118 protein-coding genes, 2 tRNA genes and 1 riboswitch (1 of these 121 only partly in view) are annotated in these 113,097 nt (G+C 69.7%); of the genes, 45 read left to right on the top strand and 75 right to left on the bottom strand.

Annotated elements, in window-relative coordinates:
* The 14 genes from lysS to ftsH all read right to left on the bottom strand — a co-directional run.
* Positions 1–737, bottom strand: the start of a protein-coding gene (gene lysS / locus FK531_RS03095; RefSeq protein ID WP_142095134.1) for a lysine--tRNA ligase. 775 nt of this gene lie to the left of the window's left edge; 737 of the gene's 1,512 nt are visible here — the first part of the coding sequence; it begins with the start codon at positions 735–737; its stop codon lies beyond the left edge, outside the window.
* A gap of 89 nt (positions 738–826) precedes the next feature.
* A complete protein-coding gene (locus tag FK531_RS03090; RefSeq protein ID WP_142095133.1) occupies positions 827–1,249 on the bottom strand; it encodes a rhodanese-like domain-containing protein in 423 nt (140 codons plus the stop codon).
* Positions 1,246–1,806 (bottom strand): cysteine dioxygenase, encoded by a 561-nt coding sequence (locus FK531_RS03085; protein ID WP_142095132.1) that lies wholly within the window; start codon positions 1,804–1,806, stop codon positions 1,246–1,248. The genes FK531_RS03090 and FK531_RS03085 overlap by 4 nt, the downstream gene beginning before the upstream one ends.
* Positions 1,807–1,970: 164 nt before the next feature.
* A complete protein-coding gene (locus FK531_RS03080) occupies positions 1,971–2,786 on the bottom strand; it encodes a type III pantothenate kinase (protein WP_142095131.1) in 816 nt (271 codons plus the stop codon).
* Positions 2,787–2,788: 2 nt separating this feature from the next.
* Positions 2,789–3,229, bottom strand: a complete 441-nt coding sequence (gene panD / locus FK531_RS03075; RefSeq protein ID WP_142095130.1) for an aspartate 1-decarboxylase — start codon at positions 3,227–3,229, stop codon at positions 2,789–2,791.
* Positions 3,230–3,279: 50 nt separating this feature from the next.
* Positions 3,280–4,194 (bottom strand): pantoate--beta-alanine ligase, encoded by a 915-nt coding sequence (gene panC / locus FK531_RS03070; RefSeq protein WP_142095129.1) that lies wholly within the window; start codon positions 4,192–4,194, stop codon positions 3,280–3,282.
* Positions 4,191–5,132: a Rossmann-like and DUF2520 domain-containing protein gene (locus FK531_RS03065; protein ID WP_181762791.1), complete on the bottom strand. Its 942-nt coding sequence runs from the start codon at positions 5,130–5,132 to the stop codon at positions 4,191–4,193. The genes panC and FK531_RS03065 overlap by 4 nt, the downstream gene beginning before the upstream one ends.
* A gap of 109 nt (positions 5,133–5,241) precedes the next feature.
* On the bottom strand, positions 5,242–6,258 hold the full coding sequence (locus FK531_RS03060) for a DUF6779 domain-containing protein (protein WP_142095128.1): 1,017 nt from the start codon (positions 6,256–6,258) through the stop codon (positions 5,242–5,244).
* A 68-nt stretch (positions 6,259–6,326) separates the two neighbouring features.
* On the bottom strand, positions 6,327–6,794 hold the full coding sequence (locus tag FK531_RS03055) for a DUF3180 domain-containing protein (RefSeq protein ID WP_142095127.1): 468 nt from the start codon (positions 6,792–6,794) through the stop codon (positions 6,327–6,329).
* A 16-nt stretch (positions 6,795–6,810) separates the two neighbouring features.
* Complete coding sequence (folK, locus tag FK531_RS03050) at positions 6,811–7,317, bottom strand: 2-amino-4-hydroxy-6-hydroxymethyldihydropteridine diphosphokinase (RefSeq protein WP_142095126.1); 507 nt, start codon at positions 7,315–7,317, stop codon at positions 6,811–6,813.
* 13 nt (positions 7,318–7,330) lie between these two features.
* On the bottom strand, positions 7,331–7,705 hold the full coding sequence (folB, locus tag FK531_RS03045) for a dihydroneopterin aldolase (RefSeq protein ID WP_142095125.1): 375 nt from the start codon (positions 7,703–7,705) through the stop codon (positions 7,331–7,333).
* Positions 7,698–8,513: a dihydropteroate synthase gene (gene folP, locus FK531_RS03040; protein ID WP_142095351.1), complete on the bottom strand. Its 816-nt coding sequence runs from the start codon at positions 8,511–8,513 to the stop codon at positions 7,698–7,700. The genes folB and folP overlap by 8 nt, the downstream gene beginning before the upstream one ends.
* Before the next feature lie 32 nt (positions 8,514–8,545).
* Entirely contained in the window at positions 8,546–9,175 is a 630-nt protein-coding gene (folE, locus tag FK531_RS03035; protein WP_494338123.1) for a GTP cyclohydrolase I FolE, read from the bottom strand.
* A 102-nt stretch (positions 9,176–9,277) separates the two neighbouring features.
* A complete protein-coding gene (ftsH, locus tag FK531_RS03030) occupies positions 9,278–11,617 on the bottom strand; it encodes an ATP-dependent zinc metalloprotease FtsH (protein ID WP_142095123.1) in 2,340 nt (779 codons plus the stop codon).
* Between the two features lie 272 nt (positions 11,618–11,889).
* Here ftsH and FK531_RS03025 point away from each other — a divergent pair, with 272 nt between their 5' ends.
* Both FK531_RS03025 and FK531_RS03020 read left to right on the top strand, forming a co-directional pair.
* Entirely contained in the window at positions 11,890–12,522 is a 633-nt protein-coding gene (locus FK531_RS03025; RefSeq protein ID WP_142095122.1) for a maleylpyruvate isomerase family mycothiol-dependent enzyme, read from the top strand.
* Between the two features lie 82 nt (positions 12,523–12,604).
* Positions 12,605–14,638 (top strand): serine/threonine-protein kinase, encoded by a 2,034-nt coding sequence (locus FK531_RS03020; protein ID WP_142095121.1) that lies wholly within the window; start codon positions 12,605–12,607, stop codon positions 14,636–14,638.
* A gap of 3 nt (positions 14,639–14,641) precedes the next feature.
* Here FK531_RS03020 and FK531_RS03015 read toward each other — a convergent pair whose 3' ends face one another.
* Positions 14,642–15,211 carry a dihydrofolate reductase family protein gene (locus FK531_RS03015; RefSeq protein WP_142095120.1) on the bottom strand — a complete coding sequence of 190 codons (570 nt, stop codon included), beginning with the start codon at positions 15,209–15,211 and terminating at the stop codon, positions 14,642–14,644.
* A 68-nt stretch (positions 15,212–15,279) separates the two neighbouring features.
* Between FK531_RS03015 and FK531_RS03010 the strand changes: the two genes are divergently transcribed.
* Positions 15,280–15,855, top strand: coding sequence for a TetR/AcrR family transcriptional regulator (locus FK531_RS03010; RefSeq protein ID WP_142095119.1), 576 nt, complete (start codon positions 15,280–15,282; stop codon positions 15,853–15,855).
* 19 nt (positions 15,856–15,874) lie between these two features.
* Here FK531_RS03010 and FK531_RS03005 read toward each other — a convergent pair whose 3' ends face one another.
* Complete coding sequence (locus tag FK531_RS03005) at positions 15,875–16,933, bottom strand: YeiH family protein (RefSeq protein ID WP_142095118.1); 1,059 nt, start codon at positions 16,931–16,933, stop codon at positions 15,875–15,877.
* A gap of 102 nt (positions 16,934–17,035) precedes the next feature.
* Between FK531_RS03005 and FK531_RS03000 the strand changes: the two genes are divergently transcribed.
* Positions 17,036–18,007, top strand: a complete 972-nt coding sequence (locus FK531_RS03000; RefSeq protein WP_142095117.1) for a LysR family transcriptional regulator — start codon at positions 17,036–17,038, stop codon at positions 18,005–18,007.
* Positions 18,008–18,101: 94 nt separating this feature from the next.
* Here FK531_RS03000 and FK531_RS02995 read toward each other — a convergent pair whose 3' ends face one another.
* The 6 genes from FK531_RS02995 to dacB form a co-directional block, all read right to left on the bottom strand.
* On the bottom strand, positions 18,102–19,553 hold the full coding sequence (locus FK531_RS02995) for a glycoside hydrolase family 5 protein (protein WP_142095116.1): 1,452 nt from the start codon (positions 19,551–19,553) through the stop codon (positions 18,102–18,104).
* 115 nt (positions 19,554–19,668) lie between these two features.
* On the bottom strand, positions 19,669–21,006 hold the full coding sequence (locus FK531_RS02990; RefSeq protein WP_142095115.1) for an amidase: 1,338 nt from the start codon (positions 21,004–21,006) through the stop codon (positions 19,669–19,671).
* Between the two features lie 58 nt (positions 21,007–21,064).
* Positions 21,065–21,619 (bottom strand): hypoxanthine phosphoribosyltransferase, encoded by a 555-nt coding sequence (gene hpt / locus FK531_RS02985; RefSeq protein WP_142095114.1) that lies wholly within the window; start codon positions 21,617–21,619, stop codon positions 21,065–21,067.
* A gap of 37 nt (positions 21,620–21,656) precedes the next feature.
* On the bottom strand, positions 21,657–22,682 hold the full coding sequence (gene tilS / locus FK531_RS02980) for a tRNA lysidine(34) synthetase TilS (RefSeq protein WP_246097796.1): 1,026 nt from the start codon (positions 22,680–22,682) through the stop codon (positions 21,657–21,659).
* Positions 22,658–23,725: a zinc-dependent metalloprotease gene (locus tag FK531_RS02975; protein ID WP_142095113.1), complete on the bottom strand. Its 1,068-nt coding sequence runs from the start codon at positions 23,723–23,725 to the stop codon at positions 22,658–22,660. Before FK531_RS02975 ends, tilS begins: the two co-directional genes overlap by 25 nt.
* Positions 23,722–25,110, bottom strand: coding sequence for a D-alanyl-D-alanine carboxypeptidase/D-alanyl-D-alanine endopeptidase (dacB, locus tag FK531_RS02970; RefSeq protein ID WP_142095349.1), 1,389 nt, complete (start codon positions 25,108–25,110; stop codon positions 23,722–23,724). Before dacB ends, FK531_RS02975 begins: the two co-directional genes overlap by 4 nt.
* Before the next feature lie 153 nt (positions 25,111–25,263).
* On the opposite strand from dacB, the gene FK531_RS02965 reads away from it, so the two are divergent.
* Positions 25,264–25,755 (top strand): inorganic diphosphatase, encoded by a 492-nt coding sequence (locus tag FK531_RS02965; protein ID WP_142095112.1) that lies wholly within the window; start codon positions 25,264–25,266, stop codon positions 25,753–25,755.
* An 80-nt stretch (positions 25,756–25,835) separates the two neighbouring features.
* Here the strand turns inward: FK531_RS02965 and FK531_RS02960 are convergent, their stop codons facing one another.
* A complete protein-coding gene (locus tag FK531_RS02960; RefSeq protein WP_246097794.1) occupies positions 25,836–26,468 on the bottom strand; it encodes an MmyB family transcriptional regulator in 633 nt (210 codons plus the stop codon).
* 2 nt (positions 26,469–26,470) lie between these two features.
* Positions 26,471–26,692 carry a helix-turn-helix domain-containing protein gene (locus FK531_RS22585; protein ID WP_246097792.1) on the bottom strand — a complete coding sequence of 74 codons (222 nt, stop codon included), beginning with the start codon at positions 26,690–26,692 and terminating at the stop codon, positions 26,471–26,473.
* A 144-nt stretch (positions 26,693–26,836) separates the two neighbouring features.
* On the opposite strand from FK531_RS22585, the gene FK531_RS02955 reads away from it, so the two are divergent.
* Positions 26,837–27,430, top strand: a complete 594-nt coding sequence (locus FK531_RS02955) for an NADPH-dependent FMN reductase (protein WP_142095111.1) — start codon at positions 26,837–26,839, stop codon at positions 27,428–27,430.
* A 61-nt stretch (positions 27,431–27,491) separates the two neighbouring features.
* Positions 27,492–28,154, top strand: a complete 663-nt coding sequence (gene lexA / locus FK531_RS02950; protein WP_142095110.1) for a transcriptional repressor LexA — start codon at positions 27,492–27,494, stop codon at positions 28,152–28,154.
* 12 nt (positions 28,155–28,166) lie between these two features.
* Here lexA and FK531_RS02945 read toward each other — a convergent pair whose 3' ends face one another.
* From FK531_RS02945 to FK531_RS02930, 4 genes are all read right to left on the bottom strand, one after another.
* Positions 28,167–28,445 (bottom strand): RNA polymerase sigma factor, encoded by a 279-nt coding sequence (locus FK531_RS02945; RefSeq protein ID WP_142095109.1) that lies wholly within the window; start codon positions 28,443–28,445, stop codon positions 28,167–28,169.
* Positions 28,446–28,638: 193 nt separating this feature from the next.
* On the bottom strand, positions 28,639–30,324 hold the full coding sequence (locus tag FK531_RS02940; RefSeq protein WP_142095108.1) for an MDR family MFS transporter: 1,686 nt from the start codon (positions 30,322–30,324) through the stop codon (positions 28,639–28,641).
* On the bottom strand, positions 30,321–30,809 hold the full coding sequence (locus FK531_RS02935) for a MarR family winged helix-turn-helix transcriptional regulator (protein ID WP_246097791.1): 489 nt from the start codon (positions 30,807–30,809) through the stop codon (positions 30,321–30,323). The genes FK531_RS02940 and FK531_RS02935 overlap by 4 nt, the downstream gene beginning before the upstream one ends.
* A 131-nt stretch (positions 30,810–30,940) precedes the next feature.
* Positions 30,941–31,768: a crotonase/enoyl-CoA hydratase family protein gene (locus tag FK531_RS02930; RefSeq protein WP_142095106.1), complete on the bottom strand. Its 828-nt coding sequence runs from the start codon at positions 31,766–31,768 to the stop codon at positions 30,941–30,943.
* 150 nt (positions 31,769–31,918) lie between these two features.
* Here FK531_RS02930 and FK531_RS02925 point away from each other — a divergent pair, with 150 nt between their 5' ends.
* Complete coding sequence (locus FK531_RS02925; RefSeq protein ID WP_142095105.1) at positions 31,919–32,434, top strand: 2-oxo-4-hydroxy-4-carboxy-5-ureidoimidazoline decarboxylase; 516 nt, start codon at positions 31,919–31,921, stop codon at positions 32,432–32,434.
* Here the strand turns inward: FK531_RS02925 and FK531_RS02920 are convergent, their stop codons facing one another.
* On the bottom strand, positions 32,435–32,989 hold the full coding sequence (locus FK531_RS02920) for a TetR/AcrR family transcriptional regulator (RefSeq protein WP_246097789.1): 555 nt from the start codon (positions 32,987–32,989) through the stop codon (positions 32,435–32,437).
* 178 nt (positions 32,990–33,167) lie between these two features.
* On the opposite strand from FK531_RS02920, the gene FK531_RS02915 reads away from it, so the two are divergent.
* The 5 genes from FK531_RS02915 (at position 33,168) to FK531_RS02900 (ending at position 36,317) form a co-directional block, all read left to right on the top strand.
* The gene (locus FK531_RS02915) at positions 33,168–34,298 is read left to right on the top strand and encodes an ABC transporter permease (RefSeq protein WP_435531002.1); all 1,131 of its coding nucleotides are present in this window, start codon (positions 33,168–33,170) and stop codon (positions 34,296–34,298) included.
* A 142-nt stretch (positions 34,299–34,440) separates the two neighbouring features.
* Positions 34,441–34,914: a YbaK/EbsC family protein gene (locus FK531_RS02910; protein ID WP_142095104.1), complete on the top strand. Its 474-nt coding sequence runs from the start codon at positions 34,441–34,443 to the stop codon at positions 34,912–34,914.
* Positions 34,915–34,955: 41 nt separating this feature from the next.
* On the top strand, positions 34,956–35,027 hold the full coding sequence (locus tag FK531_RS22940) for a putative leader peptide (protein ID WP_354003502.1): 72 nt from the start codon (positions 34,956–34,958) through the stop codon (positions 35,025–35,027).
* A gap of 22 nt (positions 35,028–35,049) precedes the next feature.
* Positions 35,050–35,658 (top strand): flavin reductase family protein, encoded by a 609-nt coding sequence (locus FK531_RS02905; RefSeq protein ID WP_142095103.1) that lies wholly within the window; start codon positions 35,050–35,052, stop codon positions 35,656–35,658.
* A gap of 134 nt (positions 35,659–35,792) precedes the next feature.
* Entirely contained in the window at positions 35,793–36,317 is a 525-nt protein-coding gene (locus FK531_RS02900; RefSeq protein ID WP_142095102.1) for a winged helix-turn-helix domain-containing protein, read from the top strand.
* Positions 36,318–36,400: 83 nt separating this feature from the next.
* Here the strand turns inward: FK531_RS02900 and FK531_RS02895 are convergent, their stop codons facing one another.
* From FK531_RS02895 to FK531_RS22210, 4 genes are all read right to left on the bottom strand, one after another.
* Entirely contained in the window at positions 36,401–37,021 is a 621-nt protein-coding gene (locus tag FK531_RS02895; RefSeq protein WP_142095101.1) for an LLM class flavin-dependent oxidoreductase, read from the bottom strand.
* 139 nt (positions 37,022–37,160) lie between these two features.
* The gene (locus FK531_RS02890; RefSeq protein WP_142095100.1) at positions 37,161–38,480 is read right to left on the bottom strand and encodes an aminotransferase class V-fold PLP-dependent enzyme; all 1,320 of its coding nucleotides are present in this window, start codon (positions 38,478–38,480) and stop codon (positions 37,161–37,163) included.
* Between the two features lie 49 nt (positions 38,481–38,529).
* Positions 38,530–38,643: riboswitch (SAM riboswitch) on the bottom strand.
* Positions 38,622–38,954: a hypothetical protein gene (locus FK531_RS02885; protein ID WP_181762790.1), complete on the bottom strand. Its 333-nt coding sequence runs from the start codon at positions 38,952–38,954 to the stop codon at positions 38,622–38,624. (Overlaps the previous riboswitch by 22 nt.)
* A 35-nt stretch (positions 38,955–38,989) precedes the next feature.
* Positions 38,990–39,154, bottom strand: coding sequence for a hypothetical protein (locus FK531_RS22210; protein WP_181762789.1), 165 nt, complete (start codon positions 39,152–39,154; stop codon positions 38,990–38,992).
* A gap of 258 nt (positions 39,155–39,412) precedes the next feature.
* Between FK531_RS22210 and FK531_RS02880 the strand changes: the two genes are divergently transcribed.
* Together FK531_RS02880 and FK531_RS02875 are read left to right on the top strand one after the other, a co-directional pair.
* A complete protein-coding gene (locus FK531_RS02880) occupies positions 39,413–40,651 on the top strand; it encodes a L,D-transpeptidase (RefSeq protein WP_142095099.1) in 1,239 nt (412 codons plus the stop codon).
* A 94-nt stretch (positions 40,652–40,745) separates the two neighbouring features.
* Positions 40,746–41,399: an SDR family oxidoreductase gene (locus tag FK531_RS02875; RefSeq protein ID WP_142095098.1), complete on the top strand. Its 654-nt coding sequence runs from the start codon at positions 40,746–40,748 to the stop codon at positions 41,397–41,399.
* Positions 41,400–41,426: 27 nt separating this feature from the next.
* Here the strand turns inward: FK531_RS02875 and FK531_RS02870 are convergent, their stop codons facing one another.
* Positions 41,427–43,451 (bottom strand): CocE/NonD family hydrolase, encoded by a 2,025-nt coding sequence (locus tag FK531_RS02870; RefSeq protein ID WP_435531001.1) that lies wholly within the window; start codon positions 43,449–43,451, stop codon positions 41,427–41,429.
* A 282-nt stretch (positions 43,452–43,733) separates the two neighbouring features.
* On the opposite strand from FK531_RS02870, the gene FK531_RS02865 reads away from it, so the two are divergent.
* The 6 genes from FK531_RS02865 to FK531_RS02840 all read left to right on the top strand — a co-directional run bounded on the left by FK531_RS02865 (position 43,734) and on the right by FK531_RS02840 (position 48,235).
* On the top strand, positions 43,734–44,477 hold the full coding sequence (locus FK531_RS02865; protein WP_246097787.1) for a GTP pyrophosphokinase: 744 nt from the start codon (positions 43,734–43,736) through the stop codon (positions 44,475–44,477).
* A gap of 79 nt (positions 44,478–44,556) precedes the next feature.
* A complete protein-coding gene (locus FK531_RS02860) occupies positions 44,557–44,829 on the top strand; it encodes a DUF1876 domain-containing protein (RefSeq protein ID WP_142095097.1) in 273 nt (90 codons plus the stop codon).
* 222 nt (positions 44,830–45,051) lie between these two features.
* Positions 45,052–45,981 carry an ABC transporter ATP-binding protein gene (locus FK531_RS02855; RefSeq protein ID WP_142095096.1) on the top strand — a complete coding sequence of 310 codons (930 nt, stop codon included), beginning with the start codon at positions 45,052–45,054 and terminating at the stop codon, positions 45,979–45,981.
* Entirely contained in the window at positions 45,978–46,829 is an 852-nt protein-coding gene (locus FK531_RS02850) for an ABC transporter permease (RefSeq protein WP_142095095.1), read from the top strand. The genes FK531_RS02855 and FK531_RS02850 overlap by 4 nt, the downstream gene beginning before the upstream one ends.
* Entirely contained in the window at positions 46,819–47,061 is a 243-nt protein-coding gene (locus FK531_RS02845; protein WP_142095094.1) for a helix-turn-helix transcriptional regulator, read from the top strand. The genes FK531_RS02850 and FK531_RS02845 overlap by 11 nt, the downstream gene beginning before the upstream one ends.
* Positions 47,062–47,395: 334 nt before the next feature.
* The gene (locus FK531_RS02840) at positions 47,396–48,235 is read left to right on the top strand and encodes an alpha/beta fold hydrolase (RefSeq protein ID WP_142095344.1); all 840 of its coding nucleotides are present in this window, start codon (positions 47,396–47,398) and stop codon (positions 48,233–48,235) included.
* Positions 48,236–48,441: 206 nt separating this feature from the next.
* Here the strand turns inward: FK531_RS02840 and FK531_RS02835 are convergent, their stop codons facing one another.
* The 3 genes from FK531_RS02835 to FK531_RS02825 form a co-directional block, all read right to left on the bottom strand.
* Positions 48,442–48,879, bottom strand: a complete 438-nt coding sequence (locus tag FK531_RS02835) for a DUF6924 domain-containing protein (protein ID WP_181762788.1) — start codon at positions 48,877–48,879, stop codon at positions 48,442–48,444.
* A gap of 422 nt (positions 48,880–49,301) precedes the next feature.
* Positions 49,302–50,582 (bottom strand): RNA polymerase sigma factor, encoded by a 1,281-nt coding sequence (locus FK531_RS02830; RefSeq protein ID WP_142095093.1) that lies wholly within the window; start codon positions 50,580–50,582, stop codon positions 49,302–49,304.
* 1 nt (position 50,583) lies between these two features.
* Positions 50,584–51,297, bottom strand: a complete 714-nt coding sequence (locus FK531_RS02825; RefSeq protein WP_142095092.1) for a YciI family protein — start codon at positions 51,295–51,297, stop codon at positions 50,584–50,586.
* A gap of 293 nt (positions 51,298–51,590) precedes the next feature.
* Between FK531_RS02825 and FK531_RS02820 the strand changes: the two genes are divergently transcribed.
* The 4 genes from FK531_RS02820 to FK531_RS02805 all read left to right on the top strand — a co-directional run bounded on the left by FK531_RS02820 (position 51,591) and on the right by FK531_RS02805 (position 58,970).
* Entirely contained in the window at positions 51,591–53,042 is a 1,452-nt protein-coding gene (locus tag FK531_RS02820; RefSeq protein WP_246097786.1) for an MFS transporter, read from the top strand.
* A 24-nt stretch (positions 53,043–53,066) separates the two neighbouring features.
* Positions 53,067–53,615 (top strand): TetR/AcrR family transcriptional regulator, encoded by a 549-nt coding sequence (locus FK531_RS02815; RefSeq protein WP_142095090.1) that lies wholly within the window; start codon positions 53,067–53,069, stop codon positions 53,613–53,615.
* A 115-nt stretch (positions 53,616–53,730) separates the two neighbouring features.
* On the top strand, positions 53,731–57,609 hold the full coding sequence (locus tag FK531_RS02810; RefSeq protein WP_142095089.1) for a Pls/PosA family non-ribosomal peptide synthetase: 3,879 nt from the start codon (positions 53,731–53,733) through the stop codon (positions 57,607–57,609).
* A 14-nt stretch (positions 57,610–57,623) separates the two neighbouring features.
* Positions 57,624–58,970: a M1 family metallopeptidase gene (locus FK531_RS02805; RefSeq protein ID WP_142095088.1), complete on the top strand. Its 1,347-nt coding sequence runs from the start codon at positions 57,624–57,626 to the stop codon at positions 58,968–58,970.
* Positions 58,971–58,980: 10 nt separating this feature from the next.
* Here FK531_RS02805 and FK531_RS22205 read toward each other — a convergent pair whose 3' ends face one another.
* On the bottom strand, positions 58,981–59,130 hold the full coding sequence (locus tag FK531_RS22205; protein ID WP_181762809.1) for a hypothetical protein: 150 nt from the start codon (positions 59,128–59,130) through the stop codon (positions 58,981–58,983).
* Between FK531_RS22205 and FK531_RS02800 the strand changes: the two genes are divergently transcribed.
* Positions 59,123–60,007: a helix-turn-helix transcriptional regulator gene (locus tag FK531_RS02800; RefSeq protein ID WP_246097784.1), complete on the top strand. Its 885-nt coding sequence runs from the start codon at positions 59,123–59,125 to the stop codon at positions 60,005–60,007. The two genes, FK531_RS22205 and FK531_RS02800, sit on opposite strands and share 8 nt — an antisense overlap.
* On the opposite strand, the gene FK531_RS02795 is transcribed toward FK531_RS02800, so the two are convergent.
* From FK531_RS02795 to FK531_RS02775, 5 genes are all read right to left on the bottom strand, one after another.
* A complete protein-coding gene (locus FK531_RS02795) occupies positions 59,973–61,235 on the bottom strand; it encodes an MFS transporter (protein ID WP_142095086.1) in 1,263 nt (420 codons plus the stop codon). The two genes, FK531_RS02800 and FK531_RS02795, sit on opposite strands and share 35 nt — an antisense overlap.
* On the bottom strand, positions 61,232–61,888 hold the full coding sequence (locus FK531_RS02790) for a GntR family transcriptional regulator (protein ID WP_142095085.1): 657 nt from the start codon (positions 61,886–61,888) through the stop codon (positions 61,232–61,234). The genes FK531_RS02795 and FK531_RS02790 overlap by 4 nt, the downstream gene beginning before the upstream one ends.
* 48 nt (positions 61,889–61,936) lie before the next feature.
* Positions 61,937–62,134 (bottom strand): hypothetical protein, encoded by a 198-nt coding sequence (locus FK531_RS02785; protein WP_142095084.1) that lies wholly within the window; start codon positions 62,132–62,134, stop codon positions 61,937–61,939.
* Between the two features lie 210 nt (positions 62,135–62,344).
* Complete coding sequence (locus FK531_RS02780; protein ID WP_142095083.1) at positions 62,345–62,767, bottom strand: DUF2752 domain-containing protein; 423 nt, start codon at positions 62,765–62,767, stop codon at positions 62,345–62,347.
* A gap of 4 nt (positions 62,768–62,771) precedes the next feature.
* The gene (locus FK531_RS02775) at positions 62,772–63,302 is read right to left on the bottom strand and encodes an RDD family protein (protein WP_142095082.1); all 531 of its coding nucleotides are present in this window, start codon (positions 63,300–63,302) and stop codon (positions 62,772–62,774) included.
* A 154-nt stretch (positions 63,303–63,456) separates the two neighbouring features.
* Here FK531_RS02775 and FK531_RS02770 point away from each other — a divergent pair, with 154 nt between their 5' ends.
* Complete coding sequence (locus FK531_RS02770) at positions 63,457–63,822, top strand: PH domain-containing protein (protein WP_142095081.1); 366 nt, start codon at positions 63,457–63,459, stop codon at positions 63,820–63,822.
* 303 nt (positions 63,823–64,125) lie between these two features.
* On the opposite strand, the gene FK531_RS02765 is transcribed toward FK531_RS02770, so the two are convergent.
* The 3 genes from FK531_RS02765 to FK531_RS02755 form a co-directional block, all read right to left on the bottom strand.
* Complete coding sequence (locus FK531_RS02765; RefSeq protein WP_142095080.1) at positions 64,126–64,449, bottom strand: hypothetical protein; 324 nt, start codon at positions 64,447–64,449, stop codon at positions 64,126–64,128.
* Between the two features lie 133 nt (positions 64,450–64,582).
* Positions 64,583–65,158, bottom strand: a complete 576-nt coding sequence (locus FK531_RS02760; protein ID WP_181762787.1) for a DUF4352 domain-containing protein — start codon at positions 65,156–65,158, stop codon at positions 64,583–64,585.
* Between the two features lie 96 nt (positions 65,159–65,254).
* On the bottom strand, positions 65,255–65,470 hold the full coding sequence (locus tag FK531_RS02755) for a DUF4287 domain-containing protein (RefSeq protein ID WP_142095078.1): 216 nt from the start codon (positions 65,468–65,470) through the stop codon (positions 65,255–65,257).
* 153 nt (positions 65,471–65,623) lie between these two features.
* Here FK531_RS02755 and FK531_RS02750 point away from each other — a divergent pair, with 153 nt between their 5' ends.
* Positions 65,624–66,112, top strand: coding sequence for an FBP domain-containing protein (locus FK531_RS02750; RefSeq protein WP_142095077.1), 489 nt, complete (start codon positions 65,624–65,626; stop codon positions 66,110–66,112).
* A 343-nt stretch (positions 66,113–66,455) separates the two neighbouring features.
* Here FK531_RS02750 and FK531_RS02745 read toward each other — a convergent pair.
* Positions 66,456–66,528 (bottom strand) — tRNA-Thr (locus tag FK531_RS02745).
* A gap of 70 nt (positions 66,529–66,598) precedes the next feature.
* On the bottom strand, positions 66,599–67,792 hold the full coding sequence (locus tag FK531_RS02740) for a DNA polymerase III subunit delta' (protein ID WP_142095076.1): 1,194 nt from the start codon (positions 67,790–67,792) through the stop codon (positions 66,599–66,601).
* Between the two features lie 96 nt (positions 67,793–67,888).
* On the opposite strand from FK531_RS02740, the gene FK531_RS02735 reads away from it, so the two are divergent.
* Complete coding sequence (locus FK531_RS02735; RefSeq protein ID WP_142095075.1) at positions 67,889–68,278, top strand: VOC family protein; 390 nt, start codon at positions 67,889–67,891, stop codon at positions 68,276–68,278.
* Here FK531_RS02735 and FK531_RS02730 read toward each other — a convergent pair.
* The 4 genes from FK531_RS02730 to FK531_RS02715 all read right to left on the bottom strand — a co-directional run bounded on the left by FK531_RS02730 (position 68,215) and on the right by FK531_RS02715 (position 73,016).
* Positions 68,215–68,946 carry a helix-turn-helix domain-containing protein gene (locus tag FK531_RS02730; protein WP_142095074.1) on the bottom strand — a complete coding sequence of 244 codons (732 nt, stop codon included), beginning with the start codon at positions 68,944–68,946 and terminating at the stop codon, positions 68,215–68,217. The two genes, FK531_RS02735 and FK531_RS02730, sit on opposite strands and share 64 nt — an antisense overlap.
* A gap of 22 nt (positions 68,947–68,968) precedes the next feature.
* On the bottom strand, positions 68,969–71,914 hold the full coding sequence (gene topA, locus FK531_RS02725) for a type I DNA topoisomerase (protein ID WP_142095073.1): 2,946 nt from the start codon (positions 71,912–71,914) through the stop codon (positions 68,969–68,971).
* 102 nt (positions 71,915–72,016) lie between these two features.
* The gene (locus FK531_RS02720) at positions 72,017–72,601 is read right to left on the bottom strand and encodes a hypothetical protein (RefSeq protein WP_142095072.1); all 585 of its coding nucleotides are present in this window, start codon (positions 72,599–72,601) and stop codon (positions 72,017–72,019) included.
* Between the two features lie 211 nt (positions 72,602–72,812).
* The gene (locus FK531_RS02715) at positions 72,813–73,016 is read right to left on the bottom strand and encodes a cold-shock protein (protein ID WP_005248460.1); all 204 of its coding nucleotides are present in this window, start codon (positions 73,014–73,016) and stop codon (positions 72,813–72,815) included.
* Positions 73,017–73,393: 377 nt separating this feature from the next.
* Here FK531_RS02715 and FK531_RS02710 point away from each other — a divergent pair, with 377 nt between their 5' ends.
* On the top strand, positions 73,394–75,739 hold the full coding sequence (locus FK531_RS02710; protein ID WP_142095071.1) for a DEAD/DEAH box helicase: 2,346 nt from the start codon (positions 73,394–73,396) through the stop codon (positions 75,737–75,739).
* Positions 75,740–75,752: 13 nt separating this feature from the next.
* On the opposite strand, the gene FK531_RS02705 is transcribed toward FK531_RS02710, so the two are convergent.
* From FK531_RS02705 to ssd, 9 genes are all read right to left on the bottom strand, one after another.
* Positions 75,753–78,218 carry a lysylphosphatidylglycerol synthase transmembrane domain-containing protein gene (locus FK531_RS02705; RefSeq protein ID WP_142095070.1) on the bottom strand — a complete coding sequence of 822 codons (2,466 nt, stop codon included), beginning with the start codon at positions 78,216–78,218 and terminating at the stop codon, positions 75,753–75,755.
* Positions 78,219–78,226: 8 nt separating this feature from the next.
* On the bottom strand, positions 78,227–80,170 hold the full coding sequence (locus FK531_RS02700) for an APC family permease (RefSeq protein WP_142095069.1): 1,944 nt from the start codon (positions 80,168–80,170) through the stop codon (positions 78,227–78,229).
* An 86-nt stretch (positions 80,171–80,256) separates the two neighbouring features.
* Positions 80,257–80,607 carry an Rv3654c family TadE-like protein gene (locus tag FK531_RS02695; protein WP_142095068.1) on the bottom strand — a complete coding sequence of 117 codons (351 nt, stop codon included), beginning with the start codon at positions 80,605–80,607 and terminating at the stop codon, positions 80,257–80,259.
* A complete protein-coding gene (locus tag FK531_RS02690; protein WP_142095067.1) occupies positions 80,604–81,002 on the bottom strand; it encodes a TadE family protein in 399 nt (132 codons plus the stop codon). The genes FK531_RS02695 and FK531_RS02690 overlap by 4 nt, the downstream gene beginning before the upstream one ends.
* The gene (locus FK531_RS02685) at positions 80,999–81,226 is read right to left on the bottom strand and encodes a DUF4244 domain-containing protein (RefSeq protein ID WP_142095066.1); all 228 of its coding nucleotides are present in this window, start codon (positions 81,224–81,226) and stop codon (positions 80,999–81,001) included. The genes FK531_RS02690 and FK531_RS02685 overlap by 4 nt, the downstream gene beginning before the upstream one ends.
* A 69-nt stretch (positions 81,227–81,295) precedes the next feature.
* Entirely contained in the window at positions 81,296–81,883 is a 588-nt protein-coding gene (locus FK531_RS02680; RefSeq protein WP_142095065.1) for a type II secretion system F family protein, read from the bottom strand.
* Entirely contained in the window at positions 81,880–82,662 is a 783-nt protein-coding gene (locus tag FK531_RS02675; RefSeq protein ID WP_142095064.1) for a type II secretion system F family protein, read from the bottom strand. The genes FK531_RS02680 and FK531_RS02675 overlap by 4 nt, the downstream gene beginning before the upstream one ends.
* Positions 82,659–83,834 carry a TadA family conjugal transfer-associated ATPase gene (locus FK531_RS02670; protein ID WP_142095063.1) on the bottom strand — a complete coding sequence of 392 codons (1,176 nt, stop codon included), beginning with the start codon at positions 83,832–83,834 and terminating at the stop codon, positions 82,659–82,661. The genes FK531_RS02675 and FK531_RS02670 overlap by 4 nt, the downstream gene beginning before the upstream one ends.
* Positions 83,831–84,922 carry a septum site-determining protein Ssd gene (gene ssd, locus FK531_RS02665; RefSeq protein WP_142095062.1) on the bottom strand — a complete coding sequence of 364 codons (1,092 nt, stop codon included), beginning with the start codon at positions 84,920–84,922 and terminating at the stop codon, positions 83,831–83,833. The genes FK531_RS02670 and ssd overlap by 4 nt, the downstream gene beginning before the upstream one ends.
* A gap of 371 nt (positions 84,923–85,293) precedes the next feature.
* Between ssd and FK531_RS02660 the strand changes: the two genes are divergently transcribed.
* Positions 85,294–86,112, top strand: a complete 819-nt coding sequence (locus FK531_RS02660) for an HAD-IB family hydrolase (RefSeq protein ID WP_142095061.1) — start codon at positions 85,294–85,296, stop codon at positions 86,110–86,112.
* A gap of 477 nt (positions 86,113–86,589) precedes the next feature.
* On the opposite strand, the gene FK531_RS02655 is transcribed toward FK531_RS02660, so the two are convergent.
* Positions 86,590–87,339 (bottom strand): Fic family protein, encoded by a 750-nt coding sequence (locus FK531_RS02655; RefSeq protein WP_142095060.1) that lies wholly within the window; start codon positions 87,337–87,339, stop codon positions 86,590–86,592.
* A gap of 11 nt (positions 87,340–87,350) precedes the next feature.
* Positions 87,351–87,533, bottom strand: a complete 183-nt coding sequence (locus tag FK531_RS02650) for a VOC family protein (RefSeq protein WP_246097782.1) — start codon at positions 87,531–87,533, stop codon at positions 87,351–87,353.
* Positions 87,534–87,758: 225 nt separating this feature from the next.
* On the opposite strand from FK531_RS02650, the gene acs reads away from it, so the two are divergent.
* The 5 genes from acs to FK531_RS02625 all read left to right on the top strand — a co-directional run bounded on the left by acs (position 87,759) and on the right by FK531_RS02625 (position 95,080).
* Positions 87,759–89,693 (top strand): acetate--CoA ligase, encoded by a 1,935-nt coding sequence (gene acs, locus FK531_RS02645; RefSeq protein ID WP_142095059.1) that lies wholly within the window; start codon positions 87,759–87,761, stop codon positions 89,691–89,693.
* Positions 89,694–89,898: 205 nt separating this feature from the next.
* On the top strand, positions 89,899–92,229 hold the full coding sequence (locus tag FK531_RS02640) for an ATP-binding protein (protein ID WP_142095058.1): 2,331 nt from the start codon (positions 89,899–89,901) through the stop codon (positions 92,227–92,229).
* 123 nt (positions 92,230–92,352) lie between these two features.
* Positions 92,353–93,573, top strand: coding sequence for a Na+/H+ antiporter NhaA (gene nhaA, locus FK531_RS02635; RefSeq protein ID WP_142095057.1), 1,221 nt, complete (start codon positions 92,353–92,355; stop codon positions 93,571–93,573).
* A 26-nt stretch (positions 93,574–93,599) separates the two neighbouring features.
* Positions 93,600–94,136, top strand: coding sequence for a phage holin family protein (locus FK531_RS02630; protein WP_142095056.1), 537 nt, complete (start codon positions 93,600–93,602; stop codon positions 94,134–94,136).
* Positions 94,137–94,156: 20 nt separating this feature from the next.
* Positions 94,157–95,080 carry an alpha/beta fold hydrolase gene (locus FK531_RS02625; RefSeq protein WP_142095055.1) on the top strand — a complete coding sequence of 308 codons (924 nt, stop codon included), beginning with the start codon at positions 94,157–94,159 and terminating at the stop codon, positions 95,078–95,080.
* Between the two features lie 61 nt (positions 95,081–95,141).
* On the opposite strand, the gene marP is transcribed toward FK531_RS02625, so the two are convergent.
* Genes marP through nth form a run of 4 tightly spaced genes read right to left on the bottom strand, consistent with a single transcriptional unit; the run spans position 95,142 to position 98,416 of the window.
* Entirely contained in the window at positions 95,142–96,335 is a 1,194-nt protein-coding gene (marP, locus tag FK531_RS02620) for an acid resistance serine protease MarP (protein ID WP_142095054.1), read from the bottom strand.
* Entirely contained in the window at positions 96,332–97,039 is a 708-nt protein-coding gene (locus FK531_RS02615; RefSeq protein WP_142095342.1) for an NUDIX hydrolase, read from the bottom strand. Before FK531_RS02615 ends, marP begins: the two co-directional genes overlap by 4 nt.
* A gap of 14 nt (positions 97,040–97,053) precedes the next feature.
* Positions 97,054–97,722, bottom strand: coding sequence for a TlpA family protein disulfide reductase (locus FK531_RS02610; protein ID WP_181762808.1), 669 nt, complete (start codon positions 97,720–97,722; stop codon positions 97,054–97,056).
* A gap of 13 nt (positions 97,723–97,735) precedes the next feature.
* Positions 97,736–98,416 carry an endonuclease III gene (nth, locus tag FK531_RS02605; protein ID WP_246097836.1) on the bottom strand — a complete coding sequence of 227 codons (681 nt, stop codon included), beginning with the start codon at positions 98,414–98,416 and terminating at the stop codon, positions 97,736–97,738.
* Between the two features lie 186 nt (positions 98,417–98,602).
* Between nth and FK531_RS02600 the strand changes: the two genes are divergently transcribed.
* Positions 98,603–98,857 carry a hypothetical protein gene (locus tag FK531_RS02600; protein WP_142095051.1) on the top strand — a complete coding sequence of 85 codons (255 nt, stop codon included), beginning with the start codon at positions 98,603–98,605 and terminating at the stop codon, positions 98,855–98,857.
* Positions 98,858–99,022: 165 nt separating this feature from the next.
* Positions 99,023–99,697: a Crp/Fnr family transcriptional regulator gene (locus FK531_RS02595; RefSeq protein ID WP_142095050.1), complete on the top strand. Its 675-nt coding sequence runs from the start codon at positions 99,023–99,025 to the stop codon at positions 99,695–99,697.
* Positions 99,698–100,108: 411 nt separating this feature from the next.
* Here FK531_RS02595 and FK531_RS02590 read toward each other — a convergent pair whose 3' ends face one another.
* From FK531_RS02590 to sp36, 3 genes are read right to left on the bottom strand one after another with little or no spacing between them, the layout of a single operon-like run.
* Positions 100,109–100,894 (bottom strand): MBL fold metallo-hydrolase, encoded by a 786-nt coding sequence (locus tag FK531_RS02590; RefSeq protein WP_142095049.1) that lies wholly within the window; start codon positions 100,892–100,894, stop codon positions 100,109–100,111.
* A 4-nt stretch (positions 100,895–100,898) separates the two neighbouring features.
* A complete protein-coding gene (locus FK531_RS02585; protein ID WP_142095048.1) occupies positions 100,899–101,357 on the bottom strand; it encodes a RidA family protein in 459 nt (152 codons plus the stop codon).
* The gene (sp36, locus tag FK531_RS02580) at positions 101,354–101,518 is read right to left on the bottom strand and encodes a Sp36 family protein (RefSeq protein WP_142095047.1); all 165 of its coding nucleotides are present in this window, start codon (positions 101,516–101,518) and stop codon (positions 101,354–101,356) included. Before sp36 ends, FK531_RS02585 begins: the two co-directional genes overlap by 4 nt.
* 54 nt (positions 101,519–101,572) lie before the next feature.
* Between sp36 and bagA the strand changes: the two genes are divergently transcribed.
* The gene (gene bagA, locus FK531_RS02575; RefSeq protein WP_142095046.1) at positions 101,573–102,589 is read left to right on the top strand and encodes an ATPase BagA; all 1,017 of its coding nucleotides are present in this window, start codon (positions 101,573–101,575) and stop codon (positions 102,587–102,589) included.
* On the top strand, positions 102,586–103,698 hold the full coding sequence (gene bagB, locus FK531_RS02570) for an ATPase BagB (protein ID WP_142095045.1): 1,113 nt from the start codon (positions 102,586–102,588) through the stop codon (positions 103,696–103,698). The genes bagA and bagB overlap by 4 nt, the downstream gene beginning before the upstream one ends.
* Here bagB and FK531_RS02565 read toward each other — a convergent pair.
* Positions 103,682–104,980 carry an MFS transporter gene (locus FK531_RS02565; protein WP_142095044.1) on the bottom strand — a complete coding sequence of 433 codons (1,299 nt, stop codon included), beginning with the start codon at positions 104,978–104,980 and terminating at the stop codon, positions 103,682–103,684. The genes bagB and FK531_RS02565 overlap by 17 nt on opposite strands.
* Entirely contained in the window at positions 104,977–105,471 is a 495-nt protein-coding gene (locus FK531_RS02560; protein WP_181762786.1) for a MarR family winged helix-turn-helix transcriptional regulator, read from the bottom strand. The genes FK531_RS02565 and FK531_RS02560 overlap by 4 nt, the downstream gene beginning before the upstream one ends.
* A gap of 97 nt (positions 105,472–105,568) precedes the next feature.
* Here FK531_RS02560 and FK531_RS02555 point away from each other — a divergent pair, with 97 nt between their 5' ends.
* Complete coding sequence (locus FK531_RS02555) at positions 105,569–106,012, top strand: cupin domain-containing protein (protein ID WP_142095043.1); 444 nt, start codon at positions 105,569–105,571, stop codon at positions 106,010–106,012.
* Positions 106,013–106,110: 98 nt separating this feature from the next.
* Here the strand turns inward: FK531_RS02555 and FK531_RS02550 are convergent, their stop codons facing one another.
* Positions 106,111–106,434 carry a WhiB family transcriptional regulator gene (locus FK531_RS02550; protein WP_142095042.1) on the bottom strand — a complete coding sequence of 108 codons (324 nt, stop codon included), beginning with the start codon at positions 106,432–106,434 and terminating at the stop codon, positions 106,111–106,113.
* Between the two features lie 250 nt (positions 106,435–106,684).
* Between FK531_RS02550 and FK531_RS02545 the strand changes: the two genes are divergently transcribed.
* Positions 106,685–109,042, top strand: coding sequence for a penicillin-binding protein (locus tag FK531_RS02545; protein ID WP_290367593.1), 2,358 nt, complete (start codon positions 106,685–106,687; stop codon positions 109,040–109,042).
* Between the two features lie 58 nt (positions 109,043–109,100).
* Here the strand turns inward: FK531_RS02545 and FK531_RS02540 are convergent, their stop codons facing one another.
* On the bottom strand, positions 109,101–109,577 hold the full coding sequence (locus FK531_RS02540; protein WP_142095041.1) for a GatB/YqeY domain-containing protein: 477 nt from the start codon (positions 109,575–109,577) through the stop codon (positions 109,101–109,103).
* Positions 109,578–109,646: 69 nt separating this feature from the next.
* Between FK531_RS02540 and FK531_RS02535 the strand changes: the two genes are divergently transcribed.
* Together FK531_RS02535 and FK531_RS02530 are read left to right on the top strand one after the other, a co-directional pair.
* Positions 109,647–110,609, top strand: a complete 963-nt coding sequence (locus FK531_RS02535; protein ID WP_246097781.1) for a metallophosphoesterase — start codon at positions 109,647–109,649, stop codon at positions 110,607–110,609.
* A 38-nt stretch (positions 110,610–110,647) separates the two neighbouring features.
* Positions 110,648–110,721: transfer RNA gene (locus tag FK531_RS02530), tRNA-Pro, on the top strand.
* A 293-nt stretch (positions 110,722–111,014) separates the two neighbouring features.
* Here the strand turns inward: FK531_RS02530 and FK531_RS02525 are convergent.
* Positions 111,015–111,392, bottom strand: a complete 378-nt coding sequence (locus FK531_RS02525; protein ID WP_142095039.1) for a VOC family protein — start codon at positions 111,390–111,392, stop codon at positions 111,015–111,017.
* 367 nt (positions 111,393–111,759) lie between these two features.
* Here FK531_RS02525 and FK531_RS22200 point away from each other — a divergent pair.
* Positions 111,760–113,097 (top strand): Ig-like domain-containing protein (locus FK531_RS22200; RefSeq protein ID WP_246097779.1); only part of this gene is annotated, 1,338 nt, incomplete at its 3' end.

Here is a 113,097-nt window from a genome sequence, read left to right as displayed (position 1 = left end):
CCCACCACGCAACGCTTGAGGAACAGCTCGGGGGCGATCCGCAGATACAGGTCGATGTCGAGAGCATTCGAGTGCGTGACGAACGGTCGTGCCGCGGCGCCACCGGCCTGGGTCTGCAGCATCGGGGTCTCGACCTCGAGGAAGCCGCGGCGCTCGAGTGCGGCACGCAGTTCACGCACGACGGCGACGCGCTTGCGTGCGTTCTCGCGGGCCTCGGGGCGCACGATCAGGTCGGCATAGCGCTGCCGAACCCGGGACTCCTCGCTCATCTCCTTGTGCGCGACCGGCAGCGGTCGCAGCGACTTGGACGCGATCTGCCAGGCATCGGCCATGACGCTGAGCTCGCCACGCCGCGAACTGATGACCTCGCCGTGCACGAACACGAAGTCGCCGAGGTCGACGTCGGACTTCCATGCCGCCAGCGCATCCTCGCCGACCGCGGCCAGACTGATCATCGCCTGCAGCTGGGTGCCGTCGCCCTCCTGCAGGGTCGCGAAGCAGAGCTTGCCGGTGTTGCGGACGAAGATCACCCGGCCGACGACGCCGACCACGTCACCGGTCGCGGTGTCGGGCTCCAGGTCCGGGTACTTCGCGCGGATCTCGGCAAGGGCGTGGGTGCGCGGCACCGACACCGGGTACGCCTGCCCACCCTGCGCCAGGATCCGATCCCGCTTCTCGCGGCGGATGCGAAGCTGCTCGGGGGTGTCGTCGGTGGGCTCGGTTGCTACATCACTCACGGTTGACCAGGGTAATGCCCCGCGGTGCGAGGTGACCGCGTCGGCCTCCCTCCCCGTCGACGCGCCCACGAACGCTGGGCCGGCCGCAACTAGTGCGCAGCTGCCGCGGCGGTGTCACGAACCAGGTGTCGCGAACGCGTGGCAGCCCCGAGCAGCCCCGCCGAACGGATGGCCTGGTAGCCGCCGACCAGATCGGTCGCCCGGTGCAGACCCAGTTCCTGCAGCGCCGCCGCGGCGAGGCTGGAGGTGTATCCCTCCGAGCAGATCACGATCCACTCGACGTCGTGGTCGGCGGCCAGCGCGATACGCGCGTCGCTGGTCGGGTCGAGCCGCCACTCGAGCACGTTGCGTTCGATCGCGAGCGCGCCGGGCAGCGTGCCCTCGCGGTCGCGTTGGGCCTGCGGTCGGATGTCGACGATCATCGCGCCCCGGGCGATTGCGTCCTCGAGTTCGAAGACGTACATGCGGCGGTAGCTGCTGCGGGCCTTCTCGAGCATCTGGTCGATGGTCATGCCGTCCGCCCTTCGGGGAGATCGGTCAGCTCGGTGCGGGTGCGCCGCAGGCTGCCGTGATCGGTGACCTCGTAGTAGGACATCGCGGTCAGCGGCGGCGAGTAGGCGTGCACGCTCAGCGTCGGGGCGGCCGGATCCGCGGGACCGCCTGGCGCCTCCATGACGTCGTGCACCCACCCGAGCGGGAACGACGCCTGGTCGCCGGCTTCGAGCGTCCGGTACTTCAGTTCGCTACCGCTCCAACGGTATTCGGCAAGCACACCACTGAGAACCGTGAGCGCACCGAGCGACCCTGCGTGGTCGTGCAACTCGGTCGTCGCACCCGGCACCCAGCTGATCAGCCAGACGTCGACGTCGTCGTCGGCGTGCAGTCGAGTGGACCAGCGCTCCAGGGTCGGCCACTCACCCGCACGGGGAAGCAGATGGGCGAAGCGTCCGTCGAGCACGTCCTGCGCGCCCTGATCGGTGATGCGCAGCAGGTCCGCCGGGCGAAGGCGACTCGGCGAGGCCTGCGCGGACAGGGATGTGACAGAAGAAACCACAGATGTGGAAAGCATGGGAGAGACTCCAGGAGGGTGAATTGATCGAGGCCGTTGGACGTGCCTCAACCGAGTCGAGGCGGCAGTCAGCCTCGACAACACTCCTGAGCAACCATGCGGGAATTCACGTCGACCAGTGTGACACAGATCCGGAGTTTGGCAAAGGGTCCGTCCGAGGCCCGTCAGACGATCGGGAGCCGCTTGGCCGCCCGTCGCTCCTGGGTGCGCTCGTAGACGATGCGCAGTCCCTCGAGCGCGAGGTCGCGTTCGAGGTGGGCGATGGTCTCGGACTCCGGCATCACCAACGGCGCGCTGTCCCCGGTGGCGATCACGGTGACGTCGTCGCCGGCGAAGGCAGGCAGCTCGGCCCGCACCCGGCGCACCAGCCCGTCCACCAGTCCGGCGAACCCGAATATCGCCCCGGACTGCATGCACTCGACGGTGTTCTTGCCGACCACGCCGCGCGGACGCACGAGTTCGACCTTCCGCAACGCAGCCGACTGCGAGGCCAGCGCGTCGGCGGAGATCTCGAGACCCGGTGCGATCGACCCACCGAGGAACTCGCCCTTGGCCGACACCACGTCCACGCAGGTGGACACCCCGAAGTCGACGACGATGCACGGACCGCCGTAAAGGTGATGCGCGGCAAGGCTGTTGACGATGCGGTCGGCACCGACCTCCTTGGGGTTGTCGACCAGCAGCGGCACGCCGGTCCGCACTCCGGGTTCGACCACCACGTGCGGGACGGTGCTCCAGTAGCGGGCCAGCATCACCCGCAGTTCGCGCAGCACCGACGGCACCGTGGACAGCGCCGACACCCCGACGACCTGATCGACGTGCGCTCCGAGCAGTCCCCGCAGCATCCATGCCAACTCGTCCGCCGTAATTCGCGGATCTGTGCGCATCCGCCAGTCCTGCACCAACTTCGAGTGCTCACCGGAACCGGAGAACAATCCGAGCGAGATGTTGGTGTTGCGGACGTCGACGGTGAGCAGCATTGCTACACCAGTGCCGCGTGGCCGTCGAGGGTAGCCAGCATCCGCGGGGTGATCAGCCCGGAGCCCTCCGGCGCGTGCGCCGGATCCGAACCCAGCTCCACCTGACGGTTGTCGGCGTCGACGAACACCACGCGGGGGTCGTACTCGCGGCACTCCTGCTCGTTCATCACGCCGTAGGCGATGAGGATGACCAGGTCGCCCGGCTTGACGAGATGTGCTGCCGCACCGTTGATCCCGATCACTCCGCTACCGCGCTCCCCGGCGATCACGTAGGTCTCGAGGCGGGCGCCGTTGTCGATGTCCACGATGCACACCTGCTCACCCTCGAGCAGGTCCGCGGCGTCCATCAGGTCCTGGTCGACGGTGACCGACCCGACATAGTGCAGGTCCGCGTGAGTCACGGTGGCGCGGTGGATCTTCGACTTCATCATCGTGCGAAACATGTGCAGTCCTAACGGGATAACGGAGTATCGGGTCGTTCGAGGGGGCGCTCTTACCCCGCCTGTGTCGGCTGTTCGGTGCGGGGATCCTCGTCCCGCTCGAGGAATCCGGTGCCCACGGCGACACCGACGTTGTCGATCAGTCTGGTGTTGCCGAGCCTCGCCGCGACGAGCAGTCGGCCGTCACCCCGCTCGGGTGCGGGTCCGAGGTCGACGCCGCGGACCTCCAGGTAGTCGACGACCAGTTCCGGCGTCGTGGCGAGCACCTCGCGCGCCGTCGCCAGGATCGCCTCGGGACCACCCGCGGCCGCGTGCGCGCCCGCAACCAGCGCGGCGGAAATCGTTGCGGCCGCGGTGCGCTGGAGGTCGTCGAGGTAGCGGTTGCGTGAGGACAGCGCCAGTCCGTCCTGCTCCCGTACCGTCGGCACGCCGAAGATCTCGACGTCCAAGTTCAGGTCGCGGACCATCTGCCGGATCAGGGTGAGCTGCTGGTAGTCCTTCTCACCGAAGTAGGCGGTGTTCGGCACCGTGATCTGCAGCAGCTTGGCGACCACGGTCAGCATGCCCGCGAAGTGTGTCGGCCTGCTGGCCCCCTCGAGTTCGCCGCCGAGCGGACCGGGGTGGATCATGGTGCGCTGACCGCTCGGATACATCGCTGCGACCGACGGGGCGAAGGCCAGCTCGACCCCCTCGCCACGCAGCAACTCGAGGTCGCGGTCGAGGGTTCGCGGGTAGGCGTCGAGGTCCTCACCCGCCCCGAACTGCAGCGGATTGACGAAGATCGACACGATCACCACCGCGCCGCGCAGCTTCGCCTGCCGGACGATCTCGAGATGCCCGGCGTGCAGCGCACCCATGGTCGGCACGAGCGCGACCTGTCGGCCGACGCCGCGCAAGGCCTTGGCAACCTTGGTCAGCTCGGCGGGATCGTGGTGCACGGTCAGTTCCCCGCGCGCATAGCCGTTCACGAATGGTCCTCCAGGATCTCCAGCAGTGCGGGTGAGGCACCTGTCAGTTGCGCGGACCGCAGCGACATGGCCCGGTAGCCGGCCGCGATCTGCGGATCCACCTCGTCGAGGACGCGCAGATGGGCGGCCACCGCGGCGCTGTCGCCGCGGGCGACGGGGCCGGTCAGTGCGGACGGCCCCCTGCGCAGTGCATTGTCGAGCGCTGCGGACAGCAACGGCGCCAGCACGCGTTCGGCCACACCGTTCGGGTCGCCGTCCACCACCTGCTGGCCCAGCAGTTCGTCGCCGGCCAGCGCGACGCGTAGCGCGGCGACCGCATCGACGACCAGGGTGACCAGATGGTTGCTGCCGTGTGCCAGGGCGGCGTGGTAGAGCGGCCGGACCTCCTCGCGGACGCGCACCGGTTCGCCACCGATCTCGAGTACCAGTGCCTGGGCGATGGCGTACCCGATCTCGTCGGCGGCGGTGATGCCGAAGCAGGCCGAGGACATCCGGGTGACGTCCTCGTCGTGCCCGGTGAAGGTCATCGCGGGGTGGATGGCAAGCGGGACCGCGCCGATCGCGGTGAGCGGGGCGAGGACGCCGACGCCGTTCGCGCCGGACGTGTGTGCAACGAGGGTGCCGGGTCGAATCGAATCGGTTGCGGCGAGGCCGGCCACCAGGGCGGCGAGTTCGTCGTCGGGAACCGCGAGGACGAGAAGTTCACAGCGGGCCGCGACATCGGCGGCGGGCAGGATCTCGGTGTCCGGCAGGCGCACGGTGGCGCGGCGGACCGAGGCGTCGGAGACTGCGGAACAGGCGACCACCACGTGGCCGACGCGCTCGAGTGCGGCGCCGATCGCGGTTCCCACGCGTCCCGCCGAGACGATTCCGACTGTCAGTCGTGCGGGCGCCGGGTCCGGAAAGGGCCCGTCTCGAGTGATCTCGAATGAGGTCACCGTTGTTCCTCTCGTTCGTTCCAGTCCCGCGGGGCGGGTACCAGACGTTCACAGCGAGGATAGCCGCCGCCCGACGTGGGCCGCCACGGCGAAAACAGTGATCTATCGCTCAGTTGCGCCTGCGGCGGCCCGGCCTGCTGCCGTCCGACTCGGGCTGTGCGCTCTTCATGTTCGCCATGATCTCCGCGACCGACAGCCCGCTCGAGTGCGCGCCGGGCGCCGCGTCCTCGGGTTGCGTGTCGTCCTCGTCCGGATCTGCGCGGCGGCGACGGCCACCGCTGGTTCCGACGGGTTCCGCGGTCACGGTCTCCGCGACGGCAGGCGCCGGGGTCGGGGCGGGCGCCGGCGTCTGCTTCGGTTCGGGTCGGGCGGGCGTGGTGGTAGTCGCCTCCACCACGGGTCGGGGCGTGGCGACAGCGGGGGCGGCGACGGGCGACGGAGCCGCCGCGACCGGATCGGCGACGGGCCGGGGAGCTGGGACCGGCTCGGCAACGCGCCGGGGTGCCGGCTCCGGCACCGGATCCGCGACCACCGAGACCTCGGCGGTGACCGGCTCGTCGAACGGCGTCGCGAAGGTCGGGCCCGAAGTCGGATCGGTGTACGACGGCTCGGGGGTGAAAGTGCGCGGCGGGGCGTACGGGCCACGGACGCCGCTGCCGAGCTCCGGAACTCGTGTGGCGTCGGCGGTGAGCGCGACGCGGTCGACCGGCATCTTCCCCTCGAACAGCACCTCGAGGCTGCCGCGGAGGGCGGCCAACTCCGCGCGCAATGCCGCGATCTCCGACACGTCGAGGTTGGTCTCGCTGCGAACCCGCGCCTCGACCCCCGACTCGTACTCGCGTCGCGCAGTGATCTCCCGCTCCAACTGCAGCTCGTACACCGTCTGGAGGTCGCGCACCTTCGCCTTGTCCAGCGCGGATTCCCGCCGGTACTTCGTCATGGCGAGGGCACCGAGCGTGGCCGCCCACAGCGCGATGACCACGCCGACCCGCAACAACTGAATGCTGTCACTGAAGATCAGGAACAGGCTCGCGACCACGGCCAACACGACCAGGCCGGCGACGATCATCTGGCTTGCATTGCGCTTGCCCCGCCGAAGCGAACCCACGCGACCAGAAACCGTCATGACAGCGAGGATAGCCGCCCGGGCCACCGGCCCCGAGGTTGGCAACCGGCGATTCGCCTCCGCGGCGGTCAGACCGCCGGCTCGTCCGGCGGTTCGTCGGGCGTCCTGCAGCAATGTTCGAGCCACATCGCCGCGGCGACCAGGACGACACCCGCGATCAGGCCGACGACCGCGCCGGTCGTGTCCGCCGCGGCTGCGTCGACCGTCGAACGCTTCGGCAGCAGGAACAGCAGCAGACCCAGCCAGACCCCCGCGCTCGCCGCTCCCACCAGTGATGACGCCTTGGACAGCGCCGCCGCACGGGCGGCGGTGATCGGGTGGAGTTGGTGCCGGTCCGGACCGATCCGATGCTCGGCGACGCGCGCCCTGATCACGAACGCGAGCCCGGCCTCGATCGCCGCGACGGGATACAGCGATGCTCCGGCAAACACCGACACCGGTGGTAGCGAGCCGTAGAACCCGCGAACGAGCAGCCAGGTCGCGATCGCCGCGAAGGCGGCGAGCCCCAGCAGGTCCCGGACTCGTGTCGGCTTCATCACTGGAACTCCGGCATCACGGCGCCGCCAATCGCAGATCGGTGCGGCGCACCCCGCCCCGCTCGACCGGGTCGAGGCCGTCCAGCAGCTCACGCGCGGGCCTCGCGTCTCCGCCGAGTTGCAACTCGGCGGCCGGATCGATCTCGAGCCAGGGCACCAGTACGAACGCCCGCTCGTGCGCCCGTGGGTGCGGCAGCGTCAACTCCGGGTCGTCGCTGACGACGCCGTCGCAGTCCACCACGTCCACGTCCAGGCTGCGTGGGCCCCACCGCTGCTCGCGGACGCGGTCGGCCGCCGTCTCCAGTTCGCGACCGAGCGCCAGCCACCCCCAGCAGTCCAGACCGGGGTCCTCCGCCATCACCACCGCGTTGAGGAAGTCCTGTTGCTCGACGCCGCCCCACGGCGCGGTCGCGTAGACGCTCGACACCGCGAGCACCCGCTCGCCGAGCGCCTCGACCACCGACCGCAGGTTCGCGAGCGGGTCGCCCATGTTCGACCCGATCGAGAGCACCGCCCGACTCATCGGTCCGCCCCCGTCACGCGCGGGCCGCCTTGCGCGATCGTCGCGCCACCACCGCGACGTCGGCGAACGTCAGTGGGATCGGCGCCGACGGCTTGTGCACGGTCACTTCCACCGCGCTCACCCGCTCGTCCGCCAGTACCGCGTCCGCGATCTCGGCGGCCACGGTCTCGATGAGGTCGCGTGAGGGTCCGGCCACGATGTCGGCCGCGGTCTGTGCGAGCTCGCCGTAGTGCAGGGTGTCCGCGAGGTCGTCCGAGACCGCGGCGGGCGCCAGATCCATCCACACGGTGACATCGACGTAGAAGTCCTGGCCGTCCCGCTTCTCGTGGTCGAAGACCCCGTGATTGCCGCGAACCTTCAATCCGCGCAACTCGATTCGATCAGACATGACCCGCCCTCTCCGCCGCCGTCCAGGCGCTCGCCACCGCGATTGCGTCCCGCGAGGCCCGCACGTCGTGAACCCGGACCCCCCAGGCGTCGCCGCGGGCCGCCAGCGCCGAGATGGCCGCGGTCGCGACCTCCCTGCCGTCGGGCGGGCGGACGCCGTCCTCGTCGGCCAGCAGCGCACCGAGGAACCGCTTGCGGGAGGCGCCGATCAGTATCGGGAAACCCAGCGCGTTCAGCTGTGGCAGGGCCGCGAGCAACGCCCAATTGTGTTGCGCGCTCTTGGCGAAACCGAGCCCGGGATCGAGAATCAACCGGGACGGGTCGACGCCGGCCGCGACCGCTGCATCGACCGCGGCGAGCAGTTCCGCGGTAACCTCCGCCACCACGTCGTCGTAGTGATCTGCGGAGCCGCCGTGCACGTAGTCGGCCGCCGACCGCCAGTGCATCAGCACCCAGGGCACACCCGCGTCGGCCAGCACCGAGGCCATCGCCGGATCGGCCCGGCCGCCGGAGACGTCGTTGACGATGCTCGCGCCCGCCTCGATCGCCGCCCGCGCGACCGACGCCCGCATGGTGTCGACGCTGACCGCGATCCCCTCGGCGACGAGGTCCGCGATCACCGGCGCGACGCGCTGCGCCTCGACCGTCGGGTCGATTCGCTGAGCACCGGGGCGGGTGGACTCGCCCCCGACGTCGACGATGTCGACGCCGAGGCGTCGCAGTTCCAGACCGTGCGCGACGGCGGCGTCGCGGTCTAGATACCGTCCGCCGTCCGAGAACGAGTCACTGGTGACGTTGACGACGCCCATCACCACGGTGCGGCCCGGGGTCGACAACACGGTCACTTGCGCAGGATCAGGTCCAGTGCCTCGGCGCGCGAGGCAGCACTGGACTGGAGCAGACCACGCACCGCCGAGGTGGTGGTGCTCGCACCCGGCTTGCGGATACCGCGCATCGCCATGCACAGGTGCTCGGCCTCGATCACGACGATGACGCCGCGCGGATCGAGCTTGCGCACAAGCGCATCGGCGATCTGACTTGTCAGCCGTTCCTGCACCTGAGGCCGCTTGGCGTACAGGTCCACCAGGCGGGCCAGCTTCGACAACCCGGTCACCCGCCCCGTGGAGCCGGGGATGTAGCCGACGTGCGCCACGCCGTGGAAGGACACCAGGTGGTGTTCGCAGGTCGAGTACATCGGGATGTCGCGGACCAGGACCAACTCCTGGTGACCCTCGTCGAACGTGGTGTTGAGCACCGAATCCGGGTCCGTGTAGAGCCCCGCGAAGACCTCGCGGTAAGCCCGCGCCACCCGGGACGGGGTGTCGATCAGACCGGGGCGGTCCGGATCCTCACCGACCGCGATCAGCAACTCCCGGACGGCGGCCTCCGCGCGGTCCTGGTCGAAGACCCGCCCCGACTCGACCGACTCCAGCACGAACTCACTCCCCTCACGGGAATTCGCACCACCGATGTGATTGACCGACACCGACCGCACCTCCACTTCTCAGGGACCGATGTCCACAGCTTGTGCCCGTGCAGCACAGATCGTTATGCAACATTAGTGCGCGCCGACCTACTGCTGTCCGTTCGGCCCCTCCCATTGCTCGGTCGAGACGTCCTTCTCCTCCGTCGGATGCGGCTGCTGCTGCGGCTGCGGCGGCGGCGGCGGCGGATTCCACTGCGGGTACTGGCCGTAGGGGTTGTCCGCGGGCCGCGCGTGCTGACCTTCGTTGGGGTTCCGCGGCGGCCAGCCGGGGGCCGACCAGCCGGCCGGAGCGCCGTAGTCCGGCACCGAACCTGCCGAGGGCTGCGGCGCCTGCTGTTGCGGCGGGTACGGCTGGTAGCCGCCGTTCGGCGCCGGCTGCTGGTAACCACCGTTCTGCGGCACAGGCGCCGGGTACCCGTTCTGCGGTGCGGGCGCCGCGGCGCCGACGGGCTGACGGTCACCGAAGGGTGCCTTGCGGACCGGCTCCTCGGGGAACGGTTCACCGCGCTCGATCGCCAACTCACGCGGCGTCTTGACCGGCGGCTTGTCGGACGGGGTGCGGCCACCGAAGTCGTTGAACGCGGTGATCCGCGGTCGCTTCTCGACGGTGGTGAAGATCTTCTCGAGATCCTTGCGGGTCAAGGTCTCGCGCTCGAGCAGCTCGGTGGCGAGAATGTCCAGCACGTCGCGGTACTCGTTGAGGATCGCCCACGCCTCGGTGTGCGCGGCCTCGATCAGGTTGCGCACCTCCTCGTCGATCTCGCGGGCGACCTCGTGCGAGTAGTCGGAGTTCATGCCCATCGAGCGGCCCAGGAACGGATCGCCCTGCTCCTGGCCGTACCGGACCGCGCCGAGCTTGGCGCTCATGCCGTACTCGGTCACCATCGCGCGGGCGATCTTGGTCGCCTGGTCGATGTCCGACGACGCTCCGGTTGTCGGCTCGTGGAAGACGAGCTCCTCCGCCGCGCGACCACCCATCGCCATCACCAGCCGAGCGATCATCTCCGAGCGGGTCATCAGACCCTTGTCGTCCTCGGGGACGGTCATCGCGTGACCACCGGTCCGGCCACGGGCAAGGATGGTGACCTTGTAGATCGGCTCGATGTCCGGCATCGCCCACGCGGCCAGGGTGTGCCCGCCCTCGTGGTACGCGGTGATCTTCTTCTCGTGTTCGCTGATGATCCGGCTCTTACGGCGCGGACCACCGATGACCCGGTCGACCGACTCCTCGAGAGAGGCCTCGGTGATGACGGTCCCGTTCTCGCGTGCGGTGAGCAGCGCGGCCTCGTTGATGACGTTCGCCAGGTCCGCGCCGGACATTCCGACGGTCCGCTTGGCGAGGCCCTCGAGGTCCGCGTGCTGGTCGAGCGGCTTGCCCTGCGAGTGCACCCTGAGGATGGCGCGACGGCCGGCCAGGTCCGGGTTGCTGACCGGGATCTGGCGGTCGAAGCGGCCGGGGCGCAACAGCGCCGGGTCGAGGATGTCGGGGCGGTTGGTCGCGGCGATCAGAATGACGCCGGTGCGGTCACCAAAGCCGTCCATCTCGACGAGCAGCTGGTTGAGGGTCTGCTCGCGTTCGTCGTGGCCGCCGCCGAGGCCCGCGCCGCGCTGGCGTCCGACGGCGTCGATCTCGTCGACGAAGATGATGCAGGGGCTGTTCTGCTTGGCCTGCTCGAACAGGTCGCGCACCCGGGAGGCGCCGACACCGACGAACATCTCGACGAAGTCCGAACCGGAGATGGTGAAGAACGGCACCCCGGCCTCGCCGGCCACCGCGCGCGCCAGCAGCGTCTTGCCGGTACCGGGCGGGCCGTAGAGCAGCACACCCTTCGGGATCTTCGCGCCCAGCGACTGGTAACGGGTCGGGTTCTGCAGGAAGTCCTTGATCTCGTACAGCTCTTCGACGGCCTCGTCCGCGCCCGCGACATCGGCGAAGGTGGTCTTCGGCATGTCCTTGGTCAGCTGCTTGGCCTTCGACTTCCCGAAGCCCATCACCCCGCCACGGCCGCCGCCCTGCATCCGGCCCATGACGAACACGAACAGGCCGAGCAGGATCACCATCGGCAGCACGAAGAGCAGGATCTGCGTGAGCCAGCTCTGCTGACTGATCTTCGTGTTGTACTTCTCGAGCCCGGCCTTCTGCACCTCGTTGAAGATCTGCTCGGAGGCGGCGCTCGGGTACTTGGCGATGATCTGGGTCGCGTTGTCGGTGGCGGCGTTGCCCTGCTTGAGGGTCAGCCGGACCTGCTGTTCGCGGTCGTCAATCTGGGCATCGGTGACGTTCTTGGCGTCGAGTTGGGCGATGGCCACCGAGGTGTCGACGTTCGTGTACCCGCGAGTGTCGTTACCGAAGTAGCTGAACGCGTAGATGATCAGCAGGATGCCGGCGACAATCGCCAGGTTGCGAAACACAGTCTTGCGGTTCATACAGGTTCAGCCGCTGCGGGCCAGTCCTTTCCAGTTCCGGTCGAGCCTTCCAGCTCCGGTCGAGCTCGGTGCGCCGGGTTCCGGCTGCTCACCGGACAATCAAGGTTACCGCGAACAGTGCTGGTGATGTCCGTTAGCACTCGCCGCGGCGGGCCGGTGTCGGCACCGGTCCCGATCAGTAGAACGTGCGGATCCCCGCGATGGTTCCGCCGGACGCGCGCGACTGTCAGCGATCGCCACGCCGGGGGCCCGCGACTCGCTAGGCTCGGGCCATGACGCTGCCGTATGCCGAGGTCATCGCACTGGTCGCACAGTCCCAGGGGCGCGTCGAGGAGACGCTCGCCACGTTGACCGAGGCGCAGGCCCGGGGCACGTCAGCGCTGCCCGGCTGGAGCCGCGGCCATGTCGTCACCCATCTCGCCCGCAATGCCGACGCCCTGAACCGGTTCGCGCTCGGCGTACTCGACGGGACGCCCCGCGAGATGTATCCGGGCGGACCGGACGCCCGCGCGGCCGCCATCGAGGAGGGCGCCGACCGTCCCGTCGAGCTGCTGGCGGCGGACCTGCGGTTCGCCGGGCGCCGGGTGATCGACTCTCTTCGGTCGATCGGACCGGACCTGCTCGGCACCACGGTGAAGTGGCGCAAGCCCGTCGCCGCCCGCGACGTCCCGGTGCTGCGCTGGCGCGAACTCGAGATCCACCACCTCGACCTCGGGCTCGGCTACAGCTGCGTGGACTGGCCGGAGGAGTTCGTCGAGTCGACTCTCGACTCGCAGCTGCCCGAACTGGCGATGGTCGCGCCGGACCTGCCGCTGCCCGAGCTGCCGCGGGCCGAACTGCTCGCCTGGATCGTCGGCCGGCCCACCCGCGATGGACTGCCCACGCTGCCCACCTGGCCGTTCTGAGTCGACCAACTGGTTCGGCCCACGGGGATACGCTTGAAGCCGCGGGTGCCGGCGTCCGGCGCCCCGAGCAGTAGAAGGTTCCATGACGGATCGCCCGACTCGATCCACCCCCGACGCGACGGTCGACGCCGACGAGACGGTCGTCTCCGACGCCGCGCGGCGCAGCGCGGCCTCTTCCGAGGTGACCAACGAGTACTCCCGCGAGGTTCCCGAGGAACCGACCGAGCTCGAGGAGCTGCTGACCGGGACAGCGGGCGAACCCGTACACCCCGCCGACGTCAGCACCGTCCCCGCCGATGATCGGCGCACCCTCGACGACCTGGACGTCGGCGAGCGGGTCGAGGACTTCGACCTGCTGGTCGCCCTGGGCCGCGGCGCGTTCGCCCGGGTCTTCCTGGCGCGCCAGCGGTCCATGCAGCGGGTGGTCGCGGTGAAGATCTCCCGCGACCACGGCACCGAGCCGCAGACCCTCGCCCAGCTCGACCACGACTACATCGTCCGGGTCTTCGACCAGCGGGTCGTCGAGGAACTCGGGATGAAGTTGCTGTACATGCAGTACGTGCCGGGCGGCACCCTCCTCGGTGTGCTGGAGCGGGTCCGCGAGACCCCGCCCGACCACCGCACCGGGCGGATGATGCTCGACTCGATCGACACGGTCCTCGACAGCAAGGGCGCGATCCGGCCCAGCGATTCGACAGTGCGCGCGGAGATCGCCGAACTGTCCTGGCCGGAGACGGTCGCGTGGCTCGGCCGCAGGCTCGCCGAGGCACTCGACTACGCGGGCAAGCGCGGCGTACTGCACCGCGACATCAAGCCCGCGAACGTGCTGCTGACCGCGGAGGGCGTTCCCAAGCTCGCAGACTTCAACATCAGCTTCAGCGACCACGTCGCGGGCTCGAGCCCGGTCGCCTACTTCGGCGGGTCGCTGTCCTACATGTCCCCGGAACAGTTGCAGGCCTGCCATCCTGACCTGCCGACCACCGCCGCCGACCTCGACACCCGCAGCGACATCTACGCGCTCGGCGTGATGCTGTGGGAGCTGCTCACCGGCACGAAACCCTTCACCGACATCGGGGCGGGCGGTCCGACCCCGCCGACTCTGGAACGGATGCTGGAGTCACGGCGGCGCGGACTCGGCCCCGAGGCGCTCGCGAGCCTGCCGCCCGACTGCCCCGCGGCGCTGCGCCGGGTGCTGCGGACCTGCCTCGATCCCGACCCCGCCCGACGCTGGCAGAGTGGCGCGGAACTCGCTCAGCAGTTCGAACTGTGCATGGACCCGCACGCCCGTGACCTCGTCGACCCACCGGCCCGCAGTTGGCGAACGGCCATGCAGCGCTGGGCAATCCCGATCCTGGTGGCCGCCATCGCGATACCCAACGCGCTGGCGGGAGCCTACAACTACCACCACAACAAGACACTGATCATCAGCACCCTCTCGCCGCTCGCGCAGCGCCACTTCGAGCAGATCCAGTTCGTGATCAACGCCATCACCTTCCCCCTCGGCGCGATCATCCTGCTGTTCCTGTGCCGGTACCCGCTGACCGTGCCACGCGGTCTGCGCCAGGGCCGAAGATACGACGCGCACACCCTCGCCCGGGCGCGCACCGACACCCTGCTGCTCGGGGACCGGGTCGTGCTCGTCGTGTTCGGGCTGTGGGCGTTCGCCGGCCTGGCGTACCCGGTCGCGCTGCAGGTCGCGGCGGGCGGCATCCCGCCGGGCGCGTACGTGCACTTCCTCGGCTCGCTGATCGTGTGTGGCGCGATCGCGGTCGCCTACCCGTTCTTCTTCGTCACCTTCTACGCGGTGCGCTTCCTGTACCCGGTCCTGCTGCCGCTCGGGATCACCAGCAGCGACGACGACCGCAAGCTGCGCGGACTCGACCGTCGCAGTACCCGCTACCTCGCCGTCGCGGCCTCGGTGCCACTCGTCGCGGTCGCAGGCATCACGTTCCTGTCCCCCGACCAGATACCCGAGATGATCGGCGCAGTCCGAATCCTCAGCGTCGGAGCCATCTTCGCGTTCGTATGGGCGTACTGGCTGTTCCGTCAGCTCGAACTGGACTTGCACGCACTCGAGCGGGTGGTCTCGCACGAACGCGCCGAGCGCACCGGCTGAGGCTCATGCCCGGATGTAGTTCAGCGCCAGCGTGCCGTTGTCGAAGGTGCGGGTGTCGGTGAGGGTGAACATCGTCGGCCGGAACTCGCCGGAGAACGCCGGAATTCCGGTCCCCGCGACGACCGGGTACAGCTTGACGATCATCTCGTCGATCTCGGGCAGCAGGGACGCGGCGAGCTTGCCGCCGCCGGCCAGGTAGATGTCCCTGCCCTGCTCCTGCTTGAGCCGCCGGACCAGGTCGATCGGGTCGTCGGCCGTCACCTCGACGTCCGGGTGGTCGACCACGCCGAGGGTGGTGGATACGACGTACTGGCGTAGCGGGCTGTAGGGGCTGGCAATGTCGACGGCCAGCGCCGGCTCGTAGGTGCCGCGCCCCATGATCAGCGTGTCGTATCGCACCGGCTCGGCCTCGAGCCCGATTGCCTGGCGGACGTGGGCCGGGACCACCTCGGGGAACTGGGCGTTCATGTAGGCCATGAGGTCCTCGCCCACCGGATAGAAGTCGTACTCCCCGCTCGGGCCGGCGATGTAGCCGTCAAGGGAGACGCCGACGTAGTAGACCAGCTTCCGCATAAACGACTCCGTTCGTAGTACTCTGTCTGCAGTGGTTTGAACGTAGTACTACAGCAGGAGTGGTGTCAATGCGGCAGAACGTGGAACGACGGGCGGCGTTGGTCGACGCCGCAATCGAGGTACTCGCCGCAGAGGGGGCCCGTGGCCTCACGTTCCGGGCCGTCGACAAGCAGACCGCGGTGCCGGCGGGCACGGCCTCCAACTACTTCACCAGCCGCGACGACCTGCTCACCCAGGCCGGCGGGCGCATCTACGAACGACTCCAGCCCGACGCAGCAACGATCGCGACCAGCCTGTCCGGTCCGCGCGACAGGGACCGGGTGGCGCAGCTGATGCGCGAACTCGTCGACCGAATCAGTGCGTACCGCACCGGATACCTCGCACTGCTGGAACTCCGCCTCGAGGCGACCCGCCGCCCCGAACTACGCGCGGTGCTCACCGCCAGGATCCGCGCGGACGTCGACGCGAATGTCGCCTACCACCTGGACTCCGGACTGCCCGGGGACGCGACCACCGTGGTCACGCTGTACCTCGCGATGAACTGGCTGATCGTCGAGCACCTCACGCTCCCCGACGTCTTCCCCGAGGGTGAAATGCACGAGCTGGTCACCCGCGTCGTGGACCGGGTCGTGCCACAGTCCTGAGCCCGGTGCCCGCCGGGTCCTAGGTCACGATCCAGACGCCCAAGAGGGCGACGACCGCGACCCACACCGTGGAGACGGCCGCCAGGACGAACGGGCGCGGACCGACCGAGCGAAGCAGTGACACACGGACACCGACGCCGAGGGCGAACATGGCCGCGGTCAGCAGTGCGGTCTGCACCAGCTTCGCGTGCTCGATCACCGCACCGGGCAGCAGTCCGGACGAACGCAGCGCCACGCAGCCGAGGAACCCGAGGACGAACATCGGCACCAGCGGCGGCTGCGTGGAGTTCACCTTGCCGCGCCCGGAGGCGTCCCGCCGCTGCCGCGCACCGAGGTAGGCCATCACCGGGGCCAGCATCAGCACCCGTGCCAGCTTCACGACGGTCGCCACCGCCAGGGCCCCACCCCCGACGATGCCACCGGACGCCACGACCTGCGCCACCTCGTGGATCGAGCCGCCGGCCCACATCCCGGCCTGCCGCTCGCTCAGCCCGAGCAGGTCGGCGAGCAGCGGGATCGTCGGGATCATCAGCGTGCCGAAGACGACGACCAGCGCGACCGCTGTGAGCAGTTCCTCTTCCCTGGCGTCGACAACCCCGTCGGCAGCGGCGACAGCGGCGGCGCCGCAGATCGAGAACCCACAGGCGATCAGGACGCGTTGCGTCCACGACAGGCCCAGCAGCTTCCCGGCGTACATCGTGCCGACGATGCCGAGGACGACGATCGCGACGACGACCGCGATCACCCCCCACCCGAGACCGACGACGTCACTGAACATCAACTGCAGTCCGAGCAGCGCCACGCCTACCCGCAGCAGTCGTTTGGACGAGAAGTCGAGACCCGGGCGGATCCAGCCGGGAACGCTGACCAGATTCGCGACCAGAGCGCCGAGCACGATGGCGATCAACATCGGGTTGATCGTCGGGACGAGGCGCCCGATCCCCATCGCGACGGCCGCGCCGATCACACAGAGGCCCACGCCCGCCGCAGTGCCGGACGCCCGCGACCGGGACCGCCCGTCGACCTCCCCTCCAGACGACGGCTGACACTGGGACGGCGCCTGAACTTCATGGGACATGACAATCACATTGCGGCAGCACGACCCGGACCGGTAGACCTCAATCTACCATCACCACATATCACTATGATATGTCTTGTCGAGGTGGCATATCATCGAGAGATGTTCAGTCGATGGCCGGATCTCGATGTTCTGGAACTTCTGGTGGGGGTGGACGACCACGGAAGTCTCAGCGCGGCAAGCAGAATTGCCGGCATCGCCCAGCCCAACGCGAGCCGCGCCATCAAGCGCCTCGAGGCACAGGTCGGAACACCACTGTTGCAGCGGAAGCCGACCGGGTCGACCTTGACCCCGGAGGGAACCGTGATCGCGCACTGGTCGAGGCAGGTCCTCGCCGACGCCCGTCAGCTGCTGCACGTCGCCGAGGGCATGCGCGAGAAGCGCGCCGCCGAGCTCACCATCAGCGCGAGCATGACCGTCGCGGAGCACCTCATGCCCCGGTGGCTCGGACAGTTCCGCCACGTCGATCCGAACGTGACCATCCACCTTCAGGTTCGGAACTCCACCCAGGTGTTCGCCGACGTGACTGCCGGATCCTGCGACATCGGATTCGTCGAGTCCCCGACGGTGCCACGACCGCTGCACAGCGTCGCCGTCGCCCGGGACCGCCTGATCGTCGTTGTCCACCCCGACCACCCGTGGGCACGGCGCAGGCGGGCGCTGTCTGTCGCCGAGCTCGCGGGCACCCCCCTCGTGGTCCGCGAGCCGGGCTCCGGCACCCGCACCACCCTCGACGTCGCGTTGCACGAATACGACCGGGCAGCACCACTTCTCGAACTCGGCAGTGCGGCAGCCATCCGGACCAGCGTGCTCAGCGGCGTGGGCCCCGCGGTACTGAGCTCACTGGCCGTGTCCGATCAGTTGGCGGCCGGCGACGTGAAGGCGGTGGAGGTGGACGGTCTCGACCTCGAGCGCACTCTACGCGCCGTGTGGCGACCGCCCCGCCAACTCGAGGGACCCGCCGGCGACCTCGTCAGGCTGGTACGTCGCGCTGCGCGCCTGCACATGACGACGGGCAATCAAGTTGCGGCGGAACCCATCCCGGACAGTTCACGATCATCACGGTCGGGGTGATCCGGAGCATTGAAACCCTGAGCTGCACGATCGTCCGCGCGAACTACGCCGGACCTGTCGCGAGAGTTCTCCTCCCCCAACAGGTCTGGTTGCATCATTCCATTGTCGCCGAGTAGTTCCCGTCCGCCCTCGCGGTCATTCGCCATCCGCCGTCGACCCGGCTCAGCTGCACGTCCGAGAGATTGGCGGTGCGCAGTCGCGGCTCCTGCGCCCCCGGGCACCACGCCTCGACCAGACCAGTCCCCTTGCCCGCGAAACCGATCGCGGTCACCTCCGTCAGCTCGCCGGGAACCGCACGCGGGTACGGGCGGGACAGTGCGGTGGCGACGCCGTCGAGCAGACCCAGCGGGGTGCCGGACGGGCAGTCGACGCGATTGAGGTTCTCCTGGGGTTTGTCGGTGTTGCCGTCCCGCACGGCATGGGGGTCGCCACACGCCTGGGTCCACGACCACCACGCGCCGCCGATGCGGTACCGGTTCATCGCATCGGTGAATCGGTCCGTGTCGGCCGCCGCGGCGTCACCCCACCAGCCCCACTCGCCCGTCCACAGGGGTGCCTCGTAGCCGGCCGCCGCGTCGGCTGCGATCTTGAATCCCTCTTCGAGAGTGGGGAAGTCACTGCTCACGGTGATCGACTGGCTGTACAGATGCGGTGAGAAGACGACGAGCGGGTCCGACACGTAGTGCCGGGGCGGCACCGCGTCCAGGCCGAAACCGGACCAGATCGCACTCGGCTCGAAGATGGCCAGATGGGCGAACCCGCCCGCTTCGGCCCGTCGGATCGCCTCGATTGCGCGCTGGTAGAAACGGCCGAGCTGGTCTGCCGCTGCGACCGGGTCCCGCAGGCCGGGATTGGGCTCGTTCAACAGGTCGTAGCCGGCCACCGCGGGTTCGCTCTTGAATTCCGCCGCGAGCCGGGCCCAGGTTTCGACGAGGTGACTCTGCACGCCCTGTTCGTCGTCGTAGAAGGACTGGAACGCGCGGGCGACCGCCGGCGAGACCTCACGAACGCCGCCGACGTTGCACGTGGTCCACCCGTGGGTGAGGGTCGCCCATTCGGGTGCGCCGTCCCACCCGATCCCCGGCTTCGTCAGCGGCGGGCACTGCTCGCCCGCCGGGGTGCCCACCGACGGACCCCACGCGTCCTGGTGCATGTCGAGCACCGTGTACAGGCCGTGCGCCTTCGCGTCCGACACCGCTTCGCGGATCCGACCCACGTAGTCCTGGTCGAACGCGCCGCGGGTGGGTTCGAGCTTCGACCACGCGACGTTCAGCCGCACCACGTTGAATCCCAGCGCCGCCATCCGCGCGAAATCGTTGCGGTCGAGTGGCATCACGGTCGGCAGGCCGGTGCCGTTGTCCGCGTAGTGGTTGAGCTGGTTGACGTTCACCCCGCGCAACAGCACCGTCCGCCCGTCGACGTCCTTGATCGTGCGATCCACGACCGTCAGCCTCGGCAACGTCCAGTCGGCCGGGGCCGGGGCCGCCGCTGCAGGTGCTGCCTGCAGGGTCAGAGCCGCGAGGGCGATCAGCAGCAGTGCGCGCACAGAGAGAGCCTTCCTATACAACCGTCCAGTTCGCTCGGAGTTTTGGCGACGCGCAACCTCTCCGAAAGCGAAAGCGGCCGAAAGACCGTCGGTCACACCGACGCGACCCGCATCCTCACACCGACGCGACCCTCGTCCATGGCAACAGCTGCTCCAGCTGCGCCGCCACCGCCAGGATCTTCCCCTCGCTACCGGGCGGCGCCGCGATCTGCACGCCGAGCGGTGTTCCGGTCTGCGGATGAATCCCGGCGGGGACGCTCGCGGCGGGCCACCCCGCCAGGTTCCACAGCGAGGGGAACGGCGCGTACCGCACGTTCGCGACAACATTCGACAGCCACGACTTCTCGCTCCACCGCGACGACGCGACGGGCACCGCGGCCAACGTCGGGGTGATCACCACGTCGTGCTCGGCGAAGTACTCGTACAGCGTCCGGTGCAGCCGCTCCACCTGCTCGGCCTTGACGAACCTGGCGAGACGTCGCCCCACCGCGGCGTGCCCGCGGGTCCGCCGCTGCAGCAGTGCGGGATCGAGATCCGCGGCGTCGGCCGCGGTGCCCGCCGTCCACCGTGCGATCAGCGGCAGCGGGTTCGCCGGATAGGGCAGCTCTGCGGTCGCGACGTGATGGCCCGACCCGCCGAGCGCGGCCGCCGCACGCTCCGCCGCCGCACGCCAGTGCGGATCGACCCGGACGAAGGCGAGCGGCGAACGCGTCGACACCGCGATCCGCAGCGAGCCGGGTTCGGTGACCTCGGCGAGGTCGGGTCGATCCGCCATCACCGACAGCAGCAGCGCCACGTCCGCGACCGTCGTCGCGATCGGTCCGTTCTCCGACATCCCGAACCACGAGTCCACGCCGAGCTCGGCGGGCACCAGTCCGCGGCCGGGTTTGATGCCGACCACCCCGCACGCCGCGGACGGGATCCGGATCGACCCCATGCCGTCGGCGCCGTGCGCGGCCGGGACCATGCCGGCAGCGACCGCGACCGCGGACCCGCCGGACGATCCGCCGGCGGTGCGGGACGGGTTCCACGGGTTCCGGGTGATCACCTCGGGGGTGTCGGTGGTCCCCCACAGGCACAGTTCGGGCACGGCCGTCAGTCCGACGACGATGGCGCCCGCAGCCCGCAGCCGCGCGACCACCGGATGGTCGGCGCTCGACGGCAACGGTGAACCGGCGCGCGATCCGTTGCCGAGCCGGTGCCCGGCGACCGGCACGTTGTCCTTGACCGCGATGGGGACCCCGGCCAGCGGCAGGTTGGCGAGGTCGCCGCGCGCGGCCAGTTCCGTCGCCTCGGCCCTGGCCTGATCGGACCGCACCGCCACGAACGCACCCAACTGCAGGTCGCGCTCGGCGATGCGGGCCAGCGCGAGCTCGACCGCCTCGGTGGGAGCGAGCGCTCCCGCGCGTACCCGGGCGGCGATCGAGGAGGCGGTGAATTCCGGGTCCATCAGACGATTATGCGCCCGAACCGCCGCCGCGACCGGCGCATCGCCGCACGTGAGGCGGGGGTCAGCCGCCGTAGACGGACGGGTCGAGCGTGCCGATGTACGGCAGGTCGCGGTAGCGCTCGGCGTAGTCCAGTCCGTAGCCGACGACGAACTCGTTGGGGATGTCGAAACCGACCCACGCGACGTCGACCTCGAGCTTGGTGGCCTCCGGCTTGCGCAGCAGGGTGACCACCTCGAGCGAGGCGGGGTTGCGGGTCGACAGGTTGCGGATCAGCCAGGACAGCGTCAGACCGGAGTCGATGATGTCCTCGACGATCAGCACGTGCCGGCCGGCGATGTCCTTGTCGAGGTCCTTGAGGATCCGCACCACGCCGGAGGACGAGGTGGACGAACCGTAGGAGCTGACGGCCATGAACTCCATCTGGGTGGGGATCGGCAGCGCCCGCGCGAGGTCGGTCATGAAGAAGATCGCGCCCTTGAGGACGCCGACGAGCAGCAGGTCGCCCTCGGGTGCGCCGTTCGGGTAGCGCTCGGCGATCGCGGCGGCCAGCTCGGCCGTCTTGTCGCGAATCTGCTCCTCGGAAATCAAGACCGATGCGATGTCGCCTTCGTACACGGCGCTTGCCCCTTTGTTGTTGTTCATTGGCAGGTGTTCATCGGCAGTTGTTCGAGCCGGACTGCTCGCCGACGAACCCGACCGACAGCCTGCCACGTCGCCGCGAGACCACCAACCTCACGCCCTCCCGTCCCCCGCCGAGCGCGACCCCGCCCTGCCCGCGCCAGCTGCCGACCAGGTCGTCGGCCGCACGCAACTGCCGGTCGGTCAGGCCCCGCGCGCCGCGGCGCAGCAGCCACGCCCGCAGCGCCCGGCGCCGCACCGCGGGCGGGGCGTCGACGAGGGCCGCGACGTCCAGTTCGTCCCCCGTACTCGCGCAGGTCAACAGCTCGACGGCCAGCTCGTCGAGGACGTCACCGTCCTCGCGCAGTTGCGCCGCGGTCCTGGTCAGGGCCTCGGCCACACCGCCGCCGAGGATCTGTTCGAGCAGCGGCAAGGCCTCGGTGCGCAGGCGCACCCGGGTGAACTCGGGGCTGAGGTTGTGCGGGTCCCGGTAGGGCGGCAGACCCAGCTCGGTACACGCCCGCTCGGTCACCGTGCGCCGAACGCCCAGCAGTGGTCTCCCCCACGGCGCGTCGTACGCACGCATCCCGGCCAGCGAGCGCGGACCGGAGCCGCGGGCCAGCCCGAGCAGCACGGTCTCGGCCTGGTCGTCGAGGGTGTGCCCGAGCAGCACCGGACGGTCGGCCCGAGCCGCGTCCAGCGCTTCGTAGCGCGTCCGTCTCGCGGCTGCCTCGAGTCCCCCCTGCCCCTCGACGGTGACGGGTAGTACCTGCGCGCTCGCACAGCCGAGGGCCCGGGCACGCTCCGCGGCCCGCGCGGCGACGTCGCCCGAGCCGACCTGCAGCCGGTGGTCGACGACGAGTGCGTGCACCGGTCCCGCCTCGACGACCGCGGCCGCGGTCAGGGCCAGCGAATCCGCCCCGCCGGACAGCGCCACCGCCACGCCCGCGTCGGCGTCGTCGTGCGCACGCACCCACCGGCGGACCGCATGCCGGACCTCGAGCAGCGCAGGCCCCTCCGGCAGCGGCCCGACCGTCAGCCCAGAACTCGGGTGATCCACTTCTCGTGGTCCTCGATCTCGGAGGTCAGCGGAAGGGTGTCGGGCCCGGACCAGATCGCGTTGAACTCGGCCATCCCGACCCGGTGGACGACACCGTCGACGAACGCCTTGCCCCGGACGTACTGGGCCATCTTCGCGTCCATCCCGAGCAGTGCCCGGATCAGCCGCTGCAGCGGGTTGCTCTGCCGAGTCCGGCGCTGGTTGAACGCCTGACGAATCCGGGCGACCGACGGCACCACGTCCGGGCCGACCGCGTCCATGACGTGATCGGCGTGGCCCTCGAGGAGTGTGCCGAGCATCAGCAGCCGGTCCAGTGCCGCACGCTGCGGCTCCGACTGGGTGGCGCGCAGCAGCCCCAGCACACCGCTGTCCTCCGGAGCCTGCTCGCCGCCGTCGCGCCGACCGCGCAGCGCAGCAGCGAGCCTGCCGATCATCTCGGTGACGGACTCCTCGCCCGTCTGCCCGAGTGTGGCGACGTTCTCGCGCATGTAGTCGGCGATCCACGGCGCCGACGAGAACTGCACCCGGTGGGTGACCTCGTGCAGGCACACCCACAGCCGGAAGTCGCTGGACGGGACCTGGAGTGCGCGTTCCACATTCAGCACGTTCGGCGCGACGAGCAGCAAAGTTCCGTGCTCTCCGGTGAACGGGTCGTACTGACCGAGGATCGCCGAGGACAGGAAGGCGAGCATGGCGCCGGCCTGCAGACCTGCGGGACGCCCGCCGAGCAGCCCCTTCGCGGCGGCCTCGTCCTCCCCGGTGAGGTTCGCCATCGACCGGGCCGCGGCACGGATCCAGCCCGGCCTGTCCACGACCATCGCCTCCGGTACCGGCAGCCCGTCCGCGAGCCCGGTGACCTCCCGGACCGGCCCCTCGGCCCGGATCGAGGCGTCCGCCAGTTCGGCGACCACCGCCTCGGCGGAGTACCGCGAGGTGGTCGGACCGGGCCGGGCGAGCCGGGCCCCGGTCCACGCCGCCAGGTCCCAGTCGACCGCGCCCGCGAACGCGCTCGACTTGTCCCCGTCCGGCCGGTCTGTGCTCATTGGCATCCGCAGGAACGCAACGTCGAGGCGACCGCGTCCAGCGCCGGTCGGCTGACGTCCGGCGGCCGGTCGTTCGACATCAGCGCGAAGGTCAGCACTCGGTTGCCGACGTCGGTGACGTACCCGGCCAACGCGCTCGCGGCGGACAGGGTGCCGGTCTTGGCCCGTACCCAGCCCGCGGCGTTGCGGTCCCCGGTGGCGTACCGGTCCGAGAGCGTTCCGGTGGCCCCCGCGACAGGCAGGTAGTCGAGGATCGGGCGCAGTTGCGGCTTGCCGTCGCCCGTCGCGGCGGTCAGCGCCTGGTCGAGCAGGCGTGCGGGAATGCGTCCGTCCACCGACAGTCCGCTCGCGTCGTGCAGGGTCAGGCCGCGCAGGTCGAACCCGCCCGAGCCGAGTGTCTGGCCGATCGCCGCTACGGCGCCCGTGAACGACGGCTCGGTACCGACCTTGGCCGCGATCTCGCGGCCGACGGCCTCGGCGAGCACGTTGTCCGAGTGCCCCATCATCTGGCCGAGCCGGTCGCGAAGCGGTGCCGACTCGACGGAGGCCAGCGGAGCCGCCCCGGACGGTGCGGTGCCGAGCGTGACTCGGGCCGGGTCGACGCCGAACGCCGCGCCGAGCAGTCGACCCACGTCCAGCGACGGGGTGGCGCTGCGCGGCGACTCGTCCTCGAGCGGCTTGAGGCGACCCCCGTCGAACATCACCGGCTCGATCGGGGCGATGTTGCCGCCGGCGATGTCGGCTGGATCCCAACCCTGTGCCAGAGCGGGTCCGACGTAGGCGCCGTTGTCGACGACGACGCTGGTGACGGTCGCACCCGCACGCTTGACCTGGGCGACCAGGTCGTCGAGTCGGGCACCGCCGGGATAGAAGCCGGGCTGTCCGGCCGGCTGCGCGGTCAGCGTCGGGTCGCCGCCGCCGACCAGCACGATCTGCCCGGGCTGCTCGCCCTGGACCACCCGGGTGGCCACCCGATGCTCGGGGGGCAGTGCGAGCAGCGCGGCCGTCGCGGTGAGCACCTTGGTCGTCGAGGCCGGGACCATCGGTGTGTCGGGTCCCTGGCTCCAGAGCACGGTGCCGGTCGCTGCGTCGGACACCATTCCGGTCAGGGTGCCGAGAGCCGGGTTGGCCAGCACCGGGCCGAGGGCCGCGGCCAATGCGGCCGGGGAGGGCATCGGCGCGTCGGCCGGCACCGGCGCGACCTGCAGGGTCGCCCGCACCGGGGCGGGCGCAGGAGTGGTCGTGGTGGTCTCGGCGCCGGCGTCGAACCCCAGGTTGGGACGCGCGATCGCGACGACCCCGGCCGCCGTCGCCAACACCAACACCCCGACTGCGCCGAGCAGAATCCGGACGCGTTTGCGCCGCTGCGCGGCCAGGGACCCCATCTTGCGGTCCTTCGCCCCTACCTTTGCCAACACCCCTCCGATGGTCGGTACCGCGTCTGGCTGCGTCGAAGCCGACTGCTGTAGTTCTCCACAGTATCGTCGACCGGTTACCCTGACCCCGCACCATCCACCGAGACAAAGCGAGGAAGAGGCGTGGAGTTCGACGTCACCATCGAGATCCCCAAGGGCCAGCGCAACAAGTACGAGGTCGATCACGAGACCGGCCGCGTGAAGCTGGACCGCTACCTCTACACCTCGTTCGGCTACCCGGCCGACTACGGCTACATCGAGAACACCCTCGGCGAGGACGGCGACCCGCTGGACGCGATGGTCCTGCTGCCCGAGTCCGTGTACCCCGGCGTGATCGTCGAGGCCCGCCCGGTCGGCATGTTCAAGATGGTCGACGAGGCCGGCGGCGACGACAAGGTGCTGTGCGTGGTCGCGGGCGATCCGCGCTGGGACCACATCCAGGACATCTCCGACGTCTCGCAGTTCGAGCTGGACGCGATCAAGCACTTCTTCGTGCACTACAAGGATCTCGAGCCGAACAAGCACGTCACCGGCGCCGACTGGGTCGGCCTCGCGGAGGCCGAGAAGGTCATCGGGGAGGCCTTCGAGCGCCTGAAGGCCAACGGCGGCCACTGAGTCGCACCAGCTCCACGAAAGTGTGGGATTCCTCCCGGAATACGGGAGGAATCCCACACTTTTCGTTTGTGCCGGGTAGCTCAGCCCGGTAGCGCGCGCAGGCCGCCGGGGCTGCGACCCACCAGCCGATCCAGCGCCGCCGCGGTGGCGGGGTCCGCCGGTAGGTGCACGAGCAGGCGTTGATCGTCGTCGGCGGACAGGTCCAGCACCTCGAACGCCAGCCGGAGCGGACCCGCCTCGGGGTGGTCCAGACGGCGGGTGCCGTTGGCCTCCGGCAGGCCCGGAATTCGCTCCAGCCGGTCGGTGAACTCCGCGCCGACCGTCACGGTCAGTTCGTCCACCAGGACAGACGTCTCCGGATCCGCGCGATACGGACCCTGCTTCAGGGTGGCGACGGCCTTGTCTGCCACGTGGTCCCAGTCCGGGTACACGGTGCGGGCACGCGGATCGGTGAACACGTAGCGCGCGAAGCTCGCGGGGAGACCGCCGTCGAGCAACCCGGTCGGCTCCATCACGCTGCGATAGGCGTCGGTGCAGACCAGGACGTCGCCGAGGCGGTTGATCACCGCCGCCGGCGCAGGCTCGAGTCGATCGAGGACCGCGCGGATTGCCGGGCGCACCACCGTGTTCGGGGCGGTCGAGCCGCGGCACGTGAATCCGGGATCCGCCGACTTCACCAAGCGGTGCAGGTGCACGCGCTGGCTCGGAGTCATGTTCAGGCTTCGGCGAGCGCCGAGAGCACGGGCGGCGAGGGATGCCGGTCGCGGCCCTGTTCCAGCCGGGTCAGGTATTCGACACTCACCCCGGCGAGCGTCGCCAGTTCCGAGCGCCGAAGGCCGGGCGTGCGGCGGCGCGGTCCCGATGGCAGGCCGACCTCGGCGGGAGTGACCGCCTCACGCCGGGTGCGCAGGAACAGGCCCAACTCGTTGTCGCTCACGATCCGAAGCTACCGCGGTCACACCCCCGGATGGTGGCCCTGCCGCTACCACGCTCCCGCCGGTCTCCCTGCGAGGCCTCGAGGACAGCAGAGTCGACGACAGCGGCCACGCGGTCGCCCCGACACCCTCGAAGGAGACTCGACATGTCCAACCCTGTGCGACTCGCGGTGATCATCGGCAGCGTCCGGGAGGGCCGTTTCGGCCCGGTGGTGGCGCACTGGTTCGCCGAGCAGGCCCGCCGGCACGGCGGCTTCGAGGTCGACGTGATCGATCTCGCCGACGCGACACTGCCGCTGGAGTTGCCGGCGGTCTCGCCGATGATGGATCCGAACCCGCCGCGCCCGGCCGGTATGACCGCCCTGACGAGCGGCCTCGAGCGTGCCGACGCCGTCGTCGTCGTCACGCCGGACATCAACCGCAGCTACCCGGCCTCGCTCAAGACGGCGATCGACTGGCACTTCACCCAGTGGGACCGCAAGGCAATCGGATTCGTCGGCTACAGCGGCGCGAGCGGCGGCCTGCTCGCCATCGAGCACCTGCGCCAGGTGTTCAACGAACTGAACGCGCACACCGTCCGCGAGTACGTGTCCTTCCCACGCTACTTCGAACTGTTCGACGCGGACGGCGCCCTGCACGATCCCACCCGCCCGGAGTCCGCCTCGGAGGCCATGCTGGACCAGTTGCATTGGTGGGCGAGCGCTTTGACGGCGGCCCGCAGTTCCGCGGCGGTTGCGTGAGCGACCGGGGCTGGCACGGCCCGGAAGTCGATTGTCGGCGCTCACCACTACCATTCGCCGCGTGACCGGATACGACGACATCGACCCGTTCGAGGGCCTCGACACCACAGCGCTGCCGCCGCGCCAGCAGCTGATTCTCGCGACCATTCGGGACTGGGTGGTAGAGCACGGGTATGCGCCGAGCACCCGGCAGATCGGGGACGCGGTCGGCCTGGCGTCCACGTCGTCGGTCTCGAAGCATCTGAAGTCACTGGAGGACAAGGGCTTCCTGCGGCGCAGCACCGCGATCTCCCGACCGGTGGACGTGCGGCCGTTCCTCCGGGGATCCGGTTCGCAGGCGTCGGGCGGGAACTCGGTGAGCGTGCCCGTGGTCGGCGACATCGCGGCCGGCAGCCCGATCCTCGCCGAGGAGCACACCGACGAGGTGCTGTCGCTGCCCCGTGACCTGGTGGGGTCCGGCACGGTGTTCGGTCTGCGGGTGCGCGGAGAGTCGATGGTCGATGCCGCCATCTGCGACGGTGACATCGTGGTGGTGCGCCAGCAGCACGAGGCACATTCGGGTCAGATCGTCGCCGCGATGATCGACGGCGAGGCCACCGTCAAGGTGTACCGCCGGCGCGGCGGGCACGTCTACCTCGAGCCGCGCAACCCGGCCTACCCGGTCATCGACGGCGACGAAGCCGTCGTGCTGGGCAAGGTCGTCTCGGTGATGCGGCGCGTCTGAGTCCGACGACCGTCAGCCGGTGGGCGCCTGGTGCAGTGTGCGCGCCATGGTGGTCAGCCCGTCGTGAAGGCGGCCGATGACGACGGTGACGTCGAGGGACAGCGTCTGTGCGACCTCGTCGCAGGACATCCCGCGGTAGTACGCCAGCACGAGCGGCTGTCGCTGTTCGACCGGCAGGGCGACCAGAGCGCGAGCGACGTCGCGCTCACCGACCAGGGTCGATGCGGGCTCCTCGGGGTTCGCGGGCGGTCCTGCCCGCGACCTGTCGAGGTGGCCCGACCGGGACCACATGTTTCTCGATCACCCCCTTCAGCGCTGCTTCCGGTGGGTTTCCGGTGGTTGTGGTGCGTGTGCACCACCTATGTTTCCGGCGAACGCCGGACCGGGGTAGCCACCCTAGGGGTGGGTTTCGCCCACCCTAGGGGTGATAGTCGCCCACCACGCGCGGGACGCCCGGACCGCTCATCCGGGCGTCCCGACTCCACTACTCCTCGGTGTCGGTCCGGGCCGCCGCCGCGAGCCCGCCGCCGATCCGCAACGGGACCTCTTTCCAGAACGCGACGAGCACCAGCGCGATCAGTGCGATCACCGTGACCGTCAGGAACACCACCGACATGGAGTCCGCGAACCCGACCTTGAACGGCTGGGCCAGGGCGGGGCTCAATTGCTGGATGACGGAGCTGTCCTTGAGCACGCTGCCCGCCGCCGACATGTCGTGATTGGCAAAACCGGTGGACAGCGCGACGTCGGCCGGGTTCGAGCTGTGCACGCCCTCGGCGACCGCCTGCCGGAAGCCGGGATCCTGTGCGGCGGACTGCAACTGACTGGTGATGTTCGGGGTGAGCTGCGCGAACAGGATGGACAGGAACACCGCGACGCCGAGGGTGCCGCCGATCTGCCGGAAGAACGTCGCGGCGGCCGTGGACACGCCCATGTCCTGCGGCGGCAGCGCGTTCTGGATCGCCAGGGTCAGCGGCTGCATCAGGTTGCCCAGGCCGAAGCCGGTGATCAGCATGAACACCATCACCAGCGGCAGCGGCGAGTCCGCGTGCACGAAGTGCAGCAGGAACATTCCGAGGGTCAGCATGCTGGCGCCGATCAGCGGGAAGATCCGGTAGTGCCCGGTCTTCGCGATGAGCTGGCCGGAGGTGATGGACCCGGTCATCAGGCCGAGGACCATCGGCAGCATCTGCAGGCCGGCCAGGGTCGGGCTCGATCCGCGCACCACCTGCAGGTACTGCGGCAGCAGCGAGATGCCGCCGAACATGGCCGCACCGACCACGATCGAGATCACCACACCGAGCGCGAAGGTGGAGTTGCGGAACATCCGCAGCGGGATCAGCGCCGCGTCCCGCATGCTCTTCTCGATGAACACGAATCCGAGCACGCCGAGCGCTCCGATCACGTAGCAGCTCACCGATGCCGCACTCCCCCAACCCCATTCGCGACCCTGCTCGGCCACGATCAGCAGCGGGACGATGCCGATCGCGAGCACCAGTGCGCCCCACCAGTCGATCCGTACGCCGGGGTGACGCACCTTGGGCAGGTGCAGCACCCGGGAGACCACGGCCAGCGCGAAGACCCCGATCGGGACGTTCACGAGGAACACCCAGCGCCAGCCGTCGATGCCGAGGATCGAGTTCTGGCCGGCCAGCAGACCCCCGAGCACCGGGCCGAGCACGCTCGAGGTGCCGAACACCGCGAGGAAGTAGCCCTGATACTTGGCGCGTTCGCGCGGGCCGACGATGTCGCCGAGGATCGCCAGCGCCAGCGACATCAGGCCGCCGGCACCGAGGCCCTGGAACGCACGGAAGGCCGCGAGCATGTACATCGACTGGGCCAGCGTGCACAGCAGCGAGCCGAGCACGAAGATGATGATCGCAGCCATGAAGAACGGCTTGCGGCCGTACATGTCCGAGAGCTTGCCGTACAGCGGAGTGGCCAGTGTCGCGGTGATCAGGTATGCGGTGGTGACCCAGGCCTGCAACGAGTAACCGTTCAGGTCGTCGGCGATGGTGCGGATCGCGGTGGAGACGATGGTCTGGTCGAGCGCGGCGAGGAACATGCCGAGCATCAGTCCGGACAGGATTGCCAGGATCTCGCGGTGGCTGAACACCCCCGACTGTGAGGTGTTCTCGACGTCCGCGGTGGGATCAGTTGCGTTGCTCATCGGGCCGTCCTCGTTCCGGAGTCGACGGCGGCGAAGGTCGGTCGCGCGTGCTCGTAGTCGGAGACGAACCGATCCATCAGCCGGGCGAAATCCTCGAGGTCCTGTCGCGGCCAGCCCGCGAGCAGACTGCCCAGCTTCTCGTTGCGCAATGTGCGGATCCGACCGGCCGCGGCACGGCCCGTGTCGGTGACGGCCAGGACGCTCGCCCGGCCGTCGGTCGGGTCGGCCAGACGCTCGACGTGGCCGCGGTCGACCAGTTGCGCGACCTGCCGGCTGACCGTGGACGGATCGGAGTACATGGCGTCGGCCAGTGCGCCCGACCGCATCGGCCCGTCCTTGATCAGCCGGAACAGGCAGGCGTAGGCGGCCGGGTCGATGCCGTCGGTTGCCTTGGCGTGCGCGATCGTCCGGTCACGCACTCGTTGCAGGCGGACCAGGTAATTGCCGATCTCGTCCGCGAGAGGTTCAACGTCTTCGGGCGTCATCATCACTCCTTGCGTGCGTCATTCAACTACTTGATGCTCGCAAGTATGTGCGGGCGCCGACCGCTCGGGCAAGCGCGAAGGCACCGTTTACCACCCCTTTGGCGGCATCCACCACCGGAAGTGCGGCGGGTTCAGCGCCCCTTGAACTCCGGCGCGCGCTTCTGGAAGACCGCTGCCATGGCCTCGCCGATGTCCTCGGACGGCAGGAAGGCCGCGTTCCAGACCGCGACGTAGCGGAGGCTGTCGTCGACGGCCGGCTTGCGGCTGTGATCGAGCACCTCCTTGACGCCCTGCACCACCAGCGGCGGGTTCGCGGCGATCTCCGAGGCGGTCGCGTGCGCGGCGGCGAGGACCGCCTCGGCGTCGGCGAACACGTCGTTGACCAGGCCGATCTTCTCTGCGCGCGCGGCATCGATGTCCTTGCCGGTGAGCGCGAGCTCACGCAGGTGCCCGTCGCCGATGATCGCGGGGAGCCGGGCGAAGCTGCCCATGTCCGCGACGATCGCGACGCGGACCTCGCGGATGCTGAACTTCGCGTCGGCGCTCGCGTAGCGGACGTCCGCCGCGGAGATCAGGTCGACCGCACCTCCGATGCACCAGCCCTGCACGGCGGCGACGACCGGCTTGCGGCAGTCGGCGACCGCGGTGATGGCGGACTGCATCTTCTTGATGTCGCCGAGGAACGTGGTGCGGGGCGCGGCCTGCGCCTTGTCGGCGAGGGCGGGACCCATCACCGGGGCCATCGCGGCGAGGTCGAGCCCGAAGGAGAAGTTCTTGCCCGCCCCGGCGAGAACGACGGCCCGCACCTCGGGGTCGGCGTCGAGTTCGGCGAAGATCTGCGGCAGTTCGCTCCAGAAGTCGGGCCCCTGGGCGTTGCCCTTGCCTGGACCGATGAGCGTCACCTGCGCGACGTGGTCCTTGCGCTCGACGGTGAAGGCGTTCCAGCTGTGTTCGGTCATTACTCAAGAGTAACCAGCGGGCCCGGCCTCACGTTAAGGCTGTGGAAATTCGTCGCGCACCGGCCCCCGGGACCACCTCCGCATCGGACAATCACCAGTGTGACCCGCACCGGACCACCAGTGCGACGCGCACCGCGGCCGGAGGTGACCATGTTGATGCACCAGGGAATCGGCCTCGACCGGTTCAATGCCCTGCCCGACCGCAGCGCCGTGCACGCGTTGTTCGAGTGTTGCTGCTCGGTGACCTGGGCCGGTCACGTCGCGCTGGGCCGGCCGTTCACCTCCCGCGCAGACCTGTTCACCTGCGCGGACTCGGGCCTGTTCGAGCTGTCCGAGGCCGACGTCGACGCCACCCTGCAATGCCATCCGGGGGTGGCGCGGCGGGCGCACACCACCTCGTCCGCACTCGAGCAGTGCGCGGTGTGGTCCCCCGACGAGGCGGTCATGCTGGCGGTGGTCGCGGCGTGCGCCGAGTACGAGCAGCGGTTCGGCTACCCGTACCTGTGGTGCGCGTCGGGGCGTGACGCCGCCGAACTCCTGCGGGACGTCACGGTCCGGCTGGGCCACTCCCCCGAGGCCGAACGCAAGACGATGGTCGGCGAACTCGCACGGATCAACCGGATCCGGATCGAGCGGATGCTGGGCCCCGAGGACGGGTACCTGTAGTCAGTCGCGGATCAGCGCGTTCGCGAACAGGCCCGAGATGGCGGACTGCACGGCCCGCTGGTCGACCTGCTCCGGGTCCACCGCGTGCTCGAGCATCAGCCCGGAGATGAGCGCCATCAGCGTGATCGCGATGTTGCGCGCGTCCAACCGGTCTGCGACCCCCCATTCGTTGGCGCGCTCGACGACCAGTTCCTCGATCTGCCCGCGCAGCCTTCTGCGCTCACGCAGGTACGCCTGGGCGAGCGACGGGTCGCGCCCGGCCTGGACCCCGAACTCGAGCACGAGCAGCGCCCAGCCGGGGTCGCCGACCAGCCAGGAGCTGATGGTCGCGCCGCCGCGACCGGCGGCGTCGGTGGCGCTCAGGCCCGCGATCTCGGCGAGCACGCGGGCGGCCAGTTCGAGGGAGCGTTCGGCGAAGAGCTCGGCGAACAGGTCCTGCTTGGACTCGAAGTTCGAGTAGACGGCGCCCTTGGTGAACCCGGCACGCCGGGCGATCTCGGTCAGCCGGGCGGCGACGAAGCCGTGCTCGGCGAACTCGTCGGCGGCAGCCGCCATCAGCCGCTGCCGGACCTCTGTCCTGGTCGGGCGGGACTGCGGTGACGCAGCTCTCCCGAAACTGTCCGAATTCACGCTTGACCCGTTCCGATCACGATACCTACGGTATTCAATACCCAGGGTATCGGCAAGGTTGACGACGAGATCCGGCATCACCGCGACAGCGAGGTAGCACCCGATGACGACCACCACCAGCGCTCCGGCGAGCGGCGACGTCGCCGCCACCGGTACCGGCGACGAGCCGCACCGGTCCACCAGCCCGACCGACAAGTACAGCCCGCGCCAGATCATGGTCGCGGTGGTACTCGGCGTCCTGCTGCTGCAGCTCGGCTTCATCACCAGCTACGTCGCCGCGTTCCACCAGCCGACCCCTCGGGACATCCCGATCGGCGTGATTGCCGACGCCGGGCTGCCCGCGGGCGTCGACCAGCAGGTGACCGACAAGCTCAACGCGATCGACGGCCGGCCCCTGCAGGCCCGTGTGCTCGCGAACACCTACGAGGCGCGGAACCTGATCGCCGACCGCGAGATCATGGGTGCCTACCTGATCAGCCCCACCGGGACCGACACCCTGATCACCGCGAGCGGCGCCGGAACCTCCGCGGCCACCGCGCTCGAGGCCATCTTCACCAAGGCGGACGCGGCCCAGCACCGCACATTCGTCGTGCGCGACGAGGTGCCCGTCTCCGTGCACGACAACCGCGGACTGTCGGGGTTCTACCTCGCGATCGGCTGGGTTGTCGGCGGCTACCTGCTGGCAGCATCGATCGGGCTGATGATCGGCGCACCGCGCACCCTGCGGGAAGCGGGCGTGCACACCGCGATCATGGCCGGCTACGCGGCCGCGTCGGGATTCCTCGGCGCGTTGATCACCACGCACCTGCTGGGGACCTTCACCGGACACCTGCTGCCGCTGTCGCTGCTCGGCTTCGGCGTGGTGTTCGCGACCGGCATCTTCACCATGGGCCTGCGCGCAGCGGTCGGCATCCTCGCGGTCCCACTCGCGATCCTGATCTTCGTGGTGCTCGGAAACCCCAGCGCCGGTGGCGCATTCGGCTCGAACGTGCTGCCCACCTTCTGGGCGACCATCGGTCGGTGGATCACCCCCGGCGCGGGCACCGAGGGCGTGCGCAGCATCGTCTACTTCCACGGCACCGGCGTGCTCCAGCCCGTCGCGACCCTCACCCTCTACGCCGTCGTCGGTCTCGCACTGGTGCTGGGATTCACCGCCCGCGCCGCCCGCCCCACCCGCCCCGTCGCTCCCCAGGTTCCGGCCACCGCCACGGCCACGGCCACGGCCACTGCGTGAACGGACCGTTCAGGTCCTCGGTAGACCTGAACGGTCCGTTCACACCCAACCCGGGATCGACAGAGCGGTACTTTCACCAGCCGGGTCGACACGGTCGCGGCAGTTGGACGGCGCGGCGGCGCGTCCGGCCATAGAGTGGGGCATGGCGAGGATTCTGCTTCCGGACGCGGCGCACGTGGCGCAGACGCTGATCTCGCGTGGCCACCACGGCGTGGTCGTCACCCGCGACGAACCAACCCACACCGCGGCCCAGGCGGCCGCAGCCCTCGAGGTCGACGTCGCCGCGATCGTCAAGTCGCTGGTCTTCCTTCTCGACGACGAACCGGTGCTGCTGCTGGTCTCCGGCGCACACCAGGTCGACCTCGAGCGGACCGGCAAGCGACTGGAGGGAACGCTCACCAGGGCCCCCGCCGCGATGGTCCGGCAGGTGACGGGCCAGCCGCTCGGCGGCATCGCCCCACTCGGGCACCCCACCAACCTGCCTACCTACGTCGACGCCGCACTCGCCGACTACCCGGAACTGTGGGCCGCGGCCGGCCACCCGAACGCGATGTTCCGGACGACCTTCCGCGAACTGGTTCGGATCACCGCGGGCCTGGAGATCGACGTCGACTGAGCCTGGCCCTATAGTGATTCGAACCGATCCTGGAGGACGAAGTGACTGACGGAGCATGGAGCCGACGACACGTCGACCTGTGCCGTGTCACCGCAAGCCTGTGTTCACGCTGATCCGACTCGTCGGCACGCACCGATGGTGCGTGCATCTCGTGCAGTCCTAGATCCGGAGAACGCCGTGTCACAGCCAGTCGAGAACCAGCCTCTCGCGAACCTTCCGCATACCTCGATCCCCGAGGACCCGATCGGCATCACCGCCGACCAGTACCGTGCGGCCATGCGCCGCTACCCCGCCGGGGTCACCATCGTCACGCTCGACTCGGGAAGCGGTCCGGTGGGTTTCACCGCGACCTCCTTCGCATCGCTGTCGCTCGACCCGCCGCTGGTCTCGTTCAACATCGCGCACTCCTCGTCGTCCATCGGGGCGCTGCACGCGGCGGACTCGCTGGTCATCCACCTGCTCGGCGAACACCAGCAGCACCTCGCGCAGCGATTCTCGCGCAGCGCCGACCAACGCTTCAGCGACGAATCGTTGTGGAAGCGCCTCGACACCGGGGAACCGGTGCTGCACGGAACGCCGATCTGGTTGCGCACCACCGTGCACCAGTTGATCCCGGTCGGCGACCACACCCTGGTCATCGGCCTGGTCACCCGGGTGCACGACGAGGACGACGCGGAGGCCGCCGCCGCCCCGCTGCTGTACCACGACGGCCAGTACTACCGACCCACACCGCTGAACGAATGAGGTCCGCGCGAATGAACGGCGCGCCCATGATCACCTCACGACCCGTGTGCGTCCCCGGGGACGGACGGGAGTGTCGCGACTGTCGTTGACCACGACCGTCGTACGCCCTCCCCTACCCTCCGCCTGGAGCCGTCATGCCCATTTCGCCCACCGGACAGCAGAATTCGACGAACGAACTCGTCCTGACCCTGCAGTTCTCACATCCCGGCTCGGCCGATCGACAGCAGTTGATCGCGTTGGCCAACGCTCTGCGCACCGCCGCCCAGGAGATCGTGCCCGGGGTCAGCACCCGGGCGCGGGTGGACACCACGCCCGCCACCACCGACCGGCGCCACAGTTCGGACGCACCGCTGCTGATCGACCTGCCCGCTCGCCAGGTACTCCTGCACGGGACGCCGGTCTCGTTGAGCCACACCGAGTTCGAGATTCTCTCCCATCTCGCGCGACGACCGCGGGTGGTGGTGTCGCGTCGGCGCCTGCTCGAACTGAGCGGCACCCTCGGCGAACGGGAGCGGACCGGACGCAGTGTGGACGTGCACGTCTCACGCGTACGGACCAAGCTGGACCGCTTCGGGTGGCTGGTCACCACGGTGCGCGGCACCGGCTACCGCTTCGATCCGGACCCGCGGGTCCGGATCGTCGCCGAACTGGCGGCCTGACCACGGGGTGATGGGAACCATCAGCCGGTCAGACCGAAGACTGGTTCCCGTCACCCTGAGGCGTCGCCGGGCGAGCGGGCAGATCAGGACGCGAGAACCCTTCTGTCGGGCGACAATCCGAACCTACCGAGCACCTCGCCGAGGATCTCGGACGGCCGGCTGAGGCCACGCTCGTACAGTTCGGGGAGCACGTCGTCGACGACGCGGTCCAGCACCCGCGGGAGCACGAGCGGCAGCAGGGTGACGCCGTCGGCGACCCCGGCGGCCCTGATGTCGGCGATGAGCCCGGTCAGCCCCGAAGCGGTGCCGACGTAGAAGATCGAGTCCGGGACCCGTGGCCTGGCAAGCCTGGCGTCGAGTCGGGCGAGTTCCCTTCGCGCACTGTGATGATCGTCGGCGAGGAGCACTTCGACATCGACCAGCACGGTCACCGAGTCCGGGTCACGCCCCTCCTCCGCAATCCCGGCGCGGATGGCCTCGCGACGCTGCTGCGCCTCGCGCAGGTCGTGGGCTCGGACGCGGACCACGGTGACCGGCTCGGCGACCAGGTCCAACGGACCCGCGGTGAGGTCGACCCAGTAGTCACTGAGCCCCAACGGGATCCGGAAATCTGTGTGTGAGGCCGACGCGGGGTGGTGTCCCGCACCGGAGAGTTCGACGGCCACGTGCAGCGGCCGGGTACGAGCAAGCGATTCAACAGACATGGCAGTCCTCGTATGTGCGTGAGTGTGTGAGGGGTCGAGGCGGACCTCAGCCCAGACACATGCCCGGCGCGGTACGGCACAGATCCACGTGACGACGGCACCATTGGGCGTCGGTCGTCACGGTTTCCATGCCCAGATGTTACCGCGCGACGGCCGAATTCGTCTCGGACGACCGGACATCGGTGCGGGCGGCAACGAACTCCGCGACCGCCGCGACCAGCCGGTCCACGTCGGCGGCATGGCTACCGAGGCCGAGGCTGGCGCGGACCGCGCCCCCGGGACGTCCGAGCCGGGCCAGCAGCGGGTGTGCGCAGAATCGGCCGTCGCGCACGCCGATGCCGTGCCGGTCGGACAGGTACGACGCGACCGCCCGCGGCTCGACCCCGTCGACGGTGAAGGTGACGATGCCCACCGAGTCCGGCGCGTCCGACCAGATCCGCAGCACGCGAACACCGTCCACTGCACTCAGTCCGGTGGTCAGCCGCTCGCACAGTGCGCGCTCGTGCGCCTCCGCACCCGCGGAGTCGAGCCCTGAGAGTGTCTCGCAGGCCGCGGCCAGCGCCGCGACGCCCAGGACGTTCGGGGTGCCGGCCTCGTGGCGCTGCGGCGCGCTCGCCCACTCCACCGCTCCCTCGGCCGAGACGTCGCGGGTGGCGCCGCCGCCCGCGAGGTAGGGCTGCGCGGCGTCGAGCCAGTCGGCCGGGCCGACCAGCGCCCCGGCTCCGAACGGGGCGTACAGCTTGTGCCCGGAGAAGGCCAGGTAGTCCACACCGAGCGCGGCGATGTCGACGCGGCGGTGCGGCAGCAACTGGGCCGCGTCGACCAGGATCCGGGCTCCGCAGTTGTGCGCGATCTCGGCGAGCCGGGCGATCGGCAGCACCTCGCCGGTGACGTTGGATGCCCCCGTGACCGCGAGCAGCGCAGCGGGACGGGCGCAGAGCTCGGCGACGACACGTCGGACCGTCTCGTCGACCGAGTCGGCCGCCTCGACCACTCGGACGCCGTTTCGCTTCCAGGGCAACAGGTTTGCGTGATGCTCGATGTCGAGAACCACGGTCTCGCCCGGTACGCAGCCGGCCAGCAGGTTCAGCGAGTCGGTGGTGTTGCGGGTGAACACCACCACGTCGTCCGCGCGCGCCCCGACGAACTTCGACACCACGTCGCGGGCGCCCTCGTAGCTGGCCGTGCACACCTGCGAGGCGTAGCCGGCGCCGCGGTGCACGCTGGCGTAGTACGGCAGCAGGTCCTGCACGCGTTCCGTCACCTGGACCAGTGCGGGGGCGCTGGCTGCGTAGTCGAAGTTGGCGTACGTGCACGAACCGCCGTCGGCGAGCGGAACGGTGAGCTCGGCACCGGATACGCGAGCGAAAGGCGCAGCCGCAGAGCAGGTCTCGCAGACACACTTCTCGGCGTCACGCGATTCGGTGGCACAGGCATCGGCGGAGAGAACGGCAGTCATGGAACATCCCTTGTCCAGGGACCCGAGAGCGATCGGTGGTTGTGCTTCGAGTCCGCGCTTGCCGTGTCCGGTCGGACAGCGGCCAGGTCGTCACCCGGGGCACCCCACCGCGGTGGAGGGTTGCCGGCCAGCAAGCCGGGGCTATCTGCTGGCACTCATGACCTGAGCAGAGAATTGCAGGCGCTCCGCCGCTTTGTCAAGCGGCCCGCTCCCGGCGAGAAGCGCGAATCGGCCGGTATCGCGCACCCCGACCAGCGGGATGTCGAGCATTCGCGCGTGCTGGACGGCCGTGGCCTCGGTGGAAGTGCACAGCCCGTCGAGCACGTCCTCGGTGGCGAGCGCGCCGAGCAGGTCACCGTCAGGCACCGGCGTCGACTCCAGTCCGTGGTGCGCGAGCCACCGCGCCACCTCGACGAAGGCGTCGGGGTCCCCGATGCACAGGACTCGGCCCGGGGTTGCAGGTGTTGATTTCACTGATGTTCCTCTCTCACAGCGGAAGTCGAGCTCGGTCATCGGATGCGTTCGGGACGGACCGCGGGTGCGCCGAACGCGGAAGGGTCCTCGTCGCGGGCGAACATCGCGGCGATACGGAACCTGATCTCCTCGGTGCTCAGGGTCCCGCCGCGCCCCGTCGCTCGCAGGCCGGTCGGCACTGTGGTCGGTGACGTGTTCATTCGTTTCCTTCCTCGGTTCTCTCGCTGCGGCCGTCTCTGCCGTTGCGGGCCTGGTACCGGGTCGGTATCCGGCGTAGATCAACTATCGCCGGGGCCGCTGCCCGTGTCTGTCCCCCGACCGGGCCTCGGATCGGACGAATCGGATGTCCCCCGATCGGTGGACGAGACGCCGGAAACGCGGCCGGCGCCGGGCGCCGATATTCTTGTGACAGTTTCGACGTGCGGTGCATCGTGTCCGCTCGAACCCGAGGAGGCATGATGACTACCCGTCTGCGGCGCAGGACACTGGCGGTGACGTGCGCGGTTGTCGCGGCGCTCACGCTCGCCGGCTGCACGATCTCGACCGACGGCAAGGCTGGGGACGGGTCCGCCGCCGCCCCGACCACCCGTCAGAGTGCCGCCGCCGTGACCGTCACCCCCGCCGACGCGGGCACCCCGGTCAGCCCGCTGAGCCCGGTGCAGGTCAACGTCGCGCAGGGCACGCTCACTTCGGTGACCCTGACCAATCCCGAGGGCAAGGTCATCCCCGGGATCCTCACCCCCGACAAGACCTCGTGGAAGCCCGGTGAGCCGCTCGGCTACGGCAAGACGTACCAGCTGGCGGTCGCGGCGGTGGACAAGGACGGCGTCGCCACGACGAAGGACTCCACGTTCACGACCGTCGCCCCGAGCAACCAGACCGCCGTGAATCTGAACACCACCGGCGGCATCTCGATCAACGACGGCGCAACGTACGGCGTGGGCATGGTGGTGGTCGCACACTTCGACGAGCAGATCGGCGACAAGGCCGCGGCCGAGAAGGCGCTGACGGTCACCACCACTCCCCCGGTGCAGGGCTCCTGGTACTGGTTGGACGACCAGAACGCACACTGGCGCCCGCAGAACTACTACACGCCCGGCACCACCGTGACGGTCGACGCGAAGATCTACGGCGCACAGCTCGGCAAGGGCCTCTACGGCCAGCAGGACGAGAAGGTGTCGTTCCGGATCGGTGACTCTCACGTCTCGATCGCCGACGACAACACCAAGATGGTCACCGTCTTCGCGAACGGTCAGGTGGTCCGGGAGATGCCGACGTCGATGGGTCGCGGCGGCACCGAGACGATCGCTGGGCAGACGTTCTCGTTCTGGACGCAGCCCGGCACCTACACGGTGATGAGCAAGGCCAACCCGGTGATCATGGACTCCTCGACGTACGGCCTGCCGATCAACTCACGGCTCGGTTACAAGGAGTCGATCAACTGGGCGACCCGGATCAGCACCGACGGCATCTACCTGCACGAGCTCGAGAGCACGGTGTGGGCCCAGGGCAACACCGACACCTCGCACGGCTGCCTGAACCTCAACGCGGAAAACGCTCAGTGGTTCTTCAACTTCGCCCAGCCGGGTGACGTGGTCGAGGTCCGCAACACCGGTGGCGCCCCGCTCGAGGTCTGGCAGAACGGCGACTGGGGCGTGCCGTGGGCGCAGTGGGTGGCGGGCAGCGCGCTGCACTGACCTCGGCCGGCACACCACCCGCGACGGGCACCCCCACCGTGCTCGCCGCGGGTAACGTGACCTCCGTTCTCCCGCTACGACGGAAGGAACCGGCATGGCACGCGTCGTCGTCATCGGCGGACACGGCAAGGTCGCCCGACATCTCGCCCGGATTCTCTCCGCACGGGCAGACGAAGTCACCGCCGTGATCCGCAATCCCGAACACACCTCCGACGTCGAGATCGTCGGTGCGACCGCGGTCGTCGCGGACGTGGAGAACCTCGACACCCCCGCCCTCGCCGAGGTCCTGCGCGGACACGATGCCGTGGTGTGGTCGGCGGGCGCAGGCGGTGGCGACCCGGCCCGCACCTACGCCGTGGACCGGGACGCCGCCATCCGCTCGATGGATGCTTGCGCCCTGGCCGGCGTCGACCGCTACCTGATGGTGTCCTACCTGGGTGCGCGGACCGATCACGGCGTCCCGCCGGACAACTCGTTCTTCGCCTACGCGGAGGCGAAGGCCGCCGCGGACGCGTACCTCCGCGAGACCGCCCTGGCCTGGACCATCCTGGGCCCGAGCACCCTCACGCTGGAACCGGGCACCGGGCTGATCGAGACCGGCCCGGACCTCACCTCGCGCACCGTCTCCCGCGAGGACGTCGCGCTCGTCGCCGCGGAGACGCTGACCAGGCCGCACACCGCGGGCAAGTTCATCGCTTTCAACAACGGCGACATCCCGATCGGCGAGGCGCTCGACTCCGTCCGCTGACGGTCGGCAGAACGGCCTCGCCGACGGTCAGCCGAGCCGGGTTCCGACCGGGACGTTGACGAAGCTGGGCGCGGCGGGGTCGAGCACCAGGTGCTGCGGCTTGAGCCCGCTCTCGTTGAGCAGCGGACGCAGCAGCATGCCCTTCGGGAAATTGCCGGCGAACACGTCGACGCGGAGCCGGTGGCCGGGCTGAAGGATCGAATCGGTGGCCGTCAGCCCGACGTCGAGAGCGGTGGGCTGACCGGGGACGACCGGCTGCCGGGACGCCAGGCTCAAGACGTAGAAGGGATCGGTCAGGTCGCCGTTCGGGGACCGCTGGCTCTGCGAGTCGTCGATCGCCCGGAGGGACGAGGTGAGCTGGCCGCTCGTGAGCACCGTCGACGTGCCGTCGGGGGCAACGTCATTGAGGGTGGCGGACCAGTAGCCGTCAGTGGCGTCGAGGACGGTGTTGAGGTGCACGTTCACCGCGCCGGAGATCTCGGTCGGCTCGCTCACCGGCGCACTGGTGAAGGTCAGTGCGTTCCGTTCGGCGATGCGAGAGTCCTTGGCGCAGGCGTCGAGCACCGCGGTGACGCCGATGGTCTCCTGGGCCGAGTCACGGGAGCAGAGTGTCGCGAGTCCCGGCGCGACGGTGAGCGACGTGGTTCCGGTCGGCGCTGTCGCGGTAAGGCTGCCGTCGTGCACGCTGTCCGGGCTGGTGCCGCTCGGCTGCGCCCCCAGGTACATCCGCTGATGGGTCATCCCCGCGCGGGGGAACTGATCCGTGGTGGTCCACCCGTTGCCCTGCTGGTACGAGGTGATCGGCCCGTAGGTCTCGATGCCGTTGTCGATGCCCTTGAGCCAGTGGTCGAACCAGGCGCGCTGGAGCACGTCGAGCCGCGGCGGGTTGCCCGGCTCACCGAATCCGGTGCCGAAGTTCAGGTGGTAGGTGTCCCCCATGATCAGCTGCTTCTCGCCGGGCGGCAGCGGGATCGCGTTGTAGATCTTCGGTTCACTGTTGGTGAAGATGTCGTGCCAGCCGCCGTAGACCATGGTCGGCGTCTCGATGTTCTCCGGGTGCGACATCAGGTCCCGGCGCAGCGAGCTGTTCGGGTCGAGCAACCGCTGCAGGTCCGGCGGCACGTCGTTCACGGTGGGAATCGTGAGCGCGTTCATCAGCAGCGGGACGAACGTGAGCGGATCGGACTGCCGGTCCGCCAACCACTTCCAGTCGAACGTGCCGTTCAGCAGCGACTGCACGTCCGGCAGCCACTTCATCCCGTTGACGGCGGCCAGCCAGACGGGCATGAATCCGATGCCGATGCCGCCGCCCGGCGCGACGACGTCGCGCAGAATGTCGCCGCCCGGCTCCACCGGGACGATGGCCTTCAGCGCGGCCGGGCGTTTGCTCGCGGCCTGCACCTGGTTGATCGCAGAGTAGGACACGCCGTTCATCCCGACCTTGCCGTCCGACCACTGCTGCTTGGACGCCCAGTCGATGGTCTCCACGGTGTCCTGCTGCTCGCGCCCCTGAAACACCTGCCAGTCGCCCTCGGAGAAGCCGGTGCCGCGCACGTCGACGACCACCTGGGTGTAGCCGCTCTGGACCAGCTTGGGATCCATGCTGAACGTCCGCAGGCCGCCGCCGGAGGTCACCTTGATCAGGTCGGCGAGCCCGCTGACCGGCGTGCCCGACAGGTTCAGGTTCCGCGCGAACGCCATGATCGGGTCGCCGAGCTGCGGGACCGCCAGCGCCGCCTCCGCGATCGCGGACACCAGCTTGGTGTACGGGGTCATGTTGACCACGACCGGCGTCTTCGTGTCGACGGCTCGCCCGGAGGCATCCGCGGGGCGGTAGACGTTGGCCTTGAGTACGACGCCGTCACTCATGGTGATCGGCACGTCCCAGTCGATGTGCATACCGGGGTACTGCTGCGGGCCGTCCTCGGCCGCTGTCCACTTCGCGCCGAGGCTGCCACCGTCGGGCGTGGTGGCTGCTGTGGCCGCGGGTGCGAACGGGAACGTCAGTAGTACCCCGACGGCGGTCACGAGAGCGGCTTTCGCCACCTTCACGGTCAACGGTCTCCCCCTGTCGACAAACAGACAGCCCGGTCACCGCAGGTCGGGCAACCGCGCAATCCGGGCGCCAACCAGCGGGGACGGGCAATACCGAGAAAACACTAGGTGAATAGTCCCGGTTAACTTTCGACTGTAACGGAGGTCACACCATGCTCCGGCTGCGCCGGGTTACCAGCCGGTAGCCGAGGCGGTGGCGACCAGACGGCACACTGGATAGTGAGCACAGACACCGCGCCGCCGGACCCACGGCGGCGCGACCGCAGCGAGGAAGCATCCGTGAGCACGCATTTCTCCGGTGACGGAGTCGAACCCGAACTGGCGATCCTGTCCGACATGTTCCGCGACACGACCTGCACCGAAACGACCGCACCCGAGGAGCCGACAGTCGACTCGTTGCGGGACCTGCAGCAGCAGCTGACCCGGTTCCGGCTGAACTACAAGTTCGCGATCGACGCGACACTCACGAAGATCACCATCCTGCGCGAGGAGTTCGAGCTCACCCACGACTACGGCCCGATCGAGCACGTGAACAGTCGTCTCAAGTCGATGGAGTCGCTGCTGCAGAAGGCGGTCCGGATCGGGTGCCCGCCCGACATCGACTCGATCCGCGACCAGATCCGCGACATCGCGGGAATCCGGGTCACCTGCGCGTTCGTCTCCGATGCGTACTGGGTCGCGGAGATGCTCACCAGCCAACCCGATGTCACGCTCATAGAGGTCAAGGACTACATCGTCGCCCCGAAGCCGAACGGCTACCAGAGCCTGCACCTGATCGTGCAGGTGCCGGTGTACCTCTCGGACCGCACCGAGATGACCTACGTGGAGATCCAGATCCGAACCATCGCAATGGATTTCTGGGCCAGCCTCGAACACAAGATCTACTACAAGTTCAACAAGGCGGTTCCGCAAAGACTGCTCGAGGAACTCAAGCAGGCCGCCGACGCCGCCACCGAACTGGACCGGACCATGGCCAGACTCCGCGACGAGGTCGCCGCGATTGAGAGCGCCGCGGGGTCGTGAACCGGACGACGGCCCTTGCCCGAGCGCGCACATCGGAGTGGGATCGAAGTAGGAATCCGAAACCTCCGGGAGGCCCACGATGAACGGCGCAAAGCACTGGACCGTCACGATCGACATCGACGAGCGGGACCCCCAGACCCGCGCCGAGGCGAGGCTGGAGCGCTCGGCGCCGGTAGGCATGATCACCGGCGAGGGCCTGGCGCGCTGCAGTCCGTCCGACGGTTCGGTCCCCCAGATCGGCGACGAGCTGGCCGCGGCGCGGGCCCTGTCCGACCTGGCGCACAAGCTGCTCGAGGAGGCGTCGGAGGACATCCAGACCAGCACCCATCGGCCGGCGCACCTCTGGGCCTGAGCGAATCGACAGTTGCCCCGCGTCGACCGTCCTTACTCGGACAACCACCCGGGCTGAGATCGAACGGCCGAAGTGCACTGTCGGCCTTCGGCACTCAGGTCTTCGCGGCCGCGAATCGATCCGTCCTCTCATGACTCCGCTGTACGCATGTGCGGAGTATTGCCACCTCGGAATGTAGTAGTTATGCTACAAATCATCGAAGGATGATGACTGGGAGGGCTCATGAGTTCGAGTAACGGGGTTGTGCTCGACGTCGACAAGCTGCAGATGCGGTACGGCGCCACAGACGTTCTGCGTGACGTGACATTCCAGGCCCGACGCGGCGAGGTGCTGGTCATGCTCGGCCCGAACGGGGCGGGCAAGACCACCACCATCGAGATCCTGGAAGGCTTCCGCAGGCGTTCGGCCGGCCGCATCGCCGTCCTGGGTGCCGATCCCGAGCAGGGCGACGAGCACTGGCGATCCAGGATCGGCGTCGTCCTGCAGTCCTGGCGCGACCATGCCAAGTGGCGGGTGCGCGAACTGCTCGACCATCTGAGCACCTTCTACCGGCCCTACTTCATCGATCGAGTCCAAGAGCCTTGGAACACAGCAGAACTCATCGCACTTGTCGGGCTCACCGAACAGGCGGGCGACAGGATCGCCACGCTGTCCGGCGGCCAGCGCCGCCGGCTGGACGTCGCGATCGGTATCGTGGGCCGTCCGGAACTGCTGTTCATGGACGAACCGACCGCGGGCTTCGATCCCGCGGCCCGCAGGGACTTTCACGATCTGGTGCACCGCCTGTCCGACCTCGAGGACACGACGGTGCTGCTGACCACACACGATCTCGACGAGGCAGAGAAGATCGCCGACCGGATCCTGATCCTGGCAGGCGGACGCATCATTGCCGACGGCTCGGCCGACGAACTGTCACGCACGATCGCCGGCGAAGCCGAGGTGCGCTGGACCGTCGACGACCAGCGCTTCGTCCACACCACCACGGAGTCCACGAAGTTCGTCCACGAACTGTTCAAGCAGCACGGTGACCGCATCGGAGAACTCGAAGTGCGCCGCGCCTCACTGGAAGACACCTACATGACGCTGGTGCGTCGCCACGAATCCGGCGAGGTCGCGTCCACAGTCCACACTCTCGCGGAGGTCGCCCGATGAATCCCACCGCCACCGCTGTCCGCGCCGGCTTCGCGCGTGGATGGATCGAGTTTCGTCAACTGTTCACCACAGGCCCCGACCTCATCGGTCAGTTCCTCATGCCGGCGATCACACTGGCCACGCTGTACCTGCTGCGCGACCGCAGCTACCAGGGCACCGACCTCTCGATCGCCGAACTTGCACTGCCCGGACTACTCGGCAGCATCATCGTGTTCAACGGCCTGTTCGCGGTCACCAACGTGCTGGTGCTCGACCGAGAGGACGGCACGCTGCTGCGGGCCAAGACCGCACCCAACGGGATGATCGGCTATTTCATCGGCAAGATCGTGTCCGCCACGGGATCGGTTGTGGTGCAGGTGATTGTCGTGCTGGCGGCGGGCATGGTGATCATCGGAGGGTCTTCGCTCGACGGGGCAGGTGCATGGGCGACATTCGCCTGGGTCCTGCTGCTCGGTCTGCTCGCCGCGCTGCCGGTCGGGGCCGTTCTCGGCGCCGTCCTCGAGGGTCCGCGGGCGACCTTCCTTCTCACGATGCCGTTGATGGGGCTGGTCGCCGTCTCGGGCATCTTCTATCCGATCACCGCACTGCCCGGCTGGCTGCAGGGCATGGGTCAGGCGTTCCCGATCTACTGGGTCGGCCTCGGCATGCGCTCGGCGTTGCTGCCCGCCGACGCGGCCGCGATCGAGATCGACCAGTCGTGGCGGCACCTCGAAACAGCGGCAGTACTCGGCACGTGGGCCGTCGCGGGACTGCTGATCGCGCCGGTAGTGTTGCGACGCATGGCGCGTCACGAATCAGGATCGAGCATGGCCGAGCGGCGGGACAAGGCGATGCAGCGTGCCTTCTGAAGTCATCTACAACCGGATTGCGATGCTGCGTGCCGAGCGGGGCATCTCGCGGCGGGAGCTGGCCGAGGCGTTGGGCGTCCACTATCAGACTGTGGGGTACCTCGAACGCGGCGAGTACAGCCCCAGCCTGCACCTGGCGCTGCGAATCGCCGCACATTTCGAGGTAGCGGTGGAGGTCGTGTTCTCGACCGAACCCTTTCCCCGGCTGGGGTCGGGGTCCGAGACCGCGTAACTGACGTCGGGCCAGATCCATCGCCCGTCCCTGGCCATGCCTCGGCCTTCTCGGCGACCTGCTGCCGAGCAGGGCGGTACTCGATCATTTGATACTCGCCCTTCGGGAACCAGTAGGTATCGACTCGAATCGCTTCGTAGATCGGGAATCCGGCGTTTCGCAACGCTGCCTCGAACAGGAGGTCGCCGCCCGCGACGCCGATGAGTGCCGCGACCGTGCCGGGCGTGGACACGATTTCGGCCGTACCGATGACTTTCGGGTGCATTCGTCGTCTATATCTGTGGATACAGCAACAGACAGGAGTCGAGGCATGACGAGACCGTTTCGATGTGGCATGACCTCGGTACGGGCGAACGGGGTGGATCTCGGGATCGAGAGCGTCGGCCGCGAGGACGATCCCCTGGTCCTGCTGGTCGGCGCCACAACGATGTTGTCCTGGCCCGACGCACTGTGCGAGCGGCTCGCGTCGGGCGGGCGGCGTGTGGTCCGCTACGACCTGCGTGACTCCGGCGCATCGACGACCCTCGACCCGGAGAATCCGGCGTACGACCTCCGGGATCTCGCCGCCGACGCGGCCGCGCTGGTCGGGGCGCTGGGCGCCGGGACCGCCCTTCTCGGCGGGGTCGGCGTCGGTGGGATGGTCGCTCAGGTCGCCGCGCTGGACCACCCGGACGTGTTCTCCGCACTGACTCTCGTCGGCACCCGGCCGGTGGCGCCGGGCCCGGTCGACGAGGACCTGCCGGACCACGACCTCGCGGTCATGGGCGCGCTGTTCTCCCGCCCCCGGCCGGACTGGACCGACCGAGATGCCGTGGCGGCGTTCGCCGCCGAGGGTGCCGAGCCGATGGGCAACGATCCGGAGGAGTCGCGGGCGACAGCGGCCCGAGTCTGGGACCGGACGCCGTCGAGCGATCCCGCAGTGCACCAGGCGAACCAGCTCGGGATGGTGTTCTCCCGGATCGACTGCGCCCCGCGATGGCGGGAGCGGCTCGGTGAACTCGACGTGCCCACGCTCGTGGTGCACGGTCGTGCCGACCCGTTCTTCCCGGTCGGCAACGGCGAGGTCCTCGCCGCCGAGATCCCCGCGGCGCGACTGCTCGTCCTCGACGACATGGGTACCGCCCTGCGGCACGCCGCGGCCGACCAGGTCGCTGCCGCCATGCTCGCCCTCTGACCGCTCGGCTGGGCGCACTGGGGTTCGCCCCGGTCAGGGGCGTGCGACGAGATGCTGGGCGATCGAAGGAGCGAGACATCCCAGCCTCGTCCGGGCTCACGACCCGTCATCACCTAAACCGTTGTGGCGATGGGCAACTCAACCGAGCGATGGCTAAAACGCGGCGTCACATGGCGGAACTATCGCACCGTCATCAGCCTTGAACATCAAAAGCCTCGATAGATCCGGTCGGGAATCGAATCGGCGGTGTCCGCGAAGTCACTGAAGTCCATGTTGCCCAGGGACAGGTTGTTCTCGATCGACCACATAGAGGGGGGAACGACGCGAACCGTGCGGCCCGGCTCCCGATTGAGATCGACAGCGAGGATCGGGTGTTCGGGGTGACCAAATGTCAGCGAGTCAGCAAGAAAGACGAAGTATGGCGGCGGTGACGGGACGAGACCGACAAGCTCCTCCGGCATCAGATCGTGGAGTGTTGACTCGCTGATGCACTCCAAACTCGCACAGAACGCAGCATCCTCGGGGGCGGGACCGCCGAGTCCGGATGCCACATCACAGAGCCGCTGCCATGCGGCATCGTCGCTGAAGTCTGTCCTCAGAAGCAGCGCACCGCTACCCGACGATTCTGGAAGCTTACGAGTCACGAAATCACAGTATCGGGCCGATTGAGGCGAGGTCCTTGTGAACTCGCCGCGCAGTCAATCTGGCATCGCTGTTCGCTGAGGAGACACCCGCAGCTGACGATGACATCTCCCGTGTCCGATGCCTTATGGCGTATTGGAAGGCTTGACAGCACATAGCAGCGCCAAGGAGAAACTCTTACGACACAGACACCGACAGCACCGCCGCGTTCGACGTCTTCGACCCCGACACCACCCGCGCCCAGGCCTGCACCCGCTACCTCCTGTTCGCCGCCCGCGGCGAAAACCCCACCATCCTCGCCCAACGCGCCAAAGCCCTCGAACTGCTCCTCGTCGACGACGTCAACACCTCCGCCGCGACAGAAACCTCTCGCCACCCCGCACCCGTACGTCGGTGCGGGTGAGATGCGTTAGGGCTCCGGAGTTCAGCGCTGACGCGCAGACCGGACCTCCGACAGGCGCCGCCGCAGGAACCGCTCCACGGCATCGTTCGACGGCAACTCGAGCGCGGCGAGGTATGCGAGTTCGGCCTCCTCCTGCCGACCGGCCCGGCGCAACAGGTCGGCGCGGACCGGGCGCACCAGCCGGTCCAGCCGCGGGTCTCCGTCGATCTCGTCGAGAACGGCCAGGCCTCGCTCGTACCCGTCCCGAAAGCCGACAGCGACGGCTCGGTTCACCGCGACCACCGGCGACCCGGTCAGCTCGAACAGTCGCTCGTACGCACCGGCGATCACCGACCAGTCGGTGTCCTCCCAGGTCTCGGCCCGCGCGTGCGCCGCCGCGACGATCGCCTGCGGCAGGTAGCTGCCGGTGGAACGCCGGGCCGCGAGCAGGCACCGAGTGCCGTCCTCGATCCGCCGCCGGTCCCACCGCGAACGGTCCTGCTCCTCCAGCGGCCGGGCGGCGCCGTCCGCGTCGAGCCGCTCCGCTCGGCGACTGTCCTGCAACAGCATCAGCGCCTGCAGCGCCCAGGCGTCCGGCTCGTCGGGCATCAGTTCGGTGAGCAGGCGCCCGAGCCGGATCGCCTCCTCGCACAGGTCCGCGCGAATCGACGGCCCGGCCGAGGTCCGGGTCGCTTCGCCGGCTCTGCTCGGGGTCGCCGAGTACCCCTCGGTGAACACCAGGTAGATGCAGGCGAGAACCTGCGGAACCCGCTCCGGCAGTAGATGTTCGGGCGGCAGCCGGAACGGGATCGCGGCGTCGCGGATCTTCGACTTGGCGCGGGTGAGCCTGCGTGTCACGGTCGACTCGGTCTGCAGGAACGCCCGCGCGATCTCGGCGGCCGTCAGCCCGCACACCAGCCGCAGGGTCAGCGCGACCTGCGCCTCCCTGGACAGCGCCGGGTGGCAACAGGTGAACACGAGTCGGAGCTGGTCGTCTCGCACCGGCCACACCTCCTCCCCCTCACCGTTCGGCTGCGCAAGCCGAGACGAGTCGAATTCCTTGGCGTCACGCTGAGATTCGCGACGAATCCGGTCCAGGGCCCGGTTACGGGCAACCGTCGTGATCCAGGCACCGGGATTACGCGGAACCCCCGACCCCGGCCAGGTCCGCATGGCGTCGACGAACGCCTCCTGCACCGCGTCCTCCGCCAGCTGGAGGTCCCCGACGATCCGCGCGACCGTGGCGAGCGCCCGCCCCGACTCCTCCCGGAACGCGCGCTCGAACGCGGGGTCCGGAGGGGTCGACGGGTGGGCGCCGGTCACGTCAGTCCCGCGTCCGCATGAGCTGACGAACCTCGACGCAGCCCTTGGGCCCGACCGGGATCTTCGCCGCGAGCGCGACCGCCGTCGCGCGTACCGGGGCGTCGAGGAAGTAGATGCCGCTGGCCAGTTCCGCGGACTCGGCGAACGGGCCGTCGGTGAGCAGCACCTCCCCCTCGCGGACACGCACAGTAGTCGCGGAATCCGGCGGGTACAGCGCGCCGCCGCCGCGGACCGCATCACCGGCGGACTTGCCGAACTCGGCGTGCCGGACATCGCACCGGTCCCATTCCTCACTGCCCGGGATCACCGCGTCGCCGCTCGGCTCGAGGAGCATCGCCAGCCACCAGTCACGGTCGATCTCGCCGGCTGTCGAGAAGTCGACCATCGGCCTCAGTTCGACGGCTCCGTCGCCTGCCGCCGGAATCCGGCGCGCCAGCTCGATCGCCTCGTCGAGGTTCTCGGTCGAGAGAACACAGAATCCGACGGCCACCTCGGCCGTCTCGGTGTACGGGCCGTCGGTGACCAGCGGGGCCCCGCCGTCGTGGCGGATCGTCGCGGCCGTGCTCGCGGGCTGCAGCGCCGCGTTCGCGACCACCGCGTCGCCCGCGGACTCGAAGAAGCTGCCGTAGGCCGCGGCGAGGGCGTCGAACTCCGCGGTGCCGGGGAGCACCGGCGGCTCGTTCGCGTCGCGGTAGAACAGTCCGAGGTAGTTCATGGTCATATCCTTCCTGGTCGAAAGGGTTCTTCGGAACCCCTCTACCAGTACGACGAACCGGCCACGCCCGATCGGACACTGCGCGCAATCAATCACCGGCGACGCCGGGATCGACTTCACCTCGGGCTCGACTTCCCGGGAGCACCGTTGCCCACCGACTCGCGGGGCCGCTTGACACACCTGGGGTGAACAACGTTCACTACGTCGAGGTGAACGGCGTTCACCCCGTCAGCCGTTCACCCGTGTGAGCCGTTCACCCCGTGTGAGCTACGAAATGTGCAATGGAGGGTGTCGTGACCACACCGCAGAAGACCCCGACATCGGGCGCCGCGATCACGGCGTTGCTGAGCATGGCGGGAATCGTCGTCGCGCTCCAGACGACGCTGGTGGTTCCCCTGCTCCCAGATTTTCCCGACATCCTCGGCGTCACCGACGCGGACGCCACGTGGCTGGTCACCATCACGTTGCTGACGGGGGCGATCGCCACGCCCATCGTCTCTCGCCTGGCGGACATGTTCGGCAAGCGACGGATGCTGGTGTTGTCGCTGACCATGATGGTGGCGGGGTCGCTCATCGCCGCGATCGGAGGCAGCTTCCTCGCGGTGCTGGTCGGACGCACCCTGCAGGGCTTCTCCTCGTCGCTCATCCCGGTGGCGATGGCCGTGCTGCGCGACGTCCTCCCGAGGGAGAAAGTGGCCGGTGCCGCCGCACTGATCAGCGCAACGATGGGTATCGGTGGAGCGATGGGACTGCCTGCCGCGGGCGTGCTCTACGACCACTTCGGCTGGGCGTCGGTCTTCTGGGTCTCGGCGGCAACCGGAAGCCTGCTCCTCCTCGGCGTCCTCATCGTGATTCCGGCGTCCGCGTCGGGAACGCGTGCACGGTTCGACGTGGTCGGCGCGATCGGGTTGTCGGTCGCGTTGACCGCATTGCTGTTGGGGATCTCGAAGGGGCCGACGTGGGGATGGTCGAGCCCGCACACCCTCGGAAGCCTCGCGGCGGCCGCCCTTGTCCTCGCACTGTGGGTCCCCTACGAGCTGCGTGCCGCGGCCCCGCTGGTCAACCTGCGAGTCTCCGCACATCGGCCCGTGCTGCTCACCAACATTGCCGGACTGTTCGTGGGGTTCTCGGCATACGCGAACACGCTGTCCACCACCCAGCAGTTGCAGCTGCCGGAGATCACCGGCTTCGGGTTCGGACTCAGCGCGGCGACCGCCGGCCTTTGCATGGTGCCCGGGGGCCTGGCCATGCTCGTGTTCTCGCCGCTCTCGGCGAGGATGACCGCTCGGTTCGGTGCCCGCACCACACTCGCCGTCGGCTGCATCGTGATGACCGGGGCGTATGTCTTCCGCATCGCCTTCGACAGCACCGTCACGCTGATCGTCGTCGGCACCGTGCTCGTGAGCATCGGCAACGCCATGGCCTACGCCACGATGCCGGCCCTGATCATGAGCTCCGTCCCCATGACCGAGACCGCCGCCGCCAACGGCCTCAACAGCCTGATGCGGACCGTCGGGTCGTCCAGCATGAGCGCGGTCGTCGCGGCACTGCTGACCGGCGTCACCGTCGAAGCGGCGGGACACGTCTTCCCCGCACACGGGGCCTTCGTCGCCATGTTCGCCGTCGCGGGCGTCGCCACGCTGTTGGCTACGCTGGCCGCCGGGTTCCTGCCGAAGGCGTCCGTCCCCCGCGCTGTTCCGGTGGCGGTCGGCGAGCGTGCGGCGGGGGCCACCACCAAGAGCTGACGCCTACGCGACGAGGACTGCCGGATGAGCGAGAGAACCACCCGCGACGTCATCCTCGACGCTGCGCGGAAATTGTTCACCGAACGCGGATTCACCCTCACGACGATCCGGGACGTCGCCGAGGCCGCGGACGTCTCACCGGCACTGGTCATGAAGCTGACCGGAAGCAAGGCCGAGTTGTTCCAGGCGGCCGCTCCGGAGGCGCCGATCCTCGAGGAACTCGACCGGCCGACCGAGCCGACCGGGTACCGACTGGTTCGAACCCTCGTCGAAAGGCGGGACTCGGGAGAGTTCGAGTACTGGGCCGTCGCCCCGTTCATTCTTCAGGAGGCCGCCGACCGCGACGCGGCGCGAGCGGAGATGACAGCCGGGTTCGTCCCGCGGATCGCCGCCAGGATCGGCGACGACTCGGCGGGCCAGGCGCGAGCCCGCCTGGTCGTCACGCTCCTGCTCGGCCTCGCCAGCGGATTGCGCACCTTCGAGATGGTGACGCCGGACGTGATCGACAGCGCCGGCCTCATCGCGACCTACGGCGCGCTCGTGCAGAACGTCATCGACAACGGCGAGCTGTGACCGCGGCGTAGTCTGCTCCCATGTCGTGTCCGGACATTCCGTTCACCGTCTCGCAAACTTGACGTGAGAGAACAACGCGAACAGTCAGCCGACACGAGAGAAGGAACCCCCGGCGTTGCACCTGCAGTCACGATCGGACTCCCAGCAGATCCCGACCGAGTACCTCCGGTCGCCGAACGCCCCCGCGCCGCGCACCCTCGTCGACATTCTCGCCGCGACCGCGCAGACCTTCCCTGACGCTCCGGCCGTCGACGACGGCGACACCGCACTGTCCTACGCGGAACTGCTCGACCATGTGCACCGCGGCGCCGCCTGGCTCGGCGAGGCGGGTGTCGGGGGCGGCGACCGGGTCGGCATCCGGATGCCGTCCGGCTCGAATTCCCTCTACGTGGCCATCCTGTCCGTGCTCGCCGCGGGCGCTGCCTACGTTCCGGTCGACGCCGACGACCCCGACGAGCGCGCGGAACTGGTCTTCGGCGAGGCCGCGGTCGCCGCGATCGTCACCGGCGACGGCATCGCACCCGGGACCGCGAACCGACGCGACGCGGTGGCACCCCGCACGCCGACGGTCGACGACGACGCCTGGATCATCTTCACCTCCGGCTCGACCGGCACCCCCAAGGGCGTCGCCGTCAGCCACCGCAGCGCTGCGGCCTTCGTCGACGCCGAGGCCCGAATGTTCCTGCAGCAGGACCCGATCGGGCCGGGCGACCGGGTGCTCGCCGGACTGTCCGTTGCGTTCGACGCGTCCTGCGAGGAGATGTGGCTGGCGTGGCGGCACGGCGCGTGCCTGGTGCCCGCGCCCCGGTCCCTGGTGCGCAGTGGCATGGACCTCGGTCCGTGGCTGGTCTCGCGGGACGTGACGGTGGTGTCGACGGTGCCGACCCTCGCCTCGCTGTGGCCGGCCGAGGCCCTCGAGGCGGTGCGGCTGCTGATCTTCGGTGGCGAGGCCTGCCCGCCGGAACTCGCCGAACGACTGGCCGTGCCCGGCCGCGAGGTGTGGAACACCTACGGCCCCACCGAGGCGACGGTCGTCGCGTGCGGCGCGTTGATGGACGGCACCGGGCCGGTGAGCATCGGGCTGCCGCTGGACGGCTGGGACCTCGCGGTGGTCGACGGCGACGGCATCCCGGTACCGGTCGGCGAGGTCGGCGAACTGGTGATCGGCGGGGTCGGCCTGGCCCGCTATCTCGACCCGGCCAAGGACGCGGAGAAGTACGCGCCGATGCCCTCGCTCGGCTGGGACCGCGCCTACCGCAGCGGCGATCTGGTGCGGCTCGAGACGGGCGGGCTGCTGTTCCAGGGTCGCGCGGACGACCAGGTCAAACTGGGCGGCAGGCGGATCGAACTCGGCGAGGTGGACAACGCCCTGCAGAACCTGCCCGGGGTCTCCGGCGCCGCGGCCGCGGTCCGCAAGACCGCGGCCGGGAACTCGATCCTGGTCGGCTATCTGGCCAGCACCGACCCCGACTTCGACCTCGGCGCGGCCCGGGATCAGCTGGCCGAGCAGCTGCCCGCCGCACTGGTACCCCGGCTGGCGCTGCTCGACGAGCTGCCGACCCGCACCTCGGGAAAGGTGGACCGGGCCGCGCTGCCCTGGCCGCTGCCGGGCACCGGCTCCGAGGACGCGGCGGCCGCCGCCGGCCTCGACGGCACCGCGGCGTGGGTGGCCGGGCTGTGGTCGTCGATCCTCGGCGCGCAGATCACCGGACCCGGCGACGACTTCTTCGCCGCGGGCGGCGGCTCGCTGGCCGCCGCCCAGCTGGTGACGGCGCTGCGTGAACGCTTCCCCGAGGTGACGGTCGCGCAGCTCTACGACCACCCGCGGCTCGGCTCGCTCGCCGACTTCCTCGACGAGCTCACCCCGATCGAGACGGCGCAGCCCCGCGACGTCGCTCCCACCCCGCGGTCCACGCAGTGGGCGCAGGTGCTCGCGACGATCCCGCTGACCACCCTGACCGGGCTGCAGTGGGTCACCTGGCTGGCGCTGGTGAACAACGTGCTCGGCTGGTTGGTGGACGTGCCGTGGGCACCGACACTGTCCTGGTGGTGGGTGCTGGTCGCGCTGATCCTGTTCATCAGCCCGCTCGGCCGGATGTCGATAGCGGTCGGCGGCTCCCGGCTGCTGCTGCGCGGCCTCGAACCGGGGACGTACCCGCGCGGCGGTCCCGAGCACGTCCGGCTGTGGATCGCACACCGGCTCACCGAGGCCAGCGGCGCAGCGAACCTGTCCGGCGCCCCCTGGATGATCTACTACGCCCGCGCGCTCGGCGCGAAGGTCGGGCGCGGTGTCGACCTGCACACCCTGCCGCCGGTGACCGGCATGCTCGAGCTCGGCGACGGCTGCTCGGTGGAACCGGAGGTCGATCTGTCGGGGCACTGGATCGACGGCGACGTGGTGCACATCGGCGAGATCAAGATCGGTGACGGCGCGGCGGTCGGAGCCCGATCGACCCTTCTGCCCGGCGCCCGGGTCGGTCGGAACGCCGAGGTCGCCGCCGGTTCCGCGGTGATCGGCCGGGTCAAGGCCGGACAGAGCTGGGCCGGCTCCCCCGCCGTCAAGGTCGGCAAGGCCGTGCACCCGTGGCCCGCGGAGCGACCGCGGCGCGCGACCCAGTGGGTGCCCGTCTACGGCGCGACGTCGGTCGCGATCGCCGGACTGCCGATCCTGGCACTGGCCGCGGGCATCGCGCTGATCGGCTGGGGCGTGCACGGCACACCCGACCTCGGATCGGCGATGCTGCGGGCGCTGGCCTGGCTGCCGGGCGCCACCCTGCTGACACTGTTCGTGTTCGCCGCGCTGACGGTGGTCGCGGTCCGGGCGCTCGGTGTCGGGCTGTCCGAGGGCTACCACCCGGTGCGCAGCCGGGTCGGCTGGCAGGTGTGGGCCACCGAGAGACTGCTCGACTCCGCCCGAACCTTCCTGTTCCCGCTGTACGCGAGCCTGCTCACCCCCGGCTGGCTGCGCCTGCTCGGCGCGAAGGTCGGCAAGAACGTCGAGGCCTCCACCGTGCTGCTGCTGCCGAAGTTCACCACCGTCGCGGACGGCGCCTTCCTCGCCGACGACACGATGATCGCCTCCTACGAACTCGGCGGCGGCTGGCTGCACATCCAGGAGGCGAAGGTCGGCAAGCGCGCGTTCCTCGGCAACTCCGGCATGGCCGGTCCGGGTCGCCGGGTGCCGAAGAACGGTCTGGTCGCGGTGCTCTCGGCCGCACCGAGCAAGGCGAAGTCCGGGTCCTCGTGGTTGGGCAGCCCGCCGGTGCGGCTGCGGCGGTCCGCCAGCGACACCGACGCCGCCCGCACCTTCGAGCCGCCGCTGCGCCTCAAGATCGCGCGGGCGGTGGTCGAGACCTGCCGGCTGATCCCGGTGATGGTCACCTTCGGCATCGGCCTCGGAGTGCTGTTCGCCCTGCAGGCGATGGCGGGCGCGGCCGGGTTCTGGCTGGCGGCGCTGCTCAGCGGCGCCGTGCTGCTGGTCGCGGGTGCGGTGGCCGGGACGGTGTCGGTGGCCGCAAAGTGGTTGGTGGTCGGGCGAATCGACAAGGTCCAGCACCCCCTGTGGAGTTCGTTCGTGTGGCGCAACGAGGTGTCGGACGCCTTCGTCGAGACCGTCGCGGCGCCCTGGTTCGCGCGGGCCGCGACCGGCACCGCGGTTCTGAACGTCTACCTGCGCGGAATGGGCGCACGGATCGGCCGCGGCGTGTGGTGCGAGTCGTACTGGCTGCCGGAGGCCGACCTGGTGACTCTCGGCGACGGCGCGACCGTCGAACGCGGCTGCGTTGTGCAGACGCACCTGTTCCATGATCGGATCATGGCCATGGACACCGTCACCCTCGGCAAGGGAGCAACCCTGGGACCGCACTGCGTCGCACTGCCCGCCTCCGGAATCGGCGACGGCGCCACCGTCGGACCGGCCTCGCTGGTGATGCGCGGGGACGTGGTGCCGCCGAACACCCGCTGGCAGGGCAACCCGATCGGGCCCTGGAACTGACGGGGGCGACGCACATGGTGAAGCCGGGAAAATTCTACGAGGAGCCGATCGACCCGTACCTGCCGTCGGCGGGCAACCGCGGCTACCGGGTGTCACGGTACGAACTGGACCTGACCTACAAGGTGTCCAGTAACCGGCTCGCGGGCAAGGCATCGATCACGGCTGCCACCACCGAGATTCGGCCGCGATTCGCCTTCGACCTGTCGCAGTCGCTCGCGGTCTCGAAGGTGACGGTCAACGGATCGCGTTCCGTCAAGTACACCCACCAGCACGGCAAGTTGACCGTCACGCCCGCGCACAAGATCCCGGCGGGTGGCGCGTTGTCGGTGACGGTGCAGTACGCGGGCACCCCGAAGCCGGTCCGCGGACCGTGGGGCGAGGTCGGGTGGGAGGAGCTGACCGAGGGCGCGATCGTCGCGAGCCAGCCGAACGGCGCCGCGTCCTGGTTCCCGTGCGACGACCATCCCAGTTCCAAGGCCAGCTACGAGATCTCGATCACGACGGATTCGCCGTACTACGCACTCGCGAACGGTGTGCTGGTCCGCAAGCAGACCCGCGCCAGCCAGACCACCTGGGTGTACGAGCAGAGCGAACCGATGGCCAGCTACCTCGCGACCATCCAGATCGGCCCCTACGAGCGTCGCCGGGTCACCCCCGCCCGACACCTGGTCACCGCGGAGGCTCCACTGGAGGTTCCGATGCACGCCGTTCTGCCGCAACGACTTCGGACGGCTTTCGAGCACGACTTCGGCAGGCAGCCGGAGATGATGGACACCTTCGTCCGACTGTTCGGCCCCTACCCGTTCGCCGACTACACCGTCGTGGTCACCGACGACGAGCTGGAAATTCCCATCGAGGCACAGGGCATGTCGGTGTTCGGCGCCAACCACTGCGACGGCAGGCGCGGGTCGGAGCGGCTCGTCGCCCACGAGCTGGCGCACCAGTGGTTCGGCAACAGTCTGACGCTCGGTGCCTGGCGCGACATCTGGCTGCACGAGGGCTTCGCCTGCTACGCCGAGTGGTTGTGGTCGGAGAACTCGGGCGGGCCGTCCGCGAAGGAGATTGCGGCGCAGGCGCACCGGACCCAGGCGGGACTTCCGTTCGACCTGCTGCTCGGCGACCCCGGTCCGCGGTTGATGTTCGACGACCGGGTTTACAAGCGCGGCGCGCTCACCCTGCACGCATTGCGCGAGATCCTCGGCGACGCGGCGTTCTTCGACCTCCTGCGGCAGTGGACGGCGAAGTACCGGCACGCGACGGTGACCACCGAGGAGTTCACCGACCTGGCAGCGCATTTCACCGATCGGCCGCTGCGGCCGCTGTGGGATGCGTGGCTCTGGTCGAAGCCGTTGCCCGCGTAGGCACATGCGCTCAGCCCCGCCGGACCGCAGCGAACGCGAAGCCCGCGGCCACCAGAACCACCGTACCCTCGGCAACCGCCGTCAGGCCCGCCGCTGCCGCGGACGGATGCGCGACCCAGGCCGTGATCCGGGTGAGGAACAGCGTTCCGAAGGTGGCCACTCCCAACACGTTTCCGAGTTGGACGGTGGTGGTGAGGAGCGTGGGGTTGCCGCCGGGGCCGCGGCGGCGCACCCCCGGATTACGCCGGGAGGAGGTCGCGCAACTGTCCGGCATCGGGATCACCTGGTACACCTGGCTGGAACAGGGCCGGGCGATCAATGTCAGCGTGCAGGTCCTCGACGCGGTCGCGCGGACGCTGTCACTCGATGCGGCGGAGAAGGCGCACTTGTACGGGCTGGCAGGAGTCCCCACCGTGCCGGTCTCGCACGAGGACGGCGAGCTTCCGCCCGAGATGCAGACCATTCTCGACCATCTGGACCCGCTGGGGGCCTGCGTGCTCTCCAACCGCTTCGACGTGCTCGCCTGGAACGAGGGGTACGCGGCACTCTTCCCCGGATGTGTTGACGCCGAACGCAACACACTGTGGGAGATGTTCACCACCCCGGACTGCTGCAATGCGTTCGTCAGCCGGACGGACGAACGAGCCCGCATGGTCGCCTACCTGCGGAGCGGATACGGCCGCAACCTCGGCGACCCGCGCTGGAGCGAATTCGTCGACCGACTCTGCGCGGCCAGCCCGGATTTCGCACGGATGTGGGCACGCAACGATGTCGCGTCCCCCGCCACCCGGACCCACGTCATCCGCAACGCCGCCATCGGCGAGGTGAGCATGGTGATGACCAACTTCACCCTGCCCGCCCCGGCCGGGGCCTGGGTGAAGGTCTTCACCCCCACCGACGGAGCCACCGCGGACACGCTCGCCAGACTCCGAGCGATGACGCTCGAGGAGCGGCGCGCACCGTTCCTCGAGCACCGTCAGCGCTACCACGCCGGCCTCGGCGCTACCGCGCGGTCTGGAGATGTGAGCGGCTCTTGACCACGACCAGTACCAGGCTCGCCGCGGCGACCACCACACCGACTACGAAGAGCATCGGATAGCTGAACACCCCGGGCCAGGCCTGCACGCACAGCGCCATCGCCGCCGGGATCGCGAACCCGATGTAGGTCAGCGAGTAGAACACCGCGGTCAGCCCGGCCAGGTCGTCGGGTGTGGCGATCCGCTGGATCTCCTGCAGTCCGGACACCATCGCCATGCCGTACCCGGAGCCGAGCACCGCGGCCGCGACGAGCGCCAGTGGCACCGTCAGCCGGTCGGCGGCCACCGCGGCGATCGCCATGCCCGCCACCAGGATTGCCAACGCGACGATCACGGCCCGGGCACTGTACGGGGTGTCGATGCGCCGTCCCAGCGCCTGGATCGCGAAGCCGCACGCCAGCGCCACCACGCACAGCAGCGACGAGAACGCGACCGGTCGACCGCCGCTGTGGTCGGCCATCAGTGAGGGCATCACTGCGTACGCGCAGCTGGCCGCGCCGAACACCCACGGCGCCACCGGCGCGATCACGAACCAGAAGCGGCGGTGCGCGACCGCGGGGATCTTCAGGTCCTCGTACAGCGGCCGCCGCTGGTCGACCGGCACTGCCGCGCGGGTCTCCGGCGCCGCGAACAGCGCGACCCCGGCGACGACGGTGATCGCGATGTGCAGCAGGTACGCCAGCACGGTCGGCCACGGCGCCCACTGAGCCAGCACGCCGGCCAGGCCCGCGCCGAGGGCGAATCCCGCGGTCAGGCTCATCGCCGCGCGACGTGCGCCGGACCCGGTCTGCGCCTTCGTGTCGAACGGGCGCACGCACAGTTCCTTGAGCCAGCTGCCGCCGACCACCATGCCGATGCCGAGCCCGATGCCGCTGAGGATCCGGCCCAGGACCAGCAGCACCGAACTGTCGGCGCCGACCGCGAGGATCAGCGATCCCACCGCCGCGATCAGCGGCGCGGGCAGCAGCACCGGCCTGCGGCCGAGCCGGTCGGACAGCGGACCCGCGAGCAACAACGCCGGCACGATGCCGATCACGTAGGCGAAAAGGAAGATGTCCACGGTCACCGGCGAGAACCCGTGGTCGAGGCGGTACATGACCAGCAGCGGGGTGAACTCGTTGCCACCCCAGGCGACGGCGAACATCACGGCCGCAACGAGTGCCCACGGCGCAATCGTGCGTGGGACGAAAGTGGTTGCAGCTGAGTGCTGGTCGGCCACGACGGTCATCGCGCACCTCCGCTCGGCAGACCCAGCCCGTGCACCTGGTGCATGTGCACCACGACTGCGGCGTCGTAACCGTCGGCGTCACCGGTCTCGATCAGGTCCGCGAGCCGGGTGTGGTCGTCGATGATCGACTGGAGCTGGAGCGGATCGCGGGCCAGCGAGCGCGCGGTCATCCGGCGCTGGCGCTCACGCAGGCTCGCGTAGAAGGCGTCGAGCAGTGGGTTGCCGCCCGCGCGCACGATCGCGCGGTGGAAATCGGCGTCGAGTCCGGTGAAGGTGGTGACGTCGCCGGCCGCGGCGACGGACCGCTGGTCGTCGAGGCAGGCGCGCAGTTCGCGGACGAGTTCGGCGCGCGCCACGGGGTCGGCTACGACGGTGCGCACGGCGGCGGCCTCGATGAGCCGGCGCGCGGAGACGACGTGCTCGGCCTCGCCGTCGGCGACGGGCACGATCAACGCCCCTCGCTTGGGGTAGAGCCGCATCCAGCCCTCGGCCTCGAGGCGCAGGAACGCCTCGCGCACGGGGGTGCGACTGGTCCCCATCTCGCTGGCGATCTCGCCCTCGCTGATGAGCTCGCCGCCCGGCAGGGCGGACGACAGGATCCGCTCCTTGACCTCGCGGTAGACCTGTTCCGCCGCCGAATACAACTTAGACACAAGATGTATTTATACGCCTTGCGAACTAACTCGGGACGGTCGGGGTCGCTACGGCACCCAGTACTTCGCGGCGAGCCGTTCGATCACCGGATCGCCGTCGAGCGCCTCGTCCAGCGCCGCCAGGTCGTCGTCCAGTGCCACCAGCCGGGGATCGTCGTCCTCGGCCCCCTCCGTCGGTGCGCCACCGTCCTCGGCGATCTGGCGCAGCAGTTTCTCGCGGACGCGGTCTCTCAGCGATTCGGCCATGCCTGAGCATGGCGCGCCCACGGGCCGCTGTCGAGCGGACGCGCGAAATGTGTTCAGTCCTCGTGGTCGTCGTCGCGCCGTCCGAACACCCGGCGTGCCACGGGCACAAGCACGACGAGCGCACCCACCAGGACGATGAGGGAGAAGATCTGCATGGCCATCGGACTGCCTCCGGTGTCGGTCGAGTCGGCGCGGTTCTGACGGGGCGATTCAGGTCGGGGCGAGCGCGGATCCCCACGGGGTGTTCCGCGCGATCGTGAAGAGGGCGAGCGCGACCAGCACGGCCACCGTCGCCGCCCGCGACAGCACGATCATCCGGTCGTCGACGCCGCGCCACCGGCGCAGCACCCAGGCCACCCACGCGACCGCCAGCACCACCACCAACGGCGCGACGAACAAGTTGCTCGACAGCGACGCGAACACGTCACCGTGGGTGAGATCGTTCAGCGCGCGCAGCCCGCCGCAGCCCGGGCACCACAGGCCGGTGACGGCATGAAACGGGCAGAATCCGTACGCGCCGAGCCGGTGCGGGTCCCGCAGGTTCAGCACCGCGGCGGCGGCGATCCCGGTCGCGGCGACCCCGGCCGGTCCCCACAGACGCCGGTCCCGGATCTCGCTGCGCTGCAAGGTCATCGACTCACCTCGCCCTGATCACCACGGAGGTCACCAGCATGTCGTGCCAGCACCGATGGCGCGAATCCCACAGCGGCCACAGGAAGTTCAGGAAGCAGGTGTCGCCGAGGATCCACAGCAGTAGCCAGCGCACGAACGCCATTCCCGGTCCGAGTGGGCGGCCGTCGCTCTCCCGGACCACCGAGATGCCGAGCCACTTCTTGGCCACGGACTGACCGGTGGTGCCCTGCCGGAACACTACGTTCCAGATGAGAATGACCAGCGTCAACAGGAACCCGGCGACCATCAGCGCAATCCCCGCGCCGTTCACGCCGGTCAGCTCGGAGCTCGACTCGGAATAGTAGTCACCCGAGTACGTCGTGGTGGTCGACGACGAGTCCTTGAACGCGACGAGGGCTCCGATACCCGCCACGATCAGTCCCGGCAGCGGCACGACGAAGCGGTCGAGCAGGTAGGCACCGACCCGCGACCACCACGACGCGTACGGCCAGATCGGCATCGGCGGCGCCGCGTAGCCCTGTCCGGCCATCGTCATCACGTCCTCTCCCGCAGCGGGACTCGGTGATCAAACGATAGTCCGAATCACGCGCCGGCGGCCGGTCGACTCGTACGGTGGAGGGGACGTGCATCGAACCCTGACCTCCCCCGATCCCCTTGATTCCCACCCCTCCGAACACCTGGAGCAGACCATGAGCGAACCGATCTTCGACAAGGCCGACCAGTTGAAGCAGGTGCAGCAAGGACTCCTCGAGGGCGAGACGGTCATAGCCGTCTACGACTGCATCGGGGCGGGCACCGGATTTCTCGGCCTGACCGATCGTCGGGTCGTCATTCAGGACCGCAGCTTCGTCGGCAAACGCGTTGCGATCACGTCGATTCCGTACGGGAACATCCGGTCCGTGTCCTTCCTGAGCAACAAGTCGTGGGCAGGGCAGTTCTTCTCGTCGAGCAGCGTCGCACTCACCGCGGGCCCGGACACGTTCGAGGCGGACTTCCGCGGGATGGACAAGGCCCACCATGTGCACTCGGTGATCCTCGATCGGATCAGCTGCTGATCGGTGGGCAGGAGCCTGTCCACAGCTGTGGACAAACCTATGCACAACGCCCCGAGGACTGTGGACAACCTGGGGATGGTCCCGAGAATTACACCGTTGAAACTCTTCCTACCTGCACAGACCGCATCTCCGGGGTTGTGGATAGCACCAGCGGCGGCGTGTTGTGGAAAAGAGACCTCCGGCGCGTTGCCGTGACCTGGGTGAGACGCGCCGGAGTTGTCCACAGCGCTGCCGTTCGGCGGTCACCGCTCGGGGCAGTCACTGCCGTCCCCGCTGTCACTGCCGTCACTGCCGTCACTGCCGTCACTGCTGCGGGACGCAGTGCTGCCACCACTGCTCGCTCTGCGCCCGGTAGGGGCAACCCGGGTCGCCGCCGTTGCCGCCGTCGCCGCGGTCATCCTGGTTGTAGTCGCCCTCGTGGGCGTAGTTCGCGGTGCCGGCGTGCTGGTCCCAGCCGTGGTAGCTGTCGTCGGGATAGTTGTGGTCGTACCCGCCGTTGTCGCTGTAACTCGGGTCGGCGAGCGCAGGTGCGGCAACCGCAACCAGTGGCGCAGCGGCGAGAATTCCCACGCAGGCGATCTGGGCACACAGTCTGAGCGGGCGACGGGGTCTGGACTGAACCGTCATCGCTGATCCCTTCTCGGCAGGGCGGCATTTCGTACACCGCTCCTTTTCATCATCCGAGCCGTACCTGGGATCAGTTGGAGAGTTACCTTCCAATTCGCCGACAGTTGCCGATCACGATGACGCCGCCGAGATGCTATTGAGTCTTCAGGTCGACCACCTTCACCTCGGTCGGCTGCTGGGTCTCCGTGTCGTAGAAGCCGAAAGCCCTCGGCGTCGCGTCGACCGGGACGGCAAAGACCCACTTCATTGGCGACTCCGAGCCCTGCTGCAGGGTGACGCCACACACGGGGTTGCCCTGCACCTTGTCGAGGGAGGCAATGATGTCGAATTGGTGGCGCTGCTCGTCGACGAGCCGGTTACCGATCGACTTCCCACAGGACAGGTCGAACGGGGCGGCAGAGTCGTTTCTGACCACTGCGTCGACCGCCACGTATTTCTCGCCCGCGGGCGCGGCCTGGTCGGCGAACTCGCCCGCCGACGACGCCATCGAGATGGCGGGCACCGAGGTCGCGGACCGGACGGTCACGGTCACCCCGCCGTTGCTGACCGGCGCCCCGACCTTGTACAACGTCAGGTCCGGCTCGCCCTGCCCCGATCCGGATGCGGGCGCGGACGTCAGGTCCATTCCAGACTTCGAATCTCCGTCGCTGCCGCAACCGGCAACCAGGAGAACCCCGACGCCGAGCGCCGCGACGATCATCTTCCTCATGCCGGTCAGACTTACCAGAGACCGCCCGCCCGTTCGCCCGGTTCCGGCAACTCGCCGACCAAGGACTTGCCGGCAGTCAGGCATCGCCGGCGCCTGTCACGACCCCGCTGCGTCCTCCTTCAACGTGTGCGCGACGAGCGCGTTCGCGTGGCCGTGCCCCATGCCGTGCTCGGTCTTGAGCCAGTTGACCAACTCCATGTGCTTGGTCAGTTCGGAGGACCGGATCAGCCCCTGCCACTCACTGATCGGACGGCCGTACTTCTGCTCGATCGACGGGAAGTAGGACGCGGGTCCTTTCACGGGTTCGCTCATGCCCGAAACGTACCGCGTGGTTCCGACAGTTTCCGGTCACCAACCGCCGCAGGTCGCGGCGCCGACCGGCGAAAATCCCTTTGCCCGGGCCGCGACCAGCCGTAGCGTCGATTCCGTTCTGTCAGCAATCCGAACCGAGGAGCCGATTCCGTCATGATCCCCGTCACCGAACACGACATCCGGTCGTCGTTCGTGAACTGCTCCAAAGGCGACGCCAAGCGCCTGCCCGTGCCGCGGGACCTGGACGACCGCCCCTGGGAGGATCTGGACTTCCTCGGCTGGGGCGCACCGTCGTTGCCGGGACGGTGCTACCTCGTCGTCCCGCACGACGATCGTCTCGTCGGTGTCGCGATGCGTTACCCGACAGCCGGGTCCGGGCGCGCGCAGATGTGCTCGATCTGCAAGACCACGCACACCGGCGGCGGCGTTTCCCTGATGACCGCGGCCAGGGCGGGCGATTCCGGACGCCGCGGCAACACGACCGGTACCTACATGTGCACCGACCTCGCGTGCTCGCTGTACGCACGGAATCTGAAGAGGCCCGCACTCGGCAACAAGTATCGCGAACACCTCAGCATCGAGGAGAAGGTCGAACGGGTCCGCGAGAACATCGGTGCCTTCATCGCACGGCTCTACGCCTGACAGCTCCGGCTCCACTCCGACTGAGACGGCCCGGCCACCGGCCGGACCGCCCCATCGGGAGAGGATCCACGGTAGGCAATTCCTGCCGCGAACCCGAACTCAGGCGGTCCCACCAGCACGAGGAGGGCAAGGCTGGTGGCACCTGTACCGCTCGGGTTGGGGACGAGCGGTACTGTTAGTCACAGTAACGGAAACTACTCGGTCCGGCGACTACACGGACGTCCAACTAAAGCGGGGCGCTGCCGTTGCCTTTCACCAGGCCCGCATCGCGCTCCGATGCAATCCACCACCCGAAGACACAGAAAACCCCAGGTGCATCGTGCTCTCACCTGGGGTTCCGCTGAGCTGCCTGAGAGAATCGAACTCTCGACCTTTTCATTACGAGTGAAATGCTCTACCGACTGAGCTAAGGCAGCGCGCCCGACCTTGCGATCGAGCAAGCAGGAGTCTAACGGCTCGGGGCGCGGATGCGAAAACGGCCCCCGCCTAACTGAGCGCAGCCCCCAGTTTCGCGACCATTGCGGCCACCGCGAAACGCGGTTTGACGTTGGTCGACAGCGCCTCGCGGCACTCGAGTACCGCCTCCACACACTGCAGCAATGCCGCCGGACCGCCCGCGGCGGCCATCTTCACCACCTGGTCGGCCTTGTCCGGATGATTCGGCTGCGCGTCGGACCCGAGCGAGACCGCCAGCGCGTCCCGGTACAGGCCCGCCAGGTCCATCAGCGCGCGGTCCAGGCTGTCGCGACCAGTCCTGGTCGCCCGCGACTTCTGCCTGCGCTCGAGGTCCTTGAGCGCGCCCGCCGAGCCGCGCAGCGCCCCGGCCGCACCCTTGCCGGTACCGCCCGCGCCGAGGGCCGTGCGCAGCTCCTCGGTTTCCCGCTCGTCCCGCGCAGCGCTCATCTCCTTGGCCTCGGCCTCGGCGGCGCGCACCAGCTCGTCCGCGGCCGCGTAGGCGGTGCCGGCCCGCGTCGCCGCCGACGCGATGCCCAGCGCCTGGCTGCGACGGGTCCGGGCCTCCTCGTCGGTGGCCAGCCGGCGTGCGCGGCCCACATGCCCACCGCTGATCGACGCCGCCCAGGTCGCAGTCTCCGCGTCGAGTCCGTCGCGGTCGCGCAGCACCCCGGCGATCGCCGTCACGGACGGGGTCACGAGCGCCACGTGCCTGCAGCGCGAGCGCAGCGTCACCGAGATGTCCTGTGGGTCCACCGACGGCGCGCACAGCAGGAACACCGTCCGCGCCGGCGGCTCCTCGACGACCTTCAGCAGTGCGTTCGCGGCGCCCTCGGTCAGCCGGTCCGCGTCCTCGACCACCACGACCTGCCAGCGGCCCGTGCTCGGCCTGCGCGACGCGGTCTGCACGATGCCGCGCATCTCGGCCACGCTGATGCTCAGGCCCTCCGGGATCACCCGTCGCACGTCGCCGTGGGTGCCGGCCATCGTCGTCGTGCAGGCGTGGCAGGTTCCGCATCCGGGCGGACCGTCGCTGGTGCATTGCAACGCAGCCGCGAAGCACAGCGCGGCGACCGAGCGCCCCGATCCGGGTGGTCCGGTGAACAGCCACGAGTGGGTCATCGACGATCCCGCCGCCTCGCTACCGCCCCGCGCCGCCGTCGCGGCCGCCGTCAGTTCGGTCTCGACATGCTGCTGGCCGACCAGCCGATCGAAGACACCCGCCATGCGCCACAGCCTAACGACCGGTGCCGACGTTCCCGCCGCCGTGGCCGTCCGAAACGTTCAAGACGACGCCCCCGGGCTCGTCGTACGGTCGACGCCATGACCCCATGCATCTCCCTGATCGGTCTCGTCACGGCCGACATGGCCCGCTCCTTCGACATCTACCGACGACTCGGCCTCGACCTGCCCGCCGAGTCGGTCACCGAGCCGCACTTCGAGGTGACCCTGCCCGGCGGACTGCGCCTGGCCTGGGACACCGTCGACACCATCCGCAGCTTCCACCCCGACTTCACGCCCAGCGCGGGCGGTCCGGCGCTGGCGTTCGACTGCGGCTCCCCCGCCGACGTGGACGCGAAGTACACCGAGCTGACCGGAGTCGGCTGCGTGGGTGAACTCGCGCCGTTCGACGCGTTCTGGGGACAGCGCTACGCAACGCTGAAGGACCCGGACGGCAATACCGTCGACCTCTTCGCGGCACTGCCCGGCTGACCGACCAGGGCACTCAGGGACACGCCGGCCAGCGCGCGCACCTCACGGGCGAGGTGCGCCTGGTCGGCGTACCCCGTCTCCGCGGCGACCCGCGCGAAAGGGGTGCCGGTTCGCGCCGCGGACAACGCCCGGTCGAACCGCAACACCCGGGAGAGGGTCTTCGGACCGTACCCGAACGCGGACAACGACTTTCGATGCAGTCGACGGTCGCTCCACCCCAGCATCGTCGCGGCCGCCGACACCGACGCTCCGGCGGCCAGGTACGCCGCGATCTCGGTCTCGACCGGTCGGCCGACGCCCTCCAGCCGACGACGCGCCTCGTCCGCGATCGCCCGCAGCGGGTCCACCTCGGCGGCGTCGGACAGCCTGCGCACCACCGCAGCCGGCCACAGTTCGTCGAGCGAGAGCCGGGTGTCACGCAGCGCGTCGGCTGACACCCCGAACACCCGCGGACCCAGCCCCGGCGCGAATCGCAACCCGATCGCGCGGGGCCCCGCGGCACTCGTGCGGTGGGCGACCGTGTCCGGACCCGCGACCACGAATCCGCGCTCGTGCCAGATCAGGTCCATGCAGCCGTCGGGCAGCACGAACGCCTCGGCGTCGGGGGCGGGTGAGACGACCGACCACGCGACCGCCCCGGGTACGCCGCACTCCAGCTCGCGGTACACGATCGCGTTCCCCCGACGGAGTTCAGTCCTGCTCCGGCGCAGCCTTCTTCGCGGGGGCCTTCTTGGCGGTCGTCTTCTTCGCAACGGCCTTCTTCGCGACCGTCTTCTTCGCGGCGGCCTTCTTGGCCGGAGCCTTCTTCGCCGCCTTCTTCGCGGTCTTCTTCGGCGCGGGACCGCGGGCCCGACGGTCCGCCAGCAGCTCCGAAGCACGCTCGTCGGTGATGGTCTCGACCTCGTCACCCTTGCGCAGACTGGCGTTGGTCTCGCCGTCGGTGACGTAGGGACCGAAGCGACCGTCCTTGATCACCATCGGCTTGTCGGTGGCCGAGTCGTTGCCGAGTTCACGCAGCGGCGGCGTCGCGGCGCCCTGGCGCCCCCGCCGCTTGGGCTCGGAGTAGATCTTCAGCGCCTCCTCGAGGGTGACGGTGAACATCTGCTCTTCGTTCGCCAGCGAACGAGAGTCCGTGCCCTTCTTCAGGTACGGGCCGTAGCGGCCGTTCTGCGCGGTGATCTCTTCCTTCGACTCCGGGTCGACGCCGACCACCCGCGGCAGCGACAGCAGCCGCAGGGCGTCCTCGAGCGTCACCGTCGCCACGTCCATCGACTTGAGCAGCGAACCGGTGCGCGGCTTCGGCCCGGCCGCCTTCTTCGCGGCCTTCTTCGCCACCTTCTTGGCCGGCGCCTTCGTCTTCACCGTGCCGTCGGCCGTCTCCTCGACCGGCACCGGCACGATGTCCGGCTCCGGCTCGGACGGCGGCTCGGGCAGGATCTCGGTCACGTACGGACCGAAACGGCCTTCCTTGGCGACGATCTCGTGTCCGGTCAGCGGGTCCACACCGAGTTTGCGCCCGTCCTGCGGCGTCGCGAACAGCTTCTCGGCGTACTCCGGGGTGAGCTCGTCGGGCGGCAGGTCGTCGGGCAGGTTGGCCCGCTGCGAGATCGGATCCCCTTCGGGGTCATCGGGATTGACGACCATCCGCTCGAGGTACGGTCCGAACCGGCCGACCCGTACGTGCACCTCGCGGCCCTCGGCGTCGTCGAAGAGCCGGATCGAGTTCACCTCGCGCGCGTCGATGTCCTCGAGGTTGGTGCCGACCATCTTCTTCAGGCCGCCCGAGCGGGCCACCGAGCCTTCGGCACCGTGTTCGCCACCGAAGTAGAAGCTGGACAACCAGTTTGCGCGCTGCTCACGACCGCCGGCGATCTCGTCGAGGTCGTCCTCCATGCCCGCGGTGAAGTCGAAGTCCACCAGCCGGCCGAAGTGCGACTCGAGCAGTCCGATCACGGCGAACGCCACCCACGACGGAACCAGCGCGCTGCCGCGCTTGTAGACGTAGCCGCGGTCGAGAATCGTCTTGATGATCGAGGCGTACGTGGACGGCCGGCCGATACCGAGTTCCTCGAGCGTCTTGATCAGACTGGCCTCGGTGAAGCGGGCGGGCGGGTTGGTGGTGTGCCCGTCCGGATCCAGCTTGGTGGCCGTGACGCCCTGCCCCGCAACGAGAACCGGCAGTCGCGACTCGGCGTCGTCGGAGTCGCCGCCGGCCTCCTCGTCCACGGACTCGACGTACGCCTTGAGGAAGCCGGGGAACGTGATCGTCCGGCCGGACGCCGAGAAGGTCGCTTCCTGACCACTTCTGGCGGTGCCGGTGATGCGCAGCGTCAATGTGGTGCCGCGCGCGTCCTGCATCTGCGACGCGACCGTCCGCTGCCAGATCAGCTCGTAGAGCTTGAACTCGTCGGTGCCGAGCTGGCTGTGCAGCTGCCCCGGCGTCGCGAACACGTCGCCCGCGGGACGGATCGCCTCGTGCGCCTCCTGCGCGTTCTTCACCTTGCGGGTGTACTGGCGCGGCGACGGGCTCACGTACTCGGCGCCGTACAGCTCGGTGGCCTGGGCGCGCGCCGCCGAGATCGCCGACTGCGAGAGCGTCGTCGAGTCGGTACGCATGTAGGTGATGTGGCCGTTCTCGTACAGCCGCTGCGCGGTGCGCATGGTGCGCTCCGAGGAGAACCGCAGCTTGCGGGCCGCCTCCTGCTGCAGCGTCGAGGTCATGAACGGCGGGTACGGCTTGCGGGTATACGGCTTGTCCTCGGCGGAGGACACCGTCAGGTCGACACCGTGCAGCGCCTCGGCGAGCTGCCGGGCGTGGCCCTCGTCGAGGACCGTGACGCCGGTGGACTTGAGCGCGCCGTCCGCCCCGAAGTCGCGGCCGGAGGCGACGCGGGAGCCGTCGACACTGACCAGTCGGGCCCCGAAACTGCGCGGGCTGGCGTCGGCGCCCGCGTCGAGGGTGGCGGAGATGTCCCAGTACTCGGCGGTGCGGAACGCCATGCGCTCGCGCTCACGCCGGACGATGACGCGGGTGGCCACCGACTGCACGCGGCCCGCCGACAGCTTCGGCATGACCTTCTTCCACAGCACCGGGCTGACCTCGTAGCCGTACAACCGGTCGAGGATGCGGCGGGTCTCCTGCGCGTCGACCAGGTCCTGGTCGAGGTCGCGGGTGTCCTCGGCGGCCGCGAGGATCGCGGGCTTGGTGATCTCGTGGAAGACCATCCGGCGGACCGGGATCTTCGGCTTCAGAGTCTCGAGCAGGTGCCAGGCGATGGCCTCGCCCTCGCGGTCGGGGTCGGTGGCGAGGAAGAGTTCGTCGGCGTCCTTGAGCAGGCTCTTGAGCTCGGTGACCTTCGACTTCTTGTCGGGGCTGACCACGTAGAGGGGCTCGAAGTCGTGGTCGACGTTGACGCCGAGCCGCGCCCAGGGCTCACCCTTGTACTTGGCGGGCACGTCCGCGGCACCGCGCGGCAGGTCCCGAATGTGCCCGACCGACGCCTCGACGACATAGTTCTTGCCCAGGTAGGGCGCGATTTTGCGGGCCTTGGTCGGCGACTCGACGATCACGAGACGGCGCGTCTGGCCGGCTGGGGTAGACGAATCTCCCGCCGTGTCCTTCTCCCGGGCTGCCACGTTGTTTGCCTGCACCTTCCTCGACTCGAAACGGTGATCACATCGGTTACAGCGTGACACACCGTGGACCAATCCTTGCAGATCAGTCCCGTGTCGACTGTTCTACACCCGCGGCCACGCCGCGCGCGCCTCCTGGTGGTCAGGCGGCTCGCCGATGTTCTCGACCAACCGCAGTAGTCGACGATGGCCGACGATCCGCAGTCCCGGATTGGCGCCGCGGGTGCCGAACATCGTCGGCGCGATGCCCGCGCGCATCAGGGACTGGGCGAGCACCGCATGGGTCTCGGGGGCATGCGGGTCGAGGCCGAGCACGAATCGGTCGCCGTCGCCCTCGGCCCGTCCGGACGCCAGCGTCCAGGCGCGCAGGGCTCGGGGTCCCGGGACCCAGCCGGCGGGCACGGCCTTGACCGCCCCCTTGGTCCACCGCACCGCGAGCACGGCCAGTTCGGCCACCGAGCCGGTCCGGACCAACGGTCGGCCCTCGTCGGAGTGGGTCAGCTCGGCGACCAGCCCGGCGTCCTCGATCAGCTCGGCGATCGCGTCGGCCCGCCACTGCGCGTCGACCACCACCGAGACCCGCGCCCGGTCGGCGGCGGCCACGAGCTGGCCCGGCCCGGCCAGCAACCCGCTCAGGTCGGCCACCTCGGGCGCGACCGAGTCCGCGGAGAAGAAGGACAGCTGGTTCACACCAGCGACAGTAGCCCCAAATCGCTCACCGGCGCGTTGTTCGCTGGCGCGCCAACACAAATGGGACGCACCCGCCGAATCGGTCGACAGGCCGGGTCACGCCCGCACAGACAACTCGCCCCCACAGACAAACCCGCCGCACAGACAACTCGTCCCCCATTACCTTGCGGCGATGGGGGACGAGTGCAATCCGTACCGAGGTACTGACGAATCAGACCGCGCGAACGCCGGTGGCCTGGGGACCCTTGGTGCCCTGACCGACCTCGAACTCGACGCGCTGGTTCTCCTCGAGCGTGCGGAATCCGCTGCCCTGGATCTCGGAGTAGTGGACGAAGACGTCAGCGGAGCCGTCCTCGGGGGCGATGAAGCCGAAGCCCTTCTCCGCGTTGAACCACTTCACAGTGCCCTGTGCCATACTTTTCCTTCGCTTTCTAACACCGGATGCGGCGGACGGCCCTTAACAGCCCACCGGGCCGGTTCCGACCGCTGTACCGCTGATTTCCCCCTCAGGAAAAGCATCGAGCACACCGCTCGCAACATCGATCCTGCGAGCGCGTACACGAACACAGAAGCTGCGACCAGTTATTAGTCAACCACGCTTCGTGCCACCACAACAGTCGAAAACCCATAAAGAAATGATCTTGTTGCCGACTACCTGCTGGTAACCGCACACCAACCGGACCAATCGCCGTTCGGGAGGGTCGTCGCGCCCGCCGCGAACACCCCCCAGTAGCATCAAAACCCCAGGTCGGACATGGTAAGCACGACCGACACACGAACCCGGAGCACCCCTTGATCCCACCCGACGCCGATGCGACGAGCTACGGACACAGCCTGCTCGGCCGTGTCCTGGCGGGCACCGCACGCGGGGAGGATCCGCTGACCCACGTGGCAGAACTGCCGGCCAGGCAGTCGCAGTACGCACAGTGGCCGGCCTGGGCACACCCCGAGGTAGTCGACGCCTTGCGGGAGAACGGAATTCCCCTGCCCTGGACGCACCAGGCGGAAGCCGCCGAGCATGCCGCGGCGGGCTCGCACGTGGTCGTCGCGACCGGGACCGCGTCCGGAAAGTCCCTGGCCTACCAGTTGCCGATCCTGACCGCCCTCGCCGAGGACCCCCTCGCCACCGCGCTCTACCTGGCGCCGACCAAGGCACTCGGCGCCGACCAGATCCGCGCTGTCACCGCGCTCTGCGACGAAGCCGAGGCACTGACAGGTGTCTTCCCCAACGCATTCGACGGCGACACCCCGACCGAAGTCCGGCAATGGGTGCGCACGAACTCGCGCTGGGTATTCACCAATCCGGACATGCTGCATATCGGCATGCTCCGCTCCCATCAACGATGGGCGCATTTCTTTCGTCGACTGCGTTATGTCGTCATCGACGAATGCCATTCCTATCGCGGAGTTTTCGGATCCAATGTCGCGCTCGTACTGCGCAGGCTCCGACGCATCGCCCGCCGATACGCCGCGGACCCGGTCTTCATCCTCGCCAGCGCCACGACAGCCGACCCCGGCGCCGCCGCCGGCCGACTGATCGGCGCCCCGTGCCTGCAGGTCACCGAGGACGGCTCCCCACACGGACCGCGGACGGTCGCACTGTGGGAGCCGCCACTGCTCGCCGAGATGACCGGGGAGAACGGTGCGCCGGTGCGCCGCGCCGCCGGATCCGAGGCCGCGCGGATCATGGCCGACCTGGTGGTGGAGGGGGCCCGCACCCTCACCTTCGTGCGGTCCCGCCGCGGCGCGGAACTCACCGCGATGGGGGCGAAGAGACTGCTCGCCGAAGTGGACCCGGACCTCGCCGAACGGGTCGCCGCGTACCGGGCCGGCTACCTGGCCGAGGACCGGCGCGCGCTGGAGGCCGCGCTGGCCGACGGCACCCTGCTCGGCGCCGCGACCACCAACGCGTTGGAACTGGGCGTGGACATCGCCGGACTGGACGCGGTGGTGGTCGCGGGGTTCCCCGGCACGGTCGCCTCCTTCTGGCAGCAAGCCGGGCGGTCCGGCAGGCGGGGCGAGGGGTCCCTCGTGGTGCTGGTCGCGCGCGACGACCCGCTCGACACGTACCTGGTGCACCACCCCGCCGCGCTGCTGGACAAGCCGGTCGAGGCCACCGTCACCGACCCGACCAACCCGTACGTACTGGGACCCCAACTGCTCTGCGCTGCAATGGAACTACCGCTCAGCGACGCCGAGGTGGAACAGTTCGGCGCGGTCGAGGTGCTCACCGAGCTCGCCTCCCGCGGCCTGATCCGCAGACGCGCGCACGGCTGGTTCGTCACCGCCGAGTCGAATCCGCATGCTGCCGTGGACATCCGCGGTGGCATCGGGCTGCAGGTCGCGATCGTCGACGCCGAGTCCGGGCGAATGCTCGGCACTGTCGACGGCGGCCGCGCCCCCGCGACCGCGCACCCCGGCGCCGTGCACATCCACCAGGGCGAGTCGTTCGTCGTCGACGACCTCGACCTGGAGAACGGGCTCGCCCTGGTGCATGCCGAGACCCCGGAGTGGACCACCTCGGCGCGGGAGACCACCGACATCGTGGTCACCGGCGTACTCGACCGCAGCGAGCACGGTGCCGTCGTCACCGCGCTCACCGAGGTCGAGGTCACCCACCAGGTGGTCGGGTACCTGCGGCGGCTGCCGTCCGGCGAGATCCTCGACTCGGTCGAGCTGGACATGCCGCCGCAGAGCCTACGGACACGCGCCGTGATGTACACCGTCACACCGGAACTGATGGAGGCCGCCGGCATCACCGCAGACCGGTTCCCCGGCTCGCTGCACGCCGCCGAGCACGCGGCCATCGGACTGCTGCCGCTGGTCGCGACCTGCGATCGCGGCGACATCGGCGGGGTCTCGACAGCGCTGCACGCGGACACCGGCCTGCCGACGGTGTTCGTCTACGACGGGCACCCCGGTGGGGCAGGCTTCGCCGACCGCGGCCACGCGGAGCTCCGGCCGTGGCTGCGCGCCACCCGGGACGCGATCCGGTCCTGCGAATGCGTGGCCGGGTGCCCCTCCTGCGTGCAGTCGCCGAAGTGCGGCAACGGCAACAACCCGCTCGACAAGGACGGCGCCGTGCGGTTGCTGTCCGCCGTCCTCGACACCCTCACCCCCCTCCCGCGCCCGGCGTGATAGTGGTCGGGGTTCAGATGAGGTCGTTGCGCTGCAGCCAGTGCATGGTCGGCCAGCCGATGAAGACCGGCAGCCAGCAGGTGAGCACCCGATAGAGCAGCACGGAGGGCACCGCGACGCTCGCGGGCACGCCGAATGCGGCGAGCCCACCGATCAGCGCGGCCTCCACGGCGCCGACGCCACCGGGGGTCGGTGCGGCGGAGGCCAGGGTGCCACCGATCATCGTGACAATGGTGACGGTGATGAAGGTGGCACCACCCCCGAACGCCGCGACGCTCGCCCAGAGCGCCAGCGCCGCACCGAGAGTCGTGCCCGCACAGCCGCCGACGATGATCAGGAACCGGCCGGGGTCGCGGGCCAGGTCGACCAGTTCGGTGGTGAGGTCGGCGATCTGGGGACGCAGGTCGTCGCGCAGCCAGCGCCGCAGCTTGGGCACCACCATGAACGCACCGACCACTCCCAGCACAAGGCCCGCGATCAGGTAGAGCACGGTCCCCCGCGGAATGAAGTGCGAGAGGTCCGCACTCTTGCCCGCCGCGACACTGAAGACGACCAGCAACACGATGTGGGTGACCACCTGGACCGTCTGCTGCAGCGCGACCGCCGCGGTGGCGCGCACACCGCCGAGTCCGTTGTGCTGCAGGAACCGAACGCTCAGCGCCAGACCCCCGACGCCGGCCGGGGTGGTGGTGGCGGCGAAGGTGTTCGCGACCTGCATGATCGTGAGGTTCTTGAAGCTCACCGACTCGCTCGCGCAGGCCCAGAGCGCAGCGGCGGCGCCGACGTACGTCAGTCCGGACACCACCAGTCCGAGCAGCGCCCACATCCAGTTCACCGACCGCAGTTCGGTGAGGAAGGTCGGCACCTGGCTGACGAACGGGTACGCGACGTAGACCAGACCGATCAGCAGCACCAGTTGGATCAACTGGTTGCGGCTGAAGCGGGTGACCTGCTCGGTGCGGATCTCCTCGGTGTTCGTCTGGGCGCGGACCTCCGCCCGCGTCGTCTTCATCAGCTCGGCCACGTTCGGCGCCGTCCGACGGATCCGTTTGGGCATCGCGGTCCGGGTGAGCCGCCCCGAGGCGGCGATCACCTGATCCGCACCCACCGCCGAGATCGCGACGCGCACGGCGGGTTCCGCCCCGAACAGCTCCGCCGACACCAACAGCAGCTGCGCCACGTCGGACTGCAACTGGGCCTCCGACGCGCCGATCTCGGACCGCGCGAAACCCTCGAACCGGGCCACCCCTGCCGCCGTCCGGATGTTTTCCGGACGCAGGTCGCCGTGTGAGATCTGCCGGGCGTGCAGTCGGCGCAGGCCGTCCCACACCGCGACGAGCTGATCCTGCTGATCTCCGTCGAGGGGCTCACCACGGGAGGCGGTGTGCGCGTAGAGCATCCATCCGCGATCGAGCGAGGACACCGCGACCGGCCAGTTCGCGGACAACCCGAGTCCGTTGATCGCGGTCGACATCAACGCGCGGTGCTCGACCGCCCGCTGCAGCGACGCGAACGCGGCAGGCGTCTCCGAACTGCGCAAGGTCAACCAGCGGCCGGCCTGCCGAACGGCCGCCTCACTGCGTTGATGCTGGCCGAACAGGTCGAGCACCACGGTCGTGGTCCCGCCGTCGCATCCCGCCGCACCGGTCGCCGACACCGGGGGGTCGGGTTCACCTGCCCGGGGCCACGGGCGGTCGACCACGTCGCGACCGGGCGCCACCCGGCACAGGGCGGACAGCACCAGCGGCCCGGGCCCCGCCGGGCTGAGCACGGTCAACTCCTGCACGCGCAGTCCACGCCGGTCGAGGACCCGCAGCGCGACGTCGACCGGGACCTCCAGCGCGGGGGTCCCGACGAACAGCACGACCAGCGCACCGACGAACCAGCCCGCGGTGAGCCCGAGCATCGAGCGCGCCGGCACGACAGCGCTGACGAACAGGTGGATCGGGACGAATGCGAGGAGCAGCACCCACCACAGCATCCGGAACCGCTTCGGCAGCCACGGCCCGCACACGGTGAGCACGGCGGCGAGCATCGCGATCCACCGCGGATCGTCGAGGAACTGCGAGAGGAAGGTGTCCAGGTGGGCGGTGAGGTCGAGGTGCCACTGCGGGGCGGCGATTCCACTTCCCGTGAAGGACAGCGCAATTCCCGCGATCAGTGCCGCCGCGGCGTACCCGGCCAGCAGTTTCCAGCGTCTGCCGACGACGATCCCGAGCAGGATCGCGAACGGCAGCGCCAGGATCGCGACACCGTACAGCGAGTACGCGAGGTTCGAGAACTGGGGCGACGCGACGCCGATGAGGTCGGAAATCGAGTGCTCGAGCGACTCCCAACGCCCACGGGTGACCAGGGACACGATCACCACCGTCAAGACGCAGACGCCCGAGAGCGCAACGCGGAGTTGATCACTGGTCCGCCGGCGCAGCGGCTGCAGCAGGCTGCCGTGGACCGGTACCTCGCGTCCGTCTACCTTCATCGCCCGCCCTATCCGACGTGGACGTGGGGTCGTCGGGAGACGTCCGGTTCCGCTCGGCGCAGAACCTCACGGGTCACGGGCGCCACCTCGCCCTGCCCGATGAACAGGAACCGCAGCAGGTTGGTGACGGGATTGCCTTCCGTCCATTCGAAGTAGACGTGTGGGATGGTCCCGGTCCGGTCTCGGATGTCGAGCAGGATCGCTGCGATCGAGTTCGGGATCACGGCACTGTTGACCCACAGGATGCGGTGCTCGTCGCGTTGGCGGCCGTGCACCCGGAGTTTGGTCGCGAACTCCGAGGAGTCCTTGACGTTGACCTCCAGGAACAGGATCGGCTCGTCTCCGGGGATGTGGCTCTCGCTCCGCTGCTCGGACGCCTTCTGGCGGTACTCGTCGGAATCGCGGCGGTCGACGTCGTGGGTGACGATCCGGATGGTCCCGAGCGCGGCCTCCTCGATGAACTTCATGGCGGTCTCGTCGTAGCTGACCGCCTCGGCCCGCAACTCGAAGGCCCTGCGGAACCGGGAGGCGAACGAGACCACCAGGATCGCGAGGATGAACAGCGCGGCCACCTGCACGCCCTCGGGGCGTTCGAAGACGTTGACGACCGTCGTGTAGAGGAAGATCACCGCGACCACGCCGAAGCCGACCAGCTTGCGGCGCTCGCCCCGACGCCGAGCCGACAGGGTCACGGCGACGGCCGCGGAGGTGATCAGCACCAGCACGCCGGTGGCGTAGGCGGCGCCCTGCGCGTCGACGTCGGCGTCGAAGTACCAGGTGATGCCGAACGCGATGACCGCGAACACCAGCACCAGCGGCCGGACCGCCCGCGCCCAGTCCGGCGCCATCCCGAACCGCGGCAGGTACCGCGGCACCAGGTTCAGCAGGCCGGCCATCGCGGAGGCACCGGCGAACCACAGGATCGCAATGGTGCTGACGTCGTAGACCGTGCCGAAAGCGTTCCCGAGGTAGTTGTGCGCGAGGTAGGCCAGGGCGCGGCCGTTCGCCTCACCGCCCGATTCGAATTGCGGCGCCGGGATCAACACCGTGGTGATGAAGCTGGTGACGATGAGGAAGGCGCTCATGATCAGCGCGGAGGTGGTGAGCAGGTGCCGGGCGCCACGGATCCGGCCGCGGGGGGCCGCGCGGGTGTCGGTGTCGTCACCGCTGATCTGCGGCATGACCGCGACCCCGGTCTCGAAGCCGGACAGGCCCAGCGCGAGCTTCGGAAAGACCAGCAGCGAGATCGCGACCATCATCCACGGATTGCCGTGTTCGGTGGTCAGCGCCGAGGTCCAGTCAGTGACCACGGACGGGGCGGTCGCGACATGCCAGAGCCCGACCCCGACCACGACCAGGTTGAGCGCCAGGTACACCCCGACAAGACCCACCGCGATGCCGATGGCCTCGGAGAACCCTTTGAGGAAGACCGCGGCCAGCAGCGCCAGCAGGACCAGGGTGACGAGCAGGTTCCGGCCGTGCAGCACGTCCGGCGCGAACGGGTTCTCCACCAGGTGCGCGGCGCCGTCGGCAGCCGAGAGCGTCATGGTGATGATGAAGTCGGTCGCGGCGAATCCGAGCAGCACCAGGACGAAGATCTTCCCGCCCCACTTGGGCAGCATCCGCGCCAGCATCGCTATCGATCCCTCACCGCGGGGGCTCTCCTTGGCGACCCGCCGGTACACCGGCAACGCGCCGAGCAGGGTCAACGCGACCAGCACCAGCGTCGCCAGCGGCGACAGCACGCCGGCCGCGAGCGCTGCGATGCCCGGCTGGTACCCGAGGGTCGAGAAGTAGTCGACGCCTGTCAGGCACATCACCTTCCACCAGGAGTGCTTGTGCTCCTCGTTCGGTGGCGACCGGAACGGTCCCTGGTGCCCGGCAGGCTCCTCGGTGATGTCCGCGAGCAGCCAGGAACGCAGCCGCGTCGAGGGTCGAACTGTGGTGGTCACGTCGGGAATCCTGCCATTGGCCGCGCGGCGGCATGCCGGGGAGCGGGGCGTGTTGCCACAGAACCTCATGTATCAGACTTGTCGGACTACTGCAGGTCGACCGGACCCGCCCGCGCCGCGGCCACCGCGTCACCCGTCCCGACCGCGGCGAGACCGACCCGCGCCCCGACGGTCACGACCGCGTCCCAGCCCTCGATCCGGCACTCGCGCAGCGCCGCCACCATCCGGTCCGCGACGGCCCGCGCGGCCGCGCATGCCGCCTCCTCGCCGCGGTCGACTGCTGCCGCGGCAGCCAACGCACCGAGGTCGGCCGCGGCCTGCGCCCGGTGCCGCGCCGCGACCGCCGCACCCAGGTGCCCGACCACCAGCGTCAACGAGATGAGCGCGAGCATCGCGAAGCAGGCGAGTACGGTCGCCGAACCTCGCTCGTCCCTCACCGCCCACCGCCGTCCCGGTCCGCCTGCGGCTCGCGGGCCTCGACTTCGGGCAGTTCCTCCACGGCGGCGACCGCTTCCGCCGACACCCGCAACAGGGGCAGCAATGCGACCTCGGTGGAAACCCGCGCGGTGACGTACCCACCCTCCTCGCGCACCTCCACCCGGGCGCCACGAGGCGCGACCCGTCGACCCGCGGGGACCGCCTCCTCCCGATCCCCGCGGGCGACGAGCCGCGCCGACTCCCTCGCCGCGTCGACACACCGGACCTGTGCGGACACCGCGAGAACCGCTCCGACGCACAGCATCACGACCACCACGATCGAGGCGATCGCGATGGCCGCCTCCACCGTGACCGCACCCGTCTCCCCGGTAACCCGGCCGAGGCGCCTGCTCACACCGCGGTGTTGAGCGCCTTGTCGATGATGTTGGTCAGCGCCGTCACGATCGAATCCCCCGTGACCACGGTATAGAGCACTGCCCCGAAGGCCGCGGCCGCAATAGTCCCGATGGCGTACTCCGCCGTGGACATCCCCTCCTCCGCGACCGCGGCGAGCAGCAACCGACGCTGGGTTGCGGTGACCGCACCCCGAGCCAGACCACGCACACTCTTGATCGACATGATGATCCCCCTTCTTCACGTCCGCCTCGGCCTCTCCGCGGCGGCGATTCGGAGCACGCACGGGCGCACTCACAGCAGTCCCTGACCGAGCACCCGCGTCGCCAGGCCGACCACCACCGGCACGATTCCCAGGCACAGGAACGCGGGCAGGAAGCAGAGTCCGAGCGGTCCGCTGATCAGAACTCCGGCCCGCTCCGCGGCGGCGGCACCACGGTCCTCCACCGCGGTGCGGCATTCCGTGGCCAGCTCCGACATCGCGACCGCGAGCGAGGCCCCGGACCGCGCGGAGCGACGGGCCGTCCGCGCCAAGGTCTCGGTTTCCGGTTCCGCGGCGGCCTTCGCCCAGGCGATCTCGGGTTCGGCACCGAGCGCGAGCAGGTTCGACGCCGAACGGAGCGCGCCCGCGAGCGGCTCCGGACTGGTCGGCGCGACCGCGGCCGCCGCGACCGCCATCGGCAGACCCGATCGCAGACACGCGGCCAGCAGGTCGTACCCCGCCGCACCCGCCATCGGATCGTCCACTGCAGGCCCCACGACCGTCGACTCTCCCGGTTCCGCGGTGGGCCGCACCGCCGCCCGCAGGCGACCGGTCGCGGCGGTGGCACCGGGCGCCACCAGCAGCGCCGCCCCGAGCAGCACCACCGAGACGGCGATCATGCCGCCACCCGGCCGGTGATCCGGTCCGTCCACAGCAACCCCGCACACGCCAGCACCGTGCCCAGGACCAACAGGATGCCGCCGAGCCCGCCGGACAGCAGGACCCGCACCGGACCTGCACCCATCAGCTGCCCGAGCGCGATCCCCAGCAACGGCAAGCCCGCGAGGACCGCGGCGGTGGCGCGGGCGCCGGCGAGCCCCGACTCGACACGGCCCCGAAACCTGATGCGCCCCACCAGGTCCGCGCGCGCCGCATCCAGGAGATCAGCCAGCGCGATGCCGTGCCGTTCGGCGACCTGCCACGCCGCCGCGATCCGGTCGAGATCGGCGTCGATCGACGCCCCCGGCACACGCAGACCCTCGGCGGCGCTACCGCCCAGCCGTGCGGTGGCCTCCGCTCCGCGGAAGGCCTCGGCGGCAGCACCTTTCGACTCCTGCGCGGCGGACGCGCAGGCACTCGCCGGGTGCGAGCCGACCCGCAACTCCCCGACCGCCACCTCGAGCGCGGCGAGCAGACCCCGCTGCTCGGCGGCGCGGCCGCGGCCGAGTCGACGCCGTCGCTCGCGATGCGCCGTGGTGCCCACCACGATCGCGGCGGCGAGGGCGGCCGCCGGTCCCACGAACGCGGCCACGCCGATTGCGCCCACACCGAGCGCCCGCAGACCCACCACCCGCACCGCTGGAGGTGGCCCCGCCGACATCGGACGCAGCCGCCGGCGGAGGTCGCCCGGCGGCGCGACGAGCAGCGCGACCGCGCACAGCAGCAGCGCGGGGATCATCTGCCCGACCGTTCGAGTAGCGCGTGGAGCCGATCCGCTCCTGCGCACCGGGGTTCGCGCACCGCCCAGGCTGGAACCACGGTCACCTCGCCGTGCCGGTCCCGTTCGAGGACCCCGATCTGGGTGAGGCGGCGCCGGCCGTTCGCGGCTCGATGCACGTGCAGCACCACCTGGACCGCGGCGGCCAGTTGGCTGTGCAGCGCGGCTCGGTCCATCCCGCCGAGCGCCGCCAACGCCTCGAGACGGGCCGGAACCTCCTCCGGCGAGTTCGCGTGCACCGTACCCGCACCACCGTCGTGACCGGTGTTCAGCGCGGTGAGCAGGTCCACGACCTCGGCTCCGCGGACCTCGCCGACCACGATCCGGTCCGGACGCATCCGCAGCGCCTGACGCACCAGCTGCCGGACCGTCACCTCCCCGACTCCCTCGACGTTCGGCGCTCGCGCGACCAGTCGCACGACATGCGGGTGGGCCGGGGCCAGTTCGGCCGCATCCTCGACGCAGATGATGCGCTCGCGCGCAGCGACTTTCGCCAAAAGTGCCGCCAAGAGCGTGGTCTTTCCCGCGCCGGTTCCTCCGACCACCAGGAAGGCGAGCCGGGCGTCGACCATGCGCAAGAGCAACTCGTGCGCGTCCGTCGGAACCGTGCCGCTCGCGCACAGCGCGTCGAGGCCCTGAGTCGCCGGCCGCAGCACTCGCAGTGACAGGCACGTCCCCGCCTGCGCGACCGGCGCCAAGACCGCATGCAACCGCACCCCGAAGTCCACGCCCGGCGAACCGGGCAGCCTGCCGTCGACCCACGGTTGGGCGTCGTCGAGCCGGCGCCCGGCCGCCAGCGCGAGGCGTTGGGCGAGTCTGCGCACCGCCGCCTCGTCCGGGAAGGACACCTCGGACCGCTCCAGTCCGGACCCACGGTCCACCCACACCTCGTCCGGCGCGGTGACCAACACATCCGATACATCCGGTTGCGCCAGTAGCGGTTCCAGCGCCCCGGCCCCGGTCCGCTCGGTCTGCAGCACCCGCAGCGCGTCGAGCAGGTCGGTGTCGCCGAGCACGCCGGAGGACTCGGCCCGAATGGCCGCGGCCACCGTGGCAGGGGTCGGGGACACGGAGGTCTGAGCGAGGCGTCCGCGCACCCGGTCGAGCAGGTCCGCGGAGACCAGGGCGCTCACGACGCCCGCCCGGCGCCGGCGTCGAGGAGGTCGAGCAGGGCGGTGGCCGCACCGGTGAGCGGCGATCGCCGTCGCAGCCGCAACCCGCCGCGTTCGAGCGCGCCGGCCAGCCCCGGCTCGGGTCGCATCGCGGCCAGCAGCGGCAGTCCCAGCAGGTCCGCGATGTCGGCCGCGCGCAGACCACCGGGCGCCGGGCCGCGCACCACCACCCCGACATTGGGGTGGCTGCCGCGCACGGCCGCCGCGAGCGTCTCGGCGGCGGCCGCCGCTCGCAGCTGGGCCGGGACCACCACGACCACCAGGTCGGCCAGGTCCAGCACCGTCTCGGTCGCCGACCCCGGCTGCCGGGGCACATCGCACACCACCAGGTCACCCACGCCCCGGCCGGCTTCGACGACCGCACGCAAGGCCGCGGCGCCCGGCGCCGCGGCCCCGGCACCCCGGCCGCACGACAGCACCGCGACACCGTCATCGGTCCGCGGCAGCGCGTCGTGCAGGGCCGCGGCCGACACCGCACCACCCTCGATCACCACGGCGGGCCACCGCAGACCGGGGTTCCGCTCGACACCGAGCAGTAGGTCCAGCCCCCCGCCCCGGGGGTCGCAGTCGACCAGCAGGCCGCCACGGCCACGTCGCGCGGACGCCGTCAGCGCCGTGGCCGCGGCGAGTGTCGACGCTCCGGCGCCACCTCGCCCACCGAGTACGGCGATCATCGCCCCGCCCCCGGCCGCGCGTTCGGCGCGTTGGGCGAGCGCAGCGACCAGCGCCGCCTCGTCGTCGGGAAGCGTGAGCACCGTCTCGGCCCCGACCGCGGCGGCGGCCCGCCACTCGGACAGCCCGGGCGTGCCGATGCACACCACCTGGACCGCGGCCCGGCGAGGCAGCCCGGCCGCGACGCATTCGTGTGCGCAGCCGGCGTCGAGGAGCAGGTGCGGGGCGCGATCCCAGGCCCGCCTGGGTACCGGGCCCCCGTGCTCGGCGAGGGGGCGATCTGCGGCCGCGGCGGCGCGGCGGATGCTGACCGCGAGTTCGGTGTCCTTCGTCACGGCGACGACCGGGTGGTCGGGTGTGGCGTGCGTGGCGTCCATGCAACCGAGCCTGCGCGGCGCGGCGGGCCCGGGAAAGGGGCTGTCCGCCGATTGTGGACAACCCGGGGCCTGTGGACAGATTCTGGTACGGATGCACCAGATCGGGTTCGACGGGCGCGAAAAGCGGTAAACCGCCCATAGATAGAGGAAGACCCCCGCCAGGGGGGGAGGAGGCGGGGGTCTTCAGAGTTCAGCCCCGGGGGGTCGGGCTGAACACACCCAGATCAAGTCCAGGTGGTTGCAATACTACACCCAGATCCCGGAAAAATCGCAAGTTCAACTGGTCGCTCGCCCACCTGTTGGACCGGGTTCGCGAGCACGGGCACGGTTCGACGGCGGCACCTGGCCGTACGGGCAACTATTGTCGAGGAGTGACGGCAGACGCGAGCGGGAAATCCGACGGCAGCCGCGTAGCGGCCTTCTTCGACCTGGACAAGACGATCATCGCCAAGTCGAGCACGCTGGCCTTCAGCCGACCGTTCTTCGACCAGGGTCTGATCAACCGCCGGTCGGTCCTCAAGAGCAGCTACGCCCAGTTCCTCTTCCTGCTCTCCGGCGCGGACCACGACCAGATGGAGCGCATGCGTGCGTACCTGACCAGCATGTGCGCCGGCTGGGACGTCGAGCAGGTGCGGGCGGTGGTCGCCGAGACCCTGCACGACATCGTCGACCCGTTGGTGTTCGCCGAGGCCGCCGACCTGATCGCCGACCACAAACTCCGCGGACACGACGTCGTCGTGGTCTCCGCGTCGGGCGAGGAGGTGGTGACCCCGATCGCCCAGGCCCTCGGCGCCGACCACGCAGCGGCCACCCGGATGGCCGTCGAGGACGGTAAGTTCACCGGCGAGCTCGACTTCTACTGCTACGGCGAGGGCAAGGTCGAGGCGATGCGCGAGCTGGCCCGGACCGAGAACTACGACCTCGACCGGTGTTACGCCTACTCCGACTCCTCGACCGACCTACCCATGCTCGGGGCGGTCGGCCACCCCACTGCCGTCAACCCGGACCGCGCTCTCCGCAAGGAGGCAGCCGGAAACGGTTGGCCCATACTGACTTTCTCGAACCCGGTCCCGCTACGCGACCGATTCGCGACGCCGTCGTCGACGGCCGTGGCCACCACTGCGGCCGTCGGCCTCGGCGCGGTCCTGGCCGGCGCATTGACGTACGGAGTACTACGCCGCCGCCGCTGAGACCTGCGGAAAACTGGTATCGATCCAGTGCCGAAAGCCCTTGCTGTGAGTGGTGCCACAGGGTACAAAGGAGTTACGGACGAACGGCAGGCCAAGGTCGAATCGGAAGAGAAGAGTCGATCTCCCAGTCGGGAAATCCCAGCACGGACACCAGGCACCCACGCGGAGCAGCAAGCCACTATAAGGGCAAAAGTGTTGTGGGCCTGCGCGACTCGAGCACACGCTGGCGAGAACCTTGCACCAGTTGCAGAGGCGAACTGGCGGTACCCGGGCCTACGCCGAGGCCGTAAAAATCACAACCCGCATTGTACGCTTGGTAACCCGGTAGTCCGTGCTAGCGGGCGGCGAGGTTGACGAGAGTCGACCTCGCCGCCCGCTTCGCATGCGCAGAGACCCCCGAAGACGAAGCGCCCCAAAGGAACTCGGTTCCCTTCACACGTCCGCCGGACACCGTACAATCCGGCGGACACCGTAAACTCAGCCCGTCGCCGCCTCGGCGATCGACAGCGCTTCGCGCGCACCGGCTTCCAACGCGCCGCAGCACAGGATCACCCAGCTGCCGACACCTTCGACGGTCCCGGCCGCGAACCCGACGGCGCCGTCGCGGTACGCCTGCTGCCGGCGCAGCCAACTGACCTCCGGCACACCGAGATTGTGCGGATCCAGTCCCGTCGAGGCGGCGACGAGTCGGGACGCCGCCCGAGCCACCACACCGTCCGCGCTGCCGAAGGGTGCGAGCGCCAGCAGCTCGCCGTGGACCACCGCTGCGAGCACCGGTGCGGGAGCTTTCGTGCCGCCGGTGACCAGTTGCGCCAACAGGTCGAGCCGCTCCCCCACCCCGTCCGCGGTGCGAGGGCGGCCGAGCTCCGCCTCGTCCTCGACCAGGCCGGCCGCCGCGAGCAGGTGCAGTCGCGCGAGCGCCTGCAGCGGGGCCCGCTGCCAGGTCGCCGTCATGATGGTCAACGCGTCGCCGTCGAGCGCCTGCCCCACTCGTAGCGCGCCCGCCAGAATCGGGTCGCCCGCCTCGCCCTCGGCGGGCAGTTCGGTGCTGCCGCCGTCGATGGCTGCGGAGGCCCGCGCCGCGCGGACCGCCGCCTCGGCCGCGGTCGTCGGCCAGCCACGACGATTGGTCTTGTGCCGGTGCACCTCGCCGAGTGCGTCGCGAGCCCGGTCGGCGGCCTCGAGCACTCCGGGCAGGTCCACCAGGGGCTGCAATGGGTCGTTCACGGTGCTCGACGCTACCCGGCGGTGGCGTCTCCGATGGTCACGGTGCCGTCCTCGCCCACTACCAGCCCCGGATTGTGGGCGACCTCCCACCGGTAGCCGTCCGGATCCGCGAAGTATCCGCTGTACCCGCCCCAGCTTCGCCGCTCGCCGGCGGCCAACACCTCCCCGCCGCACCGCGCCGCGTCCGCGAGCACCGCGTCGGGCCATCACACCATCGGCCCGGCCGCTCGTCGCGTCGGACGACCGTCGGTCGCGCGTCATCGACCGATCGCCGCAGATCACGAGGTTGCAACCCCGCGCAACGGTGCGTTCACGGTCACATGTGACTACCCTCACAGCAGCGTCAATTGGACTACCCGGCGGTCACGCTCCGCAAGCCGACCGCAGTGATCGAACACCGAGAAGAGGGCACGGGCGACATGACCAGCAGCACCGCCGACACCAGCGCAGCCGAGACCTACCCGCCCAGCGCGGAGTTCGCCGCGGCGGCCAACGCGGGCCCCGAACTGCAGGCCTCTGCGGACGCGGACCGCCTCGCATTCTGGGCCGACCAGGCGCAGCGCCTGCACTGGCACGAGAAGTGGAGCGAGGTCCTCGACTGGACCGACGCCCCCGTCGCCAAGTGGTTCGTCGGCGGCAAGCTCAATGTCGCCTACAACTGCGTCGACCGGCACGTACTCGAGGGCAACGGCGACCGCGTCGCCATCGCATTCGAGGGCGAGCCCGGCGACAGCCGCGCCCTGACCTACAACGACCTGCTCGCCGAAGTATCCCGCGCGGCAAACACTTTCACCGACCTCGGACTCGTCGCCGGCGACCGCGTCGCGATCTACATGCCGATGATCCCCGAGGCCATCGTCACCATGCTCGCCTGCGCACGCCTCGGCCTGACCCACTCGGTGGTGTTCGCCGGCTTCTCCGCCACCGCACTGCGCTCGCGCATCGACGACGCCGAAGCCAAGCTCGTCGTCACCACCGACGGCCAGTGGCGCCGCGGGCAGGCCGCTCCCCTCAAGACCGCCGTCGACACCGCGGTCGACGGTGCCCAGTCCGTCCGAAACGTGCTGGTGGTCAAGCGAACCGACATCGACGTCGACTGGACCGACGGCCGCGACCTGTGGTGGCACGAGACGGTCGCAGCCGCCTCCCCCGAACACGAGGCGCAGCCGTTCGACGCCGAACACCCGCTGTTCATCCTCTACACCTCCGGCACCACCGGCAAGCCCAAGGGCATCATCCACACCTCGGGCGGCTACCTCACCCAGGCCTCGTACACGCACCACAACGTCTTCGACCACAAGCCGGGCAAGGATGTGTACTGGTGCACCGCCGACATCGGATGGGTCACCGGACACTCCTACATCGTCTACGGCCCGCTCTCCAACGGCGTCACCCAGGTCGTCTACGAGGGCACCCCCAACTCGCCCGACGAGCACCGGCACTTCAACATCATCGAGAAGTACGGCGTCAGCATCTACTACACGGCCCCGACGCTGGTGCGCACGTTCATGAAGTGGGGCCGCGAGATCCCCGACGCGCACGACCTGTCCTCGATCCGCCTGCTCGGCTCCGTCGGCGAGCCGATCAACCCGGAGGCGTGGCGCTGGTTCCGCGACGTCATCGGCGGCGGCACCGCCCCGATCGTCGACACCTGGTGGCAGACCGAGACCGGCGCGATCATGATCTCCCCACTGCCCGGCATCACCGCCACCAAGCCCGGATCCGCGATGGCGCCGCTGCCCGGCGTCTCCGCGAAGATCGTCGACGACGAGGCCCGCCCCCTCGGCCCCGGCGGCAACGGATACCTCGTCCTCGACCAGCCGTGGCCGTCAATGCTGCGCGGCATCTGGGGCGACATGGAGCGGTTCAAGGACACCTACTGGTCCCGCTACGCCGAAGAGGGCTGGTACTTCGCCGGCGACGGCGCCAAGTACGACGAGGACGGCGCCCTGTGGGTGCTCGGCCGCGTCGACGACGTCATGAACGTCTCCGGCCACCGCATCTCGACCTCCGAGGTCGAGTCGGCGCTGGTGGGCCACCCCGGGGTCGCCGAGGCCGCGGTCGTCGGTGCCGCGGACGAGACCACCGGACAGGGCATCGTGGCGTTCGTCATCCTCCGCGAGGGCACCCCGAACACCGGTGAGGCGCTCATCGCCGAACTCAAGGCGCAGGTGTCCACCGACATCAGCCCCATCGCCAAGCCCCGCCAGATCACGATCGTGCCCGAGCTGCCGAAGACCCGCTCGGGCAAGATCATGCGCCGCCTGCTCCGCGACGTCGCCGAGGGCCGCGACCTGGGCGACACCTCGACGCTCGTCGATCCCAAGGTGTTCGAGGCGATCCGCGGCAAGTAGCGCGCGGTGCGGTCGACGGGTCCCAGGACTCCTTCGACCGCACCGGGTCACGAGTGCGTCGCGGACCACCCCCTCCGGCCTTCCTTCCGGCAGAATGGAAGTGGTGGCATGTCAGCGCGAATACGCAGCGTGGCTCGCAGGAGTTCCCACCGCGGCACCGGGGAGCCGTCACGGTCGCTGACGCCGACATGAAGGTGACGGTTCGATGGCGCCCTCCACTCGGGACAGGCTCGGCAACCTGCCCCTGGATATGACGAGTTTCGTCGGTCGCCGACGCGAGGTGACCGAGGGCAGACGTCTGCTGGCCGTCTCGCGTCTGGTGACACTGACCGGGATCGGCGGTGTCGGCAAGACCCGGCTCGCGCTGCGGGTCGCGGCCGACTCGCGGCGCGCCTTCGACGACGGTGTGTGGCTCGTCGAGTTCGGCGAACAAAGCGACCCGGAACTGGTGCCGGACATCGTCGCCGCCACGCTCGGGCTGCGCGATCAGGTGGCGCACTCGCCGCTGCAGACCCTGCTCGACTTCCTCGACGACCGCCAGATCCTGTTGGTGCTCGACAACTGTGAGCACCTCGTCGACGCCGTCGCGAAGCTCGCCGAGACCCTGCTGCGCGCCTGCCCGCAGCTGCGAATCCTCGCCACCAGCAGGGAACCCCTGACGATCGGCGGCGAGGCCGCATTCCGCGTCCCGCCGATGTCGGCCCCGGACCCACGCGCGGCGCGGCGGGGTGTCGCGCAGTACGAGGCGGTGACGCTCTTCGTCGAACGGGCAGGCGCCGCCGTACCCGGATTCGAGCTCACAGACGACAACCGGGCGACGGTCGCCCAGATCTGCCGCCGACTCGACGGACTGCCGCTGCCGATCGAACTCGCGGCGGCCCGGTTGCGGGCAATGTCGCCGGCTCAGATTCTCGATCGGCTCACCGACCGCTACCGCCTGCTGGTCGCCGGCACCCGGGGAGCGCCGACCCGCCAGCAGACCCTGCGGATGTGCATCGACTGGAGCCACGACCTGTGCACCGAGACGGAGCGCGGACTGTGGCGGCGGCTGTCGGTGTTCGCCCGCGGTTTCGAGCTCGACGCCGCCGAGGGCATCGCGGCCGGAGACCTCACTCCCGACGACCTGCTCGACGTCATCGCCTCCCTCGTCGACAAGTCGATCCTCATCCGGGAGGAACCGGACGGGGTGGTGCGGTACCGGCTGCTCGAGACGCTCCGTGACTACGGACTCGAGCGGCTGGAGGAATCCGACGAGGGCGCGGACCTGCGCCGCAGGCATCGCGACTGGTACGAGCAGTTGATCGACCGCGCCGATGTCGACTGGATCGGCCCCAACCAGCAGGCCTGGATTCTGCGCATCTCGCGGGAAGGGGCCAACCTGCGGGCCGTGCTCAAGTACTGCATCGCGGAGCCGGGCTCGGCCGAGCACGCGCTGACGCTGTCGAATGCCCTGTTCCAGTTCTGGGTCGCCCGCGGCGCGCTCAGCGAGGGCCGGTACTGGTTCGACCGCAGCCTCGACGCCCAGGGCGGGGTGCCGACGAAAGCCCGCGTCGAGGCGCTCTGCGCGAACGCGGTGCTGGCCGGCAATCAGGGTGACGCCGCGGCGGGACTGGCACTCGTCGACGAGGCGCACCGGGCGGCGGCGACGCTCGACGACCCCGATTCGGACACCCTCGTCACGCACGCCGCCGGGCACCTGGCGATGTTCGACGGCGACCCGAAAACCACCGTCGAGGTCCTCGGCAACATCCTCGACACCGTGCGCGCCGGTGAGGACCGTGTCCGGCACCTGTCGACCCTGCTCGGGCTCGCCATGGCCCACGCCCTGCTCGACGACGTCGCGGCGGCCGTCGAGTACGCGGACGAGGTCCTCTCGATCACCGCGCCGAGGGACGAAGCGGTGTACCGCGCGTACGCTCTCAGCTCGCTCGGAATTGCGTTGTGGCAACAGGAGCCGGCTCGGGCCCGTGCCGAACTCGAACAGGGCCTCCGCCTGACCGTCCGGATGGACGATCCGCTGTGCTCGGCGATCTGCGTCGAGGTACTGGCCTGGATCGCGGTCGATGCGAACCAACCCCAGCGGGCTGCCGTGCTGCTCGGCGGCGCCCAGTCGCTGTGGCGGGCTGCGGGAGTTCAGGGAGTGGTCATCCCGGGGCTGCCGATTCACCACGACAACTGTGAACGACACGCCCGCCGGGCCCTCGGCGCGCGCTCGTTCGACGCGGCCTTCGCGCGGGGTACCGGGCTGGGTCTCGACGAGATCGTGGCGTTCGCGCTGGAGGAGCAGGCGCCGCCACGGGCCGACGCCACGCAGGGCCGGGCCGCCACCGACCTGACCCCGCGCGAGCAGGAGGTGGCCGACCTGGTGGCCCGCGGCCTGACGAACCGGGCGATCGCCGAACAACTGGTGATCTCGCAGCGCACCGCGCAGGGACACGTCGAGCACGTGCTCTCGAAACTCGGCTTCACGTCGCGCACCCAGATCGCCGCCTGGGTGATCGAACGGGCAGCGAAGCCCGCCGATCCGCCGAGCTGACGGTCCGCGGAGAAGGTCTCGACCGGCGCGGGAACCTGGCACGAGCCGTTAAGATCTCGTACGGAGCGCCGGGAAGTCTGGTCGGCACATCGCCCCCGCATGCCCGCGACCAGGAGAATCCGCGTGATCCGATCGAAACGCTCCGAACTGTCCCGCTACCTCCGGACCGAGACGGTCGGCGGCAGCCTGCTCCTCGTCTCCGCCGCGATCGCCCTGATCTGGGCGAACTCCACCTGGTCCGATGCCTACACCGACCTGCGCGACTTCCAGATCGGCCCGAGCGCACTGCACCTGAACCTGACGGTCGGGTCCTGGGCGCAGGACGGGCTGCTGGCGGTGTTCTTCTTCGTCGCTGGGCTCGAACTCAAGCGCGAACTGGTCGTCGGCGAGCTCGCCGAGCGCAAGAAGGCAATGCTGCCGATCATCGCGGCCGTCGGCGGCGTCGTCACCCCCGCGTTGATCGCCCTCGCGGTCGGCTGGGGCACGCCCGGCATCGACCGGGCCTGGGCCATCCCGGTCGCCACCGACATCGCCTTCGCGCTCGGTGTGCTCGCCCTCACCGGCTCCCGCATCCCGGCCGGCGCCAGGGTGTTCCTGCTCAGCCTCGCCGTCGTCGACGACCTGCTCGCCATCATCATCATCGCGACCGTGTTCACCGCGTCGATCGCACTCTGGTGGCTCCTCGCCGCAGTGGCCTGCGCGACCGTCTACGCGTACGCCCAGCACCGCCGGATCACCACACCATTGCTCTACGTCCCGCTGGCGCTGCTGACCTGGTACAGCGTGCACGAGGCCGGAATTCACGCCACGCTCGCCGGCGTGGCCCTCGGCCTGCTCACCCGGGTGCGGACCGACCCGGGCGAGGACGAGGCGCCCGCCACCCGCCTCGAACACCGCATCCAGCCCTGGTCGGCGGGGCTGTGCGTGCCGATCTTCGCGCTCTTCGCCTCCGGGGTGCCGCTGGGCGGGGATGTGCTCGGGTCGCTGTTCACCGACCGTCTGACCCTCGCCATCATGCTGGGACTGCTCGTCGGCAAGATCCTCGGCATCTTCGGCGTCTCGTGGACCGCGGTCCGCCTCGGCATCGCGACCAAGCCGAGCAGCCTCGGATTCCGCGACATGTTCGCCCTGTCGGTGCTCGGCGCGATCGGCTTCACAGTTAGCCTTCTCGTGGCCGAACTCGCGCTCGAGGGCGCCGAGCAGGAGAAGGCCAAGGCCGCAGTCCTGCTCACCTCCTTGGCGGCGTCGCTGATCGGCTCGGCGCTACTGTTGCGCCGGGGGCGCATCCACCAGGCCCGCGCCGAACGTGACCAGCTAGACCGAGCCGAGCCAGACCGGCCTTGAACGACGACAACGACAGGGGCGACGACGTGAGCACCAGCGACCGCAACGGCAGGACCGAGCGGCTGACCGAGAGCGGTGTACCCAACACCATCTCCTCCATCCCGCTGACGGACGTGGACGCGCACGCGCCGGGCACCGCCAGCATCGGCAACCTGGTCAAGGACGCCACCGCTCAGGTGTCCACCCTGGTCCGGGCCGAGGTCGAACTCGCCAAGGCCGAGGTGACGGGCGAGGTGAAGAAGGGCCTGCAAGGCTCGCTGTTCTTCGTCCTCGCGCTCACGGTCCTGCTGTTCAGCTCGTTCTTCTTCTTCTTCTTCCTCGCCGAACTGCTCGACACCTGGGTGTACCGCTGGCTCGCCTTCCTCATCGTGTTCCTGCTGATGGTGGTCGTCACGGGCGTACTGGCACTGCTCGGTTACCTGCGGGTGCGCAAACTCCGGGCCCCCGAGAAGACGATCGACTCGCTGCGGCAGGCCGCGACCGTGCTGCCGACCGCCGCCGAGTCGAGCTACAAGCACGGCGACTACACCCCCGGCGAGTACGCCCGCCGGACCGCCCCCTGACCGCCGGAGTCCCGGCCAAGGTGACCTTCCCCGACCCCTCCACCGTTCGCATCGACGGACCGTGGCGGCACCGCGACGTGCACGCCAACGGCATCCGCTTCCACGCCGTCGAGGCCGGACCGTCGGATCCCGGTGCACCGCTGGTGGTGCTGCTGCACGGATTCGCCGACTTCTGGTGGTCGTGGCGCCACCAACTGGTCGCGCTCGCCGACGCCGGGTACCGGACGGTCGCGATGGACCTGCGCGGCTACGGCGACACGGACAAGCCCCCACGCGGATACGACAGCTGGACCTCCGCGAACGACGTGGCCGGGCTGATCCGCGCGCTCGGGCACACCGAAGCCTCACTGGTCGGGCACGCCGACGGCGGCCTGATCTGCTGGGCCACCGCCACCCTGCATCCGCGGTTGGTCCGGTCGATCGCACTCGTCGCGTCCCCGCACCCGATCGCCCTCCGGCGGTCGGCGCTGCGGGAGCGTGCGCAACGCGCCGCCCTACTGCCGTCGTTCCTGAGCTACCAGCCGCCGTGGCGACCGGAACGGGCCCTGACCCGCGACGACGGCGCCGCCGTCGAGCGGTTGCTGCGAGACCGCTCGAGCACGCAGTGGCAGCAGTCCGAGGAGTTCCCGGAGGCCGCCGCCCGCGCCCGGTCCGCGATCCAGATCCCCGGCGCCGCGCATTGCGGCCTGGAGTACCAGCGCTGGGCGTTCCGCAGCCAGTGGCGGCCGGACGGCAGGCGGTTCATGACCGCGATGGACCAGGTCCTGACACTGCCGGTGCTGCAGATCCACGGCGACGCCGACCCGTTCGTGCTGCGTCCCACGCTGGAGCAGGACACCCGGTGGGCGCCGTCGCGCCGACTGCACGCCGTGCCCGGCGCCGGCCACTACGTGCACCGGGAAAGCCCGGCCGAGGTGACGTCGGCTCTGACGGAGTTCCTGTAAGGCGGCTTCGCCGCCCGTGAGTCCTTCTGGCCCCGACAAGGGCCAGAAGGACTCACGGGCGCTACGCGCCTATGCAGTCACCGGTGCTGACCGCACCGACCGCAGACGTCGCCTGCGCGAGCTGTCGCGACACCTCCGCCGCTGTGAGCACGAACCCGGTGTCACTGTTGTCCACCGCCGCACCGAACACCACTCCGAGGACGCGCCCCTGCTCGTCGACCAGTGGGCCTCCGGAGTTGCCCTGCCTGATCGACCCGCGCACCGTGTACACCTCCCGCGTCACGTCGCGGGCGCGGTAGATGTCCGGACCGCTCAGGTCCAGCGTCTCGCGGACCCGCGCCGCGCTCGCGGTGTACGGACCGCCGCCCGGGTAACCCAGCACCAGCGCGGTGTCCCCCGACTTCGCGGGCTTCGGGGCGAACTGCAGCGGGTCTGCGTCGAGTCCGGGCACCGCCAGGACCGCGACGTCCACCTCGGGGTCGAAGAGCACGACCTTCGCGTCGAGCGCACCGTTCGCGGTGTCCACGACGACCTTGTTCGTGCCGGCCACGACGTGCGCGTTGGTCATCACCCGCTCGGGGCCGACCACGAAACCGGATCCCTCGAGCGCGCGCTGGCAGCTCGGCGCCACCCCGCGCACCCGCAGCACACTCGACTGCAGTCGCGCCGCGAGCGGGCCCTGCGCGATCGCCGCGTCCGGCGGGTCCACCACGGCGATGGGGGTGCGACCGAACGGGCCGATCACGTCCGGCAGTCCCGACGTGTCGAGCAACGCGGAGAAGTCGCTCGGCAGCCGTCGCATCCAGCTCGGCGCGACCTCGTCGACCTGGGTCAGCACCTTCGACCCGCGGACCGCGGTGGCGACCGCGGGCTGCGAGGACGCCGTCAGCGGAATGGCCAGCAGCCAGGCAGCCACCAGTACCGCCGCGGCCTGCAGCCCGGCGCCGACGACGCTGTCGACCGACCGCGCGACCGGACTGTGCATGCCGCCGCGGGCGGCGCGGCCGAGCACCATGCCGGCGACCTCGCCGATGATCACCAATCCGACGATCAGCAGCACCCCGGCGAGGACCCGGATGCGCCCTCCCTCCATGTGCACCAGCACGTGGGGTGCGATCAGGATGCCCGCGACCGCGCCGAGGACCACCCCCAGGAACGCGAGCGCCGATGCCACCGCACCCTGACGCCAGCCGGAGCTGGCGGCGAGCACGGCGATCGCCAGGATCGCGATGTCTATCCAGGTCGACCCGCTCACCGCTCGTGCACCTCGACCACCCCTGCCTCCACCTCCGCGAGCGCCACTTCGAGATCACGCACGTCGCGGCGATCCCAGTCGATCTCCCAGCCGGACACGGCGATCAGTCCGGCCAGCACGCCCGCGGTGAAACCCCACACCAGCATCCCGTCGACCAGGAACGCGGGCCCCTGGTAACCGAGCCGGTGCTTGACGATGAACCGGTTGTCCGGATCGAGCAACGACCGCATCGGCACCCGCGCGACCTTCGCGGTCTCGCCCGCGTCCACCGGGCGCACCGGCGACGGGCGGTCCCAGTAGCCGACCACGGGTGTGACGTCGAACCCCGACGGCGGCACGAAGATCCCGGGCAGCACGGCGAGGGCGCGTACCCCGGACGGGTCCAGCCCGGTCTCCTCTTCGGCCTCGCGCAGCGCGGTCGCGATCGGACCGTCGTCCTCGGGGTCGGCGGCGCCGCCGGGGAACGCGATCTGCCCGCTGTGCTGGCGCAGGGTGGACGCCCGCTGTGTGAGCAGCAGGTCGGCGTCCTCGGGCAGCCCGCCGACACACATGGGGTCGGCGTCCTCCGACCCACCGAACAGGACCAGTACCGCGGCGTCACGGGCGGTCGTTCCCTCCGGCGTGCGCCGGCGCAGCACCGGGTTCACCGAGTTGCCGTCGGTCGGCGGCAGGGTCACCACCCTGTGCAGCCACTCCGGCGGCACGTGGTCGGTCCTCGTCACGAGACCACACCCAGTTTGTCGTGGACCATGTCGGCGATCTGGTCGGCGCTGTCGAAGGGTTGCGGCAGTACGGCGGCAACGGTTCCGTCGGCGCGGATCAGCGCGGTCACCGGCAGCACGTTCGGCGCCCCGACCGCGGCGGCGACCCGACCCGACCCGTCCTGCACGCCGGGCAGGTGCACCCCGTAATCGGTCAGCGCGGACAACGCATTTCCCTCCTTCGGGTCCTGGTGCACGGTGAGCACGGTGACCTTGTCCCCGGCGCGACGGGCGTACTCGTCGAGGGCGGGCAGTTCCTTCGCGCACGGACCGCACCAGTAGGCCCACAGGTTGACCAGGGCCGGCCTGCCCGCGAGGGCGGCGCCGACGTCGATGCGGCGACCGTCGGCCAGGCATGCGAGCGTGATGCCGGCGAGCGGACCCGCCGGGGTGGTCCCGGCGGCGGGGGCGGGGCACGCGGTGAGCGCGGCCCGGTCGCGGGCGCCGGCCAGCGACTGGTCGGTCTCACCGGGGGCACGTTCGGGCGCCGGAGTGGTGCCCTGGCTGACGTAGTCGGCGTAGCTGCGGGTGCCCGAGTCGTCGGAGCTGCCGCGCGGCCAGATGGCCACCACCAGGGCGATCACGACGACCAGCGCTGCCAGACTCCAGCGGCCGGCGTTGGAGATGTGCACGCTCAGGTCACCGCCCCGCCAGGTCGAGCAGGTGTTCGGTCTCCGGACCCTTCACCAGGGCCGCCGCCACTGTGGGGTCGGTCGGGCCCGCGCCGTACGAGGGGCAGTCCTTGGCCAGCAGACACACCCCGCAGGCCGGCTTCTTCGCGTGACACACCCGTCGGCCGTGGAAGATCACCCGGTGCGAGAGCAGGGTCCACTCCTTGCGCGGGATGAGTTCACCGACCGCGTGCTCGACCTTGACCGGGTCCTCCTCCTGCGTCCAGCCCCAGCGGCGGACCAGCCGCCCGAAGTGGGTGTCCACGGTGATCCCCGGCACATCGAACGCGTTCCCGAGGACGACGTTGGCGGTCTTGCGGCCGAAGCCCGGCAGGCTCACCAAGTCCTTGATGTTGCCCGGCACCTCGCCGTCGAAACGCTCGACAAGCGCCTGCCCGAGGCCGATGATCGAGTTCGCCTTGTTCCGGTAGAAGCCGGTCGTCCGGATGTACTCCTCCAGCTCGGCTCGCTCGGCACCCGCGTAGTCGGCGGCCGAGCGATAGCGGGCGAACAACGCCGGCGTTACCTGGTTGACCCGCACGTCAGTGCACTGCGCGGACAGAATCGTCGCCACCGACAGCTCCAGCGGGGTGCTGAAATCCAGCTCGCAGTACACGTGCGGGAACGCCACGCCGAGGGTGCGGTTCATCCGGCGTGCCCGCCGCACCAGGCCCAGCCGGGTCTCGCCCTTTTTCGGGCTCCCGGCAGACGCAGCGCGGCGCTCGGCCGGGGTCTTCGAAACGGTGGTGGACACTCCGTCGACTCTACGGACGGGCCCGGGAACGGTTCGCACATCGTTTCGCTTCTGAGACATTCGCCGTGTTTACTGCCCAGTATGCAAGGTCTCGCTGTGGTGCTCTTCCCAGTGCTGCTCATGCTGTTTGCGCTGGCGATGGAGCGGGTGGAATTCCGGCTGCGCCGGCTGACAGTGCGTGAGCAGGAGGTCCAGGAGTTCCTGGACCAGGCGAGCCATGCCGAAGTTGCGACGCTCGCACAGGAGGGGCTGCCACGCGCGCTGGCCCGCTTCCATCTGCGGCGCAAGCGGGGCGGCGTCGAGGAAGAGCCGCTGACCGAACGGCAGGCGAGCTGACCATTCGACGCGCAGGACGTGGCGTCGATCACTACTGTTACGCAGCGGAGCGATAGACTCCCAGCGAAAGTTACCGAATAGTCGGCGCGCAGTCTGCGTCGACGGAACGGTCGAGCACCACACGACGGGGCCCGGCCGACCAAGTTTTCCGAAGAAGGAGCGCACGTGGACGAGATCCTGGCCAGAGCCGGAATCTTCCAGGGAGTCGAGCCGTCGGCGGTCGCCGCGCTGGTCAAGCAGCTCCAGCCCGTAGATTTCCCGCGCGGACACGTCATTTTCAACGAGGGTGAACCGGGCGACCGGCTCTACATCATCGTGTCCGGCAAGGTGAAGCTCGGCCGCCGCTCCCCCGACGGGCGCGAGAACCTGCTGACCATCATGGGTCCGTCCGACATGTTCGGCGAGCTGTCCATCTTCGACCCGGGTCCGCGCACCTCCACCGCGACCACCGTCACCGAGGTGCGTGCGGTGCAGATGGACCGCGACGCCCTCAAGTCGTGGATCGACCAGCGCCCGGAGATTGCCGAGCAGCTCCTGCGCGTGTTGGCCCGCCGCCTGCGCCGGACCAACAACAACCTCGCCGACCTCATCTTCACCGACGTGCCCGGTCGCGTCGCGAAGGCGCTGCTGCAGCTCGCGCAGCGCTTCGGCACCCAGGAGGGCGGCGCCCTGCGCGTCACGCACGACCTCACGCAGGAGGAGATCGCCCAGCTGGTCGGCGCCTCCCGCGAGACCGTGAACAAGGCCCTCGCCGACTTCGCGCACCGCGGTTGGCTGCGGCTCGAGGGCAAGAGCGTGCTCATCTCGGATTCCGAGCGCCTGGCCCGCCGCGCCCGCTGACACAGCGCTGACACAGAGAGCCGCCCACCCCGGTTTCGGGGTGGGCGGCTCTCTGTCATGACAAGGGCCGCTCAGGCGGGGGTGCTGCCCTTCCCGGCGCTGCCGAGGTCGAGCTGGAGGATGGTGCCGAACATGCCGACGAGCTGCACGATGCCGTTCTCGCCGGTGACGTTTCCGAGGGATCCCACGTGTACTGCTCCTTGAGTTTTCCGAGGGGGTGACGCACCGCACAAACTGCGATGCCGGTAGATGTCTACGGCATCCACGGCCCGCCGCAACTCGAGAGATCCGCGGATCCGCCCGTCCCGTGTCCACCGCTCGAGCGGCACCTCCCGCGACCAGTGCATATCCGCCCGCAGGCAGCGGACATGCACAATTTTGTCCGATCCCGCTCACCGGGATCGGACAGGGTCATCGCCGCAGGTAGGCCAACTGCACCCGCACCGACTGCTCGGCGACCGGCCACAACTTCCGGTCGACGTCCGAGTACACGTGCTCGACCACCTGCGCCGCGGTGGCGTCGTGGCCGAGCGCCTCGAGGGCGGCCCGCACCTGGTCGAGCCGTTCCTCCCGGTGCGCGAGGTACTCCTGCGCGACCGCCTGCAGGTCGGGCAGGTCGGGTCCGTGCCCGGGCAGCACGGTCCGTCCGGCGCCGAGGTCGATCAACGAACGCAGCGAGGACAGGTAGTCGCCGAGGTCGCCGTCGGTGGAGTCGAGCACCGTGGTGCCGCGACCGAGGATGGTGTCGCCGGTGAGCACCGATCCCTCCCCCTCGATCACGAACGACGTCGAGTCCTTGGTGTGGCCGGGGGTCCGCAGCACCCGGATCGCGAGACCGACCTCCTCGATCAGCTCGCCGTCGGGCAGGCCGGCATCGGTGTGCCGACGGAACTCCGGGAGCACGGCCCTCACCGGCGACCCGGTCAGCCCGACGAACCGGTCGATGCCCTCGGTGTGGTCGCGGTGCCGGTGAGTGATCAGCGTCAGCGCGACCGGCCCGACCTTCGCGATCCGCAGCAGGTGGTCCTCGTCGGCCTCGCCGGGATCGACGACCACGATCTCCTCACGGCCCGGGGCGCGCAGGATCCAGGTGTTGGTGCCGTCGAGGGTCATCATGCCGGGGTTGTTCTCGAGCATCACGGCCGCGATCGGGGTGACCTGTCGCAACTGCGCGTACGCGGGGTGGGCGATGGTCATGGCGTCAGCGGACCTCCGCGATGACTTCCACCTCGACGGGCGCGCCGAGCGGCAGCTCCGCCACTCCGACCGCGGACCGGGCATGCACCCCGGCGTCGCCGAAGACCTCGCCGATCAACTGGGAAGCACCGTTGACCACGCCCGGCTGGCCGGTGAACCCGTCCGCGGACGCGACGAAGCCGACGACCTTGACGATGCGGACCACCGAGTCGAGACCGACGAGGGCGTCGATCGCGGCCAGCGCGTTGAGCGCGCAGGTGCGGGCGGCGAGGTTCGCGGACTCCGCGTCCACCGCGCCGCCGACCTTTCCGGTCAGCTGCAGCTCGCCGTCGACGAAGGGCAGCTGGCCGGACGTGTAGACGAGGTTCCCCGTCTGCACGGCAGGCACGTAGGCGGCCACCGGGGCGGCCACCGGGGGCAGCTCGATGCGCAGCTCGGCGAGCCGCGCCTTCCAGTCGGTCATGCCTTCGGACGCTTGAGGTAGGCGACGTGCTGCTCACCGGTCGGACCGGCGAGGACCGACACCAGCTCCCAGCCGTCCGCACCCCACTGGTCGAGGATCTGCTTGGTCGCGTGGGTCAGCAGCGGAACGGTGGCGTATTCCCAGGTAGTCAATTCACTCATGCCGGTGAGCCTAGTCGGCGGACGGTTCTTCACCGCGACTTATAGGCTCGGGGGGTGGCAGCACCTGCGAACACACCCGTATACGAGTGGCCCGCCAAGGCGGACAAGGCCCGGTTGCACTTCGTCTCCGGCAAGGGAGGCACCGGAAAGTCCACGGTCGCAGCGGCTTTGGCGCTGGCACTGGCCGCGGGCGGTCGACGCGTGCTGCTCGTCGAGGTGGAGGGGCGGCAGGGCATAGCCCAGCTGTTCGACGTGCCACCGCTGCCACACGCCGAAACCAAGATCGCGACCGCCGACGGCGGCGGTGAGGTGTTCGCGCTGGCCCTGGACATCGAGACGGCCTTCCTCGAGTACCTCGACATGTTCTACAACCTCGGGTTCGCGGGCCGCGCGATGCGCCGGATCGGGGCGATCGAGTTCGCGACCACCCTGGCACCGGGACTCCGCGACGTGCTGGTCACCGGCAAGATCAAGGAATGCGTGGTGCGCACCGACAAGTCGGGGGTCCCGGTCTACGACGAGGTGGTGGTGGATTCGCCGCCGACCGGACGGATCGGTAGCTTCCTCGACGTGACGAAGGCGATGGCCGACCTGGCCAAGGGGGGTCCGGTGCACTCACAGTCGGAGGGCGTCGTGCGACTTCTGCACTCCGACGAGACGATGGTGCACCTGGTGACGCTGCTCGAGGCGCTGCCCGTGCAGGAGACCGCGGACGCGGTGGAGGAACTCGAAGCCGCGGACCTGCGTCTCGGCACGGTGATCGTCAACCGCAGCGGAACGCCGTACCTGCCACCGGAGATGATGGCGGAGGCCGCGGCCGGGCACATCGACGCCGCGGCAGTCCGGGCCGGCCTGGACGCGGCGGGCGTCACGCTCTCCGACGAGGACTTCGCCGGACTGCTCACCGAGACCATCGAGAACGCCTCGACCCTGAAAGCCCAGGACGACAGTGCAATCGAGCTCGACAAGCTGGACGTCGCGCGACTGCACCTGCCCGCACTGACCGACGGCGTCGACCTCGGCGGACTGTACGAACTGGCCGAGCAGCTCGCCGAGCAGGGCGTCCGGTGACCGCCGCCCTCGATGTCGACGGGATCCTCACCGACCCGAAGTCGCGAATCGTGGTGTGCTGCGGGGCGGGCGGCGTCGGCAAGACCACGACCGCCGCGTCGATGGCGCTGCGGGCCGCGGAGGAGGGCCGCCGCGTCGTCGTGCTCACCATCGACCCGGCCCGCAGGCTGGCGCAGGCGCTGGGGGTCCGCGAGCTCGACAACACTCCGCAGCCGGTGCAGCTCGGCCCGGGCGCGACCGGCGAACTGCACGCGATGATGCTGAATATGCGACGCACCTTCGACGACATGGTGCTCGAGCACTCGTCGCCGGAGAAGGCTGAGCAGATCCTGGCGAACCCCTTCTACCAAACCGTCGCGACCTCGTTCTCCGGCACGCAGGAGTACATGGCGATGGAGAAGCTGGGTCAGCTCGCCGCCAGCGACGAGTGGGACCTGGTGATCGTCGACACGCCGCCGTCCCGCAACGCGCTGGACTTCCTGGACGCCCCGCAGCGACTCGGCGCGTTCCTCGACGGCCGGATGATCCGGATGCTCTCGGCGCCCGGTCGCGGGATCGGACGCCTCGTCACCGGCGCGATGGGATTGGCACTCAAGGCGGTCAACACCATTGTCGGCAGCAAGATGCTCTCCGACGCGTCGGCTTTCGTGCAGTCCTTCGAGTCGATGTTCGGCGGTTTCCGGGAGCGGGCTGCCCGCACCTACGAGCTGCTGCGTGCCGAGGGCACCCACTTCATGGTGGTCGCCACGGCCGAGCCGGACGCCCTCCGGGAGGCCTCGTTCTTCGTCGAGCGACTGTCCACCGAGGGCATGCCGCTGTCGGGGCTGGTGCTCAACCGCACCCACCCGAGGTTGAGCGCGCTGCCTCCGGACCATGCGGTGGCCGCCGCCGACCTGCTCAGAGACCGCGGCGAGCATCCACTGGCCGCGGCAGTGCTGCGGATTCACGCCGAGCGAGCCCGGACGGCGCAGCGGGAGCTGCGGCTGTTGGGGCGGTTCACCGGCGCACATCCGCGGGTGCCGGTGGTCGGGGTGCCGTCGCTGCCGTTCGAGGTCTCCGACCTCGAGGCGCTGCGGGCGGTCGCCGATCAGCTCACAGGTCGGGCGTAACCGGCCGTTCGACGCTGCCCGGCACGGGGTCGACCGCCATCTGCACGGGCTCGTCGACGGGCGCCGGACGTCGGGCCTGGCGCAGGACCATCGCCCCGAGCCCGGCCGCGACCAGGCAGGCGGCGGCCCCCATGAGCAGCCCGACCCGACCGCCGAACTGCTGTGACACCGCACCTGCGATGGGTCCGCCGATCGGCGTGGACCCGAGGAACGCCACCGACCACAGCGCCATCACGCGGCCGCGCATGCCGGGTTCGGCCTCGAGTTGCAGGGTGCTGTTGCCGGTGGACAGGAAACTGACGCTGGCGGCGCCGACCAGCACCAGCGCGACGAGTTCGAGCCACAATGTCGGGGCCAGCGCGGCCGCCGCGATCACCACGCCGAAGATGGTCGACGAGACGACCAACGCCGGTACACCGGTGCGCCCGCGAGCTGCGACGTACAGCCCGCCCACCACGGCGCCCGCCCCCATGGCCGCGGTCATGAAGCCGTACACCTGCGCGTCGGCATCGAAGGTGCTGCGCGCGACGACCGGCAGGACCACCTGGAACTCGTAGGCCAGGCAGCCGACCAGCGCCATCATCAGCAGCGGCACGAGCAGGGTCGGGGTCCGGCGGACGTAGCGGAGGCCCTCACGAAGCTGGCCCGGACTGCGGACCGCGGGCGGCGAGGGTTGCAGTGCCGAGCCGTCGAGTTTGATCAGGGACGCGACCACGGCCACGAAGCTGACCGCATTGAGGAGGAAGCAGATCCCGAGTCCACCGGTGGCGATGACGATGCCCGCGACTGCGGGACCGATCGCTCGCGCCGCGTTGACCAGCACCGAGTTGAGGCTGACGGCATTGTGCAGGTGCTCGGGACCGACCATCTCGAGGACGAAAGCCTGGCGGGCGGGATTCTCGAAACAGTTGTTGAGCCCGAGCAGGAACGCGAGGACGTACACCTGCCACAACGCCACCGTGTCGGTCACCGTCAGCAGACCCAGGACCAGCGCGAGCACACCCATCATGGACTGCAGCGCGATCATCAGCCGCCGTTTGTCCACCCGGTCCGCGACCACTCCCCCGTACGGGCCGAGCAGCAGCACCGGCAACGTCTGCAGCGCGACCACCAGCCCGAGTGCGGTGCCGGACCCGGTCAGCTGAAGCACCAGCCAGGACTGTGCGACCGTCTGCATCCACGTGCCGATCATCGACACGGCCTGTCCGGAGAAGTAGAGCCGGTAGTTCGGAACGGTCAGGGAGGAGAACGTCGCGCGGCGGGCGCCGGCCAGAGTGCTCACGTCCGCACCCGCCGGGTGCCCGCGACGCCCGGGTCCGGGGTGGTCGCCCGGTCGGGCGCGAACATCTGCTCGGCGAGCGCTTCGACCGCGGGCAGCGCGACCAGCAACGATTCCGCCTGGACGTCCGGGAGTCGGGCCAGTGCATCGGCGAACAGCTCGGTCCGCTCGCGGCGCAGTCGCCGGTGCAGACCCTCGCCCGCGGCGGTGACCTGCACCAGAACGGCCCGGCGGTCGCCGGGGTCGGCGGAGCGTGCGAGCAGTCCGTCGGCCTCGAGCTTGCCGATGACGCGGGAGAGCATGGTCGGGTTCAGGCCCTCTACCTCGGCGATGGCCCCGGCCCCGAGCGGGCCGAGGCGGGCGACCGTGCCGAGCACCGACAGTTGAGTGCGGGTGAGTCCGCCTCCGGACACCTGCCGGTCGACCAGTCGGGAGATCCGGGCGAGCGCGATCCTCAGCCTGGTGACGTCGTCTTCCGACGGAGTTCCCGTCATGTGCCCTCCCAAGTTAATTGCCTATCGGCAAGCATATAACTCGGATGAGAACGCAGACCTCGTGACAGTGACGGCCGACGCTGCGATGATCGCTGACATGGCCGAATTGCCCGACTGGGCGCGATCGCTGGACCTGACCCCACACCCGGAGGGCGGCTGGTACCGCGAGACCTGGCGCAGCGGCGTCACCGTCCCCGCAACCGCCCTGCCCGATCACCCGGGTGCGCGGTCGGCGGGGACCGCCATCCTGTTCCTGCTGCTGCCGGGTCAGCAGTCCGCGTGGCACACCGTGCGCAGCGAGGAACTCTGGCTCTGGCACCGAGGCGGCCCACTGCAACTGGACCTCGGCGGCGACGGCGACCAACCCGGCCCCGCGACCGAACGACTGCTCGGCGCGGACCTGCTCGGCGGCCAGACCCCGCAGCTGGTGGTCCCGGCGCGGCACTGGCAGCGGGCCCGACCGACCCGGGATGAACCCACGCTGGTCAGTTGCGTCGTGGTGCCGGGGTTCGACTTCGCAGACTTCCGACTCGAATGCTGAGGCCCGCCCCAGCGGGACGCCGGCATGGTCGAATTCCGCCCCGGACAGCACGTTGGCCGGGATCCATCGATCCCGGCCAACGGCGAAAGTTCATCCGTTCAGATGACAGCGGCCTGGTGTCGCTGCGCCTCGAAGAAGTCCGCCCAGGACTCGACTTCGGGGTGCTGCTTGAGCAGAGCGCGGCGCTGACGCTCGGTCATTCCGCCCCACACGCCGAACTCGACCCGGTTGTCGAGAGCGTCGGCACCACACTGCATCAGTACGGGGCAGTGCCGGCAGATCGTGGCAGCCTTGCGCTGAGCCGCGCCTCGAACGAACAACTGATCGGGATCGACCGCTCGGCATCGCGCCTGCGTAACCCATGCAATACGAGCCTCGGCTTCTTCAACATCCAACCGGTGGCCCGGGGTTGTCACGGTCATCTTCTGCCCCTCCTGCAGTACGAGCGTCGCCCTCGCTGACGCCCTGGAAGTGCCCGCTCCCCGCTACCATGAGCGAGTTACGCCACATTCCTGAACTAGTGTTATCTGAATCACACTGAGTCACAATTTAGGCAATGTATAACGCTCTGCGCAAGTGCCCGCGGCATTTTTTTGGTACGGACGTGCCTCCAGGACAGACGGGCTGGTCACGCGCACGTGAACACAGCGCGCGGCCACGTACGCTGTCTGAGTGCCGATCGCAAAGACAGTCGCGAAGCTCGCCGGATGCACCGCCTTGGCCGGGGCACTCCTGGCGGGAGTGATGTTCCCGTTGGCCGGCGGGTTCGGGATCGCGTCGAACCGGGCCGCCGACACCGTCGACAACGTCTCAGCCGAACTGGTCGAGGGTGAGGTGCCGGCCGTGTCGACGATGGTCGACGCCGCGGGAAACCCCATCGCCTGGCTGTACGAGCAGCGCCGGTTCGAGGTGCCCAGCGACAAGATCTCGAACGACATGAAGCTGGCCATCGTGTCCGTCGAGGACCGGCGCTTCGCCGACCACACCGGCGTCGACTGGCAGGGCACGCTGCGCGCGTTCCTCACCAACACCACCAGCGGCCAGGTCCAGCAGGGCGCGTCGACGATCGACCAGCAGTACGTGAAGAACTACCAGCTGCTGGTGGTCGCGAAGACCGACGCCGAGCGTCGCGCCGCCATCGAGACCACGCCGGCCCGCAAGATCCGTGAGATCCGGATGGCGCTGACGCTGGACAAGAAGCTGACCAAGGACGAGATCCTCACCCGCTACCTGAACCTGGTGCCGTTCGGCAATGCGTCCTTCGGGATCCAGGACGCGGCCCAGACCTACTTCGGGGTCGATGCGAAGGACCTCCAGCTCACCCAGGCCGCGATGCTCGCGGGCATGGTGCAGTCCAGCTCGGCACTGAACCCCTACACCAACCCGTCGGGTGTCCTGGAGCGCCGGAACACCGTGCTCGACACCATGATCGCGAACATCCCGGACCGGGCCGACGAGATCCGCGCAGCCAAGTCCGAACCGCTCGGCGTCCTGCCCGAGCCCAAGAGCCTGCCCCGCGGCTGCATCGCGGCGGGCGACCGCGGCTTCTTCTGCGACTACGCGTTGCAGTACCTGGCCAACGCGGGCATCAGTCGCGAGCAGGTCGAGAAGGGCGGCCTGCTGATCAAGACCACCCTCGACCCCACCGTCCAGGCCTCGGCACACAATGCGCTGACCGGCACTGCCAGCCCGACCACCGAGGGCGTCGCCGAGGTGATGAACGTCGTTCAGCCCGGTCAGGACCAGCACCGCATCCTCGCCATGAGCAGCAGCCGCAACTACGGCCTCAACGGCGCGATCAACGAGACCGTGCAGCCGCAGCCGTACTCACTGGTCGGCACCGGCGCCGGGTCCGTGTTCAAGATCTTCACCACCGCCGCGGCGATGGAGAAGGGCCTCGGCACCAGCGCTGTCCTGCAGGTTCCGGGCCGGGTCGAGGTCAAGGGCATGGGTTACGGCGGCGCCAAGGGCTGCCCCGCGACCATGTACTGCGTCGAGAACGCGGGCAAGTACCCCGCATCACTGTCGGTGACCGACGCGTTGGCACAGTCGCCGAACACCGCGTTCGTCAAGCTGATCGAGCAGGTCGGCGTCACCCCGACGGTCGACATGGCGGTGCGCCTGGGCATGCGGTCGTACGCGCAGCCCGGAACGTCCGGCCAGGGCGACGGCCAGTCGATGGCGGACATGCAGAAGCAGCAGAACCTCGGCTCGTTCACGCTCGGACCGACCTGGATCAACCCGCTGGAACTGTCGAACGTGGCGGCCACCCTGTCCTCGCACGGCAAGTGGTGCCCGCCGACGCCGATCGATTCGATCGTCGACCGCAACGGCAAGCCGGTGTCGATCACCCAGCAGGCCTGCGAGCAGGTCGTCGACCCGGGCCTGGCCGACACCCTGGCGAATGCCCTGAGCAAGGACGACCAGGGCGGCGGCACGTCGGCAGGGGCGGCCGGGGCGGCGGGGTGGAAGCTCCCGGTGTCCGGCAAGACAGGTACCACCGAGTCGCACATGTCCTCGGCGTTCCTCGGCTTCACCAACAACCTCGCGGGCGCGGTGTACGTCTACGCCGACTCGCCGAACCCGCGGGAGATCTGCACCTCGCCGCTGCGTCAGTGCTCCGAGGGCAACGTCTACGGCGGTAACGAACCCGCCAAGGCGTGGTACACCGCGATGAACCCGATCGTGAACAACTTCGGGCCGACGGCACTCCCGCCGATCGACCCCAAGTACCAGCGCGGCTCGCAGAACGCCCAGCTGCCCAACGTCACCGGCATGGACCAGTCCCAGGCGACCAGTGCACTGAAGGCTGCGGGCTTCGGCGTCAACGCGGTGACCATGTCCGGCGACGGCGCCAAGGGTTCGGTGCTCAGCACGTCGCCGTCGGGCTCGGCCGTGCCGGGTTCGTCGATCACGCTGTACGTCAGCGACGGCTCGGTCCGGGCGGCACCCGCACCCGCACCGGCCGCCCCGGCGCCGGCTCCCCAGCCGATTCCGGGACTGCCCCCGCTCCCGCCGCTGCCGCGATAGCGCGCCTACGGCGCCTGTGAGTGGCGTTCACCCCAGCTGGGGTGAACGCCACTCACAGTTACAGACGATCCTTGACTGCCTTCGAGATCCGCGATCCGTCGGCCTTGCCGCCGACGAGCGCGGTCGCGACCTTCATGACCTGGCCCATCTGCCGCATCGCGGGGCGCTCACCGATCTCCTCGGCGACCTGGGCGATGGCGGTGTCCACGGCATCGACCAGTTCCGCGTCGGTGAGCGGGGTGGGCAGGTACTCGTCGATGATCTGGGCCTCGGCGCGTTCGGTCGCCGCCAGCTCGCCCCGACCGGCCTCGGTGTAGATCTCGGCGGACTCGCCGCGCTTCTTGGACTCCTTGGCGAGCACCTTGAGGACCTCCTCGTCGGTGAGCTCACGGGCCTCCTTGCCGGAGACCTCCTCGGTCTGGACGGCGGCCAGCAGCATCCGCAGCGTCTTGAGTCGCAGCGGATCCTTGGCCTTCATCGCGGCCGTCATGTCGGCTCGGAGGGTGGACTTCAGGGTGGGTGTGGAGTCGGACATGGTGCCGAACGCTACGCGCCTGCCCCGGCGACGCGCATATCGTTTGCGGGCGCTGCGTATCCTGAAATGGTGTTTGACAACCCACGCAATGCCCTCCGCGGAACCGCGGCCGGACTGGCCGGTGCCGCGGCGCTCGGCGTCGGCTACGCCTCGCTGATCGAGCGCAACGCCTTCACCCTGCGCGAGGCGACGATGCCGGTGCTCGAGCCGGGGTCGTCCTCACTGCGGGTGCTACACATCAGCGACTTGCACATGATGCCGGGACAGAAGCTCAAGCAGAACTGGCTGCGCGAACTGGACCGCCTCGAACCCGACCTCGTCGTGAACACCGGCGACAACCTGTCCCACCAGCGTGCGGTCCCCGCCGTCGTGCAGTCCCTCGGCGGGCTGCTGGCCAGGCCCGGCCTGTTCGTGTTCGGCAGCAACGACTACTTCGCGCCGAAGCCGAAGAACCCGCTCAAGTACTTCAAGAAGGAGCACAAGCGCACCCACGGCGAGCCGCTGCCGTGGCAGGACCTGCGTGCGGCGTTCAGCGAACGCGGCTGGCTGGATGTCACGCACACCCGACGCGAGCTCGAGGTCGCCGGGATCCGGATCGCGACGGCCGGCGTGGACGACCCGCACCTCAAGCGCGACCGCTACGACACCATCGCCGGCACGCCGAACCCGATGGCCAACCTCAAGCTGGGCATCACCCACTCCCCCGAGCCGCGGGTGCTGGACCGCTTCGCCGAGGACGGGTACGACCTGGTGCTCGCCGGCCACACGCACGGCGGCCAGCTGTGCCTGCCGTTCTACGGCGCACTCGTGACGAACTGCCAACTGGACCGCTCCCGGGTGAAGGGCCCGTCGAAGTGGGGCGCCCACACCCGTCTGCACGTCTCGGCGGGGATCGGCACGTCGCCGTACGCTCCGGCCCGGTTCTGCTGCCGGCCCGAGGCGACCCTGCTGACACTGGTCGCGGCACCCGATCGGGGCCCCAAAGAGGGCCATCGACCAGGCGTTTCGCGTTCTTCGGCAGTCGTGCGCTAAACTTCGCTGGCTGCCGAAAACGGGCAGCGAGCAAGGCACGGGGTGTGGCGCAGCTTGGTAGCGCGCTTCGTTCGGGACGAAGAGGTCGTGGGTTCAAATCCCGCCACCCCGACAGTGTTTGCAGAGGCTCTCTCCGCTCAGGCGGAGGGAGCCTCTTCTCGTTTCGCGCCTGGGATGGCGTCGGGGGTGTTTGCGCACGGCGGCGGCAGCAGTCGCCACAGCCCCCGTAATCGACATGTCGCCGCCGGCCTGCGGCAGGCCGGGTTCGCGGCGCGAGTCACCTCTTCGAGGGGCCCGGCGCGCTGGACGCGGTCATCGACCTCGCGGTCGCCTCGCTGCAGCAGTCGCTCCCCAACCGAGCGGCGCCCACCTGAGCTGCAACTCGGCGAGCGCGGACTGCGTTGCTCAGTCCTGGTGCAGCTGAACGAGATTGCCACAGGTGTCGTCGAAGACCGCGGACGTGCCCGAGGGGTCGGCGGTGGGCGGGCCGGTGAACCGGACCCCGAGGCCGCTCAGCCGCTCGTAGTCGGCCTGCACATTCGGGCTGCCGAAGACGATGGCCGGGAGGCCCTGCGCGTAGACGCCGGCGCGGTACGCCTCGGCGACCGGGTTGTCGCTCGGCTCGAGCAGCAGTCCCACGCCGTCCGGGTCCTGCGGGGACTTGACGATGAAGAGGTGATGTTCCGGCATCGCGAGCAGCTCCTCGAAGCCGAGGATCTCGGTGTAGAAACCGAAGGCGGCCGCGGGATCGACGACGTGGACCGAACACATCTTGATTCGCATGTCCCGAGGCTAGCGGCCGGCAGCTGTGCCGTCCGACCCACGACAGTCGGCGGTTGTGGACGCTGGGACAGTCGAGCCCAGTCCGGTTGTCTGCTCCGGAATGTCCCCGAACACGTTACGAAACCGTTGCCTGATTTGACCTGCGCAGAGGACGGACCGCCCGCGAGTCGCACCAGAAGCTACTCGCCGGTACCGAGTTTCCCCTGGTAATAGGCCATTTCGTATAACACTTCGGGGTCCGGTTCAGGATTGAACGAATAATCACAAAACTGCAACGAGTTCTCAAAGTCGATGGCATGGTGTGAGGAATTTCATCCACCCCTCGATGTGCGGCATGGATCACACGTGCCGGGCGCAAGGAGATTCCATGTCCAGTTCCACAGTGCGGCGCGTTGCCGCACCGGTCACCGGTGTGGCGGTGGTCGCCGGCATGATGCTGGTCGGCGCACCGGCCAACGCTGGAACCACCAGCTTCACCAGTTCGTGCCAGGCCAAGTCGATCATTACCGTGGACAAGACCGTCGCCGCCACTATGACGGTGGACGCGCCCGCAACGGTCACCCCGGGCCAGACCTTCACGTACCGCATCCAGCCGAACGCGTCCTCGTACCCGAACTCGGACTCGGGAGCGACGACGACCAACCTGTCGAGGCTCAAGTACGACTACGCGGTTCCCGACAATGCGACATTCGTCAGCGCTGCGGTCGTGGGCACCGGAGTCAACCTCGACAACGTCGCCCCGAACGTCCTGCGCGTGAACGATTCCGGCACCGTGGACAATGCGGCCGGCACGGTCATCCGGCTTTCGGGAAACAACGAGGTGGTGGGCAACAGTCCCACCAGCAGCACCAACAGCGAGGGCGGCATCCGCGCCCCCAAGCTGAAGAAGAACCTCGACGGCACGACCAACTCTGCGGGTGACAGCTGGTTCCAGCTGCCCGCCGTGGACATCACCGTCACGGCCGGCCCCTCGGGTGTGATCACGCCGAAGCTGCGGACCGCCGGAAGCGCCGCCACCTACGGCAACGACCAGAACTTCAGCACTTCCCTGGCCAAAGCCTCAGCCTTCGGTACCCAGTGGGCGCCGACCCGCTGCATCCCGAGTGACAACAAGGGCGCCCTCAACGCCGGCGCCGGCCCCCTCGCGACCATCACCATCAGCGCGCCCGCACTCGCCGACACGACGACCACGCTCAACGCCCCGGCCACCGCATACACGAATGCGAACGTCACGCTGAGCGCGACCGTCGCCCCCGCGGGCGCCACCGGCACCGTCCAGTTCAAGGACGGCGCCAACAACATCGGCGCACCCGCCCCCGTGAACAACGGCAACGCGAGCATCAACTTCGCGTTCCCTGCCACCGGCGCGCACTCCATCACCGCCGTCTACAGCGGTGACGCCGCCAACAAGCCGTCGACGTCGGGCGCCTCGACCGTCACGGTGACCGACCAGGTCATCGTCAAGGACACGACCACCACCCTCAACGTCCCGGCCACCGCCAAGACCGGCACCGCCGTCGACCTCACCGCCACCGTCGCCCCCGCCGGCGCCACCGGCACCGTCCAGTTCAAGGACGGCGCCAACAACATCGGCGCCGCGGCACCGGTCAACAACGGCACCGCCACCCTGAACTACACCTTCACCGCCAACGGCGCCCACGCCATCACCGCCGTCTACAGCGGCGACGCCGGCAACAAGCCGTCC

This window comes from Rhodococcus spelaei (genome assembly GCF_006704125.1).
Taxonomy (GTDB): Bacteria; Actinomycetota; Actinomycetes; order Mycobacteriales; family Mycobacteriaceae; genus Rhodococcus_G; species Rhodococcus_G spelaei.
This window is presented reverse-complemented; position numbering and strand designations above follow the sequence as displayed.

What these genes read in the sequence shown, in the direction of transcription:
- FK531_RS02765 (WP_142095080.1), bottom strand. Translation starts at nt 64,449, where the DNA reads ATGACGGTTCAGTCCAGACCCCGTCGCCCGCTCAGACTGTGTGCCCAG.
- FK531_RS02930 (WP_142095106.1), bottom strand. Translation starts at nt 31,768, where the DNA reads ATGACCGAACACAGCTGGAACGCCTTCACCGTCGAGCGCAAGGACCAC.
- FK531_RS02955 (WP_142095111.1), top strand. Translation starts at nt 26,837, where the DNA reads ATGTCCAACCCTGTGCGACTCGCGGTGATCATCGGCAGCGTCCGGGAG.
- FK531_RS02760 (WP_181762787.1), bottom strand. Translation starts at nt 65,158, where the DNA reads ATGAGGAAGATGATCGTCGCGGCGCTCGGCGTCGGGGTTCTCCTGGTT.
- FK531_RS02805 (WP_142095088.1), top strand. Translation starts at nt 57,624, where the DNA reads ATGGTGAAGCCGGGAAAATTCTACGAGGAGCCGATCGACCCGTACCTG.
- FK531_RS02860 (WP_142095097.1), top strand. Translation starts at nt 44,557, where the DNA reads ATGAACGGCGCAAAGCACTGGACCGTCACGATCGACATCGACGAGCGG.
- FK531_RS02680 (WP_142095065.1), bottom strand. Translation starts at nt 81,883, where the DNA reads ATGATCGCCGTCTCGGTGGTGCTGCTCGGGGCGGCGCTGCTGGTGGCG.
- FK531_RS02715 (WP_005248460.1), bottom strand. Translation starts at nt 73,016, where the DNA reads ATGGCACAGGGCACTGTGAAGTGGTTCAACGCGGAGAAGGGCTTCGGC.
- FK531_RS02560 (WP_181762786.1), bottom strand. Translation starts at nt 105,471, where the DNA reads ATGACGGGAACTCCGTCGGAAGACGACGTCACCAGGCTGAGGATCGCG.
- FK531_RS02920 (WP_246097789.1), bottom strand. Translation starts at nt 32,989, where the DNA reads ATGGCGGCTGCCGCCGACGAGTTCGCCGAGCACGGCTTCGTCGCCGCC.
- FK531_RS03060 (WP_142095128.1), bottom strand. Translation starts at nt 6,258, where the DNA reads ATGACGGTTTCTGGTCGCGTGGGTTCGCTTCGGCGGGGCAAGCGCAAT.
- FK531_RS02960 (WP_246097794.1), bottom strand. Translation starts at nt 26,468, where the DNA reads ATGACTCCGAGCCAGCGCGTGCACCTGCACCGCTTGGTGAAGTCGGCG.
- FK531_RS02940 (WP_142095108.1), bottom strand. Translation starts at nt 30,324, where the DNA reads ATGAGCAACGCAACTGATCCCACCGCGGACGTCGAGAACACCTCACAG.
- FK531_RS02785 (WP_142095084.1), bottom strand. Translation starts at nt 62,134, where the DNA reads ATGGCCGAATCGCTGAGAGACCGCGTCCGCGAGAAACTGCTGCGCCAG.
- FK531_RS03090 (WP_142095133.1), bottom strand. Translation starts at nt 1,249, where the DNA reads ATGACCATCGACCAGATGCTCGAGAAGGCCCGCAGCAGCTACCGCCGC.
- FK531_RS03015 (WP_142095120.1), bottom strand. Translation starts at nt 15,211, where the DNA reads ATGCGGAAGCTGGTCTACTACGTCGGCGTCTCCCTTGACGGCTACATC.
- FK531_RS02675 (WP_142095064.1), bottom strand. Translation starts at nt 82,662, where the DNA reads ATGATCCCCGCGCTGCTGCTGTGCGCGGTCGCGCTGCTCGTCGCGCCG.
- FK531_RS02555 (WP_142095043.1), top strand. Translation starts at nt 105,569, where the DNA reads ATGGCCGAATTGCCCGACTGGGCGCGATCGCTGGACCTGACCCCACAC.
- nth (WP_246097836.1), bottom strand. Translation starts at nt 98,416, where the DNA reads ATGAACCGCACCCTCGGCGTGGCGTTCCCGCACGTGTACTGCGAGCTG.
- sp36 (WP_142095047.1), bottom strand. Translation starts at nt 101,518, where the DNA reads ATGAGTGAATTGACTACCTGGGAATACGCCACCGTTCCGCTGCTGACC.
- FK531_RS02875 (WP_142095098.1), top strand. Translation starts at nt 40,746, where the DNA reads ATGGCACGCGTCGTCGTCATCGGCGGACACGGCAAGGTCGCCCGACAT.
- ssd (WP_142095062.1), bottom strand. Translation starts at nt 84,922, where the DNA reads ATGGACGCCACGCACGCCACACCCGACCACCCGGTCGTCGCCGTGACG.
- FK531_RS02600 (WP_142095051.1), top strand. Translation starts at nt 98,603, where the DNA reads ATGCAAGGTCTCGCTGTGGTGCTCTTCCCAGTGCTGCTCATGCTGTTT.
- dacB (WP_142095349.1), bottom strand. Translation starts at nt 25,110, where the DNA reads ATGGGGTCCCTGGCCGCGCAGCGGCGCAAACGCGTCCGGATTCTGCTC.
- FK531_RS03085 (WP_142095132.1), bottom strand. Translation starts at nt 1,806, where the DNA reads ATGCTTTCCACATCTGTGGTTTCTTCTGTCACATCCCTGTCCGCGCAG.
- FK531_RS02685 (WP_142095066.1), bottom strand. Translation starts at nt 81,226, where the DNA reads ATGTCGATCAAGAGTGTGCGTGGTCTGGCTCGGGGTGCGGTCACCGCA.
- FK531_RS02855 (WP_142095096.1), top strand. Translation starts at nt 45,052, where the DNA reads ATGAGTTCGAGTAACGGGGTTGTGCTCGACGTCGACAAGCTGCAGATG.
- FK531_RS02880 (WP_142095099.1), top strand. Translation starts at nt 39,413, where the DNA reads ATGACTACCCGTCTGCGGCGCAGGACACTGGCGGTGACGTGCGCGGTT.
- ftsH (WP_142095123.1), bottom strand. Translation starts at nt 11,617, where the DNA reads ATGAACCGCAAGACTGTGTTTCGCAACCTGGCGATTGTCGCCGGCATC.
- FK531_RS02770 (WP_142095081.1), top strand. Translation starts at nt 63,457, where the DNA reads ATGAGCGAACCGATCTTCGACAAGGCCGACCAGTTGAAGCAGGTGCAG.
- FK531_RS03000 (WP_142095117.1), top strand. Translation starts at nt 17,036, where the DNA reads ATGTTCAGTCGATGGCCGGATCTCGATGTTCTGGAACTTCTGGTGGGG.
- FK531_RS03080 (WP_142095131.1), bottom strand. Translation starts at nt 2,786, where the DNA reads ATGCTGCTCACCGTCGACGTCCGCAACACCAACATCTCGCTCGGATTG.
- FK531_RS02735 (WP_142095075.1), top strand. Translation starts at nt 67,889, where the DNA reads ATGACCCCATGCATCTCCCTGATCGGTCTCGTCACGGCCGACATGGCC.
- acs (WP_142095059.1), top strand. Translation starts at nt 87,759, where the DNA reads ATGACCAGCAGCACCGCCGACACCAGCGCAGCCGAGACCTACCCGCCC.
- FK531_RS03020 (WP_142095121.1), top strand. Translation starts at nt 12,605, where the DNA reads ATGACGGATCGCCCGACTCGATCCACCCCCGACGCGACGGTCGACGCC.
- FK531_RS02900 (WP_142095102.1), top strand. Translation starts at nt 35,793, where the DNA reads ATGCCCATTTCGCCCACCGGACAGCAGAATTCGACGAACGAACTCGTC.
- FK531_RS02905 (WP_142095103.1), top strand. Translation starts at nt 35,050, where the DNA reads ATGGTGCGTGCATCTCGTGCAGTCCTAGATCCGGAGAACGCCGTGTCA.
- FK531_RS02795 (WP_142095086.1), bottom strand. Translation starts at nt 61,235, where the DNA reads ATGACCGTCGTGGCCGACCAGCACTCAGCTGCAACCACTTTCGTCCCA.
- FK531_RS02925 (WP_142095105.1), top strand. Translation starts at nt 31,919, where the DNA reads ATGTTGATGCACCAGGGAATCGGCCTCGACCGGTTCAATGCCCTGCCC.
- FK531_RS02705 (WP_142095070.1), bottom strand. Translation starts at nt 78,218, where the DNA reads ATGAAGGTAGACGGACGCGAGGTACCGGTCCACGGCAGCCTGCTGCAG.
- FK531_RS02890 (WP_142095100.1), bottom strand. Translation starts at nt 38,480, where the DNA reads ATGACTGCCGTTCTCTCCGCCGATGCCTGTGCCACCGAATCGCGTGAC.
- FK531_RS02525 (WP_142095039.1), bottom strand. Translation starts at nt 111,392, where the DNA reads ATGCGAATCAAGATGTGTTCGGTCCACGTCGTCGATCCCGCGGCCGCC.
- folP (WP_142095351.1), bottom strand. Translation starts at nt 8,513, where the DNA reads ATGGGCGTCGTCAACGTCACCAGTGACTCGTTCTCGGACGGCGGACGG.
- folK (WP_142095126.1), bottom strand. Translation starts at nt 7,317, where the DNA reads ATGAGTCGGGCGGTGCTCTCGATCGGGTCGAACATGGGCGACCCGCTC.
- FK531_RS02750 (WP_142095077.1), top strand. Translation starts at nt 65,624, where the DNA reads ATGATCCCCGTCACCGAACACGACATCCGGTCGTCGTTCGTGAACTGC.
- FK531_RS02935 (WP_246097791.1), bottom strand. Translation starts at nt 30,809, where the DNA reads ATGACGCCCGAAGACGTTGAACCTCTCGCGGACGAGATCGGCAATTAC.
- FK531_RS02585 (WP_142095048.1), bottom strand. Translation starts at nt 101,357, where the DNA reads ATGACCGACTGGAAGGCGCGGCTCGCCGAGCTGCGCATCGAGCTGCCC.
- FK531_RS02840 (WP_142095344.1), top strand. Translation starts at nt 47,396, where the DNA reads ATGACCTCGGTACGGGCGAACGGGGTGGATCTCGGGATCGAGAGCGTC.
- FK531_RS02640 (WP_142095058.1), top strand. Translation starts at nt 89,899, where the DNA reads ATGGCGCCCTCCACTCGGGACAGGCTCGGCAACCTGCCCCTGGATATG.
- FK531_RS02780 (WP_142095083.1), bottom strand. Translation starts at nt 62,767, where the DNA reads ATGACCTTGCAGCGCAGCGAGATCCGGGACCGGCGTCTGTGGGGACCG.
- FK531_RS02975 (WP_142095113.1), bottom strand. Translation starts at nt 23,725, where the DNA reads ATGAGCACAGACCGGCCGGACGGGGACAAGTCGAGCGCGTTCGCGGGC.
- FK531_RS02815 (WP_142095090.1), top strand. Translation starts at nt 53,067, where the DNA reads ATGAGCGAGAGAACCACCCGCGACGTCATCCTCGACGCTGCGCGGAAA.
- FK531_RS03025 (WP_142095122.1), top strand. Translation starts at nt 11,890, where the DNA reads ATGACGCTGCCGTATGCCGAGGTCATCGCACTGGTCGCACAGTCCCAG.
- FK531_RS03005 (WP_142095118.1), bottom strand. Translation starts at nt 16,933, where the DNA reads ATGTCCCATGAAGTTCAGGCGCCGTCCCAGTGTCAGCCGTCGTCTGGA.
- FK531_RS03010 (WP_142095119.1), top strand. Translation starts at nt 15,280, where the DNA reads ATGCGGCAGAACGTGGAACGACGGGCGGCGTTGGTCGACGCCGCAATC.
- FK531_RS02945 (WP_142095109.1), bottom strand. Translation starts at nt 28,445, where the DNA reads ATGTGGTCCCGGTCGGGCCACCTCGACAGGTCGCGGGCAGGACCGCCC.
- FK531_RS02550 (WP_142095042.1), bottom strand. Translation starts at nt 106,434, where the DNA reads ATGACCGTGACAACCCCGGGCCACCGGTTGGATGTTGAAGAAGCCGAG.
- FK531_RS02910 (WP_142095104.1), top strand. Translation starts at nt 34,441, where the DNA reads ATGGCGAGGATTCTGCTTCCGGACGCGGCGCACGTGGCGCAGACGCTG.
- panD (WP_142095130.1), bottom strand. Translation starts at nt 3,229, where the DNA reads ATGTTTCGCACGATGATGAAGTCGAAGATCCACCGCGCCACCGTGACT.
- FK531_RS02775 (WP_142095082.1), bottom strand. Translation starts at nt 63,302, where the DNA reads ATGACGATGGCCGGACAGGGCTACGCGGCGCCGCCGATGCCGATCTGG.
- FK531_RS22210 (WP_181762789.1), bottom strand. Translation starts at nt 39,154, where the DNA reads ATGAACACGTCACCGACCACAGTGCCGACCGGCCTGCGAGCGACGGGG.
- FK531_RS03055 (WP_142095127.1), bottom strand. Translation starts at nt 6,794, where the DNA reads ATGAAGCCGACACGAGTCCGGGACCTGCTGGGGCTCGCCGCCTTCGCG.
- folB (WP_142095125.1), bottom strand. Translation starts at nt 7,705, where the DNA reads ATGTCTGATCGAATCGAGTTGCGCGGATTGAAGGTTCGCGGCAATCAC.
- FK531_RS02755 (WP_142095078.1), bottom strand. Translation starts at nt 65,470, where the DNA reads ATGAGCGAACCCGTGAAAGGACCCGCGTCCTACTTCCCGTCGATCGAG.
- FK531_RS02740 (WP_142095076.1), bottom strand. Translation starts at nt 67,792, where the DNA reads ATGGCGGGTGTCTTCGATCGGCTGGTCGGCCAGCAGCATGTCGAGACC.
- FK531_RS02590 (WP_142095049.1), bottom strand. Translation starts at nt 100,894, where the DNA reads ATGACCATCGCCCACCCCGCGTACGCGCAGTTGCGACAGGTCACCCCG.
- FK531_RS02825 (WP_142095092.1), bottom strand. Translation starts at nt 51,297, where the DNA reads ATGAACTACCTCGGACTGTTCTACCGCGACGCGAACGAGCCGCCGGTG.
- FK531_RS02540 (WP_142095041.1), bottom strand. Translation starts at nt 109,577, where the DNA reads ATGTCCGACTCCACACCCACCCTGAAGTCCACCCTCCGAGCCGACATG.
- FK531_RS02915 (WP_435531002.1), top strand. Translation starts at nt 33,168, where the DNA reads ATGACGACCACCACCAGCGCTCCGGCGAGCGGCGACGTCGCCGCCACC.
- FK531_RS02850 (WP_142095095.1), top strand. Translation starts at nt 45,978, where the DNA reads ATGAATCCCACCGCCACCGCTGTCCGCGCCGGCTTCGCGCGTGGATGG.
- FK531_RS02895 (WP_142095101.1), bottom strand. Translation starts at nt 37,021, where the DNA reads ATGTCTGTTGAATCGCTTGCTCGTACCCGGCCGCTGCACGTGGCCGTC.